The following is a 108589-nucleotide window of genomic DNA, read 5'->3' on the forward strand; positions in this document are numbered from 1 at the left end:
AAACAACTCAGGATTCTTAGCATCCACCTCAAACAACTTTCTAAACGATAAAATATAATTATCAATCGTTCTTGTGGTTGGATAAGTATCTTTTCCCCACAATTGGTCTAAAATGAAATCACGTGACAAAACCTCTCCTTCATGTTCAACAAAAAGATGTAAAAGTTCAATTTCTCGTTTTGACAATTCAGTGATGAGGTCTTCCTCGTTCTTTACTTCGAAAGTGAGCAGGTTCACATTAAAATCTCCTATTTCTAAATGCTGTTCTTTAGGTTTTTTGCCTTGGTGTCTTAAGATCAAAACCTGAACACGTAACAGTAATTCCTCTAGATCAAATGGTTTTGCAAGAAAATCATCAGCTCCTAAGCGAAGTCCTTTGATTTTATCTGAAGAAGTTCCTTTGGCAGAAACGAATAAAATTGGGGTGTCGGCAACACTTTTAAACATGGAGCAAATATCCCAACCACTTACTTCTGGCAACATAACATCCAAAATAACCAAATCATATTCTCCAACTTTGTGGGCGTGTTCAATTGCGGTTCTTCCATTGGAAATACAAACCACTTGAAAGCCTTCAAGCTTTAAGTTTAATTCAACCACGTTGCTTAAACTTTGCTCATCCTCTATGAGTAATATTTTTTTAGAACTGTTTGGCATTATGCTTTATTATTCGCTTGTTTTATTTTATAAATGTTTTACCGAAATGAGATCATGAATTTATAATTTCCAAAACTCAAATACGAGAAGATGGAGAAAATGTTTAAAATCAATTAATCGTAACTTACAAAAATACAATTCACAGTGAGTTTAACGGCAGAAATACATTTTATAATCCATGCATTTTCACCAAAGTTAACAGAGGTTATTAGAATTTCTAAAATTTATATGGGAACAAGTAAGTTTAATCGTCTTTTTTTCGTTTATTTTACAGAAAATTAGAGTCAATTAATTACCGACAGGGTATTTGATTTTGCTCTTTTGAGAATAAAACAACAAATATTAATGGATAAACTGGTTGCTCAATTTCCAAAACAAATTGCGGATGCTATAGAAATAGCTTCACGCAGTGATCTTTCTTTTTATAAAAACAAAACCTTTAACAATGTAGTTATTTGTGGAATGGGAGGGTCTGGAATAGGCGGAAAAATGGTTTCACAGCTGTTTGCCGATCAGTCGAGTCTTCCAATTGTTCTGGTTCAGAGCTACAGTGTTCCCTCATTTGTAAATGAGCATTCATTGGTGATTGGTTCTTCGTATTCAGGAAATACCGAAGAAACATTAACTGCTGTGAAAATGGCTAACGAAAAAGGTGCAACAATTGTTGGTGTAAGCTCTGGAGGTGAAATGGCTCGTTTTTGTAAAGAAAATCATTACGATTTTATAAAGTTACCTGGCGGAAATCCACCACGTAGCATGCTGGCTTTCTCTGCTGTTCAGTTGATTAATATTTTAGCTGTTGCAGGAATTATTGATACAAATGCGATTGATACAATTGCAAAATGTCGTCATTTGTTGAATGATGAATTAATTACGATTAAAGACGAAGCTAAAAAATTAGCAAAACACCTTTTCAAAAAGCAATGTATGTTTTATACAGATGCCGATTTAGAATTTGTGGCTATTCGTGCACGTCAGCAAATCAACGAAAACAGTAAGCGTTTATGTTGGCACCACGTTATTCCTGAAATGAACCACAACGAACTTGTGGGTTGGGCAGGAGGAGATAATAGTTTTGCTGCAGTATTCTTTATTTCTCAATTTTTAACGGATAGAAATATCAAAAGAACAGAATTGAGTCAAGAAATTATTGGTGGAAAAACAGAAAATATACTTTCTATTCATGGTAGAGGGAAATCTCTTATTGAAGAATCATTTTATTTCATTCACATTATTGATTGGGCATCTTTGTTTTTGGCAGATATGAACGAAGTTGATGCTGTTGAAGTGAAAGTGATTGATTATTTAAAAGGAACATTAGACAAAGCATAATTTATGTTGGCTGAGGTGATATTGGAAGATTTAGGTTCTATCGACTATAAAAAGGCGTGGGATTATCAAGAGAAACTCTTTAAATCTGCAGTAGATCTTAAAATAGAAATCCGTAGAAATGAAACTACAGAACAAACAAAAAACTATTTGTTGTTTTGTGAGCATCCTCATGTTTATACTTTAGGAAAAAGTGGAGATCAATCCCATTTATTACTTTCTGAAGACCGTTTAGAGGAAATCAATGCAACTTATTATAAAATCAATCGGGGAGGTGACATCACTTATCATGGTCCTGGACAATTGGTAATGTATCCGATTTTTGATTTAGAGTCTTATTTCTTTACGGATATTCACAAATACATGCGCTTTCTGGAAGAAGCTGTCATTAGAACCTTAGCTGAATACGGAATTGATTCTGGAAGAGTTGAAGGCTATACAGGTGTTTGGTTAGATGGTGGAACAAACAACGAGCGCAAGATTTGTGCTATGGGAGTAAAGTCCTCTCGTTGGGTTACCATGCATGGTATTGGGTTTAATGTGAATACAGACCTAAATTATTTTAATTTCATTGTTCCTTGCGGCATTGAAGATAAAAGTGTAACTTCACTTGAGAAGGAGTTGGGTCATCCAGTAGATATGGGTGAGATAAAAACCAAACTTCAAAATCACGTAGCTTCACTTTTTAATGCAAAATACATCAACACATAAAAGAGGTTTTTGGAAAAAGGTAAAACGCCTTCTTCTCTTCTTTTTGTTGTTTTTTGTGTTAATTAATCTCATCATTTTTATTTCTGGTAAAACATATCTTTACAAAGGAATCACAGCAACATATCTACAAGGAAAATCTGGCCCAGGAATTTATGATTCTATACTTTTCCCAGTGCGTGTTGCCAGTCATGATAAATCTCCAGAAGAATGGAAGTCGGAACCGACAAATGTTACTTTATCCAAAGAGTCAATCGATTTTCTAAATGAAATAAAAACCACTTCATTTTTAATTGTAAAAGATGAAAAAATCATTCATGAATCTTATTACGGAGAGCATTCGGAAAGCGTAAAAAGCAATTCTTTTTCGATGGCTAAAAGTTTTATTGGACTACTCATCGGAATTGCTGTGGATAAAGGTGAAATAGATGGGTTTGATGCGCCAATAACCGAATATCTTCCCTTCGAACTACCACACGATGAAGAAATCACTATTCGACATCTTTTGGGCATGTCAAGCGGTTTAGATTGGTCAGAAAGTGGAAGTAATCCATTATCTGATAATGCAGAAGCATATTACACTTCAGAATTAACTGAATTCATGAAAAAAGAAGCGTTTGTAGATGCTCCAGGTTTTGAATTCAAATACGCAAGTGGAAACAGTCAGTTGCTTGGCCTTATTTTAGAAAATGCTACCGGGAAGAATGCAACAGAATACTTTCAAGAAAATATATGGTCTAAGATTGGTTCCGAAAATGATTTGTTATGGAGTTTAGACAATGAAAATGGCGTTGAAAAAACATTTTGCTGTGCTTATGCTACAACACGCGATTATGCCCGAATTGGACAACTTATTTTGAACAACGGAAAGTGGGGAGAAGAGCAAATAATTACTGAGAAAACTTTAACCACACTCACCTCGCCATTTAATTTGAAGTCTGCACATTACGGATTGCATTTTTGGATTTTCAATCACCCAAAAAATCCTGCTATTTATGCACGCGGAATATTAGGTCAGTATATTATTATCATTCCTTCTTTGAATGTTATAATGGTAAGAACTGGTCACGACAGGAAAGAAAAATATTTTATTCCCAAAAAGAAAAAGGATGATTTCGACTTTGTGCTTAAAAACAGTTACAAAGAATACCACACATTAGATCTTTTTAATTATTTTTCCATTCTTGATGAAGTTATAGCCCAATAAAGATTAGAATATGAAAGAGGAGTTGAAAGGTCCAGAAGTAGAAAACGTATATGTTGCAATAGTACAGGAATTAGGAGAAGACAACGTGATTGTTTACGACGTTTATTTCATCAATGAAAGCGAAGATATTTTAGAACAAGTTTTAATTACTTCTAAAGGATACGCAACTCCCAAAGAGAACGGAGACAAAGTAGAAACTACAACCTTGAGAAAGGATTTGGGTGGTCTTATTCCATTTTCTGCCCAAAAAGTAGAACCTATTATGGAAGATGTAATGGCCTTAACAAATGAATATTGGGTTTGCTTCTGGATTGGAAATAAAATGTATGATAAGAAATATGTTTTCCACTCTGATTTAATAAAAGAAGAGAATTTCGAGTATATTCCTTTGTTGAACTTGAAAGGGGTAATGATTGGATGAAAATTTTAACCGCGAAGGCGCTGAGTTTTCGCTGAGATTAGCAGATAAAAAACAGCAATTTAGCCTCGCTCTCTTCTCTCTTTCTCGCTCTCCTTATTTACCACTTAGGGCATGTTCCACAATCATTTTGTGATCGTGCAAAAATATTGAATCCTAAATGAACAGATGGAGATACAAATCCAACAACTTGTTCACCTGTTGCAGATCCATTGGCTGTTAATTTGATTTTGTTTTGATTCAAAATTCCTCCGTCGAGTTCTAATTGAAGATAAATGTATTGGGCAAATTCGAAACGAACTCCAATATTAGCCGCCGCACCAATTCCGCTCAATGAAGAAACACGAGGCGATGTATTTGCGTCAAAAGTATAGTCTACTTGTGTTAGGAGCGGTCCAACTTGAATTCCATAAAGCGTTTGAAATGCAAATTCTGCCTTTCTGGCCTTAAAAAATTGGTCATTGCGCTGAACACCAATTGAAATAAAATTTATTCCACCACTTTGTTCAATATTGAATTGATCTCTAGTGAATAAAATATCTTGATTATAACTTCCAGAATAATCTGAATGTGATTCAGGCGCAAAAGTTCCTTCTAGTCCAACAGTTTGGTTGTTTTCGAAATAAGTATTGTAGCGATCAAAACCAATTGTAATGGCCCATTTTGGTTTAATAAAATAGCCCAGTTTTATATTGAATTGTGGAGAAGAGCTTGATAAAAATGAGCCCATTCCTTTTCCTTCCGCATTGTCTTGGATACTGGTATTGTTGAGGACGAAATCATATTGGTTTCCATTCAATACAACATTTGAATTATTGTATGCACTTCTGTTATACCCTATTTGAGCAAATAATGTTCCTTGCCCATTTGTATTCAATTTACTTTTTCGTTGCGCAAAGATGGGCTGATAAACAGCAGTCAATAAAATGAAACTAAGAAGTATTTTAATTTTCATAAAGTTTTAAAAAGCAAAAAAAGGCATGAAACTCACACCTTGTTATATCCTTCACACTATCGAATATGATTGAGCATTGTCATCAATATCGATAAGTTTGAATTATAAAATATTGATAGCCAAGATTATCAAGTCAATAATAACAGTAAGTACAGCAAGGTTCAAAATTATTTTCAATGGACCAACAGCTATAAGAAACGATAATGTCATCATTGTTGGAAGTACAATTAAAAATAATTGCCAAGTGTGATGAACAGCTCCCATACCAACAGTTATTCCGCCCAAACAACCAGTTACTAGTAATACTACACTGATGATTCCAAGACGGTTTACTTCCAAATCTTCGCCTAAAAATTTATTCCAAATAGTTGCATTTGCATTTCCCATAACTAGTAAAATTTAATATTTTAAAACAAATATAGGGAATTATAAAGTATATTGTTTTGGGTCTTGTTGAAAACTACTATTATTTTTAAAAAGAGATCATTTAATTACTGAAGAATTTTAGTTTTAATCACTTTAAAACAGTCGTCATTATGGAAGTTGTACTAAAAAAATCTTTGGGTTTCGTTGATATAGTTATTTATGATAATGCAATTTTTCATTCGCATATTTTAAGTAAAACACCCCTCACACTAAGCCAAGTAAAAGAAGTTTATGAGTTTAGACTTTCCGTTATGGGAGACAAAAAAGCATTGATGTTGTCAACCGGTGCAGACAGATACATTGTTCCTACTCAAGATGCAATTGATTATATTCAATCTAAAGACAGAACTTTATCTATAAAAGCAGATGCTTTTGTTATTAAAAGTTTTTCTCAACGATTATTTATAAAAACAGCAACTGGATTAAAAAAGATGGCAACTCCAATCTCTTTTTTCTCTACTGATTCAAGAGCTATAGAATGGCTTTTGAGTATAAAAGACTAGTGGCAAACATTCATTGTATAATTTAATATGATTTTATAACTCCAAAATTTCATGTTCATCAAATTATTTTTTCAAATGAATAATTATTTCGGTATCTTTATTCATTAATACATAAGTAGAAATACATTCATTTCATGAAAATTGTGGTAAAAAAGGAATTGGGTTTTGCAAATATAATTATCTATGATAATGATGTTTTTCATATTCATATTTTAGATAGAACCCCTATAACTCTTGATCAAGCGCAACAAATTGAGGCTTTGAGGTTTTCTCTTACAAAACTTCCTCTGGGCTTAACTTTATCAACGAGTAATGATGATTTTGTTTTACCTACTCAGGAAACTATAAAATATATACAGTCTGACAAAAGGAGTTTAACGATTAGAGCCAATGCTTATGTGGTCAAGAGTTTTTCTCATCGTTTGGCTATGAAAGCCGCAACTAAAATAAATAAGAAATCTTACAGTTGTGGTTACTTCGAATCAAATGACAAAGCGATTGCTTGGCTTATGAGTTTAAAAACTTAATTAAGCTTAATTAAGCTTAATTAAGCTTTATGAATATAGCGCATCACTTCAAAAGTAATATTAGTAAACAATATTTTACTGTGCGCATTACGTTCAATATTGTAATGTGCTTCGTTAAATAAATCATTAAATTCCAAAACATTATTTCCAGTGATGAAACGTGCAAATTTAGCTAAGAATGTTGCTTCATCAGTTGAAGTACGCATTAATTGATCTTCAGTATAATTCTTCATTAAACTTTGTCTCACCATATATAAAGCGTACTTAATGAAGTGTTTTTGTTCTTCCCGACTTATTTTGGACATATTTTCAGCCCAAAACATCATGGGTAGCACTTCTTTTTTGTAGCAAACTCTCATTAGTTCAACAAAACGTTGGTAGTTCATATTAGAGTTTCCTCCTGCTTTGATCATTTCTAAAGCTGAAGAAACATCTCCTTCCGCACGAGAGGAAACACTTCTTAACAAGTCTTCGTTTGAATGACCTTGATTTCTCAGAAAACCAACCAACTCATCGTCATTTAATTGCTTTATTTTGGTAATTTGAGTTCTACTTAAAATTGTTGGCAATACCGTATCTTCATTTTCAACAATCAAAATAAACAAAGTATCTTTTGGTGGCTCCTCAATTATCTTTAATAATTTATTAGCGCAAGCAGTATTCATTTCTTCTGCCAACCAGATAATACTGATTTTATATCCTCCTTCAAAAGACTTTAAAGTCAGTTTTTTAATAATTTCCTCACTTTGATGAACGGAAATTATAGGTTTTCTTCCCTTGTCATCTGAAGCATTAATCCATTCATTTAGTCCAGTGTAAGGATTATTCAGTACTAATTTTTTCCATAAAGGGAAGAGAGGATCGGAAGTTTTAGAAATTGCTTGAGCAGTTGGAAATGAAAAATGAATGTCTGGATGTTCTAATTTTTGAACTTTTTTGCATGCTGAACATTCGCCACAACTATCATTTTCACGTTGATTTTCGCACATCAAATATTGTGACAGGGCCAAAGCGATTGATAAGCCGCCATATCCAATATTACCCAATAACAAATGGGCGTGAGAAACCTGCTGACTTCTTACATCATTGATAAACTTTTCCTTGAGGTCGTTATGTCCTAATACATCTTTAAAAAGCATTGGATAAAGATAAATAATTCTAATTGGTTATACTTTAAATCTTCAAAGAAAGCTTGTCATAAGTTTAGAAGTATAAAAGATAGGTTTGAATTTTGATTGAATGAAATTTTAAAATCACTAATTCGGAAGCGATAAACTTACCTTGACAAGATAAATAGTGTCCGAAAGAAAACGAAAGATTTTTAAATTTATGATAAGAAAACTTCAAAAAAGCATAACGCAGTATTTAGAGTTTTATAGTAAAGACTTGAAAATATGATTTAAGTCATTTAGTATGGTTCATTTACAAGGTTTTTAGAAAAGTTGTGAACTTGCTGTAGGATATGACTTAACAATTATGTACATTCATAGTACAATTAATAAAGAACGATAATGAAAAATAAAAACATTGCACTACTCGCTACATTTACATTAGGTTTAATGGTAACTCCATTGACTTATGCTTCCACAAATACAAATTTTTCGATTGAAAAAACAGTTCAAGATGGAAAATCAGTTAGCTTTAAAGTTAAGGTTACTTATTTAGGTAAACCAGTTGAGGGTGCTTCTGTTTCTGTAATGAAAGACGGAAAATCATTAGCACAATCTACCTCTGATAAAAATGGAAACGTATCTTTAAAAGTTGATGGCTATTCTGGCGGAGCAACAACTCTACAAATCACAAAAGACGGATACAAAACTCAGTCTTTAACTGGATTTATATTAAAAGAAGGAAGTGATTATAAATTTGCAATGGTTCGCGGTACTGGAGTAATAACGACTGCAGTAGCGAGTGATATTGATAAAATCACAGATAAAAGTGAAGAGGAACTAAAAAAACAAGCAGAAAAAGAGGAGAAAGCTAGAAAAGAGGCTGAAAAAGCAAATGAAGCTGCAAAGTCATCTCAAGAAAACGCAGCTGAATATGCAGAAAAAACTAAAGCAGAGCAAGAGAAGCTAAAAGAAGCCGAAGCTGCTGCAGCTGCAAAAAGAGCAACATCTAAGCAAACTGCTGAAGAAGCGGCAGAAATGGAAAAGAAGCTGGGCAATACGGTGGTTGACGAAAAAACACGTGAACAACAAGCAGCAGAAAGAGACCAACGCATCAATGAATTAGAAAAACAACGTGCAGCGGAGGAAGCAGCAGTTGCAACTTTAGCAGCAAAAAAAGTAGCAGAAAAAGCAGCAAGATCAGCTGAGGATGATGCCAAAGATAAAGCAAAGGCTCAAAAAGAGGTAGCAAAAGAGAAAGCTAATGCTGAAAAGGAACGTGCTAAGGAGGCAAAAGTAGCCGCGGCGGAAGAGAAAGATAAAGCTAAAGCTGAAAAAGCGGCTGCTAAAGAGGCTAAAAGTGCTAGAAAAGAAGCTGAACAAGAAGCTAAAGTAGCCGGTAAAGCAGCAAAAGCAGAGGAAAAGTACACAAAAAGTCTTGCTAAGCTCGTAAGAAGCCAAGAGAATATTCAGGGTAAAAGAGCTAAACTTGATAAGTCTCAGGAGAAATTAGATAAAAAAATCAAGAAAGGTAAAATTGATGTAGAAGATGCACGTAAAGAGCAAGAGAAAATCACAGCTTCTCATAAAGCGCTAGATAAAGACCTTAGAGAAATTGGTGAAGACTTAGATGAATTAAAGAAAAAGTATAAAAAATAATTTATTCATATCACACTTGATAAAGGGTTGTCTTAACAAAGACAACCCTTTTTTGATGTTGTTTAATTTAGGAACCTTTTCACAGGATTTAGAAGTATTCGTATTGTGAAAAAAAGAAAACCATTTAGGCACGTTAATTAAACGCTAGATTGTTGATATTTGTAAAAATTTAATTTATGAAATATCTTCTATTATTACTACTGGTAGCTGGTCAATATGCTACTGCACAAAACGTAGAGCCTTTCCAATTGTACAATAAAAAAGGAAAGAAAATAAGTGTAAATAAATTTTTTAAGCAAATAGAGAGTAGCGAAATCATATTGTTTGGTGAATTACACGATAATCCAATTGCACATTGGTTACAATTGAAAACTACCCAAAAAATGCATTCAAAGCACAACATTTCTCTTGGTGCTGAGATGCTAGAAGCCAATAATCAAAAACAAGTTAATGCTTATATATCTGGTGAGATTTCCCAAAAACATTTAGATTCTGTGGCGTCTCTATGGATAAATTATAAAACGGATTACAAACCTTTGGTTGATTTCGCTAAAGAAAATAATTTGTCATTTATTGCTACTAATGTTCCTCGGAAATTTGCAAGTCAAGTGTATAGAAATGGTCTGGAATCCCTAGAAACCGAATTGACAGATGAGGAGAAATCATGTGTTGCACCACTTCCTATTGCCTATGATCCTGAATTACCAGGATATAAATCGATGTTGACTTTGATGAGTGACCATGCAAACCCAAACTTCCCAAAAGCCCAAGCAATAAAGGACGCTACGATGGCTCATTTTATCTATGAAGAATATCAATCAAATAAAAATCAATTCATTCATTTTAATGGCGACTACCACAGTAAGAATTTTGAAGGTATTTACTGGTATTTGAAACGTAAAGACAATACGCTAAATATCATCACCATTTCAACTGTTGAGCAGTCAAATGTTTCTAAATTGGAGGATGAATTTAAAGGTCAAGCCGATTATATATTGGTGATTGATAAAGAAATGACAAAAACTTACTAGCGACAATGTTACCAAAAAATCTTCAAAAAGGCGATACTATTGCGATTGTTGCACCCGCCAAAGGAATTGAAAAACAGTATGTTGATTTCGCTGTAAAAACTATCGAAGAAAATGGTTTCAAAGCTGTTGTTTCTAAACATTGCTTAGGTCAGCATAATTATTTTTCTGGAACTTTAAAAGAACGCTCAGAAGACTTACAGTGGGCAATTGATAATGATGACGTAAAAGCCATTCTATGTGCCCGTGGCGGTTATGGTTGTATTCAAATAATTGACAGAATAAGTTGGGCAGGTTTTATTGATGACCCAAAATGGTTGCTTGGTTTTTCTGATGTTACGGTGTTTCATCAGCATTTGGCAAAGCTTGGAGCGGCTTCAATTCATTCAACAATGCCCTTAAATTTTGAAACCAATTCAGCAGCTGCTTTGGAGAGTTTATTTGCTGGAATTCAAAACAAAAGTTTACATTACGAATGGCAAACAAATACCAAGAACATTGAAGGTAAAGTCTCTGGTAAAGTAATAGGAGGGAACCTTACTGTTTTAACGGGTTTAATAGGGACAAAGCACCAACCAGATTATCAGAATACAATTTTGTTTTTGGAAGACGTTGGAGAACATTTGTATGCGATAGACAGACACTTTTATCAATTGAGTAAAGTCGGAATATTAGATCAAATTCGGGGATTAATTATAGGCGATTTTAGCGGAATTAAAGATACCAATCCGCCTTATGGGAGTGATTTATTCGAAATCATAAAGTCTCACTTTACTTATCACTCAATTCCTATTGCATTTGATTTTCCAGCTGGACATTTAGATGATAACCGCGCACTAGTTTTTGGTAAAGAAGCTACGTTTATCTCTAGTTCTAATTCTGGTGAACTTATTTTCGAATAGGGTAGAAGTGCGCTTCTAAAACATCTTTTAATTCATCAAAAGAAGAGTAGGTGAGCGTTTGATCTGCTTTTATGCCGTTTTTATTCAAGAAAGCTTCTGTGGTTTTTCCCCAAGCAATTACTTTTTGATCCTCTGTAACTTTATTGACTAGCAAATATGATTCAACATTTGTTGGGCTCGTAAAGACTAAAACAGTAGGTTTTTCTTTAAGATGAACCGGTGTTAGCGCTGTTTCATAAACGACTAAATCTGTAATTTGTTGATTTTCTAAACGCTCTTGCATCGAACGTTGCGAATAATTGGATTGCGGAAATAATACTTTTCTATTCCCTACAAAGTCTTTAAACTCTTTACTGACCAAAGCGGGAATTCCACTTGTTACTCCAGTAAAAGCTATCGAATAACCTTGTGCTGAAACATAATCTGAAGTTACTTTTCCTATCGTTGCAATATCAACATTTGAAGGAATGGAACAACGCTCTAAATAGAATTTTGCTGAACGTGGACTGGTGAAGAAAATAACATCAAAACTTATTGTTGGACAATCAAAAGGAGCTTCAATAAAGGAAATCATTGAAGTGTCATTGATATTTATCTCCGCAGCCTTAACATAAGCTAAAAATTCAGGCTGTGTTACATTTTTGGAGATGAATAACATTGATTATTTCGGTTGTATTTCATTGAGAATCTCGTTGATGATATCAGGATTATCAACAGCAGAATACGTACTGAATTTAGCGCCATTTTCCCATTTTTCAGCGAATGCTACATGAACAGTCTTGTCCTCGTCACAAAAGATCCCTAATGGCAGTTGACAACCTCCGTCTAACTTTCTCAAAACTCCTCTTTCTATTTCAATTCTCTCTTGAACAGCTTCGTCATTCATTGCTTTAAGAATCTTGGCTAAATCAGTATCTTCTTCTCTGATTTGAAGTCCTAAAACGCCTTGTGCAGGACAAGGAATGAACAATGTTGGATCTAAAGTACTTATTGTTAAATCTGATAAATCTAAATCTAAACGTTTAATACCCGCCATTGCTAAAACGATAGCGTCGTATTGACCATCTCTTAGTTTATTTACGCGCGTTCCAACGTTTCCTCTTAAATCTTTTATTTCAAAATCGTCACGGAAGGTAATCAATTGTGATTTTCTTCTCGCTGAAGAAGTTCCGATAACAGGGTTTTTCTTAATTCCGAAAACTTCATTGTCATCAACAGATTCATTTCTGATCAATAATAATTCTGAAGGATCTTCTCTGTAGGAAACTGCTGCAATTTGCAATCCTGCTGGAGAAGTTGTTTCTAAATCTTTGTGTGAATGAACCGCTAAATCAATGGATTTGTCAAGCAAAGCAGCTTCAATTTCTTTTGTGAAAAATCCTTTTCCTTCCATTTTGTCAAAACTCAAGTGCTGAATTCTGTCTCCTTGTGTAGAGATTACTTTGATTTCAACTTCTTGACCTAATTTCAGTAGCTCATCTTTTACAAAATTTGCTTGCCACAATGCAAGATCACTTCCACGTGATCCAATGATTATTTTCTTCATCTTTTAAGTAATATTTCTTTCGCCATTTTCATGGGAACGCTCATGTATTTCTTTTCGAAATAAGCGATGATTTTTTCAACTGTTTCTTTTGATTGATCGTCAAGACTTTCCATTTCCTTGGCAAAAACATGTTTTATTGCAGTTGCTTTAATTTCTTTTACTGTTTCTGGAACAATTCTCATTGCTCTTTCCACTTCACGTTCGTGAGCTAATAATTTAAAAACTCCAACTGCTTCTTCAACGATTGTTTCAACATGAATAATCTCTCTAGCTCTTTTTTCTAAGTTTTTAGAAGAAATCTTTTGCAAGTAATCAATTGAAATATAGTCTAGTGGAAAATCCTGTGTTACTTGAGGGTGCAAGTCGCTTGGGATAGCTAAATCTATCACCACTTTTGAATCGGTGTCTCCTTGTAATAAATGTTCGTACAGCGCAGGACTTATAATAGAAGAATCTGATCCTGTACAAGTAATTATAATGTCAAATCCTTTTTTGTAAAGTGGTAATTCGTTTAGAGAAAAAGCCTCACCATTTAATTGTTGAGCCAATAGTTGAGCTTTACTTAATGTACGGTTAAATACCGAAAAATTAGTAAATCCATGTTTCTTCAAAAAACGACTCATGTTGGTGTTGGTTACCCCAGCACCAATAATAAGGATTCTAGCATCTAGCGGAATGTCTTTTACACGTAAAGTGTGATATGCCAATGAAACAACTGATACCGGACTGTGTGCAATGTTTGTCTGAGTATAAATACGTTTCGCAGTTTCGATGGTGTGTCTAATCATTAATCGAATAGAATCTCCCGTAAGATTATACTCTTTACAAATATCAAAAGACTTTCTAATTTGAGTTATGATTTCTCGTTCACCAATCACCATAGAATCAATAGAAGAAGTCACTTTAATTAGGTGTTCCACCCCATGAAAATCTCTATATCTTTCGACTTGGTGACCAAATAAATTGATTTGATCTTGGTCGAAATCTGGAAATAAGAATTGTAAATATTGTTGGAATTCAGGAATTTCTATCTCTTCTTTTTTAGAAATGATAAACTCAACGCGGTTACATGTTGAAACATACATCAATTCGTCTAACTGAAATTTTTCTTTCAGTAAAGTAAGCTTTTCTTTCTGGTGATCAGGGGCAATATGCAACCTACCAATCTGATTAACCTCAAGTTGGCGGTGTGTAAATGCAAATATGTGGATCCCTTTCACTCTCTTTTCCCTTATTTTGCTGTAAATATCGTGATAACGCCTGTTTTTATTGTCATAGCTTTGTCAGAATTTCTTATTTAGAATGTTTATAAACTAAATAGGATGATATTGTCTTTTTTAGACAAAAATGGTTCTATATGATTTTGTTGGGTAGATTTAAAATTAATATTTTTAATTGAAGCTAAACGGTTGTTAAATTGGTTCTACTTTTATTTAAATGTAAACTTTCTATTAAAATACATTTCGCTTAATTTGGTAAGTTCATGCTATTTAAGTATTTATTATTCTAAGTCCCATAGGGACGGCATGTTAATAGGGATGGACGTAAGTCCATCCGTCAAACGATACAAACCGAAACAAAACCCAACAAAATCGACCTAATTGCATGCAATTAGGTCGATTTTGTTGGGTTTTGTATTATATCTATTTGTTTTAAACCAAGGACTGATGTCCTTGGCTATTAATATGCCGTCCCGACGGGACTAATCAACTGAAATACAGACCGCCATATGCTTGCTTGTGAATATGAAATAATGATTTTGATAAATACTTTGAAATACAACTCGTGTAGGTTACAGTTAAATTCGTAGTAGAACCATTAATTTTTCGAAGGATTAAAATTGATTAACCACAGTATTTCATATGGAGGCACAAAAATTTATATTTTAAATCCAATGAGGAAAAGGGATTATTTGAAACTGTACTTTAATCCAATTCCACTTTTACTCAACGAAAGTTGGTCAAAGAATATAGTGTTTGATTTTTTTCTATGATTGCGGTGTCGGAGGTATTGAACTAAATCAAAAACCAATAAAAACCCTCCTTGTAAGATCAAAGAGTTTCCATAACCTTCAAAACGGAGTTGATTATCTGGATAAGTATCTGCTATCGATTTTAATAGAAATCCTGATCCAATATAGAAAATATTTAAACCATCGTTAATTAAATAAAGTTGTTCGTTAGCATATTGCTCTTCAATAAGTTTTCCATTGCTTATTTTTTCTTTACCATATTTTCTCGATTGAAATAAACCTGGAACTGCAATTCCTAAATTCACAATGTTCCAAAAAACATTCATTTGATGGAAGTATTTCATAGCGCCTTTATCATACGCCCAGCCGATTGATCCAACAGCTATGTTTGTGGAAGCCCAAGAAGTCAAAACAACCATCCCTGTTTTATTGATGCGTAATCTTTCGTTGTTGAAATCATTATTCGTGGCCAATTGTGCATTAGTTTGAAATGCACAAGCGATAAAGATTAAAAAGGAGATTAATTGTTGTTTAAACATCGTTTAAATTTATTTGAGTTGAATAAATATACATAAAACGAGTGAGTTCTTTGGTTTTCTTGCGGACACTATTTAATTCCAAAGCGCTCAAATTTATTTTAAAAACAAAAAGTCCGCCTTATTGAAAAAGCGGACTTTGAAATATATTTAAAATTTTAGATGCTAGTAAAGCTCTTCTTTTAAAGCTGTACGGTAATCTTTAATTTCTTCTCTGTTAATTTTATGATCTGATTTTAACATCAAATTCAAAAGGTTTAAAAGGTTTTCTTTGTCTTCAATTTCTAAAGGAAACTCTCCACCTTCTTCGTCTTCTTCCCATAATGCTTGCACATCATAAGCCTCTTTTTCTTTAAGGTATTCGAAAGTTAAACGTGTAACTTTAGCCAATAGTGGATCTACTTCTTTAAGCGCAAGTTCTCTTAATTCAGTTAGTTCTTGAATTAATCCTTCTGCAAGTACACCTTCTTTTTCAACTAAAGCGATGATCTTATCTATTTTCTGATTTGCTATACCTGTCTTCATACCCTATTAAAATTTAGAACACAAATTTAATACCTTAATACAATTAACAACCTGTTTTCATCTTTTTTTAATTGAACTTGTAAATCAAACCAACATTAGCTCCGAAAATAGTGGTATTCTTCTGCTCTATTAGCAATGGCATGTCATATATGTTTTCGGATTCGTTGAAGTTTTTGTTTTTGTCATTTTTATCAAATACAAGATGATACTTTACAGTAGCGTCAATTGAGATTTTATTGGTTAAATCAACGCTAATTCCAACTTTGGGAGATACTCCTAAGTAGGCTTCTGACCCTGAATATTCAGCAATGAAATCCGCATATTCGTATGTAAAGTTGTATATTCCTAAATTCAAACCTACGTAAGGTTGAATCTTTTCTGTTAGAAATCTATATTCAACACCAACCGTAATTGGCATAATTTTTCTTTTAAGAATGTAGTTTTTTTCTTTAAACATAAGCGATTCAAATAAAACTTCAGCTTGTACTTTTTCTGATATTTCATAGGTAATTCCAAAGTCAAACCCTAAATACAAATCAGATGTAGCTTTGTTTAGTGGATTTCCTATTGCAAAGCCAGCCTTAACACCAAATTGTGAAAATGCTGCTGAGGACAAGAACAACATTGTTACTGTAATAAATAAAATATTTTTCATGAGTATACTTTTAGTTAAACAGAGTTCAAACATAATCAATTCTAGTTTAGATCTCAAATTATCCCCTTTCTGAATAGGATTGACTTACTGATTAGGAAACAATTTTAATCAATTTTTTAGCCTTACTAAAACCGAATAAGAACTTGTTTTAAAAGTTATACTGAACTCCTAAATTACCAGCGATTATTGGGTTATTAACACTACCATTACTCGCTTGTCGGACAATTACATGATGTTTGAATGTAAAATCAATTACAATATTCTCCGTTAACGCGTAGTTTACCCCAACTTTTGGATGAAATGTGAAATAATGGCTGTAGTAACTTTCTCCTTTGAGTCTAGTGCCCAGTGTCATCACTCCTAGATTTAACCCAACAAATGGTTTTAGCTTTCCTTTAAAGAAACTATAATCTACTCCAACTGTAATGGGAATAAAACTAGAAAGAGTTTTATTATCTTCTAATTTTTGTCCTAATGCATAATCATTTGGATCATAAAGTGTTAAAACATTGTTTCTAAACATTCCTTCAAATAAAACCTCTGCTCGAAATCTTTCCGTTACTTCATAAGTGAACCCTAAATCTAATCCATAGTGCAATAATCCTTTACTTTGAAGTGTTTTTCCTACTGCCAAACCTCCTTTTACGCCTAATTGCGAAAATGATTCATTGGGTAGTGATAGAATTAGAATTATAGTAAATAGTAAGCTTCTCATAGGACCAATTTTTTATTTAAATTAATAATTCCGTTATCAATTTATGATTAGTTTCTAGTGTCGTAATTTGATAATATTCTTTATGCCTTAGTATGCTATAAAAGGCGTGAAATATTTTTTTTAGAATAGATAATTTATCCCAATATTTATCCCAAACACATTAGAATAACTGGTGTTAGAATTGGTTCCGTAAATGATAAAATGGCTTTTTAAAGCAAAATCAAATAATAAACTTTCTGAAATTGCTACATTCATACCTATTTTTGGATGTATTGTTAAGTTTTGATTACTGCCTCTACTGTGATCATTTTTATATCCTAATGAAATAATTCCAACATTTAGTCCTGCGTAAGGCTGGATTTTTCCTTTTAGAAATCGGTAATCAATACCTAAAGTTACTGGAATATTACTTGAAATTATAACGTCTTCTTTTTTTGTTCCGTCCAAAGTGTTAGATTCCAAATAGGTAATCCTTTGTTTGTTAAATACTCCCTCAATAATTAGTTCCCCTCGAAGTCTGTCATTGATGTCGTAAGTCATTCCTAAATAGCCACCAGCATGCATAAAAGAAGCATTTTTTGGGTTTCCGTAGAGTGCAAAACCTCCTTTTAAACCGAGCTGAGAAAATGCTGCAGTAGACAAGAATAACGTTGTTATTGTAATAAATAAAATACTTTTCATGATAAATTCTTTAGTTAATTAGAAGTTCAGGATCTTAAATTTTATAACCTTTAAATACCCAATGTGTTGTATTAAAAAGGATTAGAATAAATAATTAATCCCAATGCTAGCCCCGAAAAATTGACTTTTAAATCCATTTGTTAATTTTTGATGACCAAGGAAATGATACTTTAATGTTAGATCAAGGAGCAAGTTTTCTGTGAGAACAATATTTGCCCCGATTTTTGGTTGAAATGTAAAAAACTGTGTACTGTAACTATCATTTGGATACCTTACTTCATCAGAAAAAACGCCAAGGTTTAATCCAACAAATGGTTGTATTTTTCCTGTAAGAATTCTGTAATCTGCCCCTATAGTGATTGGGATTCTACTGGAAGTTGCGTCACCCTCTTCATATTTAAAGCCATTCATTGATCCATTTGATGTAACATAAATCACCCTCTCTTTACCGAACATACCCTCAACAAGTATTTCTCCACGAAATCTTTCACTGAAGTCGTAAGTTATTCCAAGATGACCTCCAATGTTCAAATTATAGCCGGGCCCCACAAATTGTCCAAAAGACAGGCCGCCTTTAACGCCTAATTGAGAGAATACAGGGGCAATTGCTAAGGAAATAAAGATGACTATTAATGATATTGTAGTTTTCATATTGTAGGATTAGTTTTAATAGTTTAATTCAAGTGATTTATATTGAGTGCATTACCCTTTAAATTGTGTGGGTTGATGCAGCGAAGATAATTTAAAATTAGTTATTAAACCAAAAAAAGTCCAGACGATACTGTCTGGACTTTTAAAATTGTGTGGATTTTAAATCTTAAAATTTAAAAGTATCCATGAAAGCTGTTGTAAAATCTCCAGCATTAAATTTCTCATCTACCATTAATTTTTGGTGGAAAGGAATTGTGCTTTTTACACCTTCAATTATATATTCATCTAAAGCACGACGCATTTTAAGAATTGCTTCTTCACGTGTTTGTGCAACAGTAATCAATTTTGCAATCATTGAATCGTAGTGAGAAGGAATTGTGTATCCTGCATAAACATGCGTATCGATACGAATTCCATGTCCACCTGGTTCATGATATTCAGTAATTTTTCCTGGAGAAGGACGGAAGTTGTTATAAGGATCCTCAGCATTAATACGACATTGAATCGCGTGCATGATTGGCTCATAATTTTTACCGCTGATCTTACTTCCAGCTGCTAATTTAATTTGCTCTTTTACCAAGTCAAAGTTAATTACCTCTTCAGTAATTGTGTGTTCAACTTGAATACGCGTGTTCATTTCCATGAAATAAAAATCCCTATTTTTATCTACAAGGAATTCTACCGTACCAACACCTTCATATTTTACAGCTTTTGCTGCTTTAATAGCTGCTGCTCCCATTTCCTTACGCAACTTTTTAGTCATGAATGGAGAAGGAGTTTCTTCTACTAATTTCTGGTGTCTACGTTGAATTGAACAGTCACGCTCTGAAAGGTGACATACGTTTCCGTATTGATCTCCTGCGATTTGAATTTCAATATGGCGAGGCATTTCGATGTACTTCTCCATATATAAACCATCATTTCCAAATGCTGCTTTAGATTCCTGACGAGCAGAATTCCAAGCATCTTCCATTTCTTCTGGTTTAGAAACTATACGCATTCCTTTTCCACCACCACCGGCAGTTGCTTTAAGGATGACAGGATATTTAATTTTGTCTGCTATTTTGTAAGTTTCTTCTAAGTTTTTTAGAAGACCTTTCGAACCAGGAATACAAGGAACGCCAGCTTTAATCATTGTCGCTTTCGCGTTGGCTTTGTCTCCCATTCCATCAATTTGTTCTGGGGTAGCACCAATGAATTTAATATTGTGTTCTTGACAAACTCTTGAAAACTTAGCGTTTTCAGAGAGGAAACCATATCCTGGGTGAATTGCATCAGCATTAGTAATTTCTGCTGCAGCAATAATATTAGGTATTTGTAAATAGGATAATGAGCTAGCTGCTGGTCCTATACATACAGCCTCATCGGCGAAACGAACATGCAAACTTTCCTTGTCGGCTATACTGTATACAGCGACAGTTTTAATTCCCATTTCCTTACATGTTCTGATAACACGTAAGGCGATCTCGCCCCTATTAGCAATCAATATTTTCTTGAACATGCCTTTTGGGTATTTAATTTTTCTTAAAGTTATAATAATGCACCAATTTTATGATGGATCAACTAAGAACAAAGGTTGGTCATACTCTACTGGAGAAGCATCATCAACTAGTACTTTTATAATTTTACCTTGAATCTCTGATTCAATTTCATTGAACAATTTCATTGCCTCAATGATACAAACAGGATCACCATTTTTGATTGTGCTACCTACTTCAACAAATACTGGTTTTTCAGGAGATGGAGAACGGTAGAATGTTCCAATCATTGGAGATTTAACAGTGATGTATTTACTGTCATCGTCCTCTGCAGCATTTGCGTCTGGTGCTGGAGCTACTGGAGCAACTGCTTGTGGCATTTGTGCCTGCATCTGTTGTTGCATTGGCTGCTGCATCTGCTGCATTGGTTGTTGAATGTAAACTGTTTTCTCTTCAGATTCATTCTTTCTTTTTGGCTCAGACTTAATTGTAATTTTAAAGTCTTTTTCTTCGATTTCTACTTCTGTTACTCCAGATTTAGAAACGAATTTAATCAGTTCTTGGATTTCTTTTTGATTCATCATGTGTGAATATTTATAGGATAAATGTACGTATTTTTTTTAAGAATTATAAGCCCACCTGAGGTAAATTGCTCCCCAAGTAAAACCTCCACCGAATGCAGAAAGCACGATGTTGTCACCTTTTTTCAACTTCTTCTCCCAATCCCAAAGGCATAAAGGAAGCGTTCCAGCTGTGGTGTTACCATATTTTTGAATATTGATCATTACCTTTTCTTTTGGTAAGCCCATGCGATTTGCTGTAGCATCAATAATTCGTAAATTGGCTTGGTGTGGTACCAACCAATCTACAGTTTCCGCTGTTAAATTATTGCGTTCCATTATTTCAGCAGAAACATCCGCCATGTTTGTTACCGCAAATTTAAATACTGCTTTTCCTTCCTGATAAACATAATGTAAACGTTCATCTACAGTCTTATGACTTGCTGGTAGTTTTGAACCTCCAGCAGGTTGTACTAAATATTTTCTTCCTTCACCGTCACTTTTCAGGACACTGTCAACGATACCATAACCTTCTTCGTTTGGTTCTAACAAAACTGCACCACCACCATCTCCAAAAATCACACAAGTTGCGCGATCTTCATAATCGATGATCGAAGACATTTTATCTGCTCCAATGACAATAACTTTTTTGTATTTACCTGTCTCAATAAACTGAGAACCGGTAGTTAATGCATATATAAATCCAGAACAAGCAGCGTTAACGTCAAAACTCCAAGCATTTTTCATTCCTGTTTTATCAGAAATTATATTTGCAGTTGCAGGAAACGGATGATCAGGAGTAACAGTAGCACATATAACTAAATCGATTTCTTCTGGAGAAATTCCCTTTTTGGCCAGTAATTTATTTACTGCGGCTACTCCAATGTCTGAAGTAGGATTACCATCTCCAAGCATACGCCTTTCATGAATACCTGTTCGTGAAACTATCCACTCATCAGTTGTGTCAATCATTTTCTCAAGGTCCTTATTTGTAAGAACATTGTCAGGGACGTACCCTTGAACACCTGTAATTGCTGCTGTTATTTTTTTCATTATGTAAAAGCTTCTTTTATCTTTTTAGTCAATTCAGAGCTGGCAACATCATACGCCAAGCACATCATGTTCTTCACAGCAATATCATTAGAGATCCCGTGACCAATAATAACATCTGAATTAACGCCCAATATAGGAGTTCCGCCGTAATTTTCATAATTAAAGCGTTCAAAGTAGCTGTCTTTTATTCCCAAATCCTTTGCAATAGAATAAATTCCTTCGGCTTGTTTTAAAACAATATTACCTGTGAATCCATCACATACAACTACATCTGCTTTGCCATTAAATAAATCACGACCTTCGATATTTCCAATAAAATTGAAATCATCTGAATCCTTCATTAATTTGAAAGCAGATTGCGTAAGTAAGTTTCCTTTTCCTTCTTCTTCACCAATGTTTAATAATCCAACACGTGGATTTTCAATGTTCATTACGTTTTTGGCGTAAAGTGAACCTAAACTAGCGAATTGGTATAAAACATCTGGTTTACAATCTGCGTTTGCACCTACATCTAAAATGATGGAATTTTTTCCACCAACTATAGGCAAAACAGAAGTAATACACGGACGAATTACACCTGGAATGGCATTTACTTTATATATAGAACCAACAAGCATAGCACCGGTATTACCTGTACTAGCAAATGAATCTATTTTTTTATGGGCTAAAAGCTCAAAACCAACAGAAATTGAACTGTTTGGTTTTTGGGGAATTGCTCGTGTAGGATGATCCTCCATCGTAATGATGTCAGGAGCATTAACCACAGAGATACGTTCAGAAACTACACCTTTTTCTTTCAAAATAGGCATAATCTCGTCCTCTCGACCGATGAGAACTAATTCTACATCTTCGGGCAGTTGCTCGAGGGCTAAAATAGCGCCAAGAACATTTGCTCTTGGCGCAAAATCGCCACCGCTAATATCTAATCCAAGTTTCATAAGTGTATTTACACTTTGTTGTGCTGGATCAGCAAATTATACTGCTACTTCTTTCTCAGCAATTACTTGACCTTTGTAGTAAAGTTTACCTTCGTACCAGTGTGCACGGTGAAATAAATGTGGTTGTCCTGTTGTTGGACAAGTTGAGATATTTCCAGCTATTGCTTTTTTGTGTGTACGTCTTTTATCTCTTCTTGTAGTCGACGTTCTTCTTTTTGGATGTGCCATTTTACTTTATATTTAAGGTTTTTAATTCAAATTTCTTAATGCGTCCCAACGCGGATCTGTATCGTCCTCTTCGTCGGAATCATCTTCATCAGGTTCTGATGAATCAACATATTTATCTATTAAATCTAACATTTCTTCATTGCAATCGTCTTCTTCATGTACTGTTCGACTTGGCAATGCCACAGTTAACAGTTCATATAAAGTTGACGCGAGATCAATTGTAAATGCTGATATAGGAAGGACAATTAAATTTTCATCCACACTTTCCTCTTCGCCAAACTTATAAATAATTTGATGCGAAACCTCCACTGGGACGTCCATTAAATCTGTACATCGATCGCATGATTTTTGAATTGTACCAGACATTTCAAAATCACCAATCAACATGGTGTCTTTCTTATTCAGTTGGAAATCGACTTTTACATCGCCTCCTAGAATAATAGAATACGCTAACTCTTCAAAGAACGCTGTCGTTATTTCAAACTCAAATGAATGTTTTCCATTCTTTAAGCCCTCAAACGGTATAATAAACTCTTTATTCGAAGCCATAATGTCCAAAAAATTTGGAGTGCAAATGTATAAAAATATATAGACATCGCAATTCTTCTTACAAAAGAATCTACAAAGTTACTCTTTTTTGTACGAAACAAGTTATGAACACATGTTAACTTTTATTTTTTTACCCATTTCTGAGACTTATTTTTACTCCTTTTTTACTTTCTCGGGCGTGATTGTTATTTTTACCCTAATGTTTCATACTGAAAAAATAAATTACGGACCTGTCTCGGTTTTTTTACTCTATTACGATGATTTCGTAACGGAGGAACATCTGCATAATTTATTACCGGCAGAACATCAAAAACTAGAAACACTTAAACATCCCTCCAGAAGAAGGGAGTATGTGGCAACACGTGTTTTGAGAACAATGCATTTTGGGAATGAACCAATTCTTTATTCTGAAATTGGTGCTCCTTATGTAGAGGGGGAAGGATTTATTTCAATTTCACATGCAAATCATGTGGTTGGAATGGCTTATTGTAAATCTTTTCAAGTAGGACTAGACTTAGAACCAATTCACGAAAAAGTGATGCGGGTGAAACACAAGTTTCTAAGTGCCGAAGAAAAAGAATTGACCGACACCTCATCTGTTGAAGAAATGATAAAAGTTTGGTCGGGTAAAGAAGCTTTGTATAAATTAGCTGGACGAAAAGAAATTATCTTTGCTGAAAATTTATTGCTCACAAGGATCGATGACCTCAAATGGAAAGGTAGAATTTATTTCTCTAACAATAGGAAGGAAGTGGAACTCACTTTGGATACTAAAAACAATTTTGTAATTTCAATTAATGCATCTCCAGTTTATGAAGTTAAGTAAAGAAATATTCAATAAGTTAAATTCGAAAACTGGTCAAATTGCTGTTTTAATTGATCCAGAAGAGACAAATTCCGTTGAAAAACTTCAAATAATCGTTGAAAAAGCAAAATTCGCCAGTGTGGATTACTTCTTTATCGGAGGAAGCACAGTCACGAGATCAGATTTTCAAAAGACAACTTCTATTTTGAAATCTTTGACGGATATTCCTCTGGTTATTTTCCCTGGAGATCATCAACAATTATCAAATGACGCAGATGCATTGCTGTATTTGAGTTTGCTGTCAGGTAGAAATCCGGAGTATTTAATTGGTCAGCATGTGAAAAGTGCCCAAGAAGTGATTCAACTGGATTTAGAAATAATTCCAACCGCTTATATTTTAATTGACGGAGGAAAACAATCGACTGTTGCGTATGTGAGCCAAACTACCCCAATTCCTAGAGACAACACACAAATAGCTTTGAATACTGCCATTGCAGGAACGCTTCAAGGAAATAAAGTGGTGTATTTTGATGCTGGAAGTGGAGCGAACCAACCTGTAGATGCGCAATTAATTAAACAAGTGAAAGCGCAATTAGAAACGGTGACGATTGTTGGCGGTGGAGTGCGTTCTATTGAGCAAATTGAAGCCCTAAAGTCTGTTGGAACAAATGTGATTGTGATTGGGAATAAAATAGAGGAAGACATTGATTTTTTGTTGGATATTCAGAATTACAAATCTAAAGTGTTGTCATGAAATTCATTAGTGTTAGAAGGTTAGCAGCTGTTTTAAAGCTGGAAGTTTCACGCACAAATGATGAATTAATTCATAAATTAAAACAGTCGGTTGATCAACATTTCCTTAAAAATCAAATTCTAAATGCTTTTGGACAAGATTTCGCTCAACAAGAGCTGATCTTTATTTTAAATCAACTAAAAGAGGAGAATATTCCTGTTTTCCATGAATGGATTGAAGAAGATCGTCTCTTGGTTGAATATTTATTTAGTTCTGGAGAAATTATTTTGGAAAATGAAGATGTGATTTTATCTAAGGAAAATGACTTATTTGAAACATATCAAAATTTCCTTGAAACTTATCTAGCTCCAATTTTATCAAAGAAACTTTCTGAATTCATAAAGGAAGGAAACTTAACAGAATTGGGTAATCATTTAAGATTTAGTCCACTTTTGGCTAAGAAGAAACGCATTGAAATTCAGCAGGCGGTAGTTTCCTACTTGCGACAATCGATTGCTCAATTAAAAGTAAGTCATGACCAAGAATTACAAAAGCAACTTAAACTCGTTTTTTCGATAGAGTTCGTTCAGTTACTGAATGAATTAGATGAAAGTTTCTACGCTGATTCTATAAAATATTTTGACACAGCAAGACTAGTCGTTCAAAGGAATGATTTAAGTCTGTTGGTTCTGGACAGAATTAAATCTGCTATTTTAAGTTTAAATTTGAACAAAGAAGACCATCAAAAGGTGGTAGATTTCAGTAGTTCAAATGCTTTTAGAGCAAGAGTTAAAAAACCAAACTCAAGAATCAATGAGATGGTGAAATCACCTTTCTTTATTGTAGCGGTGATAGTGGTTTTGGTGAATTTTATTTTTTTGGATTCGGAGGGGGAAGTGGAAATTAATAATAGTGAAGAGAACGTATTTGTAACTTCATATTTAGATGATAATGAAATTAGAGACTTTCCATTCCTGATAGACACGTTTAACCTTGAGATAACTTACAAAATTCTTCAAGAAGCGAGTGTTGCCAATTATCGCCCGCTTTATATTGGTGTTAAAAATGACACTTTAGATGTTAATTATAATCTTTCGAAATACTATGCACCACCACCTGACATTGAAGTTATTGAGATAGATTCAACAATTCCACCAAAAAGTGAGATTGAGAAAAATAAAATAAGACAAAATCACGATAAGATCTCTGAATATTTTAAGGATTTATCTTTTGAAAAGAAATGTCCGGATTGGTACGATTCAAAAATAAAAATTACAATAGGCACAACTCAGAAGATTAGAAATGTTGGCTCAAAGAAGTATGAAGACACAGATTTTATTTATGAAGCTTATCCAGTTATTTTAGAAAACACTTCTGACAGCACTATTATAATTGGTTATGGTTCTCAGATTCCATTGATTTTAGAATTGAAAGATGAAAGTGGAGAATGGAAAGCTACCGAAACTATGTTTACTTACATGTGTGGGAATGGACTTCCTTCAATTTTATTACCCAAAGGAGAGATCGTTCTGACTTCAGTTCCTGTTATGAAAGACGAGAAGAAAATTCGATTTAGGTTGAAAATTGGTGGGAATTATTCTAGGGAATTTGGTGGGGTTTTAAGTAATGAGTGATGCGTTTTTCCGGAAAATGAGTAAGTTTGGAAAAAGACACTTTTTAAGCTAATACTTGAAGTAATAAAATGAATACTTTCAACGACATAAAGGAATTGGTATCTGCTCTAAAAAGAGAAGAGAAATTGATTTCTGAAATGTTTAGTAAGCGGAAATCCATTGACTATAAATATAGTGATGCTATTGAATTAGTCGATACTGACGAAAATCGAATTGACTTCTTGATTGCAAGAGCTGTAATTCGGGAAAACGGAGGTTATTTAGAACTTGATGATCAATATTTAGACTTTTTCGAGCAGATATTGGATGTAAATGAGGAAATCAATCTTTCTTATATTGATGAGAATATTAAAAACATCAAAGAAAATATTGGTTACTTTCTCAATGAAAATAGTGAAACGCGAAAGTATGGTTATCTAAAGTTTATTAAAAAAACACTTAGAAAAATTGGAAGTATAACAATCAGAAGTGTAGTTGATATTCGACGAAATATTGAGAATACTTTCAAAAATGAGGCGAACTATAAGAACAAGCAACTAAAACTTGAAAATCTGGATCAAAAACGGAGTTTAGTTGAGAAACTGATTGTCCAAACATTGCTTTTAATTGATAAAGAAGAACTGACTTTTTTCAATAGGGCTTTAGATGAAGAATTAAAAAGAGTAATTGTCGATTTGAAATTTCAGCTTAGAGAATGTTCACACAACTTAATTGAAATAGAAAAACAGATTATTGATTATCTGAATCAAATCAAACATCAAGGAAAGTTCTTAGAAAAACTGAGAAAGCTAAAGTATTTGAAAGACCACTTTACGATTGAAGCTGAAACAGATATTAAGCAGATTTTAGCCAATAAGAATCAGGTCATTTTTGAAAAGAGAATTCCTGAACCTTTGAATTTGTCGCTTGATTTTATCCGAGAAAATGAAAAAGCGTTTGAAGCGATTAAAAGAATTGCTGAAAATCATAAAGACAGAAAACTGTTCAAACCTGAAATAGCTGATTATATCTCTTCGGAATTTCTTGAGAATACAATAGAAGAAGAGATAATGATTAACTTGGATGAGTTGCGAAATCAATTTATTGCAACAAGTGATAATTTATTCAATTTCATTATGAATTATGACTTTTTGAGACAAGTTGATTTTGATGAAAGAGTAACAATATTCTGTCAAATCACTTCACAATATGAAAAAGATTTAAGAATTGAAGATGATTTTGAAATAGCAAACGGAGTCGAATTTGCTCTGGTTTATCCAAAATAAGTAATATGATTACAAAATATACTTCCGAAATATTTGATGTTCTTCGTAGAGGACAATTTATTTGTTCCAATAGTCCGAACGAACATATTCAAACACTTTACAGGGTTTTAGAATACGATAAAACCTTCGAGGATTTGTATGCTTATTTTTATCAAATCAATTATATTTTAGAGCATGGAAATGAGTATTTCTATTTCAGTCGAGATGAAAAAAATGTTGATTTGGATAGAAAGCTTAGAAAGGCATTTGAATGGATTGATGTTTTAGATTTCTTTAAAACTTTTGATTCATCTTTTGATGTTGGATATAGATTTTCACCTTCCGATATTATTAATCAACTAAAAAACAACGCTGATTTAACTTCAAAGTTTGATTATCTTAAGAAAGTCAGTGGTGATAAAACGAGTCATTCAGATAGGGTTAAAAAGATAATTGGCAAATTAGTAGATGATAATTTCATAATGCTTGAAGACGAAATATCTGAAACATATAAAGTAATGACTTCTTTCAATTATTTAAAAGAAATCATTACAGCTATTAATATTCCAGAAGAAGTAGAAAATGAGATACCTGAATAAGATTGTATTTATAAACAGTGCATCAGTAAGCTATGCTGAAATTGAACTAGATGGAAATGTTCATTTAATCGGAACTCAAGGAGTAGGTAAGAGTACTTTATTACGTGCCATTCTGTTCTTCTACAATGCGAATAAATCCAAATTAGGAATTCCAAGAGAAAAGAAAGGATTTGATGATTATTACTTTCAATATCAAAACTCATATATCATTTATGAAGTTGAAAAAGAGGGTGTACCTTTCTGTGTTTTGGCTTATAAGGTAAATGGAAAAGTTGCGTTTAGATTCTTTAATTCTAGATATGAAAGAGAGCTATTTATTGATGAAAATAATAGAGCTTTTGAAAGTTGGGATAAAATAAGAAATGCTTTAGGTAAAGAAATTCATTACAGTACAATTGTATCCAGTTATGAGGATTTCCGAAGGATAATTTATGGAGACAATAAAGGACTGAAACCTGATTTTAGGAAATACGCATTGATAGAGAGTAAGCAATATCAAAATATTCCTAGAACAATTCAAAATGTTCTTTTGAACTCAAACCTAGAGGCTAAATTTATCAAAGACACGATTATAAACTCTATAAATGAAGATGAAACTACGATAGATATAGAAAACTATTCGAAAGTTCATTTAATAGATTTTGAAAGAGAAATCAATGACATAAGAATATGGTTTAAAGCCAATAAAAAAGGTGAAATTGTTATTCGGAATCAAGCAGAAAGAGTCATTGATAAATACCGTATTCATAATTTTTTGATTGGGGAAAAGAAACAATTGGCCCATGCTTTAGGATTTAGGATGGATTTTATTGAGAAAGAAAAACCACTTTTGATTTCTAATTCTTCCAAAGAAAACAATGTATTAATCGAGCTTTTTAATAAGAGGGAAAACTTAAAAGACCTTCATTTAAAAAGAGAACAAAAATTAGTTTCTGATATTGATTATGTAAAGAAAGAATTAATCAAAGCGGCAAAAAAGCAAACTGAATACGACAATCAAAATATAGATGAAGTAATTCGGAAAGTAATTCAGAGAGACACTTTAGAAAGAGAACTCAGAACTTTAGGAGAAGAAAAGAGCTTATTAAAATCTGCTTTTGGTCAAATTAGTCAAAAGTATGAATCTTTAATTTCGCAAGTTCAAAATCAACAACAAGAGTTTACTAATCACCGAAGTGCTGAGGTTAATAACATTAAGAGTGAGTCTGGCGAGAGCAGGGAAAAACTTTTTGAGACCTACGTAAAGCTTATTGTTCAAGTTGAAAATGATAATCAAACTGAAAAAGAAACGGCATTTAATGAATTAAATAGTGTAGTTGAAAGAGAAAACACCTTAAAAAGGAAGAAATCCGAGTTGAAATATCAGGTCTTTTATGATGTTGAAATTAATAAATGTAAAATAGAGATCAACGAAATTAAAGAAAAAGTTGCGGGTGCGAATAGCACTATTCTTAATTCAAAAAATGAGGTAAATATACTGCGAAAAGAATGGGAGCTTGAAGAAAAAGAAATCGTGAGATCAACAGGGTTAAAAGTAGACTCAATCAATAGCAAAAAAACTAAATTTACTGATCAAATTCAATTGTTAGAGAATAAGATTGCCCAAAGTAAATCTTCACTTTACGGTTGGTTAAATGATTACGTTCCGAATTGGGAAAATACTATTGGAAAAGTAATTGATGAAGACAATGTTCTTTTTAATTCTGAATTGAATCCTAAATTAATCAATGAGCGTTCAGATACCTTTTTTGGTGTTGAATTGAATTTAAACGGATTAAATAACCGTACTAAAACTTTAACAGAGTACAATGATGAGATTACAGAATTTAAAATAGAAAATGCTAATCTACATAAATCACTTCTTCAACTAAATGAGGATAAGGAAGATGATTTACAAAAGCTTAAAACAAAATTCAGGAAAAAGCTTAAAGGTTTTAAAGATGTTATTGCAGAGAATGAATATTTTATTGAGCAATCTGACCAAAAATTAAAGAAGATTCAAGTTGAATTGAGTGAATGGCTTGAAAAATCTAAATCAGAGAAAATTAAGATTTCAAATGAGATTGAAAATAAGCTGAATGAAGTTACTTCTGACAAAGTAAAAGCACAAGATAAGCTAGGGAAAATTAAAATTGGAATAAAGCGTAAAATCACTTTAAAAGAAAACGAAAGAGATTCCGCGATTTTAAGTTTACAGACTTTGAATCAAACTAGAATTGATGAAATTCAACTTAATATTTCTAATAATAAAGAAGAATCTGAAAAACGAGTTCAAGAGTTAAGAAAAGAAGAAACTTCTGAACTTGATATTAAAGGAGCTGATATCAAAAGGATTACTCTAATTGAAAACAGATTATTGGAAGTTGAAAAAGCAATCGAATACATTAGAAATAATGAAGCTATTGTAATTGAATACAAGAAAGATAAAAGAGAGCTTTTTGACCGAATTCCTGAGTTTAGGGCTGAAAAAATAACTTTGGAAAAAAGACAAAATTTAATTCTAGAAGAACATAAAGATGAAATTGTTAAACTAGATAAAAAGTATTTTGATCAGAAAACGGTTGTTGATGGTATACAATCAGAAGTCGACGAATTTAATACAGACGAAAAAGAATTTGCGGAATTCAAAAAACTTGATGCCTTCATAAATATTCAAACTTATTTTTCTGATGCAATTTCAGAAGATAAAGACTTGAAAACTGCTCACTCTATTATTTCAGAGATCAAGGGGAGGTATTATAAAGGAATTGAGAATTTCAAAGAGTTACAACAAAATATCAATGCTTTTAACGGTAATTTCACCTATAAAAACATTTTCTCTTTTAAAACTGACTTAAACAATGATGAAGACTTTTTAAGTTTTGCATCAGATTTAAAGGAGTTTACGGAAGAAGATAAAATCAATGAGTTTGAGAAAAGGGTGAATTCACGATTTGCTCATATTATTCAATTGATTGGACGCGAAACAGCAGAATTAAACTCCAAAAAAGGAGATATTGAGAAGATTATTAAAAAAATCAATGATGATTTCAGCAGTAAAAACTTTGTGGAAGCCATCAAAGAAATGGAAATACGCACATTAGCAAGTTCAAACCCAGTCGTTAGATTACTGATTAAGATTCAAGAGTTTAATGATGAAAACAGTTTCCTTTTAGGAGAAACCAACCTTTTCACTTCCACTGATAGTAATTCTAAAAATCAAAAGGCTGTAGAACTTTTAAAGGAACTGGTAAAAGCGATAGAAAAACACAAAAGTCCAACGTTAACCTTGTCTGAATCCTTTGAATTACAATTCAAAATTGTAGAAAATGACAACAATTCTGGTTGGGTTGAGAAACTATCAAATGTGGGGAGTGAAGGAACAGATGTTCTGGTAAAAGCGATGATAAATATCCTTCTCTTAAATGTTTTCAAAGACAGTGCTTCTAAGAAATTTAAAGATTTCAAATTGCATTGCATGATGGATGAAATTGGAAGATTACACCCTAATAACGTTAAAGGTATTTTAAGATTTGCGAACGAAAGAAATATCTTGTTGATTAACGGTTCGCCGACAAGTCAAAACGCTACCGATTACAAGTACACATATAAATTGGCAAAAGTTCAATCAGAATCAGATGCTAAGAAGTACATCACGAAGATTAATCGATTGGTTAAAATCAATACAAAGGTTCCTAATAAATGAAACTAACATTAAAAATAGCTAAGGTATTGGTTCAACTTATCGATGGTGAAGCAATTCCTGCAAGTTCAGCAAAAAGTAAATTAATTGACGATTTAGTATCCGAAAACATCATTTTTCGTAAAGGTAAACAGCGCAAGACTTTAGAACTTTTAAATGAAGAAGCCTTACATATATACTTAGCTAATCAACTGCAAATTAATGATTTGAAAAAGTATATTTCTGCTGTGGAAAATACTGAATCCTCTCGTACAGATTTTGTAAAAATCACCACTGATTCTAAACATTCGAAAGAAAGAGCATTTAAAGGGTTTCTAATTAACTGTTATCACCCTATAGTTGGGAAGTTAAATGGACAAGAATTCATTGTTAATCCTAGTCCTGGTAGCTTTGTTTTTATATATGACTTCGAGACTTTTAAGATTCCAAAAAACGTGACAGTAGTTGGAGTGGAAAATGCCAAAAACTTCAGTCAGATTGAAGAGCAGAAACAACTTTTTAAAGACATAAATCCTCTGTTTGTATCACGTTATCCGCAAAATCAAAACAAAGATTTTATTCAATGGATGAAATCAATTCCTAATGACTACCTACATTTTGGAGACTTTGATTTTGCTGGGATTGGTATTTATTTGAATGAATATAAAAAGAAAATTATAGGAAAATCATCGTTTTTCATTCCTAAAAATATTGATATTATTTTGTCCAAATACGGAAATAGAAAACGTTATGATATTCAAAAAATGAATTTTAATCAAGAAGATATTAAAGATGAGAAACTTCTAGGTCTGGTTTACTTAATCGCTTTAGAGAAGAAAGGATTGGATCAAGAGTTTTTTATTGGGAAGTGATAGATGGTTTAAATATAAACCCTCTTTACTCCAACCATTTTCACTAAGTTTAAATTCCATTCTAGACAAAAAGCCTAATCAAATGATTCAAGTAGTTTGTGCTGTAATTTTAAGAGACAAAAAAATGCTCATTGCCCAACGCAGTGAGAAAATGAAGCTACCTTTGAAATGGGAGTTCCCTGGAGGGAAGTTAGAAGAAGGTGAAAGTGAAGAGCAAGCTATTGTTAGAGAAATCAAAGAAGAACTAAACATTGAAATCCTTCCAGTAAAAAAGATATCTTCTCATGTTCATGATTATGGTGATTTTAAAATAAACTTGATTGCTTATTTATGTGATTATGTTGCTGGAGAAATTAAGCTTTTGGAACATCAAGATTATAAATTCGTTGAGTTTGATAAATTATTAGATTTTGATTTGGCGGATGCGGATATTCCAATTATAGAAAAATTGAAAATACTTTTGTAATGATAGAAGGAATTTACGAACAGCTGATCACAAAATTATTCGCTTCTAAATTAGAGGAACTTGATAGCGATTTAATAGAAGGTGATCTCGTTAAATCAGTAGAATATTTTTCTCCAACTACAAGGTATAATGATTACGCAGTTAGTGATACGCTTTTTCACTGGCAATCTCAAAATCAAACACGTTCAGACAGGGGTGAAGGGTTGACTTATGTTACTCATCAAGATCTAAACAAAAAAAATTCTACTTTTCACCAGTGAGAAAGCAAAAGATATATTTGGAAACACAATAGGATATGTTTTTATTGGTGAAGGAAATATTCAAGATTATTATGGAACTAAGCCTATGAGTATAAATTGGCTTTTGAATGAACCAATTCCTCAATATTTATGGAATGCTTCTGCTAAAATGTCCGTTGGATAAGGTTATATTAACATCTACTCTATTGCAAAATCCATAACTTTTAATTAATTTAAAGGAAAATCAAACAATGTCAAAAAGCGTAAAAATTATAGGTACAGGAAGTTATATTCCGGGAAATGTGACTAAAAATGAGTCTTTTAGTTCTCACCGTTTCTTTAATATTGATGGTTCTAAAATTAAGGAGTCGAATACCGATATAATTGAGAAATTTAAAGCCATAACAGGGATTGAGGAAAGAAAATACTTCGATAATAACTTGGTGACATCAGATATGGCATTTTTTGCTGCGAATGAAGCAATAAAGGATGCTAAAGTGAATCCTGAAGAAATCGATTACATTGTTGTAGCGCATAATTATGGCGATGTAAAATACAATTCCATTCAAAGTGATATGGTTCCTAGTTTAGCTTCGCGGGTCAAACATTTGTTGCAAATAGAAAATCCCAATTGTGTAGCTTATGATATACTTTTTGGTTGTCCAGGATGGTTGGAAGGGATAATTCAGATGAATGCATATATCAAAGCTGGAATGGCGAAAACATGTTTAGTAATAGGTGCTGAAGGACTTTCTAGAGTCATCGACCAACATGACAGAGATTCTATGATTTATAGTGATGGTGCAGGAGCTGCTGTTATTCAATTAACAGAATCTACGGGAGGAATCATTGCACATTCAACAGAAACACACACAAAAGAAGAAGCCCATTTTATTCACTTCGATAAGAGTTATGAAAAACTTGAAAATAGTGCCAGACATTATATTAAAATGTATGGGAGGAAAGTCTATAATTTTGCTTTGAAAAATGTGCCTGTAGCCATGAAATCTTGTTTAGATAAAAGCGGTGTTTCAATTGATCAAATTAAAAAAATAATTATTCATCAAGCCAATGAAAAGATGGATGAAGCTATTTGCGAACGTTTCTTTAAACTTTGCAATCGCGAAGTTCCAAATAACATAATGCCCATGAGTATTGGTGAGCTTGGAAATAGCAGTGTTGCTACAATTCCAACGTTATTGGATCTCATTTTGAAATTAAAAATGAAGGGTCATAAAATAGAGAAAGGCGATCATGTGATGTTTGCCAGTGTTGGTGCTGGAATGAATATTAATGCTGTGGTTTATCAGTTCTAAGCACTCTACTCTCTTTTTCTTTCTCATTCTGTTTCTCTTTCTCACTCTTTCATAACGTAAAAGATTAAGCAGCGCTGCGTTGATTTTTCGCACTTGTACAGAGCTTTCCGAAGTAAAGGTTCGCAAAGAACAACGTAAATTCTCACGCTGCAAAAACCGAAGGCGAATGTGATTTGTCTTCAAAAAATATCTCGTTTTTAACAGTAAAAAATAAAAATCCCGTAATATTTTATTCTACATTTGGAATAAAATAATGTCGATAGAACGAAGAGTACAATTGGTTGAAATGTTATTTTATGATTTAGAGTTAGAAGGCGCTCAGTTTAAAAAAGAATCAGGATTGGGATGCGTTGCCGGCTGCGGAAAATGCTGTACACATCCAGATTTAGATGCTTCACCATTAGAGTTTTTACCTTGGGCATTTCATTTGTTTTTGAATGGAGAAGCCGAAAATACACTTGATATTATCAACGAAACCGACACTAGAACCTGTCACATTTATAAATCACTATCAGTTTTAGGTAAAGGCCGATGTACCGACTATAAATACCGTGGATTAATTTGTCGCCTATTTGGATTTGGTGCCAGTAGAGATAAATACGGTAATTTAAGATTAGCCACTTGCAAAATCATTAAAGAAGGTCAAGCCGAAAACTACAATGCTACTGTGGAGGCTATTTCAAATGGAATGCAAGTTCCAATATTTACTGAGTATTACATGAAATTGAATCAGATAGATCATCACATGGGAAATAAAATTCTACCTGTTAACAAAGCACTTAAGTTAGCTTTGGAAGAGGTTTTACAATATTATCATTATCGACCTGATGCTATTAATGGATTGAATTGTGGGTAGATAATTCATTACTCTAAACTATATTTCATTCCTATCCATAAATCTGAGAGTAATCATTGAGGTCTTATAATTATAATTATAATCTTTTTTATGGGGCAAAAAATCATGCATAAAGCAGTTGATACGCTGTTTTAAATTTGTTTTCTAAATTTATTTGATATGGTTTTTTTGAATTAAGATTGATTAATTTCCAACGTATTTGTAAGAGTGTACGTTACTATTTTTCAAACACTTAATTCTACAAATTATGAAAAATTATATTCTATTACTGACAATTATTTGCTCTTCCTTTTTCTTAAAAGCACAGATGGTTCAATTCGAGCAAGTTGGTCCGCTTCCTCCAGAACTACCAAACATAACCAATTTTAAAGGTGTTTGGAATGGAGATGCTAAAGCTATTGACGTTGATGGGGACAATGATGAGGACCTCTTGATCCTTGGTTCGATTGGGTCGAACACAGGAATAACAGAGCTTTATTTAAACGACGGAAATGGTGAATATACTTTATCTACTGGATCATCTTTTACAGGAGTCTATCATGGAGAAGCCGCCTTTGCAGATATTGATGGGGACAATGATCCTGATTTAATACTTATGGGTGGTGATATGATTAGTCAATCATCAGAAATATATATCAATGATGGATTGGGTAATTTTACACTAGATGGCACGACCTCTTTTCAATTATTATTTAATAGTTTTTTGGGAGTTTCAGATATAGACGGTGACGGAGATTTGGATTTACTAATGTCAGGATATGCAAACTTTAATACTCCGGTTACCAACCTATACATTAATGACGGATCAGGTAGCTTTGCGCTTTCAACTACAAATTCTATTTCTGGTTTTGCAGATGGTGCAGTTGATTTCGCAGATATTGATGGCGATAATGATCAAGATTTATTTATTTCTGGAAGAAAGGACGGTTCCTTAACAGGGCTTTCAGAGCTTTATATTAATGATGGAACAGGAGTTTTTTCACTTGCTTCAGGGGTTTTATTTCCACCAACTTCTTATGGTACCGTTGATTTTGGAGATGTTAATGGAGATAATCATCAAGATTTATTAATCACAGGTGCAAACGTAATTGACTATTATTCTAATCTTTACATAAATGACGGTCTAGGAAACTTTAGCTTGGTTCCAGGAAATCCGTTACCCGAAACTGGTAGGGGAGATGTCGCATTAGTAGATATTGATGGAGATAATGACTTAGATATATGTATGACAGGTATTGGTTATTTAGGTCAAGGTTTTTTTGTACAATATTACAATGATGGCTTGGGAAATTATACCAACGGATTAGGGAATAATGTTTATGGGACAACTAACGGAGCAATTGTCTTTTCAGATATTGATGGAGATAATGATAAAGATTTTTTTATTACAGGACAAACTGGTGAAGGACTTAAAACGCAACTCTATACCAACGATGCATTGGGTAACTTTACTCATGTATCGGGAACTTCATTTCTAAATACAGAGTTCGCTAAGATTTATTTTGGAGATATTGATGGCGATAGTGACCAAGATGTCCTAATTCTTGGAGAGCCTTCTAGAATTTACAAGAATGATGGAATTGGGAATTATGATTACGTTACTGGAACTTCCATTTCAAACTTAAGATTCAATGATGCTGTTTTGCAAGATATGGACAGTGATAATGATCTTGATTTATTAATTTCAGGATGGAGTAGTAATGTAATGGTTTGTGAATACTACACCAATGATGGTACAGGTAATTTTACTTTGGTTTCATCATCACCTCTTAATCAGGTTTATAGTTCTAGGACTTCCTTTTCAGATATTGATGGAGATGGAGATATTGACCTTCTTCAAACAGGTATTATTATGAGTGGAGAAATAATTACAGAAACTTATAATAACGATGGATTTGGAAATTTAAGTCTTTCTTTTGGTTTTCCAACTAACTCAGGAGTGGGGTCATCCCCATCAGGCCCAGGGACAATTACTTTTGGAGATATCGACGGAGATAATGACCAAGATGTTTTATTAACAGGACGTGATAGCACCCTTGCATTAGTTTCTCAGCTTTATAGAAATGATGGGTCTGGAAACTTTAGTCTTATTGCGGGAACCTCATTTATTGGTGTAAAAGGTTGTTCTGTAGCCTTTGCTGATGTTGATGGAGACAATGACCAAGACATTATATTATCTGGCGAAGTCTCAAATTATAATTACATTACTTATCTCTACAAGAATGATGGAGCTGGAAACTATAGTCTTGATCCGGGAACAACCTTTACAGGTGTGGAAAAGGGTTCTATTGCCTTTGCTGATGTTGATGGAGACGCTGATTTAGACCTAATAATTACTGGAGTTGATGCCGGTAATTCGCGGGTTGCTGAATTATACATCAATGATGGATTAGGTAATTTTACTATTCTCTTAGGAATGCCATTTACAGAAGTGAAAATGAGTTCTATTGCATTTTCTGATATCGACGGAGACAATGATCCTGATTTACTGTTGACAGGAAATGCATCAAGTGGTTTGGTTACGCGACTTTATAGAAATAAACCTTGTTATCCTAATTCAGGCCAAGACGTTCAAATTGCTTGTGGATCCTATACTTGGATAGACAGTATTACCTATACCGCTTCCAATAACACCGCTACTTTTTCACTTGTAAATAGTGCGAATTGTGATTCGATTGTAACATTAGATTTAACGATAAATCCAGTTCCAACAAGAGATACAACGGTTGTCGCTTGTCAAGAGTTTGAATGGTATGGAAACTTCTATACTTCGTCGAATATTTACACATATACCAAAGTAAATCCCATTGGTTGTGACTCTATTATCATTTTAGATTTAGTGATTACTCAACCCACAACAAGCAATTTAACCGTTGTTGATTGTGAGCAGTTTATATGGTTTGGAAACATTTATACAAGCTCAAATTTATATACGCATACTCTTATCAATAATGCTGGTTGTGATTCAATTATCACCTTAGATTTAACAATCAATCAACCAACAACAAGAGATACAATTGCTGTGGAATGTGAGCAATTTACTTGGTATGGAAACACATATACGAACTCAGATTTTTACACACATACACTTCTAAATAGTGTAGGTTGTGACTCAGTGATTATATTAGATTTAACAATTAATCAACCAACGACTAAAGACACCATAGCGTTAGCATGTGGTCAATTTACATGGTATGGAAATATATACACATCTTCAAATTTTTATACGCATACGCTCTTAAATAGTGTGGGCTGTGATTCCATAATTACGTTGGATTTAACCATTGGTAATCCATCAGTCGGAGATACTATTGCAAATGCTTGTGAACAGTTTACTTGGTATGGAAATACATATTATACATCAAACTTTTACACGCATATACTCACTAATATGTATGGATGTGATTCAACCGTTTACTTAGATTTAACAATCGGTAATTCAAACGTTGGAGATACAACTGCAACTGCTTGTGTGGAATTCACATGGTATGGAAATACTTACAGTTCAAGCAATACCTACACCCATACATTAACCAATGCTTCTGGTTGTGATTCCTTGGTAACACTTGATTTAACGATTAATGAGGTAAATATTGGAGTTGCATTGGATGTTGGGGTGTTTACAAGTCAGGCCAATGGAGCTACTTATCAATGGTACAATTGTGAGCCGTTGAATGAAGAGATTTCAGGAGAAACAAATCAATCTTATACACCAAGAGAAAATGGAAGGTATTCTGTGATTGTTACCCAAGGTGGTTGTGTAGATACTTCAGATTGTATTACTTTAAATAACGTTGGAGCAGCATCTTATGCTAAACTAGATTATAAATTATATCCTAACCCTGTGGTTAACCAGTTGACTATTGAAAGTCAAGGAAATATATATGAAATAGAAATATATAGTATAACAGGACAAAGACTTATCGCTTTTCGACCTCAAACTAAAGACATAAAAATAGATTTTTCAACTTACGGAAAAGGGGTGTATTTAGTAAAAATGCATTCTGAAGGTCAGGTAACAACCTCAAGGGTAATAAAACAATAAATTCGTTCAAGGCTACAAAAAAAATAACTGTTCATGAATGTAATTATTCATGAGCAGTTTTTTTGTCGAAAACGCTATAAAAATTTTCCGAAATATTATCACTACCTATCAGATGCAGCCGTTGGATTCATTTGAGGTGGGTTAATTATTCTTATCAAAACACAGTGATTGTTCAATAAAAGCCGTAGTTTTCTCCTTTATAATGGTGATTACACAACCTCTAATTAAATTCTTGAAAATATGAAGACTTCAAAATCTGTTTTAACCCTTTTATTTACAGTGTTATTTATGTTAACCATAAGCAGTTGTAAAAAATGTAAAAATGAAAATCCAAGTGCTCGAATTATAAATAACGGTACAGAAAAGGTGAGTGTTCAAATTAAAACCTCTGGTGGAAATACGGTAAATATTAATAATGTTCAGGCCAATACTTCTTCAAAATATGAAAGCTATGCGCCAGGTAATGTAACTTTTACAATTGCTGTTGATAATAACGGCAACTTTGTTGAGAAAGTACACATGGACGATTGCTATGATTACGATATTGCTATTGATAAAGATAACAATATATCGACTTTTGTTATTGATAGAAATGATTAATACTCGACTAGGAGCTTCGAATGATATAGATGGAATTCTATCTCTTCAGGAAAAATATCTATACCGCAATCTAAATGAATTTGAACGAAAAAAAGGATTTGTAACTACTCCTTTTACTACAGCTCAAATTGAAGAAATTATTCTTCAAAATGGAATGTTTGTGGCAATTAATGATACGCACAAAGTGATTGCTTATGCATTTGCTGGAAGCTGGAAATATTTTGAACAATGGGAAATCTTTAATTATATGGTTTCTCGTTTTCCAGATTTAACATTTAAAGGAAATAAAATAACCACCAAAAATAGCTTTCAGTATGGTCCTGTTTGCATTGACGAAAAATACCGTGGAAGTGGTTTGTTGAATCAACTTTTTGAGGAAATGAGAGTCGAACTTTTAAAGAAATATCCAATCTCCATTACTTTTATCAATAATATCAATAAAATTTCTGAAAGCGCGCATACAAGAAAGTTGGGTTGGGAAACGATTGATGAGTTTAAATTCAACGACAATAGTTACATCTGTTTGGCTTTAGATATGGAAGTTTCAGTCCTGCCGGAAACAGTGAAATAGTTAATTTTTTATAAATCACCCTGTTAATAATTGCTTAAATATCAAACGGCTATCATTTTTTTGTATCTTAGATTTGTCATTGTGAATAATGATAGTTTAGGAATCTTTCAAAGATGAATTTAGGAACTATATATGAGCTCTAAAATTCATTGTTAGATTTTGGGGGGAATTAATATAATTAATCATTTAAAAAAAACAAAAAAATGGATTCAGGTAAAGTAGTAATTGGAGTAGTAGCAGGAATGGCAGTAGGAGCAATTTTAGGAGTATTGTTTGCACCACATAAAGGTACAGATACAAGAGATTTAATTTCAAGCAAAAGCTCAGACACGATCAATGATTTAAAATTGAAAGTTACTGGTGTTATGGACTCCCTTGCAAACAAATTGCACAGTGAAGAGAAAGAACTTTCTGAAAAGATAAAGAAAGCATAGGTTTTTATAAGCATAAGTTTTTGATGACAACTCACATAAAAACATTCTTTTAAAAGAGGAATTGGATTATGTGAGTTGTTTTTTTTTTTGGATAGAATTTGATAATCTCTACTTGAATGCAATTGTAACAAATGTTACACTTTCTTAAATGATAGTGAATTAATTTAATAGAAAATTAAACGCTATGAACGGGAAAAACAACATTGCCATCGGGTTTCTAACTATGGGGCTATTTATGGCCTATGGATTTTTATTAATTTATCTCCGTGACTTTGCTCCCGGGAAAGAAGACTGGGTAGATTCCTATTCTTATGGAAAGCATTTTGAAACCCGTCTAGCTCACGTCCATGGAAATTTATTCGCATTCTTAAATATACTTATTGGATATTTACTGCTAAGATTTAGCAATCAATTGAAAAACGTTAAAACGATTTCTTGGTTGGCTTTAATTGGACTTCTTATGCCTGTTGGTATTTTGCTAGAAGTGTATTTTGGACTTTCCCCAATTTTTGTTCTAATAGGAGCAATCTCAATGACTATTTCTGTGATTTGGTTAGGATTTTCATTCTTGAAAATGAAAAACATAAAAGTCAACTAATATGAAAACTAAAAAAGTATTTCGAAATGTATCAGCCATAATTCTGGCAGGATTTGGACTGTTGACTTTGTTTTTAAGTTTCTCTGTTATTTTTGATTTCTTTGGGATCAGAGAAAAGGAAGGAAACTATGTTTTGCTTGTTGTTTGGGCAAATTTCATCGCGAGTCTACTCTATTTGTTCGCTGCTTTTGGTTTCGTCAAACTTAAACGATGGACAACTTTACTTTTGGGATTGGCTTCTATCATTTTAATTACTGCTTTCATTTTATTAAGAATTCATATTCATAATGGAGGTATTTATGAATTAAAAACTGTCAACGCAATGATTTTCAGAATTGGATTGACTGTTCTATTCATGATAATCGCTTATCTCACCATTACTAAAGGAAGCAGAAGGAATTGAATAGTATATTGGTCTCAGAAAAAGTTAAAACTATGCACTTCTGTGCATCTCGCTTTAGCTTCTAAAAAAACTTTTATATCAATCAATTAGATTTTGATAGTTACAGCATTTTATGCTCATATGAACCGTTGGTACTTTAAGTTCATAGTGGTTCTGTTTGAGGCCTATTGAGGGTTAGGTTTGACATGTAGAATTTATTGATTAGGCAATGATTCAGTGCGTTACTTAAATCATAAAAATCTCACAAACAAATATTGATGATTTATTTCATTATATTTATTTAACTTTTTTACAGGTTCAATATACTGAGTTTTTCAAAAATCATTATTAAATTTAGCTACTACTAACTATTTTGAAAATTATTAGAATTTAAACTAAAACTAAAAATATGAAAAAAACAGCAATTACTATTTTCGCAGCATTTTCTCTTTTATTAGTCCCTACAGCATTAAATGCACAGGAAAATGATAAAAATATTGACAAACCTTTAACAGAGCGATTAAAAGATAAGGTCATAATAGAAAAAACAGAACGTTCTAATGAAATAGAGTCAAGACTAAACGAAATCTATGAAATGGATAAGTCTGATATGAGCTTTGGAGAAAAAAGAGCTTTAAGAAAAGAAGTACGTTCAATAGAAAAAACGACATCTGGTGGAGGTGGAGGAATATATATATCAGTAGGAGGTTTACTGCTAATCATTATTCTATTAATTATCTTGTTGTAAGAATAAGTAGTCTTAAACAGATGATTTAAAAAGTATTACTTAAATAATCACTTAGCATTAAATGTTAAGTGATTATTTTTTTGTGGTGGTTTAAAGTTGATAGGCTCTTTTGGTTTATGGCGTATAACTAGAGAGTGGTTTTTTCATAAATTAATAATAGTTAAAAAACCAACAGTTAGTAGTATAGTTAATATTCATAATGTATTTTTAGTTTTACTTCTTTTCTTTGCTGTAGCTTGTGATAAAGACAAGAATAAAACAAATGGTGTTTGCTATTGTGATTTTGCAGACGAAGAGAAGCAAGAAAATGATGAGACATATTTATCAAAATCAGAACAATTAGACACATGCAATATACACGTTAATAATGCTGGCCCATTTGGAGGTGAGTGTGAATTGAAACAGTAGTTTTTTGATTGAAATAATCACTAATCTATAACATTGCATCGCTTTAGAGCGGTGCTTTTTTATTGGTCTCAGAAATAGCTAAAAGTATGCTCCCGATAAGCCATCGGGATTAGTGCATCTAGCTTTAGCTTCTAAAAACCTTTATATCCAACATTAGATTTTGATGTTAGAAAAAAGACAAAAAGTCTAACATCTAATATCTAAATTTTTCGCTAGATATAGAATTTTATTCTCAAACCTATGGCACTCTTAGTCCTTAGTGGTTAAGTTTTTAAGACTCACTAAAACTTTCCTCAACTTTTCGTATATTGTATCCAACAAACTAATTATGGAACAAGCAATTAAGATTTTCATCATTATCCACGCCGGCTTTGGTGGGATAGCATTTGTCGCAGGACTGATTGCGATGATCAGTAAAAAAGGACAACGTACACATAGAAAAACAGGCTTAATTTTCTTTTATTCAATGGTGATTTCAGCCGTTAGCGCCATGTTTATATCTGTTCTTCCAAATCACGAAAGTCCGTTTCTTTTTGCAGTTGGTTTATTTAGTCTCTACTTTGTTTTAATCGGAAAAAGAGCTATGAGATTTAAGCATAAGAACCCGAATTTAATTTTCGATAAGTGGATGGCGTGGGTCATGATTTTAACAGGTATTCTAATGATTTTTTTACCCATTGTTCTCACGCAAAAATTCAATATTGTTCTTGGAGTTTTTGCTGTTGTAGGAATTCTTTCTGCAATCAAAAATTTACGCTTATACAAAAACCCTGAAAAACTAAGGAAAGGTTGGCTGAAAATGCATTTAGGAAACATTATGGGTGGATATATTGCCGCAGTTACTGCTTTTGTAGTGGTAAATCAAATTTTTCCTAGTTTCTATGGTTGGTTTATTCCTGGAATAATTGGCGGATTATTCATTATCTTTTGGATGAAAAGAGTCGAGAATAATTCGGTTGTAAAAGTAGTTGCTAAAGAAGATAAATAGTATTTTAGCACAAGAACAACAGAAAACAACCCAAAATGCCAATAGAAAATATTCCTGAAATTTATATCAACGACGAAAATAGTAAGCCAGATTTGTTTGTTTATGATTTTAAAATGGCAAGCGATGTCGTGAGAAGTAAAGTTAATTTAGGAATGAATATGTTTAGTTTTTTACAAGTGGGTAAAAAGCAAGTTCATTTTGCAGGGACTTCTGTAGCGGTCAATAAAGACCAATCCTTAATACTCAAAAAAGGAAATTGGCTCTGGACAGAATTACTAGATACAGATGCTACTTATTATTGTAAACTCTTATTTTTTTCCGAGAATATCCTCAAAAAATTTATAGAGAAACATATAAAAAATAAGTATAAAATAGATGACGAAGTTCCTTGCTTCACTATTGGAAACGACGCTTATATAGCTTCTTACATTAATTCATTAACTACTATTGGTGAAGCGCCAAAAGAATTCATGAAGAGTTTGCTTTCTATAAAATTTGAAGAATTAATGCTTTATCTCGTTCACAAATATGGCAAGAGCTTCGAACGTTATTTGCAATCTTTAATCATAGATAGCACTACTCCATTAAAGAGAATGGTTGAAAGTAAAGTTCATTCAAATTTAAAATTAGAAGAAATTGCGTTTTTATGTAACATGAGTTTATCTACATTTAAACGTAAATTTTTAAGTGAATTTAAAGTTTCTCCCGGAAAATGGTTAAAAGATCAACGCTTGCTAAAAGCTAAAGAAACATTGGCACAAGGAACTTTAAAACCTTCTGATATCTATCTGGATTTTGGTTATAATAACCTTTCTAATTTCAGCATCGCTTTTAAAAACAAGTTTGGTGTAAGTCCAAGTGAGGTTCCTACCTCATAAGTATATTTCAATTTTGACCTTATTTCATAACAAACTGACCTTTTTTAGTAACTACAAAAGCTTTTACTCTCTGTATATTTGCATCATAATTAGAAACTTAAAAAATAAAATATTATGAATATCACATTAGAACAAGCAGAAAAAGCGATCGCAGTAGCAAAATCAAAAGCAGTTGAAATCGATACAAAAATGAATATTGCAATTGTTGATGCAGGTGCAAATTTAGTAGCTTTCGGACGTATGGACGGAGCATGGTTAGGTTCATTAGATATCTCAATCAAAAAAGCGAAAACAGCTCGTTTCTTTGACATGAATACAGGAATCGTTGGTGAATTATCTCAGCCAGGTCAACCGTTATATAATATCGAACATTCAAACAACGGATTGATTACTTTCCCAGGAGGTATTCCAATTAAAAATGCAGCTGGTGAAATTATCGGAGCTATTGGAGTGAGTGGAAGTGCTGTTGAAAATGACCATATCGTTGCTGAAGCAGGTGCGATGTCATTATAAGAATAAATTAATTTTGAGAGAGGGTAAGTAGTTCGCTACTTACCCTCTTTTTTTTGACCTTTTTTTTAATGTTGTCTATTCTTGGAGTGACTTCTAACAAGGAAACCGTTAATTTATCTTGAGTAGTTATTGGATCTATGGTTGCCGGAATGATATTTTTCTCAGGACCACATTTCAGGTGGTTCATTTAATCCAGCAAGAAGTTTTGTTCCAGCGCTTATTTCTGGAAACTTAACATCGCTTTGGATCTATATTGCAGCTCTAATAGTAGGCGCTGTTTTAGCAGTTTTTACTTGGAGACTATTTAGGAAAGTGGATTAAAATCACTAATTCATCTAAATTAATCTACAATCTTCTCATGAAAAATTTCAACTGTTCTTTCGTCTTCAATCTTAAATATCTGAATTGATTTTATATTGCTATTTTCGTTATAACGAACTGATAATGGAAGTTCTTTTACGTCATCATTTTGAAGCTCTATTTTTCCTCCAGAATCATTTTCCTCTATGATTTGTAAATATGGTTTTTTAATAACCAGTTCTTCTATTATTTTATTGTTCTCATCTAAAAGGTGAACGACCAACTTGCCGAGTTCTCTTGGCGGATAAATAAGTTCACTCTCTTCTAATCTGCCGGGAATAAGTTCTGTATTCGCTAATGAAATTTCCGTTTTATTGTTTTTGCTTTTTACGATTTCAAAATTTAGAACAACAATCTTTGTAGATAGATCTTCATCAGGAATTTCAACGTCTGGCACAGAATAAGTGATTGTGTTTTGAGGTGAACTACAACTTGCAGTAAACAATAGAAGACCGATGGACAATAAATTAGCTAAGCGCATAAGTGAAGTTTATTTTCAATAAATCTATAAATAAACCCGTTAAAATCATAATTTATTTTTAACATTTCATCATTTCCTTTTAAAATAACCTAAATACCTGTTTGCGTTTTTTGTCTTTACCACAAACCTTTATTGCTTGGTATTTGTAACAATTGTTACACTTTTTTCTCACCTATTATTTTAATTTTATAAGCTAAAGTTGAGAAACTATTTTCAGCTAAACCATTACTTATGAATACGATAAAATATTTTCTGCTTATCTCTAGCTTTTTTTTTACAACTTATAATTATTCCCAAACAGCTCCTTTTGAAATTTCAATTGAACCAATGAATATTACCGGTTTAGGAGGAATTCAATCTTATGCTTTTGGTCAACACAATGGGAAATGGCTTATTATCGGTGGTCGATTAGACGGATTGCACAGAAGACAACCTAACGCTGCGTTTGATATTGCAGGACACAATAATCAATTGATTGTTGTTGATCCAGTTACACAAACGAAATGGTCTGCTCCTTTGACTTCTTTACCGATTTCGATTCAAGAACAATTGAGTTCCACAAATATGGAGTTTTCCCAAGATGGAGAATATTTATACTGCGTTGGTGGATATGGATATAGCGGAACTGAAGGAGACCACACAACATTCAAAAATTTAACTGCTATTAAAGTTCCGGATGTAATTAATGCAGTGATTAACAACACGAATTTCACCAGTTTTTTCCGTCAAATTACAGATCCACAATTTCAAGTTACTGGTGGAATCTTGAGAAAAATGGGTTCAACTCATTATCTTATGGGAGGACAAAAATTCATTGGTAGATATAATCCTATGGGTCCAAATAACGGTCCTGGTTTCATTCAAGAATATACAGATGCTATTCGGAAATTTGACTTAGTGGATGATGGAACGAATATTACAATAACACATTTACCTTCTCATTTTGATGCAGCTAATTTACACAGAAGAGACTATAATGCAGAACATCAAATAATGCCAGATGGAAGTCAAGCAATAACAATGTTTTCAGGTGTTTTTCAACATGCTGTAGATTTGCCTTTTTTAAATTCTGTGACAGTTGATAACAATGGATACACTGTGAATAACACTTTTCAACAATATTATAACCATTATCATTGCTCAACCATACCATTGTATTCTGAATCAGAGAACGAAATGCACACTGTGTTTTTTGGAGGAATTGCTCAGTTTTATGACAATGCAGGAACGCTTGTACAAGACGACAATGTTCCTTTTGTGAATACAATTGCAAGGGTAACTAGAGATGCCGCTGGAGATATGGCGGAGTATAAACTACCTATTGAAATGCCAGCACTTCTAGGAGCAGGGTCAGAGTTTATCCCTAATTTGAATTTACCTCATTTTACGAATGACGTATTCAAATTAGACAGTGTTACTACAGATAGTGTTTTAATCGGATATATTTTTGGAGGAATAAGCAGTACGCAGCCCAATATATTCTTCATCAATGACGGAACACAAAGTGATGCGCATAGCCAGATTTTCAAAGTTTATATTAAAAAACCTGAGCCTTTGTCTGTAGATCAATTAAATGATGCAAGTATAAGTTTACTTAACTTGATGATTTACCCAAATCCTAATGATGGCGTATTGAATATTTCCTTTAATCTGACTAAAAAGGAAGAAGTGACAATATCAATTTTAGATTCAAAAGGGGCTTTAATGGATAAGATTTTACTTCAAAATCTAACTGCTGGGAAAAACGTATATTCAAAAAACATCAGCAAATTAACGGGTGGAAATGTTTACTTTATTTCCCTAGAAACCGCTACTGAGAAAGCTACGCATAAATTGATTGTAGGAAAATAAAAAAGAGATTCCTCTGGTGTCGAAAATTATAGATTTTGTCACCAGAGGAATCCCTCTTAAAAAATTCCGACTAAGTTTGATAATTCCTTTGCTTGAATTTACAACGTCATTTAATTCCTTATTTCTTTACAATTCGATGGGTATATAATTTAATTCCATTGTCATCATAAATGTTCAATAGATAAGTTTGCGACTCAATATCTCCCATTTTGAATAAATAAGTCTGTGAAGCATCAGAACTTAAAGTTTCAGTTTTAATGATTTGTCCCGTTGTTGAAAGCAATTCAAAAGTCAATTTCCTTGTAGATTTTTTATTGGATTTTAAATAAATCACATCAGTACTTGGATTTGGATAAATCACAAAACTCGATTCTTTGGCTTGAATTTCCTCAATTCCTAATCCACTCTTATTGATTTGCCAGGTCACCGTATTCAAGTGAATTGTTTCATGATTATCTGTTCGCACCAATGGAGTATTGTCAACTACACTGAAATTTAAAGTATTTAATCCGTCAACTAAATCAATTGAAGCGATAGAAATATTTGTATTTAAAATGTCAATTTCAACGCCATTTAATTCCCACGAAAATTCAAGTGTATTCGGATTCGGTAAGATCAATGAAACTTCAAAATCTAAATCGATTGACCCCATTTGAAGTGACGTTTGCGTTGGATTGAAGTCATCTATTGGTCCTTGAATTTGATGTATCCTTTCAATAGTAGCTTCCTTGCAAACTGCACAATATTCATTGTTTAAAAAGCGCATTTCACAACTTTGATGAGGTCTATTCCATGATGCATCTTCTGGAAAAGGAAAAATATCAACGTTATCAGTTCCTATCCAATTTTTCCATTTGTTAGTTGAAGGATTATCATCTTGCGTTTTATTTGGCCTTTCGCCAGTGCTTGCAAACCAATATTCATCCGCCAAGTTGGCAAAAGAATGCCCTATTTCATGAATGAAAATTTCTTTTGCATTCGTATGTGCTGAAAAATAAGCGTAATCTCCTGCGCAACCTCCATATTCGGGAGTATTTACAACCACAACTGCAATGTCAAAGTTGGGAACATTAGCCGCTAACACTTGAGTCGTTAAGTTTGTATTTGAAGTATAAATACACCTGTGAATATCTTGATAATCGAAAGCAGTTTCTAAATATGTATCTGGATTGCTTATTGGAAATACTGGTTCCGCAACATCAGTGGCTGTGGCCGGATGCTTAATTCCGCTCTCATTTGAAATCACTTTAATTGCGATAACATTAAAGTATTCACTGTAGTTTGAATAGGGCACTTTAGTAAACAAATAATCTTTCAAACCAGTTGCATCCGTAATGAATTTCCCTTGATCAGCAGAAGTATAACCATCTCCTAAAATCACGAGATTTATGCGTTTGTCTGACGGACCGCTATTGTGTAAAACAATGGTATCAAAAACTTGAGAAAAAGTCACTCCACAGAATAGCAGAACAAACGGCAATAGAATTATTTTTTTCATAATTAAATAGTAATATTTTCTTGGTATAATTCAAGATCTCCTGATGGAAGAATATTCAGAATCTTAATGGATTTTATATTGTTTTTTCGATTAAATCTTAAGTAAAATTGACTTTTTTCTAATCGGTTATTTTGCGTGTTCATTTCACCTTCATTTCCATATTGTTCGATGGTTTGAATGAGCGGATTTTTTATAATCATTTCTTCTTGAACCACTTTTTTATCATCCAGAAGTTGAATAATTAAATTATCGGTCTGTCTTGGTGCATTAATAATTGTGTTTTCCTTTATCGTTCCCGGAACAACTTGTGTTTCTGTTAAAGTTATTATCGTTTTTTTGTCACCACGTTTTTCAATATCAAAATATAGAAAAACGATTTTTGAAACATCTTCTATCTCTGGAGTTTCAACTTCTTCTTCCATGGAAATATTTGAATCGTGGGTGGTTCCACAAGCAGAAATAAATAGTAAACCAAGTATCAGAAATAAATAAGATAATCGCATAATTAGCGTGAATTTTCAATAAAAATATGGATTAACTAACTGTTATCATAACTAATTCTTGAGTTTCGTTAAAAAGTCTCTTCAAAAAAAGAGAAAATATCTTTCACGACTTCCTATCAAAGATTTAAAGTTGTATTCATCTTAAAGGATATGTTTGCAAATAAACGGCTCTAAATGAAATACTGTGGGTAATCAATTTTAATCCTTCGAAAAATTAATGGTTCTACTACGAATTTAACTGTAGCCTACATGAGTTGTATTTTAAAGTATTTATCAATATTATCATTTCATTTTTACAAGCAAGCATATGGTGGTCTGTATTTCAATTGATTAGTCCCGGCGGGACGGCATATTAATAGCCAAGGACGTAAGTCCTTGGTTTAAAACAAATAGATATAATACAAATCCCCACAAAATCGACCTAATTGCATGCAATTAGGTCGATTTTGTGGGGATTTGTTTCGGTTTGTATCGTTTGGCGGATGGACTTACGTCCATCCCTATTAACATGCCGTCCCGCCGGGACTTCGGACAGTAAGTACTTAAATAACAGGGGTTTATCAAATTAAGCGAATTAGATTTTTAATAGAAAGTTTCCATTTAAATAAAAGTAGAACCAAATTAACAATCGTTTAGCTTCAATTAAAACCATAGATTTTAAAACTACCCACACAAAATCATATAGAACCAAATAAACAATTACATTTGAATTAAGAATTCTATTTTAAAATGAATTCTACAAAACTTGATGTTATGGATGACAAATCAGTTAACCTCGATACTTATTTAGACAATCATTTCATAAACCGCAGTAATTGGTTGAGAGCAGCCGTACTTGGCGCAAATGATGGAATATTATCCACTGCAAGTTTAGCCATTGGTGTTGCTGCGGCAAGTGATTCAAGAGAAGCGATTGTGCTAGCAACGCTGGCGGGATTGGTTGCAGGAGCTTTATCGATGGCAGCTGGAGAATATGTTTCTGTAAGTTCACAAACCGATTTAGAAAAAGCGGATATCGAGAGAGAGCGCATAGAATTAGAAGAAACACCTGAACAGGAATTACAGTTTTTAGCCGAAATTTATGAAGGCAGAGGACTTAAAAAGGAAACTGCAATGATTGTAGCACTCGAGCTCACCGAAAAAGATGCTTTAAGAGCACATGTGAGAGACGAGTTGGGAATCAATGAATCGAATAAAGCTAAACCTATTCAGGCTGCCTTTGCTTCAGGTGCGTCATTTACAGTGGGCGGAATGTTGCCATTTTTAGTCACGCTCTTTCTTTCTCTAGAAGGCATGGAATATTCCCTTTATGCTTTTGCTATTTTCTTTTTAATTCTTCTTGGAGCATTGTCAGCAAGAGCAGGCGGTTCAAGTATATGGAAAGCAGTGGTGAGAATTACTTTTTGGGGAACCGTGGCTATGGGATTAACTGCATTTGTAGGGTATTTGTTTAATGTGAATGTGGGGTAGTTTTGCTAACCATCATGTTGGTTAATGACTGTCACATCTTTTCTTTCAAAAGAAGCCAAAATGAAATATCCTGAGATTTTGAATAAGAATTTTGAGCAAATGTTTTAAGTAATGTCCGTGTTTCTTAATAAGAATCCATGAAGAAACAAGCAAATATAAAATTAGATTTATCGGAAAATGAACGTAAAAAGCTATGCTCAAATAAAGATGAAACACCGATTTTAATTTGTCTCACTCTGATTTATAAAACCCTTGAAGTCAATCACTAAAATTAAATGTTAGTATAATCCCAAAGTCTAACCTCTAACCTCTAACCTCTAACCTCTAAAAGTCTAATGTCTAATATCTAACTTCTAATGTCTCTAAATCGCGAGTTAATACAACAAATCACCATAACCCCAAATTAGAGTTCCCACCAATCCTGTAATTCCAGAGGTCAATGACAAGACTTCATGTCTCACATCTTTGATTTTTATAGTATTTATTTTTTCTTTCAGTCCAATATTAGATCGAAATAAATTTTCTAGTTCTGACTTTTTCAAATTCGAAAGTAAAAACTGAACCACTACAGATACAAAACTTAAAATAGCGCCAGATCTTGCAAACCAATCTCCTTCTGAATCTAGAGAAGCGTAAGCGGATATTAAGCTGAAAGCAATTCCAAAAGTTAATAAAATGATGGGTTGTCGGTATTTCTTTTTATCAATAATCATTTGAATGGTGTTTTTTGAGAAGCAAATTAAAAACTATTTACCGAATTACTCTACTAAAGGTTAAACATTTCTAACGTTAAGATTTTGTTCCTAAATTGATGGTTTAAATCACGAAATTAAAGAAATGATTAAAGATAATTTCTTGAAGCCACTTTCAACCTTCGCTTTGACCGGAGAATGGATCAAAGATGATTAATCTCATTTGAATAATACACTCTTTTGGAATACCGCAGAACCTTACATTTATTTCCGCACCACAGATGACAGTCGCCTGCTGATTGTTGGAGAAGATGAAGATTTTAAATACTTTATTTCATGTGTAAATTTGAGTATTATTCAAAACACATATTGATTCTATTATTATAGTCAATTTGAGATTACAATTCTTTGAAGAAAAAGTAAATCTATTGCCCACTAAACCCAAATCCATACATCTTCACCAACACCAATCCAAAAAGATCTGCGAGATCTGAGAAAGAACTTCTTCTCAACCCATCTCTTAACGATTAATGTGAGACATTCAGTCAACATACGATCCCTAAGTTCCGCTATTCCTTTACATTCTCCTAAAAAGTCCTTACTTTTGCATGAATCAAAAAATCAAAGAATACATGTCAGGAATTGATATCAAAGAGGTACTTAGTCAATTAGGAGTTAAAAACGAAGTCAACAGAGGAGCATCAACAGGTAAAAATTGGATCGATACTAAAGGCGATGTTATTGATTCATTTACACCAGTAGATGGTTCAAAAATCGGACAAGTAAAATTAGCATCAGTAGCAGATTATAACGAAGCAGTTGATGTAGCAACATCAGCATTTCATGAGTGGAGACAATGGACAGCGCCAGCGCGTGGAGAAGTTGTTCGTCAAATTGGAAATGCTTTAAGAGAATATAAAGAGCCACTTGGTAAACTTGTTTCTTACGAAATGGGGAAATCTTACCAAGAAGGTTTAGGTGAAGTTCAAGAAATGATTGATATCTGTGATTTCGCAGTAGGTCTTTCTCGTCAACTTTACGGATTAACAATGCACTCTGAGCGTCCAGGACACAGAATGTATGAGCAATATCACCCACTAGGAGTTGTTGGAGTAATTTCAGCATTTAACTTCCCAGTTGCAGTTTGGAGTTGGAATACAGCTTTGGCATGGGTTTGTGGAGACTCATGTGTATGGAAACCATCTGAAAAAACACCTTTAACATCTATCGCTTGTCAAAATATCGCACAAGAAGTATTTGCTAAAAACAATGTTCCAGAAGGAGTTTCTACAATGGTAATTGGTGGTCCAGAAATTGGAAAAGCATTAGCTGAAGACAAAAGAATCGCTTTGGTTTCTGCAACAGGATCAACAAGAATGGGTCGTTCTGTTTCTGAAGCAGTAGCGAAACGTTTAGGAAAATCATTATTAGAGTTAGGAGGAAACAACGCAATGATCATCACACAAGATGCAGACTTGAAAATTGTTGTTCCAGGTGCTGTATTTGGTGCTGTTGGAACTGCAGGACAACGTTGTACTTCTACACGTCGTTTGATTATTCACGATAGCATTTACGACAAAGTAATGAAAACTATCGTTGGAGCTTACGGTCAAATTAAGATTGGTAATCCATTAGATGAAAACATGCATGTTGGACCGCTTATCGATAAAGATGCTGTAAACAATTACTTAAACGCAATTGCATCAGCTAAGAAAGAAGGTGGAAAAGAATTGGTTGAAAGTGGAGTATTAGAAGGAAAAGGATACGAATCAGGATGCTACGTTAGACCAGCAATTATCGAAGTTGAGAATCACTACGAAACGGTACAAAACGAAACATTCGCACCGATTCTTTATGTGATGAAATATTCAGGAGATGTTACCGAAGCACTTAAACTTCAAAATGGAGTTGTTCAAGGTTTATCTTCTGCAATCATGACTACAAACTTACGTGAAGCAGAGCATTTCTTATCAGCATTAGGTTCTGATTGTGGAATTGCAAACGTTAATATCGGTACTTCAGGTGCTGAGATTGGTGGAGCTTTCGGAGGTGAAAAAGAAACAGGAGGTGGACGTGAGTCTGGTTCTGATGCTTGGAAAGTTTACATGAGAAGACAAACAAATACGATCAACTATACAACTGAATTGCCATTGGCGCAAGGTATCAAGTTCGATTTGTAATCGTTAAAATTATATTTTTCAAAAGTCTCGGCGGTAACGTCGGGACTTTTTTGCTTTTGTTAGATTGTTGGGTGCTTGATAGGGATGATGGAACGCGGATGACGCGGATGCAAGCAGCGCGGATTAGCACGGATTTTTTACATCTGGTTAATGCAGAATTTAGTCCCGTTTTTTTAATAGGAATCACGAATTACTCTCTTTTTTCACTGTGATATCTGTGGAAATAAATTAAGTACCAAAGGCGCTTTAACTTAACCCTTCTTCCTTTTTTTTCTTCTCTGCGGATCTCTGCACCTCTGCGGAACTCTGCGTAATTTTTCTTTTTTATCTCCTTTCATGATTTACATCATATTTTAATCAATCCCCACCCCTTATATTTGTCCCATATTAGAATAGCAATTGAGCTGCTAGTGAATATAAAAACTGAAACGATTCTCAATATCACATTTTTTCATCTCTCTAAATGTCCTTGGGAATTGTTTCTTTTTTTTCATAAAACTTACAATTCCATCTTAAAAATAATAAAAGACTAATTTATCTCTTATTAAAAAGTGACTTAGGTCATATTTTTTCTGTTCCTGTGGAATTACATTTGGGCGTTAATCATTGAAGAGAATTATGGCCTCCGTTTTTATGAAATTTCGGACAGTATTCTACACTTCAATTATCGAATATTCAAAATGAAAACTTTAAATAAAGAAGATCTAAAAAAGGCATTAATCTCTCTGAAAAAGAAGAAAAACGCTGTGATTCTAGCACATTATTATCAAGAAAAAGATATTCAAGATGTGGCAGATTATATTGGAGACAGTTTAGGATTGGCTATAGAAGCTTCCAAAACTGATGCTGATATTATTGTTTTTGCTGGAGTTCATTTCATGGCAGAAACAGCTAAATTATTGAACCCAACACGAAAAGTTGTACTTCCAGATTTAGCAGCAGGTTGTTCTTTGGCCGATTCTTGTCCTCCTGATCAATTCAAAGCATTTATTGACGCGCATCCAGATCATAAAGTTGTGACTTATGTGAATTGCACCGCCGAAGTAAAAGCATTGAGCGATATCGTTTGTACTTCTTCAAATGCGGTTGATATTATCAATTCATTTCCAATTGATCAGAAAATAATTTTTGCTCCAGATAAAAACTTGGGGAAATACCTGCAAAAAGAAACGGGTCGTGATTTAGTTTTATGGGAAGGCGCTTGTATCGTTCATGAAGCTTTTTCATTCGATAAATTATTGAAATTAAAACTCGAATATCCTAAAGCGAAAGTTGTTGCTCATCCTGAATCTGAACCTCATATTTTAGAAGTCGCAGATTATGTTGGGTCGACCAGTAAAATGATCAATTACATAAAAACTTCCGAAGCTGATACTTTTATCGTGGGAACAGAAGCTGGAATTTTACACGAATTGAGTAAACAAGCACCAGGCAAAAATTTGATTCCTTTACCGATTCACGAGGACAATACGTGTGCTTGCAGTGAATGTGCTTTTATGAAAGTAAACACATTAGAAAAAGTCTACAATTGCTTATTGCATGAAACACCAGAAGTTAAAATTGATCCTGAAATTTTCGATAGAGCGAAAGCACCGATTGTAAAAATGATAGAATTCTCAAATCTAGTTCCCCTTGAAAACTAAATTCGATATATTGATTGTTGGGGCCGGAATAGCTGGATTATCTCAAGCCATTGTCTTAGCAGAAAAAGATAATTCTCTTTCAATTGGAGTGGTCAGTAAATCTAAATTGCAAGAAACCAATACACGTTTGGCGCAAGGTGGAATTGCTGCGGTAATGTCAACACAAAGTGATAGTTATTTAGCGCATATTGAAGACACTTTAAACGCTTCTCAGCATAAAGCGAATAAAGAAGTGGTTAATTATGTGGTGGAACATGCGCATGAGGGAATTCACCAACTTGAAAATTGGGGAGTTCAGTTTGATCACATTCAGAACCAATATCATTATGGTTTAGAAGGTGGACATTCACAAGCCAGAGTTCTTCATGTAAAAGACCAAACAGGAGCTGCAGTTCATGATCAATTGATAAGTCAAATTAAGAATCACGATTCAATTTCTGTTATAGAATACAGCGAGATCGTTGAATTATTATTGAACAATAACGGAGAAGTTGGTGGCGCTTTAATTTACAATCACAAAGATAAAACTACGCTTCAGTACTCCGCAAAAATTGTAGTAATGGCCACAGGTGGAATGGGACAATTGTTTCAATACACTACCAATTCGGCCATTGCAACAGGAGACGGAATAGCTTTAGCCAATCATATTGGTGCTGAGATCTGTAATTTACATTCGATTCAGTTTCACCCAACAGCTTTTAGAGAAGCTGGGAAAAGTCAATTATTCCTGATATCGGAAGCGGTGAGAGGAGCAGGAGCACACATCATCAATAAAAAGGGAGAACGCTTTCTTTTTGCTTATGATATTAGAGGAGAACTCGCGACACGTGATGTGATTTCTGCTGCTATTTATCAAGAATTGAAAACTTCTGGAGAAGAAGAAGTGTACTTGGATTGTCGACATATTCCAAAAGAAGAATTAGCTCATGAATTTCCATATATCTTAGAAAATTGCTTGAAAGGAGGATTTGATTTATCATTTCAACCTGTTCCAATTACTCCAGCAGCACATTACAGTTGCGGCGGAATTCAAGTGAATATGAATGGAGAAAGTAACGTTCCAAATTTTTATGCAATTGGAGAATGTGCAAATACTGGTTTGCATGGAAACAATAGATTAGCTTCAAATTCTTTACTCGAAGCAATTGTTTTTACCCAAAATGTGGCCAATAATATTCTAGAAAAAGTTAAACAAAAGGAATTCAAATCTATACTACCTGAAGAATTAATTGAATTTTCAAACGATGAACCTGATTTCTGTAAAGCGGAAACGAATGTATTGAAAACTGTTTTGACGGCTTACTTTATCTCGAAAAGCGAAAATGATAAAGTCGAATTGTTGGAGATGGTAAGTTATTTTAATCAACAACTAAAAAATATTGATTCAAGCGAGTTGTCAGTTCTTCATTTTAGATGGAAATTAACACTTGTAGACCTCTTGTTAAAAGAGGAATTAAATCTTGAGAAAAACACAGATAACTTTATCCTAAATAAAAGTATATAATCATAGTAATCAAGTTGACTATGCCCTATATTTGTGGACTCTAAACTCTTTATTTTTGTGACACCGCATTGATAAAGGATTTAGGATAATACCATTTTGATTTATGAAGTTCGTCAACAAACGGATTTTAACTTCTCTCGTAATTTACTTCGGGTTTTTGAATCATAATCGGTATACATTTAGGGAATAACGAAGGGATGATAAAAGATAAGCTCAAGCAATTTTATAAGAATTTCAAATACTTTAGTCGAACACTAAAAACATATACCCTCAAAAAGTACAATCTCGCTGAGATTTTGATCATTTGGTCGAAACGACAATTGTCTCGTTTTCAATTTTTGGTGCTTTCTGGAATTATCGTGGGAGCTTTGGGTGGACTAGCGGGAATTACCCTAAAAACAATCGTCCATTATATTCAGTTTTTCTTAAGTAACAATCTTCCAATTACTCAAAAAATTGTTGCTCATGCTGTCTTTCCATTGATTGGAATTCTTCTGACAACATTAGTCGCTCGCTATTTATACAAAAGTAAAAAAGAGGTAAAGCTTTCTCAAGTATTAAACGACATAGCGCAAAATGATAGTGTTGTGGATAAAAGAGAAACACATTCTCAAATGATTCAAAGTGCTATCACTGTTGGGTTTGGTGGTTCAGCAGGACTGGAAACCCCAATGGCAATCACAGGTGCTGCGATTGGTTCCAACTTCGCACAACGTTATCGTTTAGGATACAAAGAAAAAACTTTATTACTGGCTGGAGGAGCCGCTGCTGGAATTGCTGCTGCTTTTAATGCACCCATTGCAGGAATCATGTTTGCATTTGAACTCTTGCTAACAGGAATTGTATTTTCAGATTTTATTCCCTTGGTAATTGCTTCAATCTGCGGAAGTTTATTGGCGAAAATTGTATTGAATGATGACATTCTTTTTAGTTTATCTGCCCGAGATCCATTTGATTATATGAACACTGTTTATTATTTGGGATTAGGAATTATAGCTGGATTTTATGCACGGTATTTTATCGTAATCAATGAAAAGGTAAAACATTTTTTTGACCGTTTTCCTCATGGAAGTATCAAAAAAGCATTGATTGGAGGTACATTACTTTCTATACTTTGTGTCGCATTTCCGGCTCTTTTCGGTGAAGGTTATGTGAATATTAAAATGCTGCATCAAGGTAAAATTGAATACTTAGTTTATGATGAAGTAATTAACTTTTTCAATTTTCCCAATACAACAATTGTAGTAATGTTGATTCTAACATTGCTCTTAAAAGCAGTAGCAACAAGTATTACGTTAAATTCTGGTGGTGTAGGAGGAAACTTTGCACCTTCATTAATCGCAGGTGGACTTTTGGGATATATTTTTGGATTCATCCTTATTTTAATTGGTTTTGAAAATGTTCCAATCACTAATCTCATGTTGGTTGGAATGGCCGGCGTTCTTTCGGGCGTTTTGTATGCGCCGTTAACAGCAATCTTTCTAATTGCGGAATCAAGTTCAGGATATGACTTATTTATTCCACTAATGATTGTTGCTGTAATTGCATTTTTAATCAACAAATACTTTTCTCCGATAAATCCGGAATTGACTAAATTAGCAGAGGAAGGAAAGATCTTTACCACCCGACATGATCAAAATATATTGACGCAAATTAGCATCACAGAATGTTTGGATGAAGAAGGAATTAGAGTCGACAGTAAAGCGAATTTGAAGACCATTAATGATTTGTTTAACAATACCAATAAAGCTATTCTGGCAGTTGTTGATGATAAAGGCCGTTTTTGGGGAATGATCAATAAAGAACACATGAGTAAGGTTCACTTGAAAGGAGAAGGCTATGAAGATCTTTTGGCCTCCGAGATCGCAATAAATCCAAGTAATCTTGTTTACATCGATGAAAAAATTGAAAGCGTAGTTCGGAAATTTGAAGAATCTGACACTTGGTATTTACCTTTGGTTGATGCGAATCACAAATACTTAGGATTTGTAAGTCGTTTTAAAGTCTTGAAAAAATACCGTCAGTTATTGAAAGAACTTTCATAATCGTAAATTTCTAAACATAAATATACGCCCAATAAATCAATACAAACTGAAGAGGAAGTCGAACATACGAAATCCAAGCGTTCTTGCTTTGCTTTTGATACATGCGTTTGGACATATAAATATTCGCAGGAAAAACGGCTATTAATAAAAGAATAAGTCCAATTGCTGCATAAGATCTTGTGGATTCAAACAACAATGCAATTCCAAAAAGCAGTTCAAAAAAACCAGAAATGTAAACCATCATTTTTGGGTAAGGAATAGACCTCGGCACTATTTTGATGTATGGTTTTGGAGCAATAAAATGCAGTAATCCTGCGATTATGTAGATTCCTGCCATTATATAAAGTCCGATATCTTGCATTGTTTGAGTTTTGAGGTTTTATTATTTGAATAATAAATCATATAATTATTTTCAATAAAAAATATAATAATGCAATCCAGAATAGTTTAGCTATAAATAATTTCCAGTTTTTATAGATTAATTCATACTCGCCTTTCTTTTTAATAAACGGATTAAATACACTAATGACTTGGACTACTAAAAAGTATGATATCAATTTAGCATACCAAGGGATGTGAAAATATTTAGTGTATAAGTCCAAAGCAATAGAGTCAGCTTTAAAAATAAATACAGGAATTAATAGGATTATAATCAAACCAAAAATGACATCTACTATGTTTGGAATTTTAGATTTTAATATGTTTTTGGTTTTCTCATTTTCATAGATGTAGGTAAGGTTTATGTTTTTAATTGAACTACAATCTACCACTAGTATGGTTCCGGGAATTGAGACAGCGATTTTGGTATTATCTCTTATTGAGTATCGATCTGCATTTTGTAAAATAACCTTATTTAAAACTGTACAATCGTTTTCATTTAATTCGTAATCCACAATAATGCCTGAGTACAATAAAGTTTTACTATTTGAATCTATAAGAATATCTGCTTTAGTAAATAGATGTTTTTTGTTCTTTCTTTCAAGATGTTTCATTTTTTTAAATTTGGCGTGATGCCCATTAAATAAATAAAACCAATGATTTTTAAAACGGAGAATTTTAAACTTTATATCTATTCTTGTTATTCTTACAAGCCTTCCCGTTAGAGTTCCAAGAAATAAACTACTTAGATACAAGAACCCAATAAATGGGAAAACCTCCTGCTTTATTAAGTTGTTTATAGAAACGCCGCTATTTTTGTTTTGTCGATGTTCAGGATTATTTATATCCTTTAATTTATTGATTATTCCATCAATATCAATCTTACTGAAAAAAGTATCGTAGAACCAATAAAAGGAACTTAAAACTATAATTCCTGGTATAATTGCTGATGCAATCAAACGTACTAAATTAAGACCTGAATTAAATTGTTTTGAGAATTCACCATAGTAATAAAATCTCCTAAAAATAAGACCTGGAAATAAAATTAAGATTATTACAACTACAAAACCAAGAGAAAAATTCATAAAAGTTAGGGGTTAAACGAAAACCTCATTACTTCCAGATTCTAATATTTTCTTGTTAATCTCTTTCATTCTAATATCATCAGAGAGAAGCCTTCTACCTTTTTCAGAGACAATTTTACTATTGTCGTTATCAAAAATTGATTTTATAGAAAGAACAGCTATAGCTCCTATGGAGATAGAAATTATATTATCTAATAAAGTATTCTTTTCCGTTTTCATATCTAAAAGGTAATGATATTTTTACAATATTATTGTTTTTTTTGAATTAATAATAGATTTGTTGACTTATTTTAGGATTATTGAAGTTGATTTTTTCATTCCACTACCGTTCCAAAATATTCGCCTTTTCAATGAATCGATTGCTTTTATCCCTATCATCTTTGGTGAAAAAGCTAATTACAACATATAAAATCAATGATATTGAAATTCCAATTATGGCTTGTTTGGCCGAAGCCACTTCCCAAGCAATTGGCAAATCCACTCCTAATGCAACAATCAAATTATAAGTGGAAAAACCGATTCCGAACAACATAGAGATTACCGCAGCTTTGCTTGTTCCTCGCGCCCATAGAAATCCTAATACCAAAGGAATGAATGCTCCTGTGGTAAGGAAATCTGAACCTATCCAAGAAATCTTAAGCACAGATTGAATACGCAAGGCGATGAGTAAAGCCAATAATGCCATTAAAAACGTCGAAAGTCTTGCAATTACAACACTTTTCTTCGGACTTACCTTTGGGTTGATGTATTTCTGGTAAATATCAACTGTCAAAGAAAGTGCTCCCGTGTTGATTAATGAATCCATTGTTGACATTATCGCAGCGCTTAATCCTACAAATAAAATAGCGCTCAAAACTGGACTTGAAACTTCGCTGATCATATTCGGAACGATTCCTCCTTCAGGAACAGTTTCGTAAAATACGGAAGAAAACATTCCAGTGTAAGTCACCATTAGATAGAGTGGGATGAAGGCGATAAAGCTAAACAACATCATTTTCCGAGCATCTGTAGCCTTCTTCGCTGCTGAAATTCTTTGCCAAACATTGGCTTGAATCATCCAAGAAGTTCCAAAAGTGATGACGTAAGCTAAATTATCTCCCACATTATTGAAAAAAGAGGTGTAGCCATCTTTTCCATTTATTTCAGCAACTGATTTCACAGCTTCCATTCCTCCGGCTTTTGTGTAAGCCAAATAAAACAAGAATATACCTGTAAATAGAAAGAATACGAATTGTAATAAATCAGTAATTACGACTCCTTTAAATCCTCCGAATAAGGAATAAGTCAACACAATTGCAGTTCCTAAAATGGCGCCGTTTTCGTAACTCATGTCAAAAAATGCATTAAAAAATCTTCCCATTACAATTACCTGGACAGTGGCAGCGAGCACCATAAAAATCACAATGAAAATGGTCAGCATTAAAGCTACTTTACTGTTGTAGCGTTGATTCATTAATTGTGGTTGCGAAATCGTTCCGACATTCCGGATTCCTTTTGCGAAAAGTAACATCAAAGCTGTGGCAACCAAAACTGGAACTCCATAAATCCAAAAAGAACTCAAACCATTTTGATGCGCATGATCCACAACATCAATCGCTGAACCTCCTCCCCACCAAGAAGCAATAAATGTAATTGCCAATAACCAAGCAGGAAGTTTTCTTGAAGCTAGAAAGTAATCTTCACTGTTTTCACTTTTTCTGTTCCAGATTCCAACAATAATCATTGCCAAAACATAGATAACTAGAAATAATACGGTGATCTGGGTTCTTGACATTGAGGACTTTCTTTTAAACAGTATTCTAAACCAACCAAGGAAATAGGGATTTGTTATTTTATTTCAACATTCAACTTTTTTAATTCTTCACTTTTTATTCACCACTTTTCACTTACCACTTTTAATTCTTCATTTTTCACTTTTAATTCATAATTCCTCCGTATTCAACCTCATTTTGATCAAATCTGGGTGAAAACCAATCTTTTTATACGCTTGTAATGCACTTTGATTTTCAGCGTAAAGTTCCAAAACGATCTCTATCAAGTTGTGTTTTTTAGACCAGTCAATTAAATATTCAACGATTTTACCATTCACACCTTTACCTCTAAATTCAGGAACCACATACATAAAACCTAAATAGGCATGGAAACGCTCCTTTTTTGTTGGTTCAGATTCTTCAATCGATGCATAGCCAGAAGCGACTAATTTATTGTCCACTTCCGCAACAACAAAGCAAGAATTCTCGTTTTTGATGAGGTCTTCAATAGCATAATAATGAATAGGGTCTGGTTTCAATTGCGGGGCAAAAGGACGTTCATATTGAATTACACCTTGCTCAAATTCCTCCAATGCACTAAGGTCGTCCATGGTAGCTGGTCTAAGTTTTATCTCCTGCATATCTCGTATAGATTTTTCAGATATTAAAACTAATCAATTATTCTAATTAGAAATTATGGAAAACTAAAATTCTTTAGATTATTGATCAAAATGTCAACTATTTTAAGGTAAGATTATATCTTTTTCTGCGTATTATATTCGACAAGCTCAATGCAGCGCTCCGCTCCTCAGTATATCCCATACAGTTGTGGGGATTGCGTAATTTTTCCATTGTAAACCTTCACTTCTCTACCCAACCCCACGTACTTCAATTCCTCTTTTTTCTCTGCGAACCTTTGCCCCTCAGCGCATCTCTGCGTAATTCTTTCACGAAACTGACAAAAGTCATACAATATATAAAGACAAAAACATCCTTTATTTAAATTCCTTCCGTAGATTTGTTCTAAATAGTAAAACAAACAGTTATGGAAACATTAGATGTAACGAAAATAGAACCAAGATTTAAGCACCCAGCTATATTTGACAAATTTGCAGAATTAGCGAATAAGGAGCACTTTATTATTCACAATGATCACGATCCAAAGCCATTGTATTATCAAATGTTGGCTGAGTTAGGAGAAGTCTTTACTTGGGAATATATTCTTGAAGGCCCTGAATTTTGGGAAGTAAAGATCACTAAAGTAACGAAAGAAGAAAAAATCGCTACGATGGGTGAGATGGTAGCCGAAGATTTCCGTAAAGCGGAAGTATTTAGAAAATACGGTCTAGACTTTTGTTGTGGAGGTAAGATTTCTGTTCAAAGAGCATGTGAGAAAAAAGGAATTGACCACAAAGAAGTGCAAAGAGATCTTGATGCATTAAATAATGATAAAGGATCTAGAAATGAAAATTTCAATGATTGGGAATTGGATTTCCTTTGTGACTTCATCGTTAATAATCACCATAAATATGTAACTGATTCTCTTCCAATGTTGTTAGAATACAGTGCGAAAGTAGCACGTGTTCATGGAGAAGCGCATCCTGAAACGATTGATATCGCTCATTACTTTAAGAATGTCGCAGATGAATTAACAAGTCACATGCCGAAAGAGGAGAATGTTCTATTCCCTTATATTAAAGAAATGGTGGCTGCAAAAAAAGCAGGAACGAAAGTCCCAAAACCAGAATTCGGAACTATCGTAAATCCTATCAATATGATGGAAGCTGAACATTTAGCTGCTGGAGATGATTTGGAAAAAGTGAACGGCTTAAGTGATAATTATACACCTCCTGCAAGTGCATGTAATACGTATCGTGTATTGTATGCTAAGCTCGCAGAATTTGAAAAAGATTTACACCAACACATTCATTTAGAAAATAATATATTGTTTAAAAAAGCGATTGAATTGGAGAAAGAAGTGATGGCTTAAACTGATATTAAAGAGTAACTTATGAAAATCAACGGAAATACTAAAGTATCCAAGGTGATTAAAGAAAACAAGGAGGCGATTGAAGTGATTGCCTCTTTGAATTCTCATTTTACGAAGTTAAGAAATCCAATTTTACGCAGACTTATGGTTCCGCGTTATACTTTGGAGAAATTAGCGACAGAAGTACAATGTGAAACACAATTTTTACTGGATCAACTAAATAAAATTGGTTTTGAAATTGAGGGTAAAAAGGAAATCTATGAGGATCCAAAACAACTCATTCTTTTTAATTCAAGATTAGAATTTATAGAAGACAAAATGGTAAAACCATTAGATCTAATTCCTATTCTAGCTCAGAGTAAAGAAACTTTGTTTGATGTGATAGAAAAGGCATTAAAAAACCTTCGATCAAATGAAGTGTTGGAGGCTCAGTTGGACTTAAATCCAGTATTTCTAACCAAACTATTTCAGAAAACTGGCTATAAAGCATTGACAGTATTTATTGAAGGAAATTATCATATCTATTTTAAAGCGGACATTACCAAGTTTCATAAAATTAATGAACGCTTTTTTATTAAATCAGTGAATTTCAAATAAAATATTTTGGTACAAAATCAAAAACCATGAAAATCAACGGAAATACAAAAGTATCCAAAGTGATTAAAGAAAATATGGATGCGATTGAAGTAATTGCCTCTTTGAATTCTCATTTTACCAAGCTAAGAAATCCGATTTTACGTCGGCTTTTGGCACCTCGTGTAAGCATTGCTGAAGCAGCGAAAATAGGAAAATGTGATGCACAAGTAATGCTCGATGCTTTGGTTGCTATCGGATTTGAATTGGAGAGTGAGACGGTTGACCAGAAAGTAAAAAGTGATCTCGCAGAAGATAATTACAAAAATGAATTTCTTGAAGGTCAAAAAATCACTTTACTTGATGTGCGTCCATTTTTAGCAAAAGGCGAAGATCCGTTCAATATCTTACAAAAATCATTAAAAAAGCTTCGAATTGGTGAGGTTTTGGAGGTTTTAATCGATTTTGAGCCTATTCCATTAATTAGAATTCAAGAGAAAAAAGGATATTTAACTCTAACTGTTGTTGAAGAAGGAGTTTTTCATACTTATTTTAAAGCAGGAGAATTAATTAAAGAAGAAGCTCCAATTTCTAATGACGGCATTAAAACTATTAGTGAATCGGATTACAATAACTTAGTCAATACTTATCCTGGCGAAATAATAAACTTAGATGTTCGAAATTTAGAAATGCCTGAACCTTTGGTGAAAATTCTTGAAGCAATTGAAATTCTTGATGAAAGCACAGGTTTGAAAATATTTCACAAGAAAATTCCGCAGCATTTATTGCCAGAGTTAGTGGCTAAAAATTTGAACACCTTTATTTGTCCAATCTCAGAAGGAAATGTGATGATGTTTATTACCAAAAAACATGTTTAACCAAGGAACAAATAGAGCCCCTTCTGCAAATTCTGTAATTCCATTTTTTGTTTTATCCGCCGTAAGTTGGTTGATAGGAATCGTTTTTATATCATTCAATCCAGATTCGGTCTTAACATCTGTTTACTTCAATGAAGTAATGCTCACCATTACACACATTTTGGTGCTAGGATTTGTAACTTCTGTGATTTTTGGTGCACTTTTTCAACTTTTACCCGTTATTTTTCTACAAAACATCTATTCAGAAAAGCTAACCAAATCTATTTTCTATCTGCTGCTCTTTGGAACAATCGGACTCTGTTTTTCATTCTATTTTGATAGCAACGGAATTGGGCTCACAGTTTTCGGGAGTTTACTCAACATTGCGGTGATATTATTCATTTTCAATGTCTGGAAAACAATCGGGAAATCTAAAGAAAATAAAGTCGCAAAACTCTTCATTAAAACAAGTGTAGTTTGGCTGGCTTTAACCGCAATAGCAGGATTACTTTTGGCCATTAATTTCTTAATACCTTTTCTTCCATTTGCACATTTAGAATTGCTAAAAGTTCATGCTCATTTTGGAATAATTGGCTGGTTCGTATTTTTAATTATTGGCGTTTCAAGTGTACTCATTCCGATGTTTTTATTGGTGCATAACTTGGAAAGCAGACCACTTTATTTTGCTTATGTTTTACTCCTTTCAAGTTTGATTTTAGGTGGAATAAGTAAAGTAATTAGCATCCCAACATTAATGTATATCAGCTATGGTTTAGGAGTTCTCGGATTCATTTATTATTTGAATTTCATACATGTTGTATATAAAATGCGATTGCGTAGGAAATTGGATTTTGGACTCAAAAAAACCATGATTGCTTTTCCATCTTTAATCGTTGTGATTATCGGTTCAATTTTCTTTATCGCTGGATTTCACACAGATTTTAACCTTAGCGCTTTCTATGTAATTGTTCTAATTATTGGATTTATTGCCACTCTGATTTTAGGACAATTCTATAAAACATTGCCATTCATAGTTTGGCTGAAAATCTACAAACCATTCGTTGGAAAAGAGAAAACACTTTTGCCCAAAGATTTATATAATTACACAATTTTGAAGTATCAATTTTATTCCCACGTAAGCGGATTTATTCTGTTTTTCGCCAGTTTATTACTCAATCTTATTAGTTTATTCTATATCGGAATAGGACTATTGATGATTGGAGCCGTTTTATTCTTAATCAATGTAATGCAAATTGTATTTCATCAAAAGCAAACATTATGACAAGTCAAAACATAGAAAACATCTCTGAAATGGGAATTTTCCAAAGTCTAAAAGAAGTTATAGATCCAGAATTATATGTAAACATTGTCGATTTAGGTTTGGTGTATGGAGTTATCCTAACAAAAGATCCATTATCAGTAAAAATTGAATTGACTTTGACTTCAAAAGGTTGTCCGATGGGTGATGCAATTATTCAAGATGTTGAACAAACGTTAATGCGTTTATATCCTGGATTAACCGTCAATGTTGAATTGGTTTGGGAACCATCATGGAGCATGGACATGGTGACAGATGAAGGGCATGCAGCTTTGAACGGTTTTTAATTCTCTTCATCACTCTATTTTTCTCCGCTGTAGTAGCGCTGCTGAATTCTCCTCACTCTTTCTCCGCTGCAGTTGTACTGCTGCGTTGTAACTTTTGTAACACTCACCAAAAACTCACTTTCATCACGCCTAAAAATGATTTCCATCATATTTTTTGCACCTATGAACCCTTTTCTTTGCCGAGTATGATAATTCATTAGAGATTAATGCATTTTATAAAATAAAAAACAGAATGAAATATATAATTATTGGTGCCGTAGCAGGCGGAGCAAGCACTGCTGCTAGAATTAGAAGATTAGACGAAACAGCTGAAATCATTATGATTGAAAAAGGTGAATATGTTTCTTATGCGAATTGTGGGTTGCCATATTATATTGGAGATGTCATCAAAGACCGAAATAAATTATTCATTCAAGATGCTGCTTCTTTTAAAAGAAGATTCAACATAGATGTGAAAGTGAGAACAGAAGCCATTGAAATTCATCCTTCTGAAAAGAAAGTGACTTTATTGGATTTATATACTCAGAAAACATACACTGAATCGTATGATAAATTAGTGCTTTCAACAGGTGCTGTTCCAATTAAACCACCAATTCCGGGAATTCATTCTGCGAACGTTTTTACGATTAGAGATGTACATGACACAGATTTAGTAAAAGCAGTAATCCAAAATCAAAAAGTAAAACACGCTACCGTTGTGGGTGGAGGATTTATTGGAATTGAAATGATGGAGAATTTAACGCATTTAGGAATTAAAACCCGAGTGATTGAACGTGCTCCGCAACTTTTAGCTTTCCTTGATGAAGATATGGCGCTATTGGCTAAATCCGAAATTGAAGCAAACGGTGTTGTCGTAGATGTGAACAATGGATTATCCGAAATTCGTGATAATGCAGATGGTTCGAAAACCATAAAACTTGAAAACGGAGATGAATTTCAAACAGATATGGTGATTCTTTCTATTGGTGTTTTACCAAATAATTTCTTAGCAAAAGCCGCTGGATTAGAAATAGGGCAAAAAGGAGGGGTTTTGGTTGATGAATACATGCAAACTTCCAATTCAGATATTTATGCTGTTGGTGATGTTATTGAATTTCATCACCCTATTTGTAATGCATCTTATCCAATTTATTTAGCAGGGCCAGCAAACAAACAAGGTCGAATTTGCGCCAACAATATTGTCAACGGAAATACAAAGAAATTCAATGGTTCTGTTTCAACTACAATTGTAAAAGTATTCGGAAAAACAATCGCTGCAACAGGTTCAAATAGCCGTTTATTGAAGAACCACAATATAAAACACATCACTTCAATTACACACAGTTCTTCCAATGCGGGTTATTATCCAGGTTCAACACCAATGGTAATTAAAATCGCTTTTGATCCAGAATCAGGTGTTTTATTAGGAGCGCAAATTATCGGTGAAGAAGGAGTAGACAAGCGTGTTGATGTTTTCTCAACTTACGTTCAAAATAAACAAACGATTGATGATTTAATGGAATTTGAACAAGCTTATGCTCCGCCATTTTCATCTGCAAAAGATCCTGTAAATATGGCTGGATTCGTAGCCAATAATATCATGGATAAAGTGATGCAAATTTATAATCCTGAAGATGCAATTGAAATTAGTAAAAAAGAGTTTTTAATAGACGTTCGAACTCCAGAAGAATTTGAAGCGGGTACAATTCCAAATGCCAGAAATATTGAATTAGATGAATTGAGAAATCACTTAACGGAAATCCCAAAAGACAAAACGATTTATGTTTTCTGCGAAGTAGGTTTAAGAGGTTATCTTGCATCACGTATTTTAGTGCAACACGGTTTTGAAGTTAGAAACTTGAGCGGGGGTTACCGTTTCTGGAAGAATACTTATGGGTTAACTGTTGGTGAATCAGAAAAAGCATTTACCTACAACTAAAGTCTCTAGTCCACAGGTAATAATCTTTATCTGTGGACTTTTAATTTTCTTCAAAAACTGATTTAACTCATATCTCACATTGTGTTCATTAACTATCATTTACATAACTTCGTTCATAATTTGAATAAAGATTTTGTCTATGAAAAATGTAACATTTCCGAGTTGTGAAAACTGTGAGTTAACAGAAGGTTTTCTCTGTGCATTTTCTAAAGATGTGAAAAAAGACATCGGCCTAGATAAAAAACATTTGAGCATCGAAAAAGGAGATCAAATATTTTCTCAAGGAACACATCCTGTTGGTTTATATTGTCTCTATAAAGGAAAGGTGAAACTGACTAAAATTGGCAAAGACGGCAAAGAACAAATCTTACGTTTCTACAAACCAGGCGATATTATTGGTTACCGTTCACTTTTAAATCAAGAAGCGTATCAAGTGAATGCTGTTGCAATTGAAGAAGTGCATATTTGTTTAATCCTAAAACAGTCCTTTTTAGATATGGTAGACAATAACCGCGCTTTCTCTAAAAACATTATCAATTTATTAGGAGACGATTTAAAAACCGCTGAAGAAAGCATAGTAGGATTATCTCAGAAAAGCGTCCAAGAAAGAATCGCCGAAGCATTGGTTTTATTGATAAATACCTACGGATTTAAAGCAGATAAAGTAACAATTGATGTAAAACTCTCTAGATTAGAAATAGCAAATCTTGCCGCTACAACGCAAGAAACTGCAATTCGCACATTGGCTAAAATGGAAAAAGAAGGCTATCTTATACTAAACAAAAAAGAAATTCAAATTCCCGATTTTAATAAATTAATGTCTGGAACAACTTTGTTTGATTAATTATCTTTATAGTTATTTGATTTGGGGAATGTACGGACGATTCGCAAATCGTCTCTGCAGTAAAGAGGAATCGTCTGTACTTCCATTGCAAATCGTGGATACTAAGATTTGATTATTGAATCTAAATCTCTTATTCTCCTTTGCAGAACTTTGCTACTCTATGAAACTCTACGAATAATTCTTTTTTTTCACCCAACCACTTTTCTTTCTCTGTGACCCTCTACTTCGACAAGCTCTGCACAAGTGTGAAAACCCTCCTCTATCTCTGTGTAAAAACTATTACCACAGGAGCTCTCTGCGAACCTCTGCCCCTTCGCGAATCTTTGCGTAATTCTTCTCTTTCTCTCTCCCCTCTACTTTAACTTAAAATTCTTAAATGGCTTCACAGTCAGCATAACATAAGCCCAACCGCTCGTATTATCATTATCAACCCCTTTCAATTCTCTCATTGTTCTAGTTCCAAACAAATGAGAATATCCAGCCTGAATAGTTACTTCATCAGCAAACTGATATTTAACAGTAAAATCAACCTCATAACCCAAATAAGGATCCATCGCAACAAACGTTCCTCCAAATGGAATTGTCGGCAACTTTACATCAGCAGCAGTATAAAAAACATGATTAGCCAAACCAAACGTATATTTTCCCTTACTGTATTTAGCCTTTAAATACCCATCCATCAATCCAACATTATTCCCATGATTACCCACATAGAAATAATCCATAAATCCGTTGAAAGCATGATTCGTTCCATATAAAGGAGTAAAAGATTCATTTCTGTCATTTATAGTTGCTTCATCAGAAGTTCCAGAAAGTATTTCACCTCCTAATGTAATTCCCCAGCTTTTATTAGGTTTAAATGTCCCCTCCAAGCTTACGTTGTAAGCACTTAATGTTTGATTGTTTTTTGCAAATCCCATTTGATAATAACCATAAGCCATAATCTCAAATTTGTTTCTTTTATATTCTAAATGAGTTCCCATTGTTTGAGAAAAGTTAGTTCTGTTTTTCTGAACACTGTCTTCAATATAAAATTGCTGCATTCCATTATTTAAGAAAAGTACACTTGCATTGAAATTTTTCCACGATTTATTCGCCCATAGATATTGGAATGTCTTGTAATCGTTGATTCCATAAGGTATTTGAATATTTGAAGCACTTTCCTGATTATAAGTTGCGCCAATATCTAAACTCCAAGTACTGTCTTTGAATTGCAATATTGCACCATCATGTCTACGTCCTTGCATCGCCCAGTCCAATGCTCCAAAGATTCTCTGATTGTCATAAGAAATAGGTTGTCTTCCCACTTTTAACGTCCATTTTTTATTTAAGAATAAAGAAACATTCGCTTCATAAACAGATAGTAAACCGTTATTATCAATTGCTAAATGGGAGGTCTCTCCCCAAGTACGAATATCTTGAGCTGTAAAATCAAATTGAAATTTCTCATGTTTATAAATAACTCCGAGCCTAGCTCTTTGACTTATAAAAAATCCTGGATCTTGATTGGACATCAATGGTTGTTGAAATCCATTTGTATATTCTGCTCGTGCCTTATACTGTCCCGTGATGTCTAATTGTGAGTAGCCATAAAAGGAACTCAATATAAGTACGCTAATCAATACTGCTCTTTCGATATGTTTCATAATTACTATTTTGTTGTAAAAGTGTTGGTTCTAAGATAAAATAGAAATGACATTTATCAATTTTTATCATGTCTTATGGCATTAAATGGATAATTAAAGGATTATTTAGTCTTTTATACCCCTTCTTTCTGCTCTCACCTTCTCAATCGTATAGCTCCAGTTACAATGCTGCGCCTCCGCTCTCACACTACACGCTCACTCTATTATTGCACTGCTGCGCTCCCTCTGTTTTTCCTGACTTAAATCAGTAACCCCACTTTTTTATCTCGATTTAACTTTAACTCTCCAATATTTCATTCACCTTTGTTTTTATACTAAATATTGACGTATGAATAGAAACATCCTCAGAGTTACCAAAAGATTCACTTTTGAAATGGCACATGCTTTATATAACTATGATGGCAATTGTCAATACATCCATGGACACTCCTATAAACTTTACGTAACAGTTTTAGGGTTGGTAAATAATACTCCAGGTTCTCCAAAAGATGGAATGGTTTGTGATTTTTCTGTTCTAAAGAAAATTGTCAACGAAAAAATAGTAGAACCTTATGATCACACTTTGGTGTTAAGCGAAAAAGACGAAAGTAAAAAACACCTTGCTGATTCTGGTCAACGCACTATATTGTTTCCTGTTCAACCTACTTGCGAAAACCTATTACTCCATTTCAAAAACGAAATATTAAATGTGTTGCCTAATAATTTAACACTAGCCAATATCAAGTTATATGAAACCGAAGGTTCGTTTGCAGAATGGGATATTAGAGATCAAGATTTTTAAGCATTTGTTTCAATATATGAACTCATTTTAATTTCCTAAATTGTTAATAACAAATTTCTATTTTTTTTAAAGCCCTTGATTTTAATAATAAATCCTGATAAAAAGATATTCACATTCTTGAATCTCTGACTTTATTAAACAATTTCAGAAAGGCCCTTTTCTTATTTATTGCCCAAAAACCCGCGTTACTCAGTATTTTAACAAACTTTTGTAATTTGATAATGAATAACCTAAGGGTTTATTTATTGTCTTTTGCTTAACAAATGGGATTTGTAGTAGCTCATTCGAGGTATTTAGAATGATTCTAAATTAATTTTAAAACGGGTATTAATGTCATGAAACTGTCATTGAATATGGATATTCTGCTAATTTTGCTTCCAATAAGTATTGCGAATTATCACACATATTTGTGAAATTATAAATCAAAATATCTAAGAATCAGATGTTTAATAAGGGAAATAAAGGATTGTTTGCGTTGGTTTTAACGCTATTCATGTTGACTAATTTTGTGTCAAACGCACAAGAGGGTGAGTCAATATTTAATTCAAAATGTGCCACTTGTCACGCTCCACATAAGGACATGACAGGGCCTAAATTGTTTGAAGTTCGTCAAAAATGGGAAGAAGGTGGAGCCATGGAAGGTTCACTTCACCAATGGGTGAAAAATTGGCAAGTTGCTGCAGCGACTGATCCATATGCGAAAGAAGTTTCGGATTGGGCACCTTCTGCAATGACATTGTTTGCTGATTTGACCGATGAGCAAATAGAAGCAGTTTTCGATTATGTTGATGAACAACCTAAAGGAGGTGCTGTAGCTGATGCTGCTGGTGCAGCTGGAGGTGGAGTAGCTTCTAACATTGCGACTGAAGAAAATGATTTCGGTTGGATATGGTACATATTAGGTGCTGTATTCTTAGTTATTATATTCTCTGTCGGTGGCGTTAAACGTCAACTACAAGAATTAGACGAAGATGCTGACAAACAAGTTAAAGTTGGTTCGAAAGTTTGGGTATTCAAAAATAGAAAATACGTAGGTATTGGAGTGCTTGTTCTAGTTATGGCAGGAGTTGTTTGGTTATTCTTAGGACTTTACCAAATTGGTGTAGTTTCATCATACCAACCAAGTCAACCAATTGCATTCCCTCATGATATTCATGCTGGAATAAATGGAATTGACTGTAAGTATTGTCACAACTCTGCTGATAAGTCTAAATCTGCTGGTATCCCAACAACAAATGTTTGTATGAACTGTCACAAGCAGATTCAGGGTGCAGGTGATCAAGTAGAAAAAATTAAGAACATTTACGCATCTGCAGGATTCTCACCAGAAGGTGGAGGGAAATACAGCGGTGAAACAGAACCTATTATTTGGAATAAAGTTCACAATTTACCAGATCACGTTTATTTCAACCACTCTCAACACGTTGAAATCGGTGGGATTGATTGTAAACAATGTCACGGTGATATGACCAAACAAAATGAGTTACCTCGTGTAGTTCCTGTTGAAGAATTGAATATGGTAGAAGGTAACATTCAATTAACGCGTCCAACATTAACAATGGGTTGGTGTATCGAATGTCACAATGTTAAAGAAGTATCTACTGGTACCTTAGAAGGAAAAGGTGGGTATTATGATGAAATACATAAGCGTCTACTTGAAAATGACGAGTCATTATACGAGGAATACCTTGAGGATGGCAAAGTAACAGTTAATGAACTTGGCGGATGGGAATGTGCTAAGTGTCACTACTAATTAAAAGTTGATAGCTAAATAAGATATGGCAATGAGCAAAAAATATTGGAAAGGTCTTGAAGAGTTGAATCAAACTCCTGAATTTATCGAGAACAGAGACCAAGAGTTTAGTCAAGATATAAGTATTGATGAGTTTTTAGCGGATGAAAAGTTAAGTGAGTCATCAACTCCTAGAAGGGATTTCTTGAAATTCTTAGGGTTTAGTGTTGCAGCTGCTACAATTGCAGCATGTGAGGCGCCTGTAACAAAAGCTATTCCTTACGTTAACAAACCAGTTGATGTTACTCCAGGTGTTGCAACTTGGTACGCGTCTACTTATTATGATGGGAATTCTTACGCTAACATTCTTGTTAAAACGAGAGAAGGGCGACCTATTTATATTAAAGGAAACAAAGATTTTGGTTTTACAAACGGTAACGTAACTCCACAAATCATTGCTTCTGTTCTTTCTTTGTATAATGAAGCAAGATTACAATACGCATTTAAAGATGGGCAAGGAGTTTCTACAGCTGATGCTGATAGTGAAATTATTGCTGAACTAAATAAAATTAAAAGCAAGGGCGGTAAAGTTGTTCTTGTGTCAAATACACTTGCATCTCCTTCTAGTTACAAAGCTGTTGAGGAACTTGAAAGATCTGTTACAGGTCGTGTGGCTCCAAAATCAACATCAGTTGTTACTGAAGATGAAAATGGTGTTATTGGTAAAGTAGTTGATAAAGTAAAAGGTGTATTTAATAAAGAAGAATTAGCAGTTGCTGCGGCGGTTACTTCAGGTTCTGCAACTGGAGCTCAATTTGAGCACATTCAGTATGATTCTGTTTCTTACGCTGGTATCAGAAAAGCAAATGAACTTTCTTTCGGAAAATCTGTAATTCCAGATTACGATTTCTCTAAAGCAAAAACAATTGTAAGTTTCGGTGCCGACTTTTTAAGCACTTGGTTGATGTCAACGCAGTATACTGGTCAGTATGCTAAAAGACGTAATCCTGACGGTGATTGGATGAACAAGCATTACCAGATTGAATCTAATATGTCAATCACTGGTTCTAATGCTGATGTTAGAATGATGATCAAGCCTTCTGAGGAAGCTGGATTATTGGCTGCATTAGTTAAAGATTTAGGTGGATCAATTAGCGGAGTTTCTGCTTCTATTCCAGAAAGAATAGGTGCTGATAACGTTAAAAGAATGGCAAAAGACTTGATGAAAGGAAACGGATTAGTTGTTTCTGCATCAAATAACGTTGCAATTCAAGTATTGGTTAATAAAGCAAACCATTTAATTGGAGCTTATAACTCTACAATCAACTTGAATAATCCAGTTCAGATGTTTGCATCTGAAGATGATAAAATGATGAAACTTGTTGCTGATGTTCTTGCAGGTAAAGGACCAGATGCAGTATTCTTTTATGGTGTAAACCCAGTTTATTCAGCTCCAAACGGAGTAGCTTTAGCTGATGCACTTGGAAATACTACATTGACAGTTTCTTTATCAGGTGTAATGGATGAAACGGCTACTAAATGTAAGTTTGTTGTACCAGATCACCACGCATTAGAATCATGGAATGATTTTTCACCAAAAGCAAATGAATATTCTTTAGCTCAACCAACTATTCGTCCTTTATACGATACGGTTTCAGCATTAGAATCTTTCTTGGTTTGGTCTGGAAAAGCTGAACGTGACGGAAAAGACAGTAAAGTATACTTCAATTATATTAAAGAAAACTGGACGAATACAGGATTTGCAGATGCATCAAACTTTGATACTTTCTGGAATACAACTATTCACAATTCAGTATTCTCTAAAACAATGGCTTCACCATCATCGCCAAGCTTTAATGATGGAGCTCTTTCTAAAGTAGCTAAACAATTACCTGAAGCGGGTGAATTGGAGGTTGTTTTATATCAAAAAGCAGCTATTGGTCGCGGAGATCAAGCAGCTAACCCTTGGTTGCAAGAAACACCAGATCCAATTACTAAAGTAACTTGGGATAACTACATCACAATGAACCCAACGATCATGAAAGATCAGGGGTACAACGAACATATTGACCAAGAGCACGGATGTACACTTGCTTCAATTACTGTGGGTGATGTAACTTATGAATTACCAGTTTATCCTTCACCAGGACAAGCACCTGGAACGGTTGGTATCGCACTTGGATACGGTCGTGGAGAAGGAAATGCTAATATTGGTAAAGCTGCTTTCCAAACGAAAGAATATGGTGGACTGGTTACTGATGAAAATGGTAATCCAAAACCAATTGGTAAGAACGCATTTAGAATGATTCAAACTGCTAGCGGTACTATGGAGTACACTGCTGCAGCAACAATCGAAAATAAAAATACAAATTATCCAATAGCAACAACTCAAATTCACAGAACAGTGATGGCGAGAAATTCTATTATTAGAGAAACAACTTTAGATACTTATTCAAGTCACTCTAAAGACGCATACAACCCAGCTTGGACATTACAAAAAATGGATGAGCATGGTAAACACGTTGAGGCTCCTTTGTCAGAGTTTAACTTGTGGGATGAACATCCTGTAGAAAATGTTGGTCACCGTTGGGGAATGACAATTGACTTGAGTGCATGTATCGGTTGTGGGTCTTGTCTTGTAGCTTGTCAAGCTGAAAACAACGTTCCAGTTGTTGGTAAAGACGAAGTAAGAAGAGGGCGTGAAATGCATTGGATACGTATCGACCGTTACTACGCTTCAAATGATGAAGCAACAGTTGGTCAACGTAAGGATAAAGATGATTTCACTTACAAAGAATTAGAGATTGCTGCGGAGAATCCAAAAGTGGTTCACCAACCAATGATGTGTCACCACTGTAATCACGCACCTTGTGAAACGGTTTGTCCTGTTTCGGCAACGACACACTCAAACGAAGGGCTAAACCAAATGGTGTATAACCGTTGTATTGGTACACGTTATTGTGCTAACAACTGTCCTTATAAAGTTAGACGTTTCAACTGGTTTAATTATCCTTCTTACAAGAAATTCGGTGAAGTGAACCCAGCGCAAGATGAATTAGGACGTATGGTATTGAATCCTGATGTTACTGTTAGAACACGTGGAGTTATGGAGAAATGTTCATTCTGTGTACAACGTATCCAAGAGGGTAAGTTGAATGCTAAGAAAGATTCTCGACCTGTTGCAGATGGAGATATTACTACAGCATGTGGTGACGCTTGTCCAACAAACGCAATAATCGTAGGTGACTGGAATGATGTGAATTCTAAAGTTAGAAAATCAGCAGATAACAAACGTTCTTACCAAGCACTTGAAGAAATAGGTGTTAAGCCAAACATGTGGTATAAAGTTAAAGTACGTAACGAGGAAAATGATATTCTTGCAGGCATCCAATTAGCAAAAGAACATGCTGGTGATCATGCTGAAAAAGAAGAGAAAAGTCATTAATTGAATTAGAAGTATTAAAACAATAAATATATTGTAATGCATAAGGAAGCAACAATTAGAGAACCCTTAGTTTTAGGTCACAAGACTTATCATCAAGTAACTGAGGATGTTTGTAAACCAATAGAAGGTAAGGCACCAAAAACTTGGTACATTCTTTTCGCTATCGCAGCAATTATTGGTGTGTATGGAATTGGATGTATCTTGTATCTTTTGGGTACGGGTATTGGAACTTGGGGATTGAATAAGACCATTAACTGGGCTTGGGATATTACTAACTTCGTTTGGTGGGTTGGTATTGGTCACGCAGGAACGCTTATTTCTGCAGTACTTTTATTGTTCCGTCAAAAATGGAGGATGGCGATTAACCGTTCTGCTGAGGCGATGACAATTTTCGCGGTATTTATGGCAGGGATATTTCCTCTAATTCATATGGGACGTATTTGGGTTGCTTACTGGGTAATGCCATTACCAAACCAATTTGGTTCTCTTTGGCCTAACTTTAACTCTCCTTTACTTTGGGACGTTTTCGCAATTTCTACTTATCTATCAGTTTCTTTAGTATTCTGGTATATTGGATTAATTCCAGATTTCTCTACTATTAGAGACCGTGCTAAAAAACCAGTCGCTAAAAAGATATATTCAATGCTCTCTTTTGGTTGGTCTGGTCGTGCTAAACAATGGAGTCGTTTTGAAACGGTTTCATTAGTACTTGCTGGTTTAGCAACTCCTCTTGTATTCTCTGTTCACTCTATTGTATCTTTTGACTTTGCTACTTCAGTAATTCCTGGTTGGCATACCACTATTTTTCCACCATACTTTGTGGCTGGAGCGGTATTCTCAGGATTTGCGATGGTACAAACACTGATGCTTGTAATGAGAAAGGCTTATAATCTTGAAGCTTATATACATACAAAGCATATAGAATACATGAACATTGTAATTATGGCAACGGGTTCTATCGTTGGTACAGCTTATATAACTGAGTTATTTATTTCATGGTATTCTGGTGTAGAATATGAATCGTATGCCTTTTTTAACCGTGCTACGGGACCATACTGGTGGGCTTATGCAACTATGATGACCTGTAATGTTCTTTCTCCTCAATTGATGTGGTTTAAGAAATTGAGAACAAGTTTATCATTTACATTTGTTATTGCAATTGTTGTTAATATTGGAATGTGGTTTGAGCGTTTTGTAATTATTACAACCTCTCTACACAGAGATTATCTTCCATCTTCTTGGAGTATGTTCTACCCAACACACATTGATATCGGAATTTTCGTTGGAACAATTGGTTTATTCTTTGTGTTCTTCTTATTGTTTACAAGATACTTCCCAGTTTTAGCATTGAATGAGGTGAAAACAATCTTGAAATCTTCAGGTCAATCTTATAAAGATGGAACTGCTAAAACTCCTGCCTTCTCAATTGAGGAACAACACTTGGCAGATGTAAAAGTGAAGCCGTCTATAACTAATGAAACTATAGTTTCTTCAGTTCAGGAAGAAACCAAAACGGCTCCAGTTCAAAAGGCAGTTGATCCAATCACTGACCCAGTAATCGATCCAGCATTAGCGAAAATTGTTACTAGTTTAGGTTCGACTGATGCAACTAAGAAAGATGATTTGAAAGAATTGACAGGATTAGATGCTGCATTAGAAGATAAATTGAATAAAATTGGAATTCTCACTTTCTCACAAATTGCGAATATCAATCCAACAGCTGATCTTGGTTTATTAACTGCTTACTTAGGTAATGCGGGAAGTCAAGCTAATTTATTAGCATGGAAATTAGAAGCAGAAGAAAAATTAAAAAACGATAATAATTAAGACATGGGATCGAACGTAGTTTTTTATGCAATGTATAACGATGATGATGTGCTGAAAGATGGTGCAAAAAAGTTAGTTGCAAAAGGAGTTAAAGTATCAGAGGTTTTTTCACCATTTCCAATACACGGATTAGATCCAATCATTGGTTTGAAAGAAACTAGACTTGGTATCATGGCTTTTATTTATGGATTAACTGGTCTTGCACTTGCTTTGATAGGAATGAGATACATTATGATCACAGATTGGCCAATGAATATAGGTGGGAAGCCTAACTTCTCGTTCTTGGAGAATATGTTAGCTTTTGTTCCAATTATATTTGAGTTGACTGTATTGTTTGCCGCTCACGCCATGGTAATCACTTATTTCTTAGTAAATAAAACGATTCCTGGAATGCCAGCTCAAAACCCTGATCCACGCACAACAGATGATCGTTTTGTAATGGAATTAAGATTAAGCGAAAACAGTAAGTTTTCTGAAAAGGAACTTGAAGAAATGCTTATGGAAACAGGAATTGTAGAATTAGATCTAAAACACATTAAATAAGTCATGAAGAAGAAATTTAAGGCAATATCAACAAAAGCTTTGGTGCTAACCTTTGGAATCGGAACGCTTGCATCTTGTGTTTCAGATCCAGACTCTCCAGGATTAGAATTTATGCCAGATATGTATCGCTCGCCAGCGATTGAAACTTATGTGGATTATGGTTGGGTTAAAGAAACACCGAATGTTGATGCAATGATGACGCAGTCGGCAAAGCACCCACCTGTAAATACTATTCCTTATATGGGGAAGGTAGAAGATTTAGAGTTCTATTTACCATATCACCGTCAAGTAACGAGCTTTGCTCCAATAACGCATGGTTTACAAGCTAAGCACGGTTGGAATATTAGTGAGGAGCCTGCTGGAGATTATTTTAAGTCAGCTGAGGATAAAAACCCAATTGAATTAACTGAAGAAAATCAGAAAGCTATATTTAATCAAGGAAAGAAACTTTTCGGAATTAACTGTGCTCACTGTCATGGTGAAAAAGGGAATGGAAAAGGACCAATGGTTGAAAGTGGAGCTTATTTAGGAGTTCCAGATTTCGCTAACCTTACAGAATTGGCTGATGGTCAAATGTTTTATTCTATTTACTATGGTAAAGGAATGATGGGAGCTCACGCACCATTATTGAAGAATAAAGAAATTTGGACTGTTGTTCATTACATCAATAAACTTCAATCAGAAGATTATGGTGTAGGTTCTGCAACTGAAGGAGTGGTGTCTGATTCGACTAACGTTGAAGCAGCTGAACAATAGAAGTTTTTATAATTAAGAAAATTAATAGATAAAATGGATTATCAAGTTTCAAATAAAGCTAAAATATGGACCACAGTCTTGATGGTTGTTGGAATCGTATTTACAGGTATCGGAATAATTGCGGCGGCAGGTGACGGTCATCTTGGTCAGAAATTCATAGGAAACCTATTATCGAATAGCTTCTTCTTTTTCTCTATTGCTATTACAGCGATGTTTTTCTTAGCATTGCAATACGCAACAGAATCGGGTTGGTATGTATATATCAAACGTGTAATTGAAGCAGTTACAGGATTCCTGCCAATGGGTATGGGTTTGTTAATCATAACTTTCCTTTCTTTAACATTCACGAATGGATCTCACATTTACATGTGGATGGATCCTGAAATAATGCAAGAAGGTGGATCTCATTATGATGCATTGTCTGCGGGTAAAGGTGCTTATTTAAATAAACCATTCTTCTGGATCAGAACATTGGCTTATTTAGGGATTTATTATATCATGTGGAAAGGATTTATGAAGCGTTCTATTTTACAAGACAATAATCCTGCTGAAGCTGAAGCAATTCACTTTAAAAATTATCGTCGTGGAGCTCTTTTCCTAGTATTTTTCGCTGTATTTAGTTCAACAAGTTCTTGGGATTGGTTGATGTCAATTGATATTCACTGGTTCTCTACATTATTCGGTTGGTATGTATTCGCTGGTTCTTGGACTAGTGCAATGGTGGTTATCATTATTCTTTTATTGTATCTAAAGAAATTAGGATACCTTCCAAAAGTAAATGAAAGTCACATCCACGATATTGGAAAATGGGTGTTCGCAACATCTTTCTTGTGGGCTTATCTTTGGTTCTCTCAATACATGTTGATATGGTATGCAAATATCCCTGAGGAGACAACTTACTATTTAATGCGTATAGAACATTACAAATTGCTTTATTTTGGAATGTTTATCGTTAACTTTGCATTTCCTATGTTAATTTTGATGTCAAGAGATGCTAAAAGACACGCTGGTATACTTACTTTTGTAGGATTAGTTATTTTGGCTGGACACTGGTTAGATGTTTGGATCATGGTTATGGGTGGATCTATGGGACCAACTGCAAGTATCGGTTTTATGGAAATCGGAATGGCAGTATTGTTCTGTGGTCTATTTGTTAGAGTGATTTTGGTTAAATTATCGCAGTCTCCTCTGGTTAGTAAAAATCATCCATTCTTGGATGAATCTTTACATCACGAGATATAATTTTTAAATTTAGAATAAGTTAATTTTAGAGAGATGGGTAGTAAGTTAATTATAATATTGGTGATCATTTTTGGCGTACTTGCGATAGCGCAATTAGTACGTGTAAGTGAGCTAACGGCTAAACACACCAAACGAAAGGAGGAAGATATTCCTGAAAATGAAAACAAGTTTAACGCTAACATGATGCTGATCTTTATGATTGCGCTTTATGCTGGTTTCATTTACTTGATGTTACAATATGGTTATGTTGGTTTAGGACCTGCTGCATCTGCTCATGGTCAAGAAATTGACTTCTTATTTGATCTAAACTGGATAATAATTACAGCAGTATTTTTTCTTACAAATACGCTTCTTTTTGTTTTCTCATGGAAATATGCAAGAAAGCCGGGTGTTAAAGCATATTACTATGCGCACAACAACAAACTAGAGATGGTTTGGACTGTTATTCCTGCTGCTGTACTTTCAGTGATCATTATTCTTGGACTAAGAACTTGGAATGATACTACTGCAAAAGCAGGTGCAGAATATGAAAATATTGAGATTTTTGCTTATCAATTTGCATGGACAGCGCGTTATTCTGGAATGAATAATGAGTTGGGTAAGTTTGATTACAAATTAACAACTGCTGAGAATCCTTATGCAGTGATGACCAAAGCCAATATCGAGCGTTCATTATCTTTAATGAAAGTTGGAGAGCCTGGTCAAAATGGGATTAAAAGAATAGAGGATAAGCTGAATGATCGTTCAATAATACTTTCTTCAAAAGAACGCAAAGACTTAGAGGTAGAGTTAGGACGTAAAGAACGCATGTCTCGTTTGCTTGAAGCAATGTCAATTACGTATGCAGATTCACTAGACAATCTTGCAAATGATGATGTTATTGTTGAAGACAGTTTGGTTTTATTGAAAGGTCAAAACTATAACTTGTCTTTCCGTTCTAAAGACGTTATTCACAGTGCTTATTTCCCTCAATTCAGAATGCAAATGAATACTGTGCCTGGAATGTTAACTTACTTTAAATTTCAACCTATCTTTTCAACAGATGAGATGAAAAGAAAGATGAATAATCCAGAATATGAATACGCTTTATTGTGTAACAAGATTTGTGGAGGTTCTCACTACAGAATGAAAATGTCAGTGAAGGTATTAGAACCTAAAGAATTCCTTGAATGGCAGAAAACTAAAGCTACTTATGACGGGACTCCTTGGATTGATGGTAACGAAGCAAAATTGCTAGAGTACTATGAGTCTATAGCAAGTAGAGTTAACGAAAATTAATCATTTATCAATATTTAAATATTTTATAACATGGCAGCTGCAGCTCAAGAAGCAATTCACGAACACGATCACCACGAAGAGAGCTTTGTATCAAAGTATATCTTTAGCTACGACCATAAAATGATTGGTAAGCAATTTTTGCTTGCTGCAATATTTATGGGTGTAGTAGGAATGATGTTGTCTGTATTTTTTAGAATACAACTAGCATGGCCTGGTGAATCATCGGATTTTTTAAATATGTTCCTTGGTGACCGTTGGGCTCCAGAAGGAATTTTGAACCAAGACATGTACCTTGGACTTGTAACAATTCACGGAACCATAATGGTTTTCTTTGTATTAACAGGTGGATTAAGTGGTACTTTCTCTAATGTCTTGATTCCACTACAGATTGGTGCGCGAGATATGGCTTCTGGTTTTATTAACCTTATGTCTTTCTGGTTATTCTGTATTTCATCAATAATTATGTTGGCTTCCTTATTTGTAGAGTCAGGACCAGCAATGTCCGGATGGACAGTTTACCCTCCGCTTTCAGCCCTGCCGCAAGCCGTTTCAGGCTCCGGATTAGGAATGACACTTTGGTTGATTTCATTAACAATATTTATTGCGTCTTCATTAATTGGTTCTCTAAATTACATCTCTACGATTGTAAACCTTAGAACTAAAGGAATGAAAATGACAAGAATGCCACTTACAATTTGGGCGTTTTTAGTTACTGCAATTGTTGGTGTACTTTCGTTTCCAGTTTTACTATCAGCAGCATTGTTGTTGTTTATGGATAGAGTAATGGGTACTTCATTCTACCTTAGTGATATTATTATCGGTGGAGAAATGTTAGATAATGTTGGTGGTTCGCCAATTCTTTATCAACACCTATTCTGGTTCTTAGGACACCCTGAGGTTTACATTGTACTTTTACCAGCACTAGGTATTTCATCAGAAGTTATATCAACCAATTCACGAAAACCTATTTTTGGTTACCGCGCCATGATTGGGTCATTATTAGCAATTGGTTTCCTCTCATTTATTGTATGGGCTCACCACATGTTTGTGTCTGGAATGGATCCTTTCTTAGGAAGTGTCTTTGTATTTACAACCCTATTGATTGCAATTCCTTCTGCTGTAAAAGTATTTAACTACTTAACAACTTTATGGAGAGGTTCAATTATATTCACTCCGGCAATGTTGTTCGCAATTGGATTGGTATCTACATTTATTTCTGGAGGGGTTACGGGTATTATTCTTGCCGATTCAGCATTAGATATTCAAGTACATGATACTTATTTTGTTGTTGCTCACTTCCACGTAGTAATGGGACTGTCAGCAATATTTGGAATGTTTGCTGGTGTTTACCATTGGTTCCCTAAAATGTATGGGAAAATGATGAACAATAGATTAGGATATGCCCATTTCTGGACCACAATAGTGAGTGGTTACGGTGTTTTCTTGCCTATGCACTTTGTTGGACTTGGTGGAGCTCCAAGAAGATATTACGATAACTCAATATTTGATACATTTAATCCTACTGCAGGAGAAATGATATTGGATTTGAATATCATCATTACTGTTTTCGCTATTATTGGTGCATTTGGTCAATGTTTCTTCTTCTTTAACTTCTTCTATAGTATTTTTAGAGGTCCTAAAGCACCATTGAATCCTTGGAGATCAAATACATTAGAGTGGACAACTCCAACTGCAATGCCTGGACATGGAAACTGGCCTGGAGATTTACCAGAAGTTCACCGTTGGCCTTATGATTATTCTAAGCCTGGCGCAGATGAGGATTTCATTCCTCAAACTGTACCATTGAAACCGGGTGAAGTAGAACATTAATCTGATTATATAATATTTTGGAAGCCCAGTACATTTAATGTGCTGGGCTTTTCCTATATTTGAGTATTGCTGCTGATGTGGTTAATATCTTAGTTTATTACTTAACGCCTTGGGAATGTTTGAATACATACTCAAATTTTAGGTATTGATTTAAAGCAGGTATGATTACCTTTATAATTCCGATTCAAGTCGGATAGTATAACAACAAAAAAACAACGTGGAAGAAGAGGATTTTGATTATAAAGTAGAGAGCGTAAACCCCGATTCTGAATTTGATCGTGTATTGCGGCCAAAAACTTTAGAGGATTTTACAGGACAAAAGAAAATTGTAGAAAACCTCCAGATTTTTGTTCAAGCGACAAAACAACGAAATGAGCCTTTGGATCACGTTTTATTGCATGGACCTCCGGGTCTAGGTAAAACAACGTTGGCCAATATTATTGCTAACGAATTAGCAGTTGGATTTAAAGTAACTTCAGGTCCTGTTCTTGATAAACCAGGTGATTTAGCTGGATTATTGACTAATCTAGAAGAGGGCGATGTGCTATTTATTGATGAAATTCATAGATTATCGCCAGTTATTGAGGAGTATTTATATTCTGCAATGGAAGACTTCGTGATTGACATTATGATCGATTCTGGTCCAAATGCAAGAACAGTACAAATAGCTTTGAATCCATTCACCCTGATTGGTGCTACAACACGTTCAGGGTTGCTTACCGCTCCATTGAGAGCTCGTTTTGGGATCAATGCCCGTTTACAATATTACAACGCTAAAACACTCACAACAATCGTGAATCGTTCTTCTGATTTATTGAATATACCAATTTCTCATGAGGCGGCTTTTGAAATTGCAAGCAGAAGTAGAGGTACACCTAGAATTGCCAATGCATTATTGCGACGTGTTAGAGATTTCGCACAAATTAAAGGGGATGGAACAATCAATATTGAAATTACAAACATTGCTTTAACGGCATTAAATGTAGATCAAAATGGATTGGATGAAATGGACAATCGATTGCTTTCTGCATTAATTGATAAATTTAGTGGAGGACCTGTTGGAATAACAACTTTAGCTACAGCAGTAGGGGAAAATGCCGGAACAATTGAAGAAGTTTATGAACCATTTTTAATTCAAGAAGGATTCCTAGTGAGAACACAAAGGGGGAGAAAGGTGACAGCAAAAGCTTATGAACATCTAGGTAAGAAGCCAAGTACTTCACAAGGTGATTTATTCTAGTATTAAATGAGTGTATTTATTAAAATTAAAAAGGAGCTATGAAGCTCCTTTTTTGATTATTTCTTATAAAATACTGTTTTTAACACTGAAGGGTATAGATGACCAAACTCGATCATACACCATTCTTTTAAAGAATGTAGATCTTCGGATTTGCTAATCCATTTGATAGATTTTTCTAGTTCTTTTTGAAATAATTGTCTATCAAAACTAACTTTCGTTAGTATGTTTTTACTTAATTCAAGCATTATTAAACTCTTTTTGTTCACTTACAAGGTACTATAATAGTTTAATATAAAGCTAATTTTCATTGTTAAAAAGTAGATAAATAATTGTTGATAACTATGTAACTCGCTGTTAGGTAGTTATTAAGGTCTTAAAAAGTTCTTGCCATTTTAATTGTTAACATATTTCTCTAGGTTATTATTCTAACTTGTTGATATATAAAAGAATATGTTAACAACTTTCCTAAAACTAGCATTGTTAAAGGGTATTTATTAACTTTTTTAGATTTGATTTCATTCATTTTTTATCGAATCACAGCGAATGATCTATTAAAATCAACGAATAATTATAAGTTGAAAGATTGTGCTATATGATTTTTTTTGGTTTTGTACTATAACTAATTGTTTTGAACCAAGGATTTACGTCCTTGGCTGTTAATATGCCGTCGCTCCTGGACTAAATAATTGAAATACAGTCCGCTATGTTCTCGATTGAAAAGATTAAATGATAATTTTGATAAATACCTTAAAATACAACTTGTGTAGGTTACAGTTAAATTCTTAGTAGAACTATTAATTTTTCGAATGATTAAAATTGATTACCCAAAGTATTTCATATGGAGCCTTAAAAATGTTACATTTGGTTTGTATAAATGAATCAATATTATGGGTAGAGCATTTGAGGTAAGAAGAGCATCTAAAGAGAAAAGAAGTGGTGCAATGTCAAAATTATTTCCAAAATTATTGAAGGTAATTACAATGGCGGCTAAAGAAGGTGGGGAGGATCCTGCCATGAATTCCACTTTACGTTCAGCAATTCAAAATGCTAAAGCTAAAAACGTTCCTAAGGACAATATAGAAAAAGCAATCAAAAGGGCACAATCGAAAGATGTTGAAAACTATGAGTTGGTTAATTATGAAGGAAAAGCACCACATGGAGTTTTGATGTATGTTGAATGTGCTACAGACAATACAACCAGAACGGTTGCCAATGTGAAATCATATTTCAATAAAGCGGGCGGACAAATTGTTCCAAATGGTTCAATTGAATTTATGTTTGACCGTAAGGCTGTTTTCGAAATTGAAAAATCTGAGGGATTAGATATCGAAGAACTTGAATTAGAATTTATTGATGCTGGATTAGCCGAAATTGAGCAAGATGAAGAGGGTTTAATCACAATTTATGGTGACTATACCAGCTTTGGAACGCTACAAACTGCATTGGAGGAAAAGAATATCGAAGTTTCAACATCTGGCTTAAAGAGATTTTCAACCGCACCAATTCATTTAGATGAAGACGAAACTTTAGAAATTGAGAAGTTGTTGGATAAAATTGAAGATGATGACGATATCCAGCAGGTTTTTACAAATATCGAATAGTAAGAACGTTCTGATTTTTTGGTTTTTACTGAATATTTATAGGGCTCATAATTAGTTAAAGCTATACGCTTTAGTGCAATTAGCTTTTGTTTCTAACTATATTTACAGCTAACATCTAGATATTTGGATAGTAATAGTATTTTATACTCTTTTAAACCTAAAATGCTTATAGTTTGGAGCTGTTCAATTTTTAATAAATATCTAAAAAAAAGTCTAGAGTCAAGGTAAAACAGAACGAATCAAAGGTCTATTGTTAGCAACATTTTAAAGTAAGGTTTACAGTTATTTTAATGTATTGTAAATTAGCGTTATGAATTTTGTTGATATTGTCATTGTAGTGCCTTTGCTTTATGCCGCTTGGATAGGGTTTAGGAAAGGATTAATCATTGAGGTTTTTACTTTACTGGCTTTATTGGTTGGGATTTATGCCGGCATTCATTTTTCTGATTGGACATCAAACTTAATCAAAGATAAAATCAATATTGAAGGAAGATATTTGCCTGTGGTAGCATTTACTTTGACCTTTTTAGCTGTTGGAGCAATGGTTTACTTTGCTGGAAAAATGATCGAACGCATGCTGAAAGTCGTTAATCTTAGCCCAGTCAATAAAATTTTAGGTCTGTTTTTTGGTGTAATCAAAATGCTTTACACGTTATCTATTTTGATTATACTCATTGAAACTTATGACGAAAGAGGAAGCTTTATTCCACTTGATGTAAAGGAAGAGTCATATTTATATAATCCGGTAAAATTAACAGCATCTGCTACGATTCCAGCCATTGAAGAAAGTACGATTTGGCTTAAGAATAGCGTAAATGACAAACTTTTTGATGAATACGATATGAATTTAGACGATATTCAGGAACTCAAAAGAAATGCAGATAGTTTAGGATTATCAATTGAAGATTTGAAAATGCTAAAAGAGCAGTACAAGGATTCTTTGAAAACGAATGAATTACAAAATTGAAAAGAACATTTCATCTATTAATATTGCTTGGCTTAATGATTTTAAGCGTCCCTGTTTCCGCTCAAAGATCAGATAAGAAACCGCTACTGGAACCAAGCGTTAGAAAAATGGGACCATATATCGGACTTCAAAGAGGACTTTATACTGTTGGAGAAATTGGAATGGAATTTCAATACAAAGACATTAATTTCAGAAAACCAAAAACACACGGATTGCATGCTGGACTAGAGTATAACATTCCAAATAATGCTTTAGGTTTCAATGCAGGCTATTTCCACAAACCAAGTCGTTTAGATTTAACTTATGGATTTGATGTGGCGCTGCGGTCCAATTTTAAAGCAGAACGTTATGGTATTTCTCCAGTTATCGGTTATAAACTTTTTGGACTTCACATCAGAGCGGGATATATGTTTTTAACACCATCAAAAATATTCACTGAGACCAATCAGCTATTTGTTAATGTTAGATTTATTATGGTGAATAACAGAAAGTTTAAATGGAATAAAAGGAAGTAGTTAGGTTTAATCCTTGGCCTATTCTTTTGTTTTTAATCGTTGTAACCCATGGATGTCCAAGAGGTCTTTCTAAGCTCTTCTTTTTGTGCTAATTCGTAGAATTTTAAAATACTATTACTCCAGTCCTCCATCTTTGTTCTGATTTAAAACAATTACGAAATTACCATTTTTTTCCTCACATACTTGGAGTGAAATTGCTCAAAATAGGACATAGAGTTGATAAATTCCATTAGCCTTTCCGAAGGAGTTAAAGCTAAAAATCGCTCCTCTTTGGTTTTTTTGGATTCCTCTTTTGTAGTAAACGAAATATTCATAACTTTAATTATACGAAAATAGACTGATGTTGCAATTTAGCTTTCGTAAAATAAACATCAAAAAACCAAAGTAATTGTGATTGACCAATACAAAGTACTAACAGAATCTTTCAAAGGTGCGCAATTACAGCATCAGGAATCCAAGGTTAAAGTCATTGGAACTGGGGTGTTTATCACAGTCAGTAAATTTACAGTCACTGTTCCTTATAAAAATCATCACATTGTGGTGTTTAACGAATATGGAACAAGTAATGTGGCTACTGTAAAAATGAAAATCAAAAAAGGGTTTATTCCTGAATTTGAAATTACTGCACGCAATCACTGGAAAAACCTGTTTTCCAGAAGGAAAAATTATTTTGATATAGCTTGTAGCAATAGCCAATTTAAAAACTATTTGCAAGAAGAGTTAATCAAATCAGGAATGGAACAAATAGCCAAAGAGAATCTTTTCGAACCCACCATTAAAGTCGAAAGAATTGTAGGAGCTCAATGTATAAATACAGAATACCATTTACAACTAAATGATAAAATAGGAGCTGTAAAGGCGCTGATAGATTTTTACACGGAGATTGTGGATCAGTTATAATGTAACTTTCATCATAAATTACCGTTACAATCAGCGTCCTTAGAATTGATCTTGACACTTGAAATTAATTTAAATAGAATAATGAAAATCATAACGCTACTTATTATTTTGAGTCACACCGTTTGCTTCTCTCATGGACAAACACTGGATGTTTTAAAATCTGTTTTTGGAACTGATTACAATATTCAATCAAATGAAAGAGGTTTTGAATTTCAAAAGAAAGACTTTATTTCAGTCAAAGATTATCAAAAATACCAAAAAGATGTCCGTGATTCAGTAGCATTTGAGCTTATATTTTTGAACATAGAAAAAGATACTGATGCGCTTGATTATTTGAAGCTAACAAATCAACAAAGAAAAACCACAAATGGATCAGAGCGAAAAAAGTTGAGAAATGAATACAGTCTTAATCGAAGTGATGAAAAGTTAAAAGAAGTTTTATATCAAAACAAGCTTCTCGAACCTCTTTTATTTCCTATCATAGTTCCTTTTTGGAAAAGGTATCTGCAATATGCTCCTTACACTTTTGATGATAGAAGTTTATTTTATCGGTCTCCCGAATCTCAGAATATTTATTCCACTCTTTTAAATCATTGGATAATCGCTGAAAATTCCCTACATCCAAATGACGTGATAAATGTTATTGCAAAAAGATATTTGGATTTTAATACGAACAATCCAGCGGTAGGTTTATCAAATCAAAATATTGATGGTTATTTAAGCTGGGAAAAGAATAGATTAACGACTCTTTTAAAATCAAATGGAATTGATTCAAAAGTCAAAATTGAACCAATCGAAAAGAATTTGAATATCGATTATGCTATTAAAAAGGAAGATTTAATAGGACAATGGGAGATTTTAAATAACGAATATCAATCCTTTTTGGAATATGTTGAAGATTCCTTATTGAGGGAATATTTGTATTTTAACCTTTATGATATTAAAGAAGCTTTTCGGTATTTAGATGACAAAAAGTATGCTTTCGATTATTTCTATTTCAGTCAAATTCATGGTGAACCTTATTCTTTAGACAGAATCCGCAATAGATATTATCGTAATCTAAATTATACTTCTCGTATTAAAAAGAATAATTCTGAAGTTGAAAACTTAATTGAAACATTCAATGATGGATTGATTATGGCTGGAATACCTCATATTTTGATTGAAATGGATGCTAAAAGGCAAAGTTCGAACTTTTCTAATGACGATTATTCAGCGGATTACTACAATTCAAAAAAAGATGATTTATATGATTTGGATACAATCGATGTTATGCTTCCCATAATTTCAATAAAAAATAAGAATTACAATATCGTCTCACTGCTCAGTTACCATCAAGCTATCGCCTTTTATCATTGGAAATATCCAATCAACAAATCATTCAAAAATAATGATTGGAAAAATTATGTTTTTTCATCAGAAGAGGAGTTTAATCTTTTGAAAAAAGGAATTGTACGGGATATGGTAGTTAGTATTCCAATTAAAGCTTTCAGTTATCATTTGATTTTAATAAATTAAATTGTATTGATCCGTAGTGAAGTATGGTAATACGTCCGCGTTAATCCATAGGGAATAAGTATTTATGATTTGAAAACGTATGAAAATACGCTCGTATAATTTAAAAAAATCAGTATTATTTAAAATGCTTATCGGATACTTTACCAGTAAGTCTAGAATTACAATTTAATTCTTTAACAGCACACTAGGTTCTCTTAAGAAATTAGATATGATATTATTTAATGGTAAGGAAATAGTTACTATTACGGACCAAAGCAATCCGCGTTTATCCGAATTCACCATAAGTGAAAAATCCGTGAGTATCCGCGTTGCTTGCAGTTCTGCTGAGCCCGCCGAAGTATCAGTGTCATCCGCGTGCCATTACAGCGTATAACTATTTTATCGGAAATAACACTAAAATAATGAATTTACTGGTAAAGATCGCGACAGGCATTTTATTTAAATTTTTAAATCATCCAGAAGCCCCCAAATCATATTATAACCCCATTCTTAAAAAAACGGTTTCATTTCCTTTGAAATAGAATCTCTTAATTTCGTCAAAGTCTGAGCGTATTCACAAAACTTCTTCTCCACTTCAGTTTTAGGAATCCAAGGTTTTACATGTTGTGGTTTTCCATTTTGATCAACTGAAACAAATACAATTACGCAATGTGTGGTCTTTTTATATTCAGGGTCCGCAATATGGCGAGAAAACACATCCACTGCGATATGAATACTTGTGTTACCCGTATGAATAACGGTTGCATCCACCTTTACTATATCTCCAATACTAACTGGTTTTATAAACCGAATTCCTCCAACATAAACGGTCACGCAATAAGTTCAGGAATAGGTTCTTGCACAAGTATAGGCTGTTTGGTCAATCCATTTCATAACCGCTCCACCATGCACTTTTCCTCCAAAATTTACATCTGAAGGCTCACTGATAAATTGAAAAGTTACCTTATTGTTTTCCATAGTATTGATTTTTACTAAATGTAGTAAATAATTAAATCCAAAGAAAAACGAGGAGCAAATTGTGCTCCTCGTTTTATATTTTAAATGATTTGTTTTAAATCTTATTTTCCGCTTACTAACTGAATAAATCCTTGTTTTTCTGCGGCTTGATCTCCACTTCCAACAACTTTAAATTGGTAGAAATAAGTTCCGTCAGAACAATCAGCTCCAGAGTTATTCACCTTACCATTCCAAGCAAAATTAATGTCTGTACTTTCGAATACAACATTACCCCATCTGTTAACGATAACGATTTCTACTGAAAGTGCATACTCTGCATTGATAGTAAATAAATCGTTTTCTCCATCACCATTTGGTGTAAATACATTTGGTTCATCAAAAGTCATAGGCAAGAAAACCTTAATTTCTCTTGTTGTTTCATCAGTACAAGCTCCTTCAGTAATTTCAAGAGTTGCTGTGTAGACACCTTCATCCACATAAGTTGAATTTTGATCGCTTAAATCATTAACAGTATTTCCTGTACCATTTCCGAAATCCCAATCATAAGTTGTTCCAGGATCAGAATTGTTAACGAAAGTTACATAAAGTGGCGACGCACCTTGATTTGGAGTCGCTGTGAAGTCTGCTACTGGAGGCGGATTCTGCTCTAAGAATATACTGTCTTTAACAATACAAACATTATCTTTAATTGTAAAGTAATACCATCCTGTTGGTTTGTTTGCCCAAACCGAAGCAGTAATACTGTCTTGTGTTGTTCCAGGTCCTTTCCATTTATATTTTGGAGTTCCTGTAAATCCGCTACCCATTCCTGAGACGGCTCCATTATCCATACCACAGTCGGCAATATATTGAATCAAGCTGTCTATATTTAAGGTTTGATTCATTGTTAAGACGACGGTATCCTCTACAGAGAAACCACAACCATCTGTTACAGTAACCAAGTAATTAAACACGCCGTTGGTTTGTGCATTGTAATAAGCTGTATCAGCCATAACTGAATCAGTTCCTTGTCCACCTTGCCAAGCAAAATCAAAAGGAGAAACAGTTCCTGTAGCCTTAGCTCTTAACATAACACTGTCTGTCTTACAAACTAATGATTTATCAAAAGTTGTTACATTAATTATAGTATCCAATACATGCAAAGTTAAAGTTGTATCGTAAGAACAACCGAAATCATCAGTTGCATTAAAAGTATATAAGTAATCACCAATTCCTGGAGGTTCAACGAAAACAACTGTATCATTAGCAGGATTAGAAACCATTGTTGGATCTGGTGTCCAGAATGCATCTACAATTGAATTTTGATAAGTTTCGTTATTTGGATATAAAGATGGTTCAAAGTAAATCCCCCATTCGAAAATATATCCATCATCACCACCCCAGCTGTCTAAAACGTGAAGCGTCCAAGCACCGTTTAAAGGACAACCAGCAAATCCAGCAAATGATGCCTCTGGAGCATAAATCCCATTAGGATCTACAGTAGTACCTGGTGATGGTGCACCTGGTGGAGTAGGGATTTCATTTGCTTGATAGTCAGTCGCAAATGTTCCCCAGTTATTATTTACAGAGGAGAAACAGTATTCATATCCATTACCTGGGCCAGTTCCAAAATCTTGCGGTTCTCCAAGATAAGTACCTCCTCCTCCAAAACCGCCAGGATATACTCCACCAGCAGCGTAAGAATTAAATATAAGTACCTCTGTTCCGTTAGGACATTCCAACCACATTTCTAAATCACCTAAAAAACTGTGCTCCATAGTCACACACATTTGTTGAACGTCTGCTGATGTTGTTACAACAGATCCTGGAGGGAACCCGCTCATGTTAATGTCTGTTGTGTATTCATTATTGGATCCATCGGGTAAGAATGTTAATCCTGCAAAGTTACCTCCTAATTGGAAGCTATTTGGTGGAATATTCACACCTGAAGTATCAGTGTTTGTTACTCCTCCTGTAAGTTCTGTCGTTAAACCAAAACAGACAGAATCTTCCATAGGTCCAGATGTATTAAAAATAGGAGTAGTACTAATTCTAACTTTCGCACTCATAGATGCATTGTGTGGGAATAAATCTGTAATGTTTAATCCAACAAAAATTCCATTTTCTCCGTTGGGAACATACCAAACACTATCGTTATCTGGACCTACTGTTCCATCACTAAACTCCCATAAATATGTCACGTTAGTTAGGGTTTGAGAATATCCAGCTCCAGAATATGGAAAAATTGGTTTTGCTACAAATAGAACAGAGTCACCTTGACAAATATCCACATATCCAGTATCTAGAGGGAATAAATCGTTTGTTGAAGAGGTGTTTATAAACCCTTCAATGTGTAATATCATATCTTGAGGTGGTGAGACGCAAGAAATATTTGCTTGCCATCCAGCTGCTTGATTTGCACCATCAGTTTTAAATTGAAAAGTTAAACAACCCGAAGTATTGCTCCATGAAGCCACTGCTCCAAAACCTGTTGGTGCATTAGCGTTATTGTATTTTCCAAGAACAGGAGAGTTGATATTAGGCCCATCATAAACAATTAATGTATCACTTGCGTGAACATCCCAAGGGAAGCCTGTACCTCCAAATGAACCTTGAATCTTTGGTGTTCCACTGCCGGTTTGTGGACATATGGTTACAACATTATTTTGGCCAGGTGCGTAATTTGCTCCTGCGCCTCCATCATCAAAAAAGTTTACCGCAGTAATATCATTGGTGGTTGCACAGTTTACTGGATTGGCTGGTGGGTAATTAGGACCTGTAATATTAAATTGTCCAAACGTTAAAGTTGTGGACAATAATAGGATTAAAAGAGTATATATTGTTTTCATCTTTACTTGATTTGAGTGATTAAATTCTTTGGACGAACAATTACCATTTTATTTGTTCCTTTGAACTTATAATATTGGTAAGCATTATCTTTCAATTCTAAGCCCAAACTAATATAAGTATGCTCTAGATTTGGGTCCTTGTCGATTTCTCCGTTGTAAATAATCTCTTTTCCCTTTCCTTCTTGTATATCACCAATAGAAATCCCCACTTTTAAAGCATGGACAATGATTTCATATTCTTCAGGATTGTTGTTTTGCAGACTTGTTAATTCTTCGTTAGAATATCTTTCAAGTAGTCGCTTGTCGTGGTTTTCCTGTGAATAACCATAGAAGGTTACAGAAATAAGGAAAAACATAATGATTTTTTTTAACATAATGTATATTTTTAGTTTAGACGCTATTGCTCAAAATAAGGTTGCATGGCAAGCAAATATAGCTTTAGGCGATGTTAATAAATTTAAAATTTGAGTACGAATATATGAAAATTTTTAACAAATAAAAAAGAGACCTGTTAGGATCTCTTAATTTCCAATTGAAGGATTTATTGGTCTCAGAAATAGTTAAAACTATTCATCTTAGTGCATCTCTCTTTAGCTTCTAAATATTTTTAAACCAAACAATAGATTTTGGATGTTAGATTTTAGACTTTTTGTCTTTTGTCTAACGTCTAAAAATCTAACGTCTAAAACATTTCGCTAGATATAGAATTTTATTTTCAAATGAACCTATGGTACTTTCAGTCCATAGTGGTTCAGTTTATAATTACTAAATTGCTCCTCTCCTCCTAGGGACTACTATTTTATTGTTTTCTGTATTTGGAGTGGTCGCTCCTCCTTCAGAACCTTCTGTATTTATAGTCGGTTTTTGCCTAGTGTTTGGTTTGCTTCTGGTATTTGGTTTCTCAAAATTAGGTTTTCCTGTCTCAGGTTTTTCTCTAACATTGGGTCTTGGCTTAACAATTTCTGGTTTGGTAATCTCAGGTTTAGCACATGGATTCTGTGGTTTAGTGCTTCCTTTTCCAGATAATGGTGTTCTAACTGATTCTACACAAACATTCCATTTTCCATTAGATCCAGATTTGTTTTTTGAGATGTCAACTGTTATAATTCCAGCAAAATGATAATAGTTTCCATTCACTAAATTGTATGTTTTACCATTAACAATTGCTTTACCGTTTTTATTTGCTTTAAAATATAAAGAAGAAGCTTTCCCTTTATAACTAAAGTTTTGATTTGAAATTAAATCACCGCTTAAAACAGTTCCTGTTGGTGTAATTAAACAAAATTCAGAACTTGCATTAATCATTTCTATGTCCACTCCACAAATTTCAACAGATTCATACATGAAAATAAATTGTTTCTCTGTTGTTCCACATTCATTAGTTAATTTAATGAGATAAATACTTTTAGCTTCATACAGTTTTATTGGATGCGTAAAAGATTTTGATGTTTCATTAAATGTATATCCATCCATCTTGCTTCCGTTAATGAAAACCTCAATTTGGTTGTATTTATTGATGTTTTCCAAATAACCACGGACAATGAATTGATTCTTCACCAATTTAGTGAATTCATTTTTTGGTGCAGTGTTGCGCATTACGGGTTTGATGCAAGGTTCTGCTTCTTCAATTATTTTTCGTCCTCTTTCAATCTTTCCTGTAGCTTGATGATTTCCGTCAGTGTTTGTTGCTTTTACAATAAAGGTGTTAATTCCAAATTTCAGATTGCTTAAATAATTTACAGTTTTTAATTGCGTATTGAAGTTATAATCATTTGGATTTACAACCGTTCCATTGAAAAACACTTCGACATCATTTTTAGAGCTAATGTTTTCAACCTGTGCAATCATTTTAAATTCAGCTAGAATAACTGATTTTTGACCAGCTGAAGGAGACATAAAAGTCACTACAGGAGGTTTCGGATCTGCCTTTTTTCTGTAGATGATTATCGTTTCATCAAAAGCATTTCCATAATTATTGGTCGCTAACACACGAACAGTATTCGTTCCTGGATTTAGTCCAGCGCTGAAAAGTACATTACTCGTTACCGCTTCAAGTATAAAACTATTGGTTGAAACTCCGTTAATTAGCACTTCAATTTGTTGGACGCTGTTGATGTTATCTACATGAGCAACAATGTTCTCGCTTATTTGCGTTGTTGTAAATGGATTCACACTTGGCGTAAGAATATCAACTGTTGGAATTTTTCCAGTTTGAGTTCCACCATTGCTATAAATAATCTGAGTTTCATCAAAATCATTTCCGAAAGGGTTATTTACACTTATGCGAATTGTATTTGATCCCGCATTTAATCCCGCTGTTAACTGAATTGTTCCATTATAGAAAGTAAAATTATTTGTTTGAACACCATTCACGAGCACTCCAACTTGTTGTTTTGTAGTTACGAAATTAGTATTTGCAACAATCGTTTCACTTGCTTGATTGGTTGTGAACGGATTCACATTTGGCGTAATGATTAGAACAGTTGGAGGAGTTGATTCCACTTTCTTTCTGTAAATTATTTGTGTTTCATCAAAATCATTTCCAAAAGTATTATTTACACTTATGCGAATTGTATTTGTTCCCACATTTAATCCAGCTGTTAACTGAACTTGTTTTGTTCCATTATAGAAAGTAAAATTATTTGTTTGAACACCATTCACGCGCACTTCAACTTGTTGTTTTGTAGTTATGAAATTAGTATTGGCAATAACTGTTTCACTTGCTTGATTGGTTGTGAACGGATTCACATTTGGCGTTACAATTTGAACAGTTGGAGGAGTTGATTCCACTTTCTTTCTGTAAATTATTTGCGTTTCATCAAAATCATTTCCAAAGTTATTGCTTGCACTAATTCTAATTGTATTGCTTCCTAAGTTTAAAACCGCATTGAATTGAACTTGGTGCGTTGTGCTGTTTTGTAAACGATTAAAAGCATAATTATTAGTCAAAACACCATTTACACGTACTTCAACTTGTTGTTTGCTTTCAATGTTGTTGATGCTTGCAGTTATGTTTTCAAAAGCTTGAACAGTTGTGTATGGACTTGAGCTTGGTGTGATAATATCCACAATTGGAGGCAAGTTATTTCCTTGTTCTCCGCGGCGATAAATTATTTGTGTTTCATCAAAAGCATTTCCAAATTCATTGTTGGCACTTATTCGAATTGTATTTGTTCCAGCGTTTAGTCCAGCATTAAATTGAACACGACCATTCGTATTGTTAAAAGAAAAGCTAGATGTCTGAACGCCATTAATACGCACTTCAATATTTTGCTTAGCGATAATATTTTCCACTTTAGCAACAATATTTTCATTCAATTGACTTGTCGTATAAGGATTAGCATTCGGAATTAGGATGTTTACCACTGGTGGAAAACCTGTATTTCCAATATTTTCGCGCTCATAAATAATGACCGTTTCATCGCTGTCCATTCCAAAATTATTTCTTGCTTCAATTCTTATCGTGTTTGTTCCACCTCTTAAATTTAATGGAATAGAAAAATTATTACTTCCTGTTTCACTGAAATTAAAGTTCGATACATTTTGTCCATTAAAAGTTACTGTAATTTGATTTCTAGCTTTGATATTTCTAATGTCCGCTTTCAAATTATACGTTAACTGATTTATGATGTATGGATTTGCAGAAGGATTTGTGATCTTAACTATTGGTGGATTTTCACGCACTTCCACATCATAATAAATCTCTACCAAATCTCTAGCTTTTCCAAATTGATTTTCTCCTTTAATAAAGAAAGTGTTTAAACCAGGAACCAATCTTACATTGGCTTGAAAAACATTCGATTGCGGGTTAAAATTAAATGAAGTAGATCTGTTTTGATTTTGAGTGAAAGTAATCCAATCTGCACTGCTTACATTTCTCACATTTGCTCTTAAATCAAAAGTGGGTACGTTCGTTCTATGCGGTGTGTTTTGCGGATTTGAAAAATCTACAATTGGTTTATCTCTTCGAACTGGATCAATATCTGGGTTTTGAGGCTGTGGATCAACAGGTGTATCACCTCTTGGATTAGTATACGTATTTTTACTGCCACGGAGGTACCATTTGAAATAGATACTTGTATAATGATAAAGATCGTTTTCAAATAATTTACTTGATTGGCCATCTTGATTTACCGTTGTTCCATCAAAATAGTCATCCATCACGAAAGTTGTTTTGTGCTCAATTCCCATAGAGAATCTATTGTTGAAATAATAACCTATTCCAACTCCAAGACTTGGGAGTACTTTAACATCAAAAGCATCTTTTGTATATGCGTCTCCGGCTTTATTAATGTCTAAAAGTGTTTCATATTTTTCATCAATAATACTTCCGTTTTGTGTTTGATCGTAAGGATAAATTCCTTGCTCATCAACTCCGCCAGTACTTTTTAATAGATCTCCTTTTGTTGTAGAAGCAGTAAATCCAATTCCACCAAAAATATAAGGATCAAATCCTGTTCTTTCTTTGAATCGATTGGCATGCATAGAAAGCTCTAAAGCAAATCGATGTTGGGCTGCTCTAAAATTTTGAACAGTATATCCCAAAGTATCATACAGTGGTTTTACGGCATAGTTATTTTGAATAGTGCTAGTAGTATCACTGTCTTTTCCATACCAAGTCCCACCTAAATACCTAAAGCGGATATCAAAAGATACTGCATTACCGTAGTTTTGATTGATAGAACCTCCAAATACTAGACCTGCGCCTAATGGGAAACGGTTTTTTGCATTTTCAACATCTGATGTATGCCAAACGCTACCAATGTTTAATCCGAAGAATATTTTAGAAGTATTTTCGTAATCGAATCTTTGCGCGTATCCTTGGAAAAGGACAAAGATTAATAGTGCCGATGTGAGTAAAATCTTTTTCATAGTGATAATTTTGAATTCTCATTTCATAATTTATGCCAAACTATTTTTTGGAATTGCCACAAAAGTAAGTTTTTAAATAATGTTTAATGATTAAGTGTAATTATTAACGTGTTTGCGCTGGATTTTTTTTTAATTATTAAGGTTTAATGATTAACGGGATTTCTCGCTGGACGCTTTTTAATTATTAATGTTTAATGTTTATCCGATAGGGATCGGATGGTTAACGTGTTTGCGCTGGACTTTTTTTAATGTTTAATTGATTAACGCCTTGCGCTAGATGCTTTTTTTTAGAAAAATTAATCTCAATCTCTACTGCGTTAAAATTCCAATTGTCAAACAGTTAATAATTAATCATTATATTCGAATTTAAACGTTTACATCCGATAACAATCGAAAGTAAATAATTAATGACCAAATAGATTTTCATTGCGATTGCATCTTTGATAATCAGAACACATTAAAGGGTTTGCGCTAGACTTTTTTAATTATTAATGTTTAAGGTGTAATGATTAACGCGTTTGCGCTGGACGTTTTTTTTAGAAAAAACAACCTCAATTTCGACACACTAGAAATTCAATATCAAACCGATTACATTAATAATTATAACCAACGCTCGTTAAACATTAATAATTTACCATTAAACATTATTTGAAAATATGATTACAAAAGAAAAAATCCTATCGCATTTAAAGTCCTATTTTGGTTATGACAGTTTTCGTCTTAATCAAGAAAAAATAATTGATGATATTCTTGCCAAAAAAGACCTCTTAGCTATTATGCCGACGGGAGGAGGAAAGTCTTTGTGTTTTCAATTACCTGCTCTTTTATTGGAAGGAACAGCAATTGTAATTTCGCCCTTAATCGCATTGATGAAAGATCAAGTAGATGCCTTAAAAGCAAATGGTATTGCTGCCGAATTTTATAACAGCACCCAAGAACAAAGCGAGCGAGAAAAAGTGCTGTCTGAATTAGTCAAAGGAGAAATAAAACTATTGTACATTTCCCCTGAAACCTTACCGATTATTCAGTCTTACTTTAGCAAAATAACAATAAGTCTCATCGCTATTGATGAAGCACATTGTATATCTTCTTGGGGACACGATTTCAGACCTGCATATACAGAATTAGGAACGCTGAAAGCATTGTTTCCAGCATCACCTATTCTTGGATTTACTGCAACGGCAGACCATGCAACACAGGATGATATTCTCAATCAATTGAATATTCCAAATGCAAAAAAGCATGTGTCTTCTTTTGACCGAAAAAATCTTTACCTCGAAGTTCGTCCAGGACAAGACAGATTGAAGCAAATCTTGGAATTTTTAGAATCGAAACCAGATGAAAGTGGAATAATTTATTGTTTAAGTCGAAAAGGAACTGAAACTGTTGCGAAAAAATTAATAGACAAGGGATATAAAGCACAAGCTTACCATGCGGGAATACAAACTGCGGAACGCAATCAAATACAGGATGATTTTGTGAATGATAGAACACCGATTATCGTGGCGACAATAGCGTTCGGAATGGGAATTGACAAAAGCAATGTGCGTTGGGTAATTCATTATAATATGCCCAAAAATATAGAAAGTTATTATCAAGAAATTGGACGAAGCGGACGGGATGGTTTACCAGCGCATACACTTTTGTTCTACAGTTTTGCTGATGTTATTCAATTGCGTCAATTTCTAAAAGACACACCTACCGAAAAGTTTCAATTGGCGAAATTAGAGCGGATGCAACAGTTTTCTGAAGCTTTAAGTTGCAGAAGAATGGTCTTGCTGGGTTATTTTGGTGAATATATTTCTGAAGATTGCGGCAATTGCGATATTTGTAAAACCCCTCCTAAATATTTTGATGGAACTATCTTGGCTAAAAAAGTTTGTTCAGCTGTTGCAAGACTAAAAGAAAATGAAGCTTTGGGTATGGTCGTAGATGTTTTAAGAGGAGCAAAAACTTCTGCTGTTTTTAATAAGAGTTATCAAAATATAAAAACTTACGGACAAGCAAGCGATGTTTCTTGGATAGAGTTGCAACAATATATTATTCAAATGATTAACCAAGGGATTTTAGAGATTCGTTTTCATGAAAATGGACGTTTGTTACTCACTCCTTTGGCAAAGAAAGTTCTTTTTGAGGACGAACAAGTGAAGCTAGCAAAACAAAAACCTAAAGAAGAAAGGACTAAAAAAGCACGTGTTGCAGCCACCAAATCTTATGGTTTATTTGAAAAACTAAGAACACTGAGACAACAAATAGCTACAGAAGAAAATGTGCCTGCTTATATTGTTTTTAGTGATGCAGCGCTCAAAGATATGGAAGTGATTCTACCAAAAAATAATGTTGAATTTATGCAAGTTAGCGGTGTTGGAGAAGCGAAAAAATCTAAATATGGCGAACGCTTTTTAACTGCGATTAAAACACATCTGGAAGAAGACAATAAGAATAAACAAAATCAAAAAGTACCCACTCAAGATCAAACATATATGCTTTTTGAAAAAGGGTTGTCTATCTCAGAAATAGCTTTGCAGCGCAATCTAAAAGAAGATACTATTTATGGACATCTGATGAAGAAACACCAAGAAGGAGAAAATATTGATGTAGAAAAATACATTTCGGAAAATGAAATTAATGCCATTAAACAAGCCAAACTAAAATTCCCAGAGGAAGAAGGACTAAAACCTTATTTTGAATTTTTTGAGGAAAAAATGCCTTATTGGAAAATTCGGTTGGGATTGTATTTGATAGGAGAATAGATTTGATTTTTTAGGGTTTTTGATTTGATAAGGGTTTTAAGATTTGCGTGCTGTCTGTTTGCTAAATGTTAACTCGAAGATACAAACATTTAGATTTGCATGAATGTAAAAATCGAAGGTTTTTACAGGCTGACCGTCAAAGGCTGTGTTACCCACTTTTTTATTTTTTCACGAGTTTTATTTCATCTAATAATTCAGAATTTAAGGACAATATTTTCAATATATAATAACCTGATTTCAAGTTTGGTAATTCCATTTTCATATTATCGGTATTCAGTTTTGATGTCTTGATATGTTTCCCATTTATATCAAATACTTTAAAAATGTAAGGTGCTTTTTCAGATAATTCGATTGTTATATTGTCAGTGAATGGGTTTGGATATACTTTTTTAATCAATACTATTTCTGTCATTATTTGATTCTCTGATTTAGGAATTAGGGTGTCCTTTTCAGAATAATCAAGTTCGTATGAAATCAACTTTTCAGGCTCAAGTTGTTCAATAACAAATCTAAATATTTCTTTTCCATCTTTTTTCTTTGCTTGAATGGTATTTACTCCAACTGTGTCAGCAATCAGTTTTACATACTGACCGCTATCAAGTCTACTTTTAATAATGCTTGATTGTAGCCATTCAGTTTCAAGTCCTGTAACAGTTGAGTCAGTGAATAGTAGAGCGTGAATGGCGAATTTCTCATTTTTGAGAGGTCGATTAAGTAGGAAAAGTTCATTTCTCTTTGTTACTGTTCCAATAAATACTGTGTCTGTGTCCGATTTAACTAAATAATTGTAATCAGTTGATTTGTCGAAATATAAGGAATATTTAATAGTGTCATTTCCCCTAACTATTTGGAAAGATTCGCCAACTTTATTAGACAAATTGATTGTCCGACCTTTAATTGGCTCAGCGAAATCAACATTTGGTTCGAATTCTCCGCAACCAAATAAAATGGAAGCGACAAAAATAGAAGACAATATGTTTTTAATCTTTATCATTTTTCTAATTGTGTGATAACGTTCGAGCCTTTGCGGCGGCCTGTTTTTTAAATGTTTTATCGAAGATACAAACATTTAGATATACATTAATGTAAAAATCGGAGGTTTTTACAGGCTGACGCAAAACCTGTGTTAGCTAAAGTTTTTTCCCTTTTTTGACTATGTTTCCCTCTTTGTCATAAACGGTTGTATAGTCGTCATTGTAAACCCGACTTGTTACGCCAAGTTTTTCAAGTAGAGTATTTGCTTTTTGCCTTGTTACAACCCAAATCTCATGATTGTCAATTAATTCCCATTCCCAAATTTCAGAAGGAATGTCGTCTATCCATTTTTTAAATGATAGCAATTCGTTTTTAAAAGATTTATTTATAATTTCATTACGAAAAACCATGTCAAAACAAACCGGCGTAAAAGCATAGTCAATTTCAGCTTCGAGTTCAGTCATTGGATTAAAAACGGGTCCAGAGAGTTTCTCCAACTCTTTTGATGTCAGCGAAAAAAGAATTAACGAATTTATCAAGTTTGTATAGTAAAAGTCAACGTACTTGTCATATTCAATTTCGTCCTTGTCGACTGATGATTTGTCTGTCGATTTCGGTTTAATTCCAAATATTGATTTCAAATTTATCTTCATTACTGTCGGTATTCAAAATTGTAGCTAACGTTTGGGGCTTTGCGGCGGTCTGTTTGCTAAATGTTTAACGAAGATACAAACTTTTAGATATACATTAATGTAAAAATCGAAGGGTTGCACAGGCTGACCGTTAAAGGCTGTGTTACCAAACGTATTTAAAAGTGCATTACTTTAAATGGACTCCTCTGAGGTGCTATATAGAAAAGTCTCAAGTCTAAATTATTTTTGGTTATAGCGGTATATCTAAGAGTAAGAATTTGTTTTTTTCCATCGATATCAACCAAGTAGTTTTTTAGATAGATCATTTCTGCACCCAAAAGAAAATCTGTGTTAAGGAATTGATATGTTGATGATATCGTCCCAAAATCATTTAAGTATTCTTTTATTTCATGTCTATGTTTTTCATCAATGTGTTTAATTGATAAAAATCTATCAACATCTTTATGTTTTAGAATATCGATCACTTCTGTTATTTTATTGTCAGGTATTAATTCGTTAGAAACTGGTTTAATTCCAAACCCTTGTCCTATCAGGTTTCCAGTTGAGTCTTTTATAATTAGTAATGAAGTCCTGAGTTTAATGTCCTCATAATTGAATATCATTTGAGCTCTCAAATCTTCTCGTTTATTATAAGAGTCAAATACATTAGTTATTTCAATAATTTCGATAGAATTTAAACGACCGAATTGACTTGTTAAAATTCTGAATTCAGTTTTATAGTTATTGTAAGAATTTAAAAAAGATTGAAGGTTATCGTAATCATTTAGGAGAATCAAAGATTTTATTTTTTCAAATATTTGTTCATCATTGATAGTTACTTTCTTCTCATTGTTTGTTTCTCGCCATTGTCTCTGACCATTTTTATATCCAAAATCTATTTGAATTGTTTTATGTCCATTCTTGTAAAGGCGATATTCTGTAGTATCTCCATTATTATTTAATCGGAGAAAGTCTCCATCCATTTTTCCGTTTTTAAACTGAACAGTTACATTATCATTTTTTGATTTACTTATATAAATTCCCGAATACGGAGTTTCCGAGCCAACTTCATAATAAGTATCATATCGTTTCTGCCATCCAGTTTCTTGCTCAATACTAACGTTCGTGCCTTGATAACCGCAAGAGATGAATAGAAATAGAATTATAAAGAGTTTTATGAGTTTCATAATGTTTGGTAACGTTTGGGTATATGGCAAGTAGGGCAGAAAGATACAGATTAACTTCCAAGTACCCACTGAGCCAAAGCGTTGTGTTTGTTTTTATTTTTATTCAATTAGCCAAATCAACGATTTGGCGGTGTTAGTTAAAGGTAATAAACTTTCGGAAACCCGTGAAATGCCCTATTTGTTATATGCCATGTGTGTGCCTTGAATGGTAAATATAAATAAATTCTCACAACTTGTTGTGAGAAAGTCCAGAGAGTGTAAGTCTCTCATGTGCTGGGGTAACGCCTGGAAACATTAGTAAGTCGCAAGCTGGTTTGGAGCGATCCATGCAGTGAAGTAAGCGAGACTACAAAAGTCTGAACTGACGAACAGGAACGGGATAAGAGGCATAGTTGTATGGATGAGTAAGCACATCATTGCGAAGTCCAACGAATACAAAAGTACAGCTATGTAGATTCCGCAGGGTTAGACGGAAGGACATTTACCTTACCGAGGGAGGTCTCCGAAGTCACGAGTTGGCAAAACGGAGAAGTCAGCAGAGGTCATATTACTTTGGAGATACGAGCCGATGAATGAAGCGGAGGTCTCACAACCAAAGGAAGGACTGAACGTATTTTGGTTCCTAATTCTCAACGGAATGCCGTTTAACGGGATAGCCTTGAGAAAGCGGAACAGGTTAAAAGTAAAAGAATGATAGAACGAGTATTACATCCTCACAATGTGCAACGAGCCTTGAAGCAAGTAATTGCTAATAAAGGTAGTGCAGGAGTGGACAGAATGAGTGTTAATGAACTGACCGAAAGTTTTCGGAAAGGAAAAACACAGTTTTATTCTTCCATAATGGAGATGGAATACCTTGCTCAACCCATTCTTGGAGTAAAGATTCCCAAAGGAAATGGTAAAACACGACTTTTAGGAATACCAACAGTAACAGATAGAATGTTGCAACAAGCGGTATCACAAGTTCTGATGCCACATTATGAGAGTGAATTCAGCGTTAATAGCTACGGATTTAGACCCAACAAAAACGCACGCCAAGCAGTTGGTAAAGCGTTGGAACATATCCATGAGGGTTTTACGTTTATCGTAGACATTGACTTGAAAACATTCTTTGATGAAGTAGACCATTGCTTACTTCTAAACCTACTTTATCAAAAGGTAAAATGCCCGATAACCATGCGTTTAATACGTAAATGGTTAAGAGCTCCAATCCAAATCAATGGTAAATTAC

General features: G+C 33.7%; 100 protein-coding genes (1 of these 100 only partly in view). 63 read left to right on the forward strand and 37 right to left on the reverse strand.

All coding sequences use genetic code 11. From position 1 onward, the window contains the following. Positions 1-657: the 5' portion of a response regulator transcription factor gene (locus tag ERX46_RS09380; RefSeq protein WP_130093600.1), read on the reverse strand. The gene continues 39 nt to the left of window position 1, outside the view; the window shows 657 of its 696 coding nt (coding positions 1-657); its start codon is at positions 655-657; its stop codon lies off the left edge, out of view. Positions 658-1002: 345 nt separating this feature from the next. On the opposite strand from ERX46_RS09380, the gene ERX46_RS09385 reads away from it, so the two are divergent. From ERX46_RS09385 to ERX46_RS09400, 4 genes are read left to right on the forward strand one after another with little or no spacing between them, the layout of a single operon-like run. After that, entirely contained in the window at positions 1003-1989 is a 987-nt protein-coding gene (locus ERX46_RS09385; protein WP_130093601.1) for a bifunctional phosphoglucose/phosphomannose isomerase, read from the forward strand. Positions 1990-1992: 3 nt separating this feature from the next. Then, entirely contained in the window at positions 1993-2697 is a 705-nt protein-coding gene (gene lipB / locus ERX46_RS09390) for a lipoyl(octanoyl) transferase LipB (protein ID WP_130093602.1), read from the forward strand. After that, positions 2675-3901, forward strand: coding sequence for a serine hydrolase domain-containing protein (locus tag ERX46_RS09395; protein ID WP_130093603.1), 1227 nt, complete (start codon positions 2675-2677; stop codon positions 3899-3901). The genes lipB and ERX46_RS09395 overlap by 23 nt, the downstream gene beginning before the upstream one ends. 10 nt (positions 3902-3911) lie before the next feature. Beyond that, entirely contained in the window at positions 3912-4322 is a 411-nt protein-coding gene (locus ERX46_RS09400) for a hypothetical protein (protein WP_130093604.1), read from the forward strand. A 97-nt stretch (positions 4323-4419) separates the two neighbouring features. Here ERX46_RS09400 and ERX46_RS09405 read toward each other — a convergent pair whose 3' ends face one another. After that, positions 4420-5274 carry a hypothetical protein gene (locus ERX46_RS09405; RefSeq protein ID WP_130093605.1) on the reverse strand — a complete coding sequence of 285 codons (855 nt, stop codon included), beginning with the start codon at positions 5272-5274 and terminating at the stop codon, positions 4420-4422. 102 nt (positions 5275-5376) lie between these two features. Beyond that, entirely contained in the window at positions 5377-5661 is a 285-nt protein-coding gene (locus tag ERX46_RS09410; protein ID WP_130093606.1) for a hypothetical protein, read from the reverse strand. A gap of 149 nt (positions 5662-5810) precedes the next feature. On the opposite strand from ERX46_RS09410, the gene ERX46_RS09415 reads away from it, so the two are divergent. Both ERX46_RS09415 and ERX46_RS09420 read left to right on the forward strand, forming a co-directional pair. Then, complete coding sequence (locus ERX46_RS09415) at positions 5811-6203, forward strand: DUF7793 family protein (RefSeq protein ID WP_130093607.1); 393 nt, start codon at positions 5811-5813, stop codon at positions 6201-6203. A gap of 134 nt (positions 6204-6337) precedes the next feature. Then, positions 6338-6730, forward strand: a complete 393-nt coding sequence (locus ERX46_RS09420) for a DUF7793 family protein (protein ID WP_130093608.1) — start codon at positions 6338-6340, stop codon at positions 6728-6730. Between the two features lie 20 nt (positions 6731-6750). Here the strand turns inward: ERX46_RS09420 and ERX46_RS09425 are convergent, their stop codons facing one another. Further along, a complete protein-coding gene (locus ERX46_RS09425) occupies positions 6751-7869 on the reverse strand; it encodes a DNA polymerase III subunit (protein WP_130093609.1) in 1119 nt (372 codons plus the stop codon). 372 nt (positions 7870-8241) lie between these two features. Between ERX46_RS09425 and ERX46_RS09430 the strand changes: the two genes are divergently transcribed. From ERX46_RS09430 to ERX46_RS09440, 3 genes are all read left to right on the forward strand, one after another. Next, on the forward strand, positions 8242-9498 hold the full coding sequence (locus ERX46_RS09430; RefSeq protein ID WP_130093610.1) for a carboxypeptidase-like regulatory domain-containing protein: 1257 nt from the start codon (positions 8242-8244) through the stop codon (positions 9496-9498). Positions 9499-9674: 176 nt separating this feature from the next. Further along, on the forward strand, positions 9675-10529 hold the full coding sequence (locus tag ERX46_RS09435) for a ChaN family lipoprotein (protein WP_130093611.1): 855 nt from the start codon (positions 9675-9677) through the stop codon (positions 10527-10529). A 5-nt stretch (positions 10530-10534) separates the two neighbouring features. Beyond that, positions 10535-11428 carry a S66 peptidase family protein gene (locus ERX46_RS09440; protein ID WP_130093612.1) on the forward strand — a complete coding sequence of 298 codons (894 nt, stop codon included), beginning with the start codon at positions 10535-10537 and terminating at the stop codon, positions 11426-11428. On the opposite strand, the gene ERX46_RS09445 is transcribed toward ERX46_RS09440, so the two are convergent. The 15 genes from ERX46_RS09445 to ERX46_RS09515 all read right to left on the reverse strand — a co-directional run bounded on the left by ERX46_RS09445 (position 11415) and on the right by ERX46_RS09515 (position 23515). Continuing rightward, a complete protein-coding gene (locus ERX46_RS09445; RefSeq protein WP_130093613.1) occupies positions 11415-12086 on the reverse strand; it encodes a uroporphyrinogen-III synthase in 672 nt (223 codons plus the stop codon). The genes ERX46_RS09440 and ERX46_RS09445 overlap by 14 nt on opposite strands. A 3-nt stretch (positions 12087-12089) precedes the next feature. Continuing rightward, on the reverse strand, positions 12090-12974 hold the full coding sequence (hemC, locus tag ERX46_RS09450) for a hydroxymethylbilane synthase (RefSeq protein ID WP_130093614.1): 885 nt from the start codon (positions 12972-12974) through the stop codon (positions 12090-12092). Continuing rightward, positions 12971-14194 (reverse strand): glutamyl-tRNA reductase, encoded by a 1224-nt coding sequence (hemA, locus tag ERX46_RS09455; protein ID WP_165366200.1) that lies wholly within the window; start codon positions 14192-14194, stop codon positions 12971-12973. Before hemA ends, hemC begins: the two co-directional genes overlap by 4 nt. A gap of 688 nt (positions 14195-14882) precedes the next feature. Next, positions 14883-15485, reverse strand: a complete 603-nt coding sequence (locus ERX46_RS09460; RefSeq protein ID WP_130093616.1) for a DUF6992 family protein — start codon at positions 15483-15485, stop codon at positions 14883-14885. Between the two features lie 162 nt (positions 15486-15647). Beyond that, positions 15648-16007 (reverse strand): hypothetical protein, encoded by a 360-nt coding sequence (locus ERX46_RS09465; protein WP_130093617.1) that lies wholly within the window; start codon positions 16005-16007, stop codon positions 15648-15650. A 67-nt stretch (positions 16008-16074) separates the two neighbouring features. Further along, positions 16075-16662: an outer membrane beta-barrel protein gene (locus ERX46_RS09470; RefSeq protein WP_165366201.1), complete on the reverse strand. Its 588-nt coding sequence runs from the start codon at positions 16660-16662 to the stop codon at positions 16075-16077. Between the two features lie 148 nt (positions 16663-16810). After that, complete coding sequence (locus ERX46_RS09475; RefSeq protein WP_130093619.1) at positions 16811-17377, reverse strand: outer membrane beta-barrel protein; 567 nt, start codon at positions 17375-17377, stop codon at positions 16811-16813. Positions 17378-17497: 120 nt separating this feature from the next. Then, complete coding sequence (locus ERX46_RS09480; RefSeq protein ID WP_130093620.1) at positions 17498-18058, reverse strand: hypothetical protein; 561 nt, start codon at positions 18056-18058, stop codon at positions 17498-17500. Between the two features lie 81 nt (positions 18059-18139). Next, entirely contained in the window at positions 18140-18709 is a 570-nt protein-coding gene (locus ERX46_RS09485) for an outer membrane beta-barrel protein (RefSeq protein ID WP_130093621.1), read from the reverse strand. A gap of 166 nt (positions 18710-18875) precedes the next feature. Then, entirely contained in the window at positions 18876-20210 is a 1335-nt protein-coding gene (gene accC / locus ERX46_RS09490) for an acetyl-CoA carboxylase biotin carboxylase subunit (RefSeq protein ID WP_130093622.1), read from the reverse strand. A 48-nt stretch (positions 20211-20258) separates the two neighbouring features. After that, positions 20259-20768, reverse strand: coding sequence for an acetyl-CoA carboxylase biotin carboxyl carrier protein (gene accB / locus ERX46_RS09495; protein WP_130093703.1), 510 nt, complete (start codon positions 20766-20768; stop codon positions 20259-20261). A gap of 39 nt (positions 20769-20807) precedes the next feature. Further along, on the reverse strand, positions 20808-21800 hold the full coding sequence (locus ERX46_RS09500) for a beta-ketoacyl-ACP synthase III (RefSeq protein WP_130093623.1): 993 nt from the start codon (positions 21798-21800) through the stop codon (positions 20808-20810). Beyond that, the gene (plsX, locus tag ERX46_RS09505; RefSeq protein WP_130093624.1) at positions 21800-22738 is read right to left on the reverse strand and encodes a phosphate acyltransferase PlsX; all 939 of its coding nucleotides are present in this window, start codon (positions 22736-22738) and stop codon (positions 21800-21802) included. The genes ERX46_RS09500 and plsX overlap by 1 nt, the downstream gene beginning before the upstream one ends. Before the next feature lie 36 nt (positions 22739-22774). Further along, complete coding sequence (gene rpmF, locus ERX46_RS09510; protein WP_107040302.1) at positions 22775-22966, reverse strand: 50S ribosomal protein L32; 192 nt, start codon at positions 22964-22966, stop codon at positions 22775-22777. Positions 22967-22987: 21 nt separating this feature from the next. Continuing rightward, the gene (locus tag ERX46_RS09515; RefSeq protein ID WP_130093625.1) at positions 22988-23515 is read right to left on the reverse strand and encodes a YceD family protein; all 528 of its coding nucleotides are present in this window, start codon (positions 23513-23515) and stop codon (positions 22988-22990) included. 199 nt (positions 23516-23714) lie between these two features. Between ERX46_RS09515 and ERX46_RS09520 the strand changes: the two genes are divergently transcribed. From ERX46_RS09520 to ERX46_RS17875, 23 genes are all read left to right on the forward strand, one after another. Beyond that, positions 23715-24341 (forward strand): 4'-phosphopantetheinyl transferase family protein, encoded by a 627-nt coding sequence (locus tag ERX46_RS09520; protein WP_165366202.1) that lies wholly within the window; start codon positions 23715-23717, stop codon positions 24339-24341. Beyond that, complete coding sequence (locus ERX46_RS09525; RefSeq protein ID WP_165366203.1) at positions 24328-25074, forward strand: geranylgeranylglyceryl/heptaprenylglyceryl phosphate synthase; 747 nt, start codon at positions 24328-24330, stop codon at positions 25072-25074. The genes ERX46_RS09520 and ERX46_RS09525 overlap by 14 nt, the downstream gene beginning before the upstream one ends. Then, positions 25071-26687, forward strand: coding sequence for a hypothetical protein (locus ERX46_RS09530; protein ID WP_130093628.1), 1617 nt, complete (start codon positions 25071-25073; stop codon positions 26685-26687). Before ERX46_RS09525 ends, ERX46_RS09530 begins: the two co-directional genes overlap by 4 nt. 68 nt (positions 26688-26755) lie before the next feature. Continuing rightward, positions 26756-27952 (forward strand): hypothetical protein, encoded by a 1197-nt coding sequence (locus ERX46_RS09535; RefSeq protein WP_130093629.1) that lies wholly within the window; start codon positions 26756-26758, stop codon positions 27950-27952. A gap of 5 nt (positions 27953-27957) precedes the next feature. After that, positions 27958-28530 carry a condensin complex protein MksE gene (locus tag ERX46_RS09540; RefSeq protein WP_130093630.1) on the forward strand — a complete coding sequence of 191 codons (573 nt, stop codon included), beginning with the start codon at positions 27958-27960 and terminating at the stop codon, positions 28528-28530. Beyond that, the gene (locus ERX46_RS09545) at positions 28514-32215 is read left to right on the forward strand and encodes an ATP-binding protein (protein ID WP_130093631.1); all 3702 of its coding nucleotides are present in this window, start codon (positions 28514-28516) and stop codon (positions 32213-32215) included. Before ERX46_RS09540 ends, ERX46_RS09545 begins: the two co-directional genes overlap by 17 nt. Continuing rightward, entirely contained in the window at positions 32212-33063 is an 852-nt protein-coding gene (locus tag ERX46_RS09550; RefSeq protein WP_130093632.1) for a DUF7281 domain-containing protein, read from the forward strand. Before ERX46_RS09545 ends, ERX46_RS09550 begins: the two co-directional genes overlap by 4 nt. 82 nt (positions 33064-33145) lie before the next feature. Then, entirely contained in the window at positions 33146-33529 is a 384-nt protein-coding gene (locus tag ERX46_RS09555; RefSeq protein ID WP_130093633.1) for a (deoxy)nucleoside triphosphate pyrophosphohydrolase, read from the forward strand. Then, positions 33529-33789, forward strand: a complete 261-nt coding sequence (locus tag ERX46_RS09560) for a DUF3427 domain-containing protein (RefSeq protein WP_130093634.1) — start codon at positions 33529-33531, stop codon at positions 33787-33789. The genes ERX46_RS09555 and ERX46_RS09560 overlap by 1 nt, the downstream gene beginning before the upstream one ends. Before the next feature lie 230 nt (positions 33790-34019). Then, positions 34020-35084 carry a 3-oxoacyl-ACP synthase III family protein gene (locus ERX46_RS09565; RefSeq protein WP_130093635.1) on the forward strand — a complete coding sequence of 355 codons (1065 nt, stop codon included), beginning with the start codon at positions 34020-34022 and terminating at the stop codon, positions 35082-35084. A gap of 253 nt (positions 35085-35337) precedes the next feature. Then, positions 35338-35940, forward strand: coding sequence for a YkgJ family cysteine cluster protein (locus ERX46_RS09570; RefSeq protein ID WP_130093636.1), 603 nt, complete (start codon positions 35338-35340; stop codon positions 35938-35940). 247 nt (positions 35941-36187) lie between these two features. Beyond that, positions 36188-39985 carry a T9SS type A sorting domain-containing protein gene (locus ERX46_RS09575; protein WP_130093637.1) on the forward strand — a complete coding sequence of 1266 codons (3798 nt, stop codon included), beginning with the start codon at positions 36188-36190 and terminating at the stop codon, positions 39983-39985. Between the two features lie 240 nt (positions 39986-40225). Continuing rightward, a complete protein-coding gene (locus ERX46_RS09580) occupies positions 40226-40585 on the forward strand; it encodes a hypothetical protein (protein ID WP_130093638.1) in 360 nt (119 codons plus the stop codon). Next, entirely contained in the window at positions 40578-41156 is a 579-nt protein-coding gene (locus ERX46_RS09585) for a GNAT family acetyltransferase (RefSeq protein WP_130093639.1), read from the forward strand. The genes ERX46_RS09580 and ERX46_RS09585 overlap by 8 nt, the downstream gene beginning before the upstream one ends. A gap of 203 nt (positions 41157-41359) precedes the next feature. Further along, the gene (locus tag ERX46_RS09590) at positions 41360-41590 is read left to right on the forward strand and encodes a YtxH domain-containing protein (RefSeq protein WP_130093640.1); all 231 of its coding nucleotides are present in this window, start codon (positions 41360-41362) and stop codon (positions 41588-41590) included. Positions 41591-41774: 184 nt separating this feature from the next. Continuing rightward, positions 41775-42188, forward strand: coding sequence for a hypothetical protein (locus ERX46_RS09595; protein WP_130093641.1), 414 nt, complete (start codon positions 41775-41777; stop codon positions 42186-42188). A gap of 1 nt (position 42189) precedes the next feature. Further along, positions 42190-42591: a hypothetical protein gene (locus tag ERX46_RS09600; protein WP_130093642.1), complete on the forward strand. Its 402-nt coding sequence runs from the start codon at positions 42190-42192 to the stop codon at positions 42589-42591. A gap of 388 nt (positions 42592-42979) precedes the next feature. Further along, complete coding sequence (locus ERX46_RS09605) at positions 42980-43318, forward strand: hypothetical protein (protein ID WP_130093643.1); 339 nt, start codon at positions 42980-42982, stop codon at positions 43316-43318. 96 nt (positions 43319-43414) lie between these two features. After that, positions 43415-43726: a hypothetical protein gene (locus ERX46_RS09610; RefSeq protein WP_130093644.1), complete on the forward strand. Its 312-nt coding sequence runs from the start codon at positions 43415-43417 to the stop codon at positions 43724-43726. A gap of 328 nt (positions 43727-44054) precedes the next feature. Continuing rightward, on the forward strand, positions 44055-44714 hold the full coding sequence (locus tag ERX46_RS09615; protein WP_130093645.1) for a DUF2306 domain-containing protein: 660 nt from the start codon (positions 44055-44057) through the stop codon (positions 44712-44714). A gap of 35 nt (positions 44715-44749) precedes the next feature. Then, entirely contained in the window at positions 44750-45592 is an 843-nt protein-coding gene (locus tag ERX46_RS09620; protein ID WP_130093646.1) for a helix-turn-helix domain-containing protein, read from the forward strand. 114 nt (positions 45593-45706) lie between these two features. Further along, positions 45707-46105 carry a GlcG/HbpS family heme-binding protein gene (locus tag ERX46_RS09625; RefSeq protein WP_130093647.1) on the forward strand — a complete coding sequence of 133 codons (399 nt, stop codon included), beginning with the start codon at positions 45707-45709 and terminating at the stop codon, positions 46103-46105. Positions 46106-46276: 171 nt separating this feature from the next. Then, on the forward strand, positions 46277-46426 hold the full coding sequence (locus tag ERX46_RS17875) for an aquaporin (protein WP_207214154.1): 150 nt from the start codon (positions 46277-46279) through the stop codon (positions 46424-46426). Positions 46427-46445: 19 nt separating this feature from the next. Here the strand turns inward: ERX46_RS17875 and ERX46_RS09635 are convergent, their stop codons facing one another. Then, a complete protein-coding gene (locus tag ERX46_RS09635; protein WP_130093648.1) occupies positions 46446-46946 on the reverse strand; it encodes a hypothetical protein in 501 nt (166 codons plus the stop codon). 231 nt (positions 46947-47177) lie between these two features. Here ERX46_RS09635 and ERX46_RS09640 point away from each other — a divergent pair, with 231 nt between their 5' ends. After that, entirely contained in the window at positions 47178-48797 is a 1620-nt protein-coding gene (locus tag ERX46_RS09640; protein ID WP_130093649.1) for a T9SS type A sorting domain-containing protein, read from the forward strand. 118 nt (positions 48798-48915) lie between these two features. Here ERX46_RS09640 and ERX46_RS09645 read toward each other — a convergent pair whose 3' ends face one another. Together ERX46_RS09645 and ERX46_RS09650 are read right to left on the reverse strand one after the other, a co-directional pair. Further along, positions 48916-50295 carry a M64 family metallopeptidase gene (locus tag ERX46_RS09645; RefSeq protein WP_130093650.1) on the reverse strand — a complete coding sequence of 460 codons (1380 nt, stop codon included), beginning with the start codon at positions 50293-50295 and terminating at the stop codon, positions 48916-48918. 2 nt (positions 50296-50297) lie between these two features. Then, a complete protein-coding gene (locus tag ERX46_RS09650) occupies positions 50298-50798 on the reverse strand; it encodes a hypothetical protein (protein WP_130093651.1) in 501 nt (166 codons plus the stop codon). A gap of 729 nt (positions 50799-51527) precedes the next feature. Between ERX46_RS09650 and ERX46_RS09655 the strand changes: the two genes are divergently transcribed. Then, positions 51528-52268, forward strand: a complete 741-nt coding sequence (locus ERX46_RS09655) for a VIT1/CCC1 transporter family protein (RefSeq protein WP_394345115.1) — start codon at positions 51528-51530, stop codon at positions 52266-52268. A 137-nt stretch (positions 52269-52405) separates the two neighbouring features. After that, positions 52406-52537 (forward strand): hypothetical protein, encoded by a 132-nt coding sequence (locus ERX46_RS17780; RefSeq protein WP_262708087.1) that lies wholly within the window; start codon positions 52406-52408, stop codon positions 52535-52537. A 105-nt stretch (positions 52538-52642) separates the two neighbouring features. Here the strand turns inward: ERX46_RS17780 and ERX46_RS09660 are convergent, their stop codons facing one another. Further along, a complete protein-coding gene (locus ERX46_RS09660; protein ID WP_130093652.1) occupies positions 52643-52981 on the reverse strand; it encodes a hypothetical protein in 339 nt (112 codons plus the stop codon). Positions 52982-53568: 587 nt separating this feature from the next. Between ERX46_RS09660 and amaB the strand changes: the two genes are divergently transcribed. The 4 genes from amaB (at position 53569) to ERX46_RS09680 (ending at position 60332) form a co-directional block, all read left to right on the forward strand. Next, positions 53569-55140 (forward strand): L-piperidine-6-carboxylate dehydrogenase, encoded by a 1572-nt coding sequence (amaB, locus tag ERX46_RS09665; RefSeq protein WP_130093653.1) that lies wholly within the window; start codon positions 53569-53571, stop codon positions 55138-55140. Between the two features lie 680 nt (positions 55141-55820). Then, the gene (nadA, locus tag ERX46_RS09670) at positions 55821-56783 is read left to right on the forward strand and encodes a quinolinate synthase NadA (protein ID WP_130093654.1); all 963 of its coding nucleotides are present in this window, start codon (positions 55821-55823) and stop codon (positions 56781-56783) included. Continuing rightward, entirely contained in the window at positions 56773-58287 is a 1515-nt protein-coding gene (locus ERX46_RS09675) for an L-aspartate oxidase (protein ID WP_130093655.1), read from the forward strand. Before nadA ends, ERX46_RS09675 begins: the two co-directional genes overlap by 11 nt. A 197-nt stretch (positions 58288-58484) precedes the next feature. Next, positions 58485-60332 (forward strand): chloride channel protein, encoded by a 1848-nt coding sequence (locus ERX46_RS09680; protein WP_242494560.1) that lies wholly within the window; start codon positions 58485-58487, stop codon positions 60330-60332. A 10-nt stretch (positions 60333-60342) separates the two neighbouring features. Here the strand turns inward: ERX46_RS09680 and ERX46_RS09685 are convergent, their stop codons facing one another. The 5 genes from ERX46_RS09685 to ERX46_RS09705 all read right to left on the reverse strand — a co-directional run bounded on the left by ERX46_RS09685 (position 60343) and on the right by ERX46_RS09705 (position 64187). Beyond that, positions 60343-60693 carry a DoxX family protein gene (locus tag ERX46_RS09685; RefSeq protein ID WP_130093656.1) on the reverse strand — a complete coding sequence of 117 codons (351 nt, stop codon included), beginning with the start codon at positions 60691-60693 and terminating at the stop codon, positions 60343-60345. Between the two features lie 37 nt (positions 60694-60730). Then, positions 60731-61795 carry a hypothetical protein gene (locus ERX46_RS09690; protein WP_130093657.1) on the reverse strand — a complete coding sequence of 355 codons (1065 nt, stop codon included), beginning with the start codon at positions 61793-61795 and terminating at the stop codon, positions 60731-60733. Positions 61796-61807: 12 nt separating this feature from the next. After that, the gene (locus ERX46_RS09695; RefSeq protein ID WP_130093658.1) at positions 61808-62014 is read right to left on the reverse strand and encodes a hypothetical protein; all 207 of its coding nucleotides are present in this window, start codon (positions 62012-62014) and stop codon (positions 61808-61810) included. A gap of 103 nt (positions 62015-62117) precedes the next feature. Then, positions 62118-63569, reverse strand: a complete 1452-nt coding sequence (locus ERX46_RS09700; protein ID WP_130093659.1) for a sodium:solute symporter family protein — start codon at positions 63567-63569, stop codon at positions 62118-62120. A 147-nt stretch (positions 63570-63716) separates the two neighbouring features. After that, complete coding sequence (locus ERX46_RS09705; RefSeq protein ID WP_130093660.1) at positions 63717-64187, reverse strand: GNAT family N-acetyltransferase; 471 nt, start codon at positions 64185-64187, stop codon at positions 63717-63719. Positions 64188-64591: 404 nt separating this feature from the next. Between ERX46_RS09705 and ric the strand changes: the two genes are divergently transcribed. The 7 genes from ric to ERX46_RS09740 all read left to right on the forward strand — a co-directional run bounded on the left by ric (position 64592) and on the right by ERX46_RS09740 (position 71333). Then, entirely contained in the window at positions 64592-65536 is a 945-nt protein-coding gene (ric, locus tag ERX46_RS09710; protein ID WP_130093661.1) for an iron-sulfur cluster repair di-iron protein, read from the forward strand. A gap of 21 nt (positions 65537-65557) precedes the next feature. Beyond that, the gene (locus tag ERX46_RS09715; protein WP_130093662.1) at positions 65558-66133 is read left to right on the forward strand and encodes a DUF1858 domain-containing protein; all 576 of its coding nucleotides are present in this window, start codon (positions 65558-65560) and stop codon (positions 66131-66133) included. A gap of 26 nt (positions 66134-66159) precedes the next feature. Continuing rightward, positions 66160-66987 (forward strand): DUF1858 domain-containing protein, encoded by an 828-nt coding sequence (locus ERX46_RS09720; RefSeq protein WP_130093663.1) that lies wholly within the window; start codon positions 66160-66162, stop codon positions 66985-66987. Beyond that, positions 66980-68248: a hypothetical protein gene (locus ERX46_RS09725; RefSeq protein WP_130093664.1), complete on the forward strand. Its 1269-nt coding sequence runs from the start codon at positions 66980-66982 to the stop codon at positions 68246-68248. The genes ERX46_RS09720 and ERX46_RS09725 overlap by 8 nt, the downstream gene beginning before the upstream one ends. Then, on the forward strand, positions 68245-68571 hold the full coding sequence (locus ERX46_RS09730) for a metal-sulfur cluster assembly factor (protein ID WP_207214150.1): 327 nt from the start codon (positions 68245-68247) through the stop codon (positions 68569-68571). Before ERX46_RS09725 ends, ERX46_RS09730 begins: the two co-directional genes overlap by 4 nt. 232 nt (positions 68572-68803) lie before the next feature. After that, positions 68804-70489: an FAD-dependent oxidoreductase gene (locus tag ERX46_RS09735; protein WP_130093665.1), complete on the forward strand. Its 1686-nt coding sequence runs from the start codon at positions 68804-68806 to the stop codon at positions 70487-70489. Between the two features lie 139 nt (positions 70490-70628). Beyond that, positions 70629-71333, forward strand: a complete 705-nt coding sequence (locus tag ERX46_RS09740; RefSeq protein WP_130093666.1) for a Crp/Fnr family transcriptional regulator — start codon at positions 70629-70631, stop codon at positions 71331-71333. Between the two features lie 353 nt (positions 71334-71686). Here the strand turns inward: ERX46_RS09740 and ERX46_RS09745 are convergent, their stop codons facing one another. Next, positions 71687-72979 carry an alginate export family protein gene (locus ERX46_RS09745; protein ID WP_130093667.1) on the reverse strand — a complete coding sequence of 431 codons (1293 nt, stop codon included), beginning with the start codon at positions 72977-72979 and terminating at the stop codon, positions 71687-71689. Positions 72980-73307: 328 nt separating this feature from the next. Here ERX46_RS09745 and ERX46_RS09750 point away from each other — a divergent pair, with 328 nt between their 5' ends. The 15 genes from ERX46_RS09750 to ERX46_RS09825 all read left to right on the forward strand — a co-directional run bounded on the left by ERX46_RS09750 (position 73308) and on the right by ERX46_RS09825 (position 93154). Next, positions 73308-73760 carry a 6-pyruvoyl trahydropterin synthase family protein gene (locus tag ERX46_RS09750; protein WP_130093668.1) on the forward strand — a complete coding sequence of 151 codons (453 nt, stop codon included), beginning with the start codon at positions 73308-73310 and terminating at the stop codon, positions 73758-73760. Between the two features lie 442 nt (positions 73761-74202). Then, positions 74203-75513: a cytochrome c3 family protein gene (locus ERX46_RS09755; RefSeq protein ID WP_130093669.1), complete on the forward strand. Its 1311-nt coding sequence runs from the start codon at positions 74203-74205 to the stop codon at positions 75511-75513. A 31-nt stretch (positions 75514-75544) separates the two neighbouring features. Continuing rightward, complete coding sequence (locus ERX46_RS09760; RefSeq protein ID WP_165366204.1) at positions 75545-78937, forward strand: TAT-variant-translocated molybdopterin oxidoreductase; 3393 nt, start codon at positions 75545-75547, stop codon at positions 78935-78937. Between the two features lie 30 nt (positions 78938-78967). Continuing rightward, the gene (gene nrfD, locus ERX46_RS09765; RefSeq protein ID WP_165366207.1) at positions 78968-80764 is read left to right on the forward strand and encodes an NrfD/PsrC family molybdoenzyme membrane anchor subunit; all 1797 of its coding nucleotides are present in this window, start codon (positions 78968-78970) and stop codon (positions 80762-80764) included. Positions 80765-80767: 3 nt separating this feature from the next. Further along, the gene (locus ERX46_RS09770) at positions 80768-81307 is read left to right on the forward strand and encodes a DUF3341 domain-containing protein (protein WP_130093672.1); all 540 of its coding nucleotides are present in this window, start codon (positions 80768-80770) and stop codon (positions 81305-81307) included. A gap of 3 nt (positions 81308-81310) precedes the next feature. Then, entirely contained in the window at positions 81311-82063 is a 753-nt protein-coding gene (locus ERX46_RS09775; RefSeq protein ID WP_130093673.1) for a c-type cytochrome, read from the forward strand. Positions 82064-82096: 33 nt separating this feature from the next. After that, a complete protein-coding gene (locus ERX46_RS09780) occupies positions 82097-83305 on the forward strand; it encodes a quinol:cytochrome C oxidoreductase (RefSeq protein WP_130093674.1) in 1209 nt (402 codons plus the stop codon). 33 nt (positions 83306-83338) lie between these two features. Then, positions 83339-84583 (forward strand): cytochrome c oxidase subunit II, encoded by a 1245-nt coding sequence (locus ERX46_RS09785; RefSeq protein ID WP_130093675.1) that lies wholly within the window; start codon positions 83339-83341, stop codon positions 84581-84583. A gap of 30 nt (positions 84584-84613) precedes the next feature. Then, entirely contained in the window at positions 84614-86413 is a 1800-nt protein-coding gene (locus ERX46_RS09790) for a cytochrome c oxidase subunit I (protein ID WP_130093676.1), read from the forward strand. Between the two features lie 217 nt (positions 86414-86630). Further along, complete coding sequence (ruvB, locus tag ERX46_RS09795; RefSeq protein WP_130093677.1) at positions 86631-87653, forward strand: Holliday junction branch migration DNA helicase RuvB; 1023 nt, start codon at positions 86631-86633, stop codon at positions 87651-87653. Between the two features lie 887 nt (positions 87654-88540). Next, positions 88541-89254: a YebC/PmpR family DNA-binding transcriptional regulator gene (locus tag ERX46_RS09805; RefSeq protein WP_130093679.1), complete on the forward strand. Its 714-nt coding sequence runs from the start codon at positions 88541-88543 to the stop codon at positions 89252-89254. A 310-nt stretch (positions 89255-89564) separates the two neighbouring features. Beyond that, the gene (locus ERX46_RS09810) at positions 89565-90221 is read left to right on the forward strand and encodes a CvpA family protein (RefSeq protein ID WP_130093680.1); all 657 of its coding nucleotides are present in this window, start codon (positions 89565-89567) and stop codon (positions 90219-90221) included. 35 nt (positions 90222-90256) lie between these two features. Continuing rightward, positions 90257-90736, forward strand: coding sequence for a hypothetical protein (locus tag ERX46_RS09815; RefSeq protein ID WP_130093681.1), 480 nt, complete (start codon positions 90257-90259; stop codon positions 90734-90736). A gap of 390 nt (positions 90737-91126) precedes the next feature. After that, the gene (locus ERX46_RS09820; RefSeq protein ID WP_130093682.1) at positions 91127-91636 is read left to right on the forward strand and encodes a hypothetical protein; all 510 of its coding nucleotides are present in this window, start codon (positions 91127-91129) and stop codon (positions 91634-91636) included. Between the two features lie 81 nt (positions 91637-91717). Then, on the forward strand, positions 91718-93154 hold the full coding sequence (locus ERX46_RS09825) for a hypothetical protein (protein WP_130093683.1): 1437 nt from the start codon (positions 91718-91720) through the stop codon (positions 93152-93154). A 489-nt stretch (positions 93155-93643) separates the two neighbouring features. Here ERX46_RS09825 and ERX46_RS09830 read toward each other — a convergent pair whose 3' ends face one another. From ERX46_RS09830 to ERX46_RS09845, 5 genes are all read right to left on the reverse strand, one after another. Continuing rightward, positions 93644-93967, reverse strand: coding sequence for an acyl-CoA thioesterase (locus ERX46_RS09830; RefSeq protein WP_242494561.1), 324 nt, complete (start codon positions 93965-93967; stop codon positions 93644-93646). Between the two features lie 9 nt (positions 93968-93976). Then, complete coding sequence (locus ERX46_RS17785) at positions 93977-94111, reverse strand: hypothetical protein (protein WP_262708088.1); 135 nt, start codon at positions 94109-94111, stop codon at positions 93977-93979. A 101-nt stretch (positions 94112-94212) separates the two neighbouring features. Further along, a complete protein-coding gene (locus ERX46_RS09835) occupies positions 94213-96939 on the reverse strand; it encodes a T9SS type B sorting domain-containing protein (RefSeq protein ID WP_130093684.1) in 2727 nt (908 codons plus the stop codon). Between the two features lie 2 nt (positions 96940-96941). Further along, complete coding sequence (locus ERX46_RS09840) at positions 96942-97313, reverse strand: hypothetical protein (protein WP_130093685.1); 372 nt, start codon at positions 97311-97313, stop codon at positions 96942-96944. 391 nt (positions 97314-97704) lie between these two features. Further along, the gene (locus ERX46_RS09845; RefSeq protein WP_130093686.1) at positions 97705-101811 is read right to left on the reverse strand and encodes a hypothetical protein; all 4107 of its coding nucleotides are present in this window, start codon (positions 101809-101811) and stop codon (positions 97705-97707) included. 656 nt (positions 101812-102467) lie between these two features. Here ERX46_RS09845 and recQ point away from each other — a divergent pair. Further along, positions 102468-104564, forward strand: a complete 2097-nt coding sequence (recQ, locus tag ERX46_RS09850; RefSeq protein ID WP_130093687.1) for a DNA helicase RecQ — start codon at positions 102468-102470, stop codon at positions 104562-104564. Between the two features lie 160 nt (positions 104565-104724). Here the strand turns inward: recQ and ERX46_RS09855 are convergent, their stop codons facing one another. The 3 genes from ERX46_RS09855 to ERX46_RS09865 all read right to left on the reverse strand — a co-directional run bounded on the left by ERX46_RS09855 (position 104725) and on the right by ERX46_RS09865 (position 107358). After that, entirely contained in the window at positions 104725-105558 is an 834-nt protein-coding gene (locus ERX46_RS09855) for a T9SS type A sorting domain-containing protein (RefSeq protein WP_165366205.1), read from the reverse strand. Positions 105559-105694: 136 nt separating this feature from the next. Continuing rightward, positions 105695-106192: a hypothetical protein gene (locus tag ERX46_RS09860; protein WP_207214151.1), complete on the reverse strand. Its 498-nt coding sequence runs from the start codon at positions 106190-106192 to the stop codon at positions 105695-105697. A gap of 155 nt (positions 106193-106347) precedes the next feature. Further along, positions 106348-107358 carry a hypothetical protein gene (locus ERX46_RS09865; protein WP_130093689.1) on the reverse strand — a complete coding sequence of 337 codons (1011 nt, stop codon included), beginning with the start codon at positions 107356-107358 and terminating at the stop codon, positions 106348-106350. Positions 107359-108048: 690 nt separating this feature from the next. Between ERX46_RS09865 and ERX46_RS09870 the strand changes: the two genes are divergently transcribed. Next, positions 108049-108589, forward strand: a 541-nt coding sequence (locus tag ERX46_RS09870) for a reverse transcriptase domain-containing protein (RefSeq protein WP_242494562.1), incomplete at its 3' end; no start/stop codon positions are given.

Source organism: Brumimicrobium glaciale, assembly GCF_004152935.1.
Taxonomy (GTDB): Bacteria; Bacteroidota; Bacteroidia; order Flavobacteriales_D; family Crocinitomicaceae; genus Brumimicrobium; species Brumimicrobium glaciale.

Excerpts from the sequence above, each read along its gene's own strand:
- ERX46_RS09385 (WP_130093601.1), top strand. The coding sequence starts at position 1,003 with ATGGATAAACTGGTTGCTCAATTTCCAAAACAAATTGCGGATGCTATA.
- lipB (WP_130093602.1), top strand. The coding sequence starts at position 1,993 with ATGTTGGCTGAGGTGATATTGGAAGATTTAGGTTCTATCGACTATAAA.
- ERX46_RS09395 (WP_130093603.1), top strand. The coding sequence starts at position 2,675 with ATGCAAAATACATCAACACATAAAAGAGGTTTTTGGAAAAAGGTAAAA.
- ERX46_RS09400 (WP_130093604.1), top strand. The coding sequence starts at position 3,912 with ATGAAAGAGGAGTTGAAAGGTCCAGAAGTAGAAAACGTATATGTTGCA.
- ERX46_RS09405 (WP_130093605.1), bottom strand. The coding sequence starts at position 5,274 with ATGAAAATTAAAATACTTCTTAGTTTCATTTTATTGACTGCTGTTTAT.
- ERX46_RS09410 (WP_130093606.1), bottom strand. The coding sequence starts at position 5,661 with ATGGGAAATGCAAATGCAACTATTTGGAATAAATTTTTAGGCGAAGAT.
- ERX46_RS09415 (WP_130093607.1), top strand. The coding sequence starts at position 5,811 with ATGGAAGTTGTACTAAAAAAATCTTTGGGTTTCGTTGATATAGTTATT.
- ERX46_RS09420 (WP_130093608.1), top strand. The coding sequence starts at position 6,338 with ATGAAAATTGTGGTAAAAAAGGAATTGGGTTTTGCAAATATAATTATC.
- ERX46_RS09425 (WP_130093609.1), bottom strand. The coding sequence starts at position 7,869 with ATGCTTTTTAAAGATGTATTAGGACATAACGACCTCAAGGAAAAGTTT.
- ERX46_RS09430 (WP_130093610.1), top strand. The coding sequence starts at position 8,242 with ATGAAAAATAAAAACATTGCACTACTCGCTACATTTACATTAGGTTTA.
- ERX46_RS09435 (WP_130093611.1), top strand. The coding sequence starts at position 9,675 with ATGAAATATCTTCTATTATTACTACTGGTAGCTGGTCAATATGCTACT.
- ERX46_RS09440 (WP_130093612.1), top strand. The coding sequence starts at position 10,535 with ATGTTACCAAAAAATCTTCAAAAAGGCGATACTATTGCGATTGTTGCA.
- ERX46_RS09445 (WP_130093613.1), bottom strand. The coding sequence starts at position 12,086 with ATGTTATTCATCTCCAAAAATGTAACACAGCCTGAATTTTTAGCTTAT.
- hemC (WP_130093614.1), bottom strand. The coding sequence starts at position 12,974 with ATGAAGAAAATAATCATTGGATCACGTGGAAGTGATCTTGCATTGTGG.
- ERX46_RS09460 (WP_130093616.1), bottom strand. The coding sequence starts at position 15,485 with ATGTTTAAACAACAATTAATCTCCTTTTTAATCTTTATCGCTTGTGCA.
- ERX46_RS09465 (WP_130093617.1), bottom strand. The coding sequence starts at position 16,007 with ATGAAGACAGGTATAGCAAATCAGAAAATAGATAAGATCATCGCTTTA.
- ERX46_RS09470 (WP_165366201.1), bottom strand. The coding sequence starts at position 16,662 with ATGAAAAATATTTTATTTATTACAGTAACAATGTTGTTCTTGTCCTCA.
- ERX46_RS09475 (WP_130093619.1), bottom strand. The coding sequence starts at position 17,377 with ATGAGAAGCTTACTATTTACTATAATTCTAATTCTATCACTACCCAAT.
- ERX46_RS09480 (WP_130093620.1), bottom strand. The coding sequence starts at position 18,058 with ATGAAAAGTATTTTATTTATTACAATAACAACGTTATTCTTGTCTACT.
- ERX46_RS09485 (WP_130093621.1), bottom strand. The coding sequence starts at position 18,709 with ATGAAAACTACAATATCATTAATAGTCATCTTTATTTCCTTAGCAATT.
- accC (WP_130093622.1), bottom strand. The coding sequence starts at position 20,210 with ATGTTCAAGAAAATATTGATTGCTAATAGGGGCGAGATCGCCTTACGT.
- accB (WP_130093703.1), bottom strand. The coding sequence starts at position 20,768 with ATGAATCAAAAAGAAATCCAAGAACTGATTAAATTCGTTTCTAAATCT.
- ERX46_RS09500 (WP_130093623.1), bottom strand. The coding sequence starts at position 21,800 with ATGAAAAAAATAACAGCAGCAATTACAGGTGTTCAAGGGTACGTCCCT.
- plsX (WP_130093624.1), bottom strand. The coding sequence starts at position 22,738 with ATGAAACTTGGATTAGATATTAGCGGTGGCGATTTTGCGCCAAGAGCA.
- rpmF (WP_107040302.1), bottom strand. The coding sequence starts at position 22,966 with ATGGCACATCCAAAAAGAAGAACGTCGACTACAAGAAGAGATAAAAGA.
- ERX46_RS09515 (WP_130093625.1), bottom strand. The coding sequence starts at position 23,515 with ATGGCTTCGAATAAAGAGTTTATTATACCGTTTGAGGGCTTAAAGAAT.
- ERX46_RS09520 (WP_165366202.1), top strand. The coding sequence starts at position 23,715 with ATGTTTCATACTGAAAAAATAAATTACGGACCTGTCTCGGTTTTTTTA.
- ERX46_RS09525 (WP_165366203.1), top strand. The coding sequence starts at position 24,328 with ATGAAGTTAAGTAAAGAAATATTCAATAAGTTAAATTCGAAAACTGGT.
- ERX46_RS09530 (WP_130093628.1), top strand. The coding sequence starts at position 25,071 with ATGAAATTCATTAGTGTTAGAAGGTTAGCAGCTGTTTTAAAGCTGGAA.
- ERX46_RS09535 (WP_130093629.1), top strand. The coding sequence starts at position 26,756 with ATGAATACTTTCAACGACATAAAGGAATTGGTATCTGCTCTAAAAAGA.
- ERX46_RS09540 (WP_130093630.1), top strand. The coding sequence starts at position 27,958 with ATGATTACAAAATATACTTCCGAAATATTTGATGTTCTTCGTAGAGGA.
- ERX46_RS09545 (WP_130093631.1), top strand. The coding sequence starts at position 28,514 with ATGAGATACCTGAATAAGATTGTATTTATAAACAGTGCATCAGTAAGC.
- ERX46_RS09550 (WP_130093632.1), top strand. The coding sequence starts at position 32,212 with ATGAAACTAACATTAAAAATAGCTAAGGTATTGGTTCAACTTATCGAT.
- ERX46_RS09555 (WP_130093633.1), top strand. The coding sequence starts at position 33,146 with ATGATTCAAGTAGTTTGTGCTGTAATTTTAAGAGACAAAAAAATGCTC.
- ERX46_RS09560 (WP_130093634.1), top strand. The coding sequence starts at position 33,529 with ATGATAGAAGGAATTTACGAACAGCTGATCACAAAATTATTCGCTTCT.
- ERX46_RS09565 (WP_130093635.1), top strand. The coding sequence starts at position 34,020 with ATGTCAAAAAGCGTAAAAATTATAGGTACAGGAAGTTATATTCCGGGA.
- ERX46_RS09570 (WP_130093636.1), top strand. The coding sequence starts at position 35,338 with ATGTCGATAGAACGAAGAGTACAATTGGTTGAAATGTTATTTTATGAT.
- ERX46_RS09575 (WP_130093637.1), top strand. The coding sequence starts at position 36,188 with ATGAAAAATTATATTCTATTACTGACAATTATTTGCTCTTCCTTTTTC.
- ERX46_RS09580 (WP_130093638.1), top strand. The coding sequence starts at position 40,226 with ATGAAGACTTCAAAATCTGTTTTAACCCTTTTATTTACAGTGTTATTT.
- ERX46_RS09585 (WP_130093639.1), top strand. The coding sequence starts at position 40,578 with ATGATTAATACTCGACTAGGAGCTTCGAATGATATAGATGGAATTCTA.
- ERX46_RS09590 (WP_130093640.1), top strand. The coding sequence starts at position 41,360 with ATGGATTCAGGTAAAGTAGTAATTGGAGTAGTAGCAGGAATGGCAGTA.
- ERX46_RS09595 (WP_130093641.1), top strand. The coding sequence starts at position 41,775 with ATGAACGGGAAAAACAACATTGCCATCGGGTTTCTAACTATGGGGCTA.
- ERX46_RS09600 (WP_130093642.1), top strand. The coding sequence starts at position 42,190 with ATGAAAACTAAAAAAGTATTTCGAAATGTATCAGCCATAATTCTGGCA.
- ERX46_RS09605 (WP_130093643.1), top strand. The coding sequence starts at position 42,980 with ATGAAAAAAACAGCAATTACTATTTTCGCAGCATTTTCTCTTTTATTA.
- ERX46_RS09615 (WP_130093645.1), top strand. The coding sequence starts at position 44,055 with ATGGAACAAGCAATTAAGATTTTCATCATTATCCACGCCGGCTTTGGT.
- ERX46_RS09620 (WP_130093646.1), top strand. The coding sequence starts at position 44,750 with ATGCCAATAGAAAATATTCCTGAAATTTATATCAACGACGAAAATAGT.
- ERX46_RS09625 (WP_130093647.1), top strand. The coding sequence starts at position 45,707 with ATGAATATCACATTAGAACAAGCAGAAAAAGCGATCGCAGTAGCAAAA.
- ERX46_RS09635 (WP_130093648.1), bottom strand. The coding sequence starts at position 46,946 with ATGCGCTTAGCTAATTTATTGTCCATCGGTCTTCTATTGTTTACTGCA.
- ERX46_RS09640 (WP_130093649.1), top strand. The coding sequence starts at position 47,178 with ATGAATACGATAAAATATTTTCTGCTTATCTCTAGCTTTTTTTTTACA.
- ERX46_RS09645 (WP_130093650.1), bottom strand. The coding sequence starts at position 50,295 with ATGAAAAAAATAATTCTATTGCCGTTTGTTCTGCTATTCTGTGGAGTG.
- ERX46_RS09650 (WP_130093651.1), bottom strand. The coding sequence starts at position 50,798 with ATGCGATTATCTTATTTATTTCTGATACTTGGTTTACTATTTATTTCT.
- ERX46_RS09655 (WP_394345115.1), top strand. The coding sequence starts at position 51,528 with ATGAATTCTACAAAACTTGATGTTATGGATGACAAATCAGTTAACCTC.
- ERX46_RS17780 (WP_262708087.1), top strand. The coding sequence starts at position 52,406 with ATGAAGAAACAAGCAAATATAAAATTAGATTTATCGGAAAATGAACGT.
- ERX46_RS09660 (WP_130093652.1), bottom strand. The coding sequence starts at position 52,981 with ATGATTATTGATAAAAAGAAATACCGACAACCCATCATTTTATTAACT.
- amaB (WP_130093653.1), top strand. The coding sequence starts at position 53,569 with ATGAATCAAAAAATCAAAGAATACATGTCAGGAATTGATATCAAAGAG.
- nadA (WP_130093654.1), top strand. The coding sequence starts at position 55,821 with ATGAAAACTTTAAATAAAGAAGATCTAAAAAAGGCATTAATCTCTCTG.
- ERX46_RS09680 (WP_242494560.1), top strand. The coding sequence starts at position 58,485 with ATGATAAAAGATAAGCTCAAGCAATTTTATAAGAATTTCAAATACTTT.
- ERX46_RS09685 (WP_130093656.1), bottom strand. The coding sequence starts at position 60,693 with ATGCAAGATATCGGACTTTATATAATGGCAGGAATCTACATAATCGCA.
- ERX46_RS09690 (WP_130093657.1), bottom strand. The coding sequence starts at position 61,795 with ATGAATTTTTCTCTTGGTTTTGTAGTTGTAATAATCTTAATTTTATTT.
- ERX46_RS09695 (WP_130093658.1), bottom strand. The coding sequence starts at position 62,014 with ATGAAAACGGAAAAGAATACTTTATTAGATAATATAATTTCTATCTCC.
- ERX46_RS09700 (WP_130093659.1), bottom strand. The coding sequence starts at position 63,569 with ATGTCAAGAACCCAGATCACCGTATTATTTCTAGTTATCTATGTTTTG.
- ERX46_RS09705 (WP_130093660.1), bottom strand. The coding sequence starts at position 64,187 with ATGCAGGAGATAAAACTTAGACCAGCTACCATGGACGACCTTAGTGCA.
- ric (WP_130093661.1), top strand. The coding sequence starts at position 64,592 with ATGGAAACATTAGATGTAACGAAAATAGAACCAAGATTTAAGCACCCA.
- ERX46_RS09715 (WP_130093662.1), top strand. The coding sequence starts at position 65,558 with ATGAAAATCAACGGAAATACTAAAGTATCCAAGGTGATTAAAGAAAAC.
- ERX46_RS09720 (WP_130093663.1), top strand. The coding sequence starts at position 66,160 with ATGAAAATCAACGGAAATACAAAAGTATCCAAAGTGATTAAAGAAAAT.
- ERX46_RS09725 (WP_130093664.1), top strand. The coding sequence starts at position 66,980 with ATGTTTAACCAAGGAACAAATAGAGCCCCTTCTGCAAATTCTGTAATT.
- ERX46_RS09730 (WP_207214150.1), top strand. The coding sequence starts at position 68,245 with ATGACAAGTCAAAACATAGAAAACATCTCTGAAATGGGAATTTTCCAA.
- ERX46_RS09735 (WP_130093665.1), top strand. The coding sequence starts at position 68,804 with ATGAAATATATAATTATTGGTGCCGTAGCAGGCGGAGCAAGCACTGCT.
- ERX46_RS09740 (WP_130093666.1), top strand. The coding sequence starts at position 70,629 with ATGAAAAATGTAACATTTCCGAGTTGTGAAAACTGTGAGTTAACAGAA.
- ERX46_RS09745 (WP_130093667.1), bottom strand. The coding sequence starts at position 72,979 with ATGAAACATATCGAAAGAGCAGTATTGATTAGCGTACTTATATTGAGT.
- ERX46_RS09750 (WP_130093668.1), top strand. The coding sequence starts at position 73,308 with ATGAATAGAAACATCCTCAGAGTTACCAAAAGATTCACTTTTGAAATG.
- ERX46_RS09755 (WP_130093669.1), top strand. The coding sequence starts at position 74,203 with ATGTTTAATAAGGGAAATAAAGGATTGTTTGCGTTGGTTTTAACGCTA.
- ERX46_RS09760 (WP_165366204.1), top strand. The coding sequence starts at position 75,545 with ATGAGCAAAAAATATTGGAAAGGTCTTGAAGAGTTGAATCAAACTCCT.
- ERX46_RS09770 (WP_130093672.1), top strand. The coding sequence starts at position 80,768 with ATGGGATCGAACGTAGTTTTTTATGCAATGTATAACGATGATGATGTG.
- ERX46_RS09775 (WP_130093673.1), top strand. The coding sequence starts at position 81,311 with ATGAAGAAGAAATTTAAGGCAATATCAACAAAAGCTTTGGTGCTAACC.
- ERX46_RS09780 (WP_130093674.1), top strand. The coding sequence starts at position 82,097 with ATGGATTATCAAGTTTCAAATAAAGCTAAAATATGGACCACAGTCTTG.
- ERX46_RS09785 (WP_130093675.1), top strand. The coding sequence starts at position 83,339 with ATGGGTAGTAAGTTAATTATAATATTGGTGATCATTTTTGGCGTACTT.
- ERX46_RS09790 (WP_130093676.1), top strand. The coding sequence starts at position 84,614 with ATGGCAGCTGCAGCTCAAGAAGCAATTCACGAACACGATCACCACGAA.
- ERX46_RS09805 (WP_130093679.1), top strand. The coding sequence starts at position 88,541 with ATGGGTAGAGCATTTGAGGTAAGAAGAGCATCTAAAGAGAAAAGAAGT.
- ERX46_RS09810 (WP_130093680.1), top strand. The coding sequence starts at position 89,565 with ATGAATTTTGTTGATATTGTCATTGTAGTGCCTTTGCTTTATGCCGCT.
- ERX46_RS09815 (WP_130093681.1), top strand. The coding sequence starts at position 90,257 with ATGATTTTAAGCGTCCCTGTTTCCGCTCAAAGATCAGATAAGAAACCG.
- ERX46_RS09825 (WP_130093683.1), top strand. The coding sequence starts at position 91,718 with ATGAAAATCATAACGCTACTTATTATTTTGAGTCACACCGTTTGCTTC.
- ERX46_RS17785 (WP_262708088.1), bottom strand. The coding sequence starts at position 94,111 with ATGGAAAACAATAAGGTAACTTTTCAATTTATCAGTGAGCCTTCAGAT.
- ERX46_RS09835 (WP_130093684.1), bottom strand. The coding sequence starts at position 96,939 with ATGAAAACAATATATACTCTTTTAATCCTATTATTGTCCACAACTTTA.
- ERX46_RS09840 (WP_130093685.1), bottom strand. The coding sequence starts at position 97,313 with ATGTTAAAAAAAATCATTATGTTTTTCCTTATTTCTGTAACCTTCTAT.
- ERX46_RS09845 (WP_130093686.1), bottom strand. The coding sequence starts at position 101,811 with ATGAAAAAGATTTTACTCACATCGGCACTATTAATCTTTGTCCTTTTC.
- recQ (WP_130093687.1), top strand. The coding sequence starts at position 102,468 with ATGATTACAAAAGAAAAAATCCTATCGCATTTAAAGTCCTATTTTGGT.
- ERX46_RS09855 (WP_165366205.1), bottom strand. The coding sequence starts at position 105,558 with ATGATAAAGATTAAAAACATATTGTCTTCTATTTTTGTCGCTTCCATT.
- ERX46_RS09860 (WP_207214151.1), bottom strand. The coding sequence starts at position 106,192 with ATGAAGATAAATTTGAAATCAATATTTGGAATTAAACCGAAATCGACA.
- ERX46_RS09865 (WP_130093689.1), bottom strand. The coding sequence starts at position 107,358 with ATGAAACTCATAAAACTCTTTATAATTCTATTTCTATTCATCTCTTGC.